General features: G+C 47.5%; 90 protein-coding genes and 1 pseudogene (2 of these 91 cut by a window edge). 39 read left to right on the top strand and 52 right to left on the bottom strand.

The genetic code is table 11. The annotated features are described in order from the left end of the window. Positions 1-3,227: the 5' portion of a GAF domain-containing protein gene (locus S7335_RS15005; RefSeq protein ID WP_006457015.1), read on the bottom strand. The gene continues 2,803 nt to the left of window position 1, outside the view; only the first 3,227 of its 6,030 coding nucleotides appear in the window; the start codon lies at positions 3,225-3,227; its stop codon lies off the left edge, out of view. Positions 3,228-4,088: 861 nt separating this feature from the next. Here S7335_RS15005 and S7335_RS26055 point away from each other — a divergent pair. The 7 genes from S7335_RS26055 to S7335_RS14970 all read left to right on the top strand — a co-directional run bounded on the left by S7335_RS26055 (position 4,089) and on the right by S7335_RS14970 (position 11,892). Beyond that, positions 4,089-6,179 carry a response regulator gene (locus S7335_RS26055; RefSeq protein WP_006455449.1) on the top strand — a complete coding sequence of 697 codons (2,091 nt, stop codon included), beginning with the start codon at positions 4,089-4,091 and terminating at the stop codon, positions 6,177-6,179. A gap of 169 nt (positions 6,180-6,348) precedes the next feature. After that, the gene (locus tag S7335_RS14995; RefSeq protein ID WP_006454250.1) at positions 6,349-7,515 is read left to right on the top strand and encodes a pyridoxal phosphate-dependent aminotransferase; all 1,167 of its coding nucleotides are present in this window, start codon (positions 6,349-6,351) and stop codon (positions 7,513-7,515) included. A gap of 59 nt (positions 7,516-7,574) precedes the next feature. Continuing rightward, entirely contained in the window at positions 7,575-8,045 is a 471-nt protein-coding gene (locus S7335_RS14990; RefSeq protein ID WP_006456000.1) for a GNAT family N-acetyltransferase, read from the top strand. A 149-nt stretch (positions 8,046-8,194) separates the two neighbouring features. Continuing rightward, a complete protein-coding gene (locus S7335_RS14985) occupies positions 8,195-8,503 on the top strand; it encodes a transposase (RefSeq protein ID WP_006455379.1) in 309 nt (102 codons plus the stop codon). After that, the gene (locus S7335_RS14980; protein ID WP_006454369.1) at positions 8,503-9,048 is read left to right on the top strand and encodes a transposase; all 546 of its coding nucleotides are present in this window, start codon (positions 8,503-8,505) and stop codon (positions 9,046-9,048) included. The genes S7335_RS14985 and S7335_RS14980 overlap by 1 nt, the downstream gene beginning before the upstream one ends. 156 nt (positions 9,049-9,204) lie before the next feature. Next, positions 9,205-9,870, top strand: a complete 666-nt coding sequence (locus S7335_RS14975; RefSeq protein ID WP_006456037.1) for a Fe2+-dependent dioxygenase — start codon at positions 9,205-9,207, stop codon at positions 9,868-9,870. A gap of 420 nt (positions 9,871-10,290) precedes the next feature. Then, positions 10,291-11,892: a sodium:alanine symporter family protein gene (locus S7335_RS14970; RefSeq protein WP_006454209.1), complete on the top strand. Its 1,602-nt coding sequence runs from the start codon at positions 10,291-10,293 to the stop codon at positions 11,890-11,892. A 51-nt stretch (positions 11,893-11,943) separates the two neighbouring features. On the opposite strand, the gene S7335_RS14965 is transcribed toward S7335_RS14970, so the two are convergent. The 3 genes from S7335_RS14965 to S7335_RS14955 all read right to left on the bottom strand — a co-directional run bounded on the left by S7335_RS14965 (position 11,944) and on the right by S7335_RS14955 (position 14,401). Continuing rightward, a complete protein-coding gene (locus S7335_RS14965; protein ID WP_006456854.1) occupies positions 11,944-12,135 on the bottom strand; it encodes a hypothetical protein in 192 nt (63 codons plus the stop codon). 97 nt (positions 12,136-12,232) lie between these two features. Next, the gene (locus S7335_RS14960) at positions 12,233-12,688 is read right to left on the bottom strand and encodes a universal stress protein (protein WP_006454742.1); all 456 of its coding nucleotides are present in this window, start codon (positions 12,686-12,688) and stop codon (positions 12,233-12,235) included. Between the two features lie 270 nt (positions 12,689-12,958). Next, a complete protein-coding gene (locus tag S7335_RS14955; protein ID WP_006457321.1) occupies positions 12,959-14,401 on the bottom strand; it encodes a mechanosensitive ion channel domain-containing protein in 1,443 nt (480 codons plus the stop codon). A 174-nt stretch (positions 14,402-14,575) separates the two neighbouring features. On the opposite strand from S7335_RS14955, the gene S7335_RS14950 reads away from it, so the two are divergent. Together S7335_RS14950 and S7335_RS14945 are read left to right on the top strand one after the other, a co-directional pair. After that, complete coding sequence (locus S7335_RS14950) at positions 14,576-16,306, top strand: ABC transporter ATP-binding protein (protein ID WP_038016310.1); 1,731 nt, start codon at positions 14,576-14,578, stop codon at positions 16,304-16,306. Positions 16,307-16,313: 7 nt separating this feature from the next. After that, complete coding sequence (locus S7335_RS14945; protein WP_006453755.1) at positions 16,314-18,146, top strand: ABC transporter ATP-binding protein; 1,833 nt, start codon at positions 16,314-16,316, stop codon at positions 18,144-18,146. A gap of 140 nt (positions 18,147-18,286) precedes the next feature. On the opposite strand, the gene S7335_RS14940 is transcribed toward S7335_RS14945, so the two are convergent. From S7335_RS14940 to S7335_RS14930, 3 genes are all read right to left on the bottom strand, one after another. Continuing rightward, entirely contained in the window at positions 18,287-19,999 is a 1,713-nt protein-coding gene (locus S7335_RS14940) for a SulP family inorganic anion transporter (protein ID WP_006455661.1), read from the bottom strand. A gap of 202 nt (positions 20,000-20,201) precedes the next feature. Then, complete coding sequence (locus S7335_RS14935) at positions 20,202-21,569, bottom strand: acetamidase/formamidase family protein (RefSeq protein WP_006457337.1); 1,368 nt, start codon at positions 21,567-21,569, stop codon at positions 20,202-20,204. Positions 21,570-21,819: 250 nt separating this feature from the next. Beyond that, positions 21,820-22,167 carry a hypothetical protein gene (locus S7335_RS14930; RefSeq protein ID WP_038016308.1) on the bottom strand — a complete coding sequence of 116 codons (348 nt, stop codon included), beginning with the start codon at positions 22,165-22,167 and terminating at the stop codon, positions 21,820-21,822. A gap of 273 nt (positions 22,168-22,440) precedes the next feature. Between S7335_RS14930 and S7335_RS14925 the strand changes: the two genes are divergently transcribed. After that, on the top strand, positions 22,441-24,498 hold the full coding sequence (locus S7335_RS14925) for a response regulator (RefSeq protein WP_006455504.1): 2,058 nt from the start codon (positions 22,441-22,443) through the stop codon (positions 24,496-24,498). 78 nt (positions 24,499-24,576) lie between these two features. Here the strand turns inward: S7335_RS14925 and S7335_RS14920 are convergent, their stop codons facing one another. The 8 genes from S7335_RS14920 to glyS form a co-directional block, all read right to left on the bottom strand. Further along, the gene (locus S7335_RS14920; RefSeq protein WP_006454683.1) at positions 24,577-26,115 is read right to left on the bottom strand and encodes a GMC oxidoreductase; all 1,539 of its coding nucleotides are present in this window, start codon (positions 26,113-26,115) and stop codon (positions 24,577-24,579) included. 3 nt (positions 26,116-26,118) lie between these two features. Then, entirely contained in the window at positions 26,119-26,730 is a 612-nt protein-coding gene (locus tag S7335_RS14915) for a heme-copper oxidase subunit III (RefSeq protein ID WP_038016307.1), read from the bottom strand. After that, positions 26,727-28,457 carry a cytochrome c oxidase subunit I gene (gene ctaD / locus S7335_RS14910; protein WP_006454366.1) on the bottom strand — a complete coding sequence of 577 codons (1,731 nt, stop codon included), beginning with the start codon at positions 28,455-28,457 and terminating at the stop codon, positions 26,727-26,729. Before ctaD ends, S7335_RS14915 begins: the two co-directional genes overlap by 4 nt. After that, the gene (locus S7335_RS14905; protein ID WP_006455647.1) at positions 28,450-29,448 is read right to left on the bottom strand and encodes a cytochrome c oxidase subunit II; all 999 of its coding nucleotides are present in this window, start codon (positions 29,446-29,448) and stop codon (positions 28,450-28,452) included. Before S7335_RS14905 ends, ctaD begins: the two co-directional genes overlap by 8 nt. Positions 29,449-29,647: 199 nt before the next feature. Next, positions 29,648-30,295 (bottom strand): DUF2231 domain-containing protein, encoded by a 648-nt coding sequence (locus tag S7335_RS14900; protein ID WP_006456043.1) that lies wholly within the window; start codon positions 30,293-30,295, stop codon positions 29,648-29,650. A 26-nt stretch (positions 30,296-30,321) separates the two neighbouring features. After that, complete coding sequence (locus S7335_RS14895; RefSeq protein ID WP_006455118.1) at positions 30,322-30,825, bottom strand: DUF2231 domain-containing protein; 504 nt, start codon at positions 30,823-30,825, stop codon at positions 30,322-30,324. A gap of 512 nt (positions 30,826-31,337) precedes the next feature. Beyond that, a complete protein-coding gene (gene murD, locus S7335_RS14890) occupies positions 31,338-32,711 on the bottom strand; it encodes a UDP-N-acetylmuramoyl-L-alanine--D-glutamate ligase (protein WP_006456530.1) in 1,374 nt (457 codons plus the stop codon). A 102-nt stretch (positions 32,712-32,813) separates the two neighbouring features. Further along, entirely contained in the window at positions 32,814-34,961 is a 2,148-nt protein-coding gene (gene glyS, locus S7335_RS14885; RefSeq protein WP_006455742.1) for a glycine--tRNA ligase subunit beta, read from the bottom strand. On the opposite strand from glyS, the gene S7335_RS14880 reads away from it, so the two are divergent. Together S7335_RS14880 and murQ are read left to right on the top strand one after the other, a co-directional pair. Next, positions 34,960-35,544 carry a DUF3110 domain-containing protein gene (locus tag S7335_RS14880; protein ID WP_227500006.1) on the top strand — a complete coding sequence of 195 codons (585 nt, stop codon included), beginning with the start codon at positions 34,960-34,962 and terminating at the stop codon, positions 35,542-35,544. The two genes, glyS and S7335_RS14880, sit on opposite strands and share 2 nt — an antisense overlap. 10 nt (positions 35,545-35,554) lie before the next feature. Further along, on the top strand, positions 35,555-36,469 hold the full coding sequence (gene murQ, locus S7335_RS14875; RefSeq protein WP_006455092.1) for an N-acetylmuramic acid 6-phosphate etherase: 915 nt from the start codon (positions 35,555-35,557) through the stop codon (positions 36,467-36,469). Between the two features lie 142 nt (positions 36,470-36,611). Here murQ and S7335_RS14870 read toward each other — a convergent pair whose 3' ends face one another. After that, the gene (locus S7335_RS14870) at positions 36,612-39,317 is read right to left on the bottom strand and encodes a glucosidase (RefSeq protein ID WP_006455963.1); all 2,706 of its coding nucleotides are present in this window, start codon (positions 39,315-39,317) and stop codon (positions 36,612-36,614) included. A 314-nt stretch (positions 39,318-39,631) separates the two neighbouring features. On the opposite strand from S7335_RS14870, the gene S7335_RS14865 reads away from it, so the two are divergent. From S7335_RS14865 to pyrC, 3 genes are all read left to right on the top strand, one after another. Then, the gene (locus S7335_RS14865; RefSeq protein ID WP_006454647.1) at positions 39,632-40,753 is read left to right on the top strand and encodes a sucrase ferredoxin; all 1,122 of its coding nucleotides are present in this window, start codon (positions 39,632-39,634) and stop codon (positions 40,751-40,753) included. 76 nt (positions 40,754-40,829) lie between these two features. Next, positions 40,830-42,167 (top strand): TAXI family TRAP transporter solute-binding subunit, encoded by a 1,338-nt coding sequence (locus tag S7335_RS14860; RefSeq protein WP_006455887.1) that lies wholly within the window; start codon positions 40,830-40,832, stop codon positions 42,165-42,167. A 64-nt stretch (positions 42,168-42,231) separates the two neighbouring features. Then, entirely contained in the window at positions 42,232-43,260 is a 1,029-nt protein-coding gene (gene pyrC / locus S7335_RS14855) for a dihydroorotase (RefSeq protein WP_038018537.1), read from the top strand. 19 nt (positions 43,261-43,279) lie between these two features. Here pyrC and S7335_RS14850 read toward each other — a convergent pair whose 3' ends face one another. Further along, positions 43,280-43,885, bottom strand: coding sequence for a DUF6714 family protein (locus S7335_RS14850; RefSeq protein WP_006454592.1), 606 nt, complete (start codon positions 43,883-43,885; stop codon positions 43,280-43,282). 9 nt (positions 43,886-43,894) lie between these two features. After that, positions 43,895-45,043, bottom strand: a complete 1,149-nt coding sequence (locus tag S7335_RS14845; RefSeq protein WP_006453553.1) for a glutamate-cysteine ligase family protein — start codon at positions 45,041-45,043, stop codon at positions 43,895-43,897. Between the two features lie 273 nt (positions 45,044-45,316). On the opposite strand from S7335_RS14845, the gene S7335_RS14840 reads away from it, so the two are divergent. After that, positions 45,317-46,759, top strand: a complete 1,443-nt coding sequence (locus S7335_RS14840; protein ID WP_006453722.1) for an IctB family putative bicarbonate transporter — start codon at positions 45,317-45,319, stop codon at positions 46,757-46,759. Positions 46,760-46,784: 25 nt separating this feature from the next. After that, positions 46,785-47,666 (top strand): alpha/beta fold hydrolase, encoded by an 882-nt coding sequence (locus tag S7335_RS14835; protein ID WP_006455244.1) that lies wholly within the window; start codon positions 46,785-46,787, stop codon positions 47,664-47,666. Between the two features lie 150 nt (positions 47,667-47,816). Here S7335_RS14835 and S7335_RS14830 read toward each other — a convergent pair whose 3' ends face one another. The 6 genes from S7335_RS14830 to S7335_RS14810 form a co-directional block, all read right to left on the bottom strand. After that, the gene (locus tag S7335_RS14830) at positions 47,817-49,604 is read right to left on the bottom strand and encodes a mechanosensitive ion channel family protein (protein WP_038016305.1); all 1,788 of its coding nucleotides are present in this window, start codon (positions 49,602-49,604) and stop codon (positions 47,817-47,819) included. Positions 49,605-49,624: 20 nt separating this feature from the next. Then, on the bottom strand, positions 49,625-49,795 hold the full coding sequence (locus S7335_RS27855) for a hypothetical protein (protein WP_157620264.1): 171 nt from the start codon (positions 49,793-49,795) through the stop codon (positions 49,625-49,627). Between the two features lie 156 nt (positions 49,796-49,951). Next, on the bottom strand, positions 49,952-51,652 hold the full coding sequence (locus S7335_RS14825; protein WP_050765901.1) for an alpha/beta hydrolase: 1,701 nt from the start codon (positions 51,650-51,652) through the stop codon (positions 49,952-49,954). Positions 51,653-51,829: 177 nt separating this feature from the next. Then, positions 51,830-53,155: an amidohydrolase family protein gene (locus tag S7335_RS14820; protein ID WP_227500005.1), complete on the bottom strand. Its 1,326-nt coding sequence runs from the start codon at positions 53,153-53,155 to the stop codon at positions 51,830-51,832. A gap of 358 nt (positions 53,156-53,513) precedes the next feature. Continuing rightward, positions 53,514-54,818 (bottom strand): hypothetical protein, encoded by a 1,305-nt coding sequence (locus S7335_RS14815; protein ID WP_038016303.1) that lies wholly within the window; start codon positions 54,816-54,818, stop codon positions 53,514-53,516. A 289-nt stretch (positions 54,819-55,107) separates the two neighbouring features. Further along, entirely contained in the window at positions 55,108-56,370 is a 1,263-nt protein-coding gene (locus S7335_RS14810) for an alpha/beta hydrolase (protein ID WP_006453997.1), read from the bottom strand. A gap of 114 nt (positions 56,371-56,484) precedes the next feature. On the opposite strand from S7335_RS14810, the gene S7335_RS14805 reads away from it, so the two are divergent. Both S7335_RS14805 and S7335_RS14800 read left to right on the top strand, forming a co-directional pair. Next, positions 56,485-57,426 (top strand): pirin family protein, encoded by a 942-nt coding sequence (locus S7335_RS14805; protein WP_006454015.1) that lies wholly within the window; start codon positions 56,485-56,487, stop codon positions 57,424-57,426. Positions 57,427-57,660: 234 nt separating this feature from the next. Next, positions 57,661-59,373: a SulP family inorganic anion transporter gene (locus S7335_RS14800; protein WP_006457590.1), complete on the top strand. Its 1,713-nt coding sequence runs from the start codon at positions 57,661-57,663 to the stop codon at positions 59,371-59,373. 179 nt (positions 59,374-59,552) lie between these two features. Here the strand turns inward: S7335_RS14800 and ggt are convergent, their stop codons facing one another. From ggt to S7335_RS27845, 6 genes are all read right to left on the bottom strand, one after another. Next, the gene (ggt, locus tag S7335_RS14795; RefSeq protein ID WP_198011376.1) at positions 59,553-61,238 is read right to left on the bottom strand and encodes a gamma-glutamyltransferase; all 1,686 of its coding nucleotides are present in this window, start codon (positions 61,236-61,238) and stop codon (positions 59,553-59,555) included. A 266-nt stretch (positions 61,239-61,504) separates the two neighbouring features. Beyond that, on the bottom strand, positions 61,505-63,532 hold the full coding sequence (locus tag S7335_RS26050) for a CRTAC homolog protein (RefSeq protein ID WP_006455242.1): 2,028 nt from the start codon (positions 63,530-63,532) through the stop codon (positions 61,505-61,507). A gap of 342 nt (positions 63,533-63,874) precedes the next feature. Continuing rightward, positions 63,875-64,384: an inorganic diphosphatase gene (locus S7335_RS14785; RefSeq protein ID WP_006453401.1), complete on the bottom strand. Its 510-nt coding sequence runs from the start codon at positions 64,382-64,384 to the stop codon at positions 63,875-63,877. A gap of 260 nt (positions 64,385-64,644) precedes the next feature. After that, on the bottom strand, positions 64,645-64,827 hold the full coding sequence (locus S7335_RS27850; protein WP_157620262.1) for a hypothetical protein: 183 nt from the start codon (positions 64,825-64,827) through the stop codon (positions 64,645-64,647). A gap of 383 nt (positions 64,828-65,210) precedes the next feature. Beyond that, positions 65,211-65,612, bottom strand: coding sequence for a hypothetical protein (locus tag S7335_RS14780; protein WP_006455056.1), 402 nt, complete (start codon positions 65,610-65,612; stop codon positions 65,211-65,213). A gap of 196 nt (positions 65,613-65,808) precedes the next feature. Next, positions 65,809-65,970 (bottom strand): hypothetical protein, encoded by a 162-nt coding sequence (locus tag S7335_RS27845; RefSeq protein ID WP_006457396.1) that lies wholly within the window; start codon positions 65,968-65,970, stop codon positions 65,809-65,811. A gap of 886 nt (positions 65,971-66,856) precedes the next feature. Here S7335_RS27845 and S7335_RS14775 point away from each other — a divergent pair. The 13 genes from S7335_RS14775 (at position 66,857) to S7335_RS14710 (ending at position 86,015) form a co-directional block, all read left to right on the top strand. Further along, on the top strand, positions 66,857-68,317 hold the full coding sequence (locus tag S7335_RS14775) for a sugar transferase (RefSeq protein ID WP_006454667.1): 1,461 nt from the start codon (positions 66,857-66,859) through the stop codon (positions 68,315-68,317). A gap of 69 nt (positions 68,318-68,386) precedes the next feature. Further along, positions 68,387-70,684 carry a polysaccharide biosynthesis tyrosine autokinase gene (locus S7335_RS14770; protein WP_157620260.1) on the top strand — a complete coding sequence of 766 codons (2,298 nt, stop codon included), beginning with the start codon at positions 68,387-68,389 and terminating at the stop codon, positions 70,682-70,684. A 107-nt stretch (positions 70,685-70,791) separates the two neighbouring features. Continuing rightward, entirely contained in the window at positions 70,792-71,805 is a 1,014-nt protein-coding gene (locus S7335_RS14765; RefSeq protein ID WP_071776997.1) for a polysaccharide biosynthesis/export family protein, read from the top strand. 201 nt (positions 71,806-72,006) lie between these two features. Beyond that, the gene (locus tag S7335_RS14760; protein WP_006456002.1) at positions 72,007-73,440 is read left to right on the top strand and encodes an oligosaccharide flippase family protein; all 1,434 of its coding nucleotides are present in this window, start codon (positions 72,007-72,009) and stop codon (positions 73,438-73,440) included. Between the two features lie 64 nt (positions 73,441-73,504). Further along, the gene (locus tag S7335_RS14755) at positions 73,505-74,494 is read left to right on the top strand and encodes a glycosyltransferase family 2 protein (RefSeq protein ID WP_006456431.1); all 990 of its coding nucleotides are present in this window, start codon (positions 73,505-73,507) and stop codon (positions 74,492-74,494) included. A gap of 128 nt (positions 74,495-74,622) precedes the next feature. Next, positions 74,623-75,762: a glycosyltransferase family 4 protein gene (locus S7335_RS14750; protein WP_006457443.1), complete on the top strand. Its 1,140-nt coding sequence runs from the start codon at positions 74,623-74,625 to the stop codon at positions 75,760-75,762. A gap of 23 nt (positions 75,763-75,785) precedes the next feature. Continuing rightward, positions 75,786-77,057: an O-antigen ligase gene (locus S7335_RS14745; protein WP_038016299.1), complete on the top strand. Its 1,272-nt coding sequence runs from the start codon at positions 75,786-75,788 to the stop codon at positions 77,055-77,057. A gap of 130 nt (positions 77,058-77,187) precedes the next feature. Continuing rightward, complete coding sequence (locus S7335_RS14740) at positions 77,188-78,258, top strand: glycosyltransferase family 4 protein (RefSeq protein WP_006454185.1); 1,071 nt, start codon at positions 77,188-77,190, stop codon at positions 78,256-78,258. A gap of 34 nt (positions 78,259-78,292) precedes the next feature. After that, positions 78,293-79,054 carry a WecB/TagA/CpsF family glycosyltransferase gene (locus S7335_RS14735; RefSeq protein WP_006455047.1) on the top strand — a complete coding sequence of 254 codons (762 nt, stop codon included), beginning with the start codon at positions 78,293-78,295 and terminating at the stop codon, positions 79,052-79,054. 89 nt (positions 79,055-79,143) lie between these two features. Continuing rightward, the gene (locus S7335_RS14730; protein ID WP_038016295.1) at positions 79,144-79,455 is read left to right on the top strand and encodes a glycosyltransferase; all 312 of its coding nucleotides are present in this window, start codon (positions 79,144-79,146) and stop codon (positions 79,453-79,455) included. Positions 79,456-79,772: 317 nt separating this feature from the next. Continuing rightward, on the top strand, positions 79,773-80,972 hold the full coding sequence (locus S7335_RS14720) for an endo-1,4-beta-xylanase (protein ID WP_038016293.1): 1,200 nt from the start codon (positions 79,773-79,775) through the stop codon (positions 80,970-80,972). A 282-nt stretch (positions 80,973-81,254) separates the two neighbouring features. Further along, entirely contained in the window at positions 81,255-84,875 is a 3,621-nt protein-coding gene (locus tag S7335_RS14715; RefSeq protein WP_006457612.1) for a G8 domain-containing protein, read from the top strand. A 285-nt stretch (positions 84,876-85,160) separates the two neighbouring features. Further along, complete coding sequence (locus S7335_RS14710; RefSeq protein WP_006453544.1) at positions 85,161-86,015, top strand: IS982 family transposase; 855 nt, start codon at positions 85,161-85,163, stop codon at positions 86,013-86,015. Positions 86,016-86,327: 312 nt separating this feature from the next. Here the strand turns inward: S7335_RS14710 and S7335_RS14705 are convergent, their stop codons facing one another. Together S7335_RS14705 and S7335_RS14700 are read right to left on the bottom strand one after the other, a co-directional pair. Further along, positions 86,328-88,544, bottom strand: coding sequence for a LamG-like jellyroll fold domain-containing protein (locus S7335_RS14705; protein ID WP_050765900.1), 2,217 nt, complete (start codon positions 88,542-88,544; stop codon positions 86,328-86,330). Between the two features lie 900 nt (positions 88,545-89,444). Next, positions 89,445-90,374 carry an acyl-CoA desaturase gene (locus S7335_RS14700; RefSeq protein WP_006455660.1) on the bottom strand — a complete coding sequence of 310 codons (930 nt, stop codon included), beginning with the start codon at positions 90,372-90,374 and terminating at the stop codon, positions 89,445-89,447. Between the two features lie 96 nt (positions 90,375-90,470). Here S7335_RS14700 and S7335_RS27840 point away from each other — a divergent pair, with 96 nt between their 5' ends. After that, positions 90,471-90,620 carry a hypothetical protein gene (locus S7335_RS27840; RefSeq protein ID WP_157620257.1) on the top strand — a complete coding sequence of 50 codons (150 nt, stop codon included), beginning with the start codon at positions 90,471-90,473 and terminating at the stop codon, positions 90,618-90,620. A gap of 160 nt (positions 90,621-90,780) precedes the next feature. Here the strand turns inward: S7335_RS27840 and S7335_RS14695 are convergent, their stop codons facing one another. Next, positions 90,781-91,434, bottom strand: coding sequence for a Uma2 family endonuclease (locus tag S7335_RS14695; RefSeq protein WP_006454189.1), 654 nt, complete (start codon positions 91,432-91,434; stop codon positions 90,781-90,783). A gap of 395 nt (positions 91,435-91,829) precedes the next feature. On the opposite strand from S7335_RS14695, the gene S7335_RS14690 reads away from it, so the two are divergent. Beyond that, the gene (locus tag S7335_RS14690; RefSeq protein WP_006454944.1) at positions 91,830-92,693 is read left to right on the top strand and encodes a hypothetical protein; all 864 of its coding nucleotides are present in this window, start codon (positions 91,830-91,832) and stop codon (positions 92,691-92,693) included. Positions 92,694-92,833: 140 nt separating this feature from the next. Here the strand turns inward: S7335_RS14690 and cynS are convergent, their stop codons facing one another. The 5 genes from cynS to S7335_RS14665 all read right to left on the bottom strand — a co-directional run bounded on the left by cynS (position 92,834) and on the right by S7335_RS14665 (position 97,845). Then, positions 92,834-93,277, bottom strand: a complete 444-nt coding sequence (gene cynS / locus S7335_RS14685; protein WP_006456430.1) for a cyanase — start codon at positions 93,275-93,277, stop codon at positions 92,834-92,836. A 113-nt stretch (positions 93,278-93,390) separates the two neighbouring features. Further along, a complete protein-coding gene (locus S7335_RS14680) occupies positions 93,391-94,242 on the bottom strand; it encodes an ABC transporter ATP-binding protein (RefSeq protein ID WP_006453751.1) in 852 nt (283 codons plus the stop codon). A gap of 50 nt (positions 94,243-94,292) precedes the next feature. After that, entirely contained in the window at positions 94,293-95,132 is an 840-nt protein-coding gene (gene ntrB / locus S7335_RS14675; RefSeq protein WP_006455019.1) for a nitrate ABC transporter permease, read from the bottom strand. A 57-nt stretch (positions 95,133-95,189) separates the two neighbouring features. Continuing rightward, on the bottom strand, positions 95,190-96,833 hold the full coding sequence (locus S7335_RS14670) for an ABC transporter substrate-binding protein (protein WP_038016289.1): 1,644 nt from the start codon (positions 96,831-96,833) through the stop codon (positions 95,190-95,192). A gap of 235 nt (positions 96,834-97,068) precedes the next feature. Beyond that, positions 97,069-97,845, bottom strand: a complete 777-nt coding sequence (locus S7335_RS14665) for a helix-turn-helix domain-containing protein (protein ID WP_006453972.1) — start codon at positions 97,843-97,845, stop codon at positions 97,069-97,071. Between the two features lie 185 nt (positions 97,846-98,030). Between S7335_RS14665 and S7335_RS14660 the strand changes: the two genes are divergently transcribed. Together S7335_RS14660 and S7335_RS14655 are read left to right on the top strand one after the other, a co-directional pair. After that, positions 98,031-99,221, top strand: a complete 1,191-nt coding sequence (locus S7335_RS14660) for an ATP-binding protein (RefSeq protein WP_006453610.1) — start codon at positions 98,031-98,033, stop codon at positions 99,219-99,221. 156 nt (positions 99,222-99,377) lie between these two features. Beyond that, positions 99,378-99,848 carry a nuclear transport factor 2 family protein gene (locus tag S7335_RS14655; protein WP_038016286.1) on the top strand — a complete coding sequence of 157 codons (471 nt, stop codon included), beginning with the start codon at positions 99,378-99,380 and terminating at the stop codon, positions 99,846-99,848. Between the two features lie 449 nt (positions 99,849-100,297). On the opposite strand, the gene S7335_RS14650 is transcribed toward S7335_RS14655, so the two are convergent. From S7335_RS14650 to S7335_RS26045, 3 genes are all read right to left on the bottom strand, one after another. Further along, a complete protein-coding gene (locus S7335_RS14650) occupies positions 100,298-101,722 on the bottom strand; it encodes a di-heme oxidoredictase family protein (RefSeq protein WP_227500004.1) in 1,425 nt (474 codons plus the stop codon). 70 nt (positions 101,723-101,792) lie between these two features. After that, complete coding sequence (locus S7335_RS14645) at positions 101,793-103,040, bottom strand: imelysin family protein (protein WP_006456657.1); 1,248 nt, start codon at positions 103,038-103,040, stop codon at positions 101,793-101,795. A 169-nt stretch (positions 103,041-103,209) separates the two neighbouring features. Further along, positions 103,210-104,034 carry a nucleoside monophosphate kinase gene (locus S7335_RS26045; protein ID WP_006456434.1) on the bottom strand — a complete coding sequence of 275 codons (825 nt, stop codon included), beginning with the start codon at positions 104,032-104,034 and terminating at the stop codon, positions 103,210-103,212. A gap of 89 nt (positions 104,035-104,123) precedes the next feature. On the opposite strand from S7335_RS26045, the gene S7335_RS14635 reads away from it, so the two are divergent. The 3 genes from S7335_RS14635 to S7335_RS14625 all read left to right on the top strand — a co-directional run bounded on the left by S7335_RS14635 (position 104,124) and on the right by S7335_RS14625 (position 106,604). After that, on the top strand, positions 104,124-104,753 hold the full coding sequence (locus tag S7335_RS14635; protein WP_006456597.1) for a TenA family transcriptional regulator: 630 nt from the start codon (positions 104,124-104,126) through the stop codon (positions 104,751-104,753). Positions 104,754-105,056: 303 nt separating this feature from the next. Continuing rightward, entirely contained in the window at positions 105,057-105,611 is a 555-nt protein-coding gene (locus tag S7335_RS14630) for an Hsp20/alpha crystallin family protein (RefSeq protein WP_006453726.1), read from the top strand. A gap of 195 nt (positions 105,612-105,806) precedes the next feature. After that, positions 105,807-106,604, top strand: coding sequence for a TrkA C-terminal domain-containing protein (locus S7335_RS14625; protein WP_006457538.1), 798 nt, complete (start codon positions 105,807-105,809; stop codon positions 106,602-106,604). 41 nt (positions 106,605-106,645) lie between these two features. Here S7335_RS14625 and S7335_RS14620 read toward each other — a convergent pair whose 3' ends face one another. From S7335_RS14620 to lpxC, 11 genes and pseudogenes are all read right to left on the bottom strand, one after another. Then, entirely contained in the window at positions 106,646-107,878 is a 1,233-nt protein-coding gene (locus tag S7335_RS14620; protein ID WP_006453375.1) for an NAD(P)/FAD-dependent oxidoreductase, read from the bottom strand. A 98-nt stretch (positions 107,879-107,976) separates the two neighbouring features. Beyond that, positions 107,977-108,357: pseudogene (locus tag S7335_RS14615) on the bottom strand (DoxX family protein); the annotation flags it as partial. A 154-nt stretch (positions 108,358-108,511) separates the two neighbouring features. Continuing rightward, positions 108,512-109,381, bottom strand: coding sequence for an ABC transporter permease (locus tag S7335_RS14610; RefSeq protein WP_006456900.1), 870 nt, complete (start codon positions 109,379-109,381; stop codon positions 108,512-108,514). Beyond that, complete coding sequence (locus S7335_RS14605) at positions 109,378-110,067, bottom strand: hypothetical protein (protein ID WP_006456401.1); 690 nt, start codon at positions 110,065-110,067, stop codon at positions 109,378-109,380. Before S7335_RS14605 ends, S7335_RS14610 begins: the two co-directional genes overlap by 4 nt. 52 nt (positions 110,068-110,119) lie before the next feature. Then, a complete protein-coding gene (gene ilvN, locus S7335_RS14600; protein WP_006453777.1) occupies positions 110,120-110,638 on the bottom strand; it encodes an acetolactate synthase small subunit in 519 nt (172 codons plus the stop codon). A gap of 87 nt (positions 110,639-110,725) precedes the next feature. Then, a complete protein-coding gene (locus S7335_RS14595) occupies positions 110,726-111,349 on the bottom strand; it encodes a biopolymer transporter ExbD (RefSeq protein ID WP_006454680.1) in 624 nt (207 codons plus the stop codon). Positions 111,350-111,427: 78 nt separating this feature from the next. Then, positions 111,428-112,123, bottom strand: coding sequence for a MotA/TolQ/ExbB proton channel family protein (locus S7335_RS14590; protein ID WP_050765899.1), 696 nt, complete (start codon positions 112,121-112,123; stop codon positions 111,428-111,430). Positions 112,124-112,286: 163 nt separating this feature from the next. Next, a complete protein-coding gene (lpxB, locus tag S7335_RS14585; protein ID WP_006456022.1) occupies positions 112,287-113,468 on the bottom strand; it encodes a lipid-A-disaccharide synthase in 1,182 nt (393 codons plus the stop codon). Positions 113,469-113,499: 31 nt separating this feature from the next. Next, a complete protein-coding gene (gene lpxA, locus S7335_RS14580; protein ID WP_006453414.1) occupies positions 113,500-114,312 on the bottom strand; it encodes an acyl-ACP--UDP-N-acetylglucosamine O-acyltransferase in 813 nt (270 codons plus the stop codon). 66 nt (positions 114,313-114,378) lie between these two features. Continuing rightward, positions 114,379-114,927, bottom strand: a complete 549-nt coding sequence (gene fabZ, locus S7335_RS14575) for a 3-hydroxyacyl-ACP dehydratase FabZ (RefSeq protein WP_006456684.1) — start codon at positions 114,925-114,927, stop codon at positions 114,379-114,381. 87 nt (positions 114,928-115,014) lie between these two features. Next, a protein-coding gene (lpxC, locus tag S7335_RS14570; protein ID WP_083785140.1) for a UDP-3-O-acyl-N-acetylglucosamine deacetylase crosses the window boundary here: on the bottom strand, positions 115,015-115,343 show its 3' end. Its footprint extends 622 nt past the window's final position; 329 of the gene's 951 nt are visible here — the last part of the coding sequence; its start codon lies beyond the right edge, outside the window — the gene reads right to left on this strand; the stop codon is at positions 115,015-115,017.

Here is a 115,343-nt window from a genome sequence, read left to right as displayed (position 1 = left end):
ATAGGGTGACGAAATAGATCAGGATGATTCGGAGCCGAGCCTTTGAAGGCTTGTCCGTCTTCAACAGCAATATGCTGATTCAACGTATCTGTTTCTTTGTCATATAGAAACAAATGTGCTTTGCAGGCTTCGATAGGTTCGCTAATCTTGATCAGGATCTGGCCGAGAAATTCGTCTAACTCTGGGGTTTCAGTCAGGGTTGTAAGCGTTTGCGCGATCGCCTCGTTTGTTTTCGCTAGTTCTGCAGCCCGCGCCTCTGTCGCTTTCTCTTGTTCTTGTAAAATAGCGGCCTGCTTGGCTTCTTCCGCGAGGTGTGTCAGGTGAATTGCCAAAGTCGCCTGATTAGCTAGCGCCTGAACAAGTTCGAGTTTTTCATCAGAAAATACTATCTGCTCTCTAAAACAGAAACCGATGAAGCCAAGCGGAATATTACCCACTTTCAGCCGAGCACAGGCAAGCTGACGATGCCCTTCGCTAATGTGCCAAGCGACAGTATCTTCCCACCACAAGTCTACTGGGTTTTCTTCAGGTGCTCCCGTCTCAGCAAACGTTATTGGCTGAGGGGATTCAACAATAAGCCGCCAGATATCTGTTATATCCGCTGGAAATGGATGTCTTAGCATTTCAGCATCGCGAGGAACTGGGCCGATATAGGCTTTTCCATCTTGAACATGCACATGACGACGCAGCATGTTCGATTCGGCCTCATATAAAAACAATCCTGTGTTATGAGCACCCACAATTTCAGAGAGTTCTTGCACTAGTAAACAGAGAAAGTTGTCTAATTCTGGGTTCGCTGCAAGTGTCTCCAGCGTTCTACTAACAGCTTCATTAGTTTTTGCCAGTTCTGCTGCTCTTTCGCGGGCGGCTTTCTCTCTCTCTGCTAAAACTGCTTTTTCAGCTTTATTTTGCCGGATCTGCGCCTGATGAATCGCACTCCCCACACAGGTTGCCGCTGTTTGAAACACCGCTAGCTCCGGGGCTGCTAGCTGCTTCTCCTCATGGCAGTAGTCCATAGCTACAATGCCCCACAGCAGTCCATCGATGAAAATAGGCACCGAGTAGGTTGATAACACACCGAGCGCCGTTTGTCCGCTTCGCGCTGGCTCTGCCATATTAGAGACATTGCCACCGATGCATTCACCTTTCAAGAACTGATCAAACCAATCCTCTAAGCCCGCTGCCGAAATAACCTGTAGCTCAGAGTCTTCTTTTTGAGACCGGATGCCTGCTGCGCCCCACTCGTAGAGAGATTTCATGGCACCTAACGGATGGCTGTCATGATCGGCAAGATAGCGCATCACAGAGAGGCGATCGCACTCCAAATTCTCTCCAATCGTCGCCAGTGCCGCATCCACACTCGCCGCCACATCGGTAGCCGAAAGCAGTTTGTTCGCCGCAGCAGCAGTCGTTTGTAGCCAGCGATCGCGTACCTTCAATACTTTATTCGCCGCTTCTAACTCGTCCGCTCTCGCTGCCCGCTCTTTCCCAATCAGCGCCGTGCGCTCTGCTTGCTCTCGGGCTTGTTGAATGCAATCGCGCTCAATGGTGCTACCAATACAGTTCGCTAACGTCTTGAGCGCTTCAAGTTCCGATTCACTGCGGCGCGTTTTCCGATGGCAATCGTCGAGGCCCAGAATTCCCCAACATTGACCTGAGACATGCACTGGAATTGAGTAGGTAGATTGTACGCCTAGTTCTATTTGGATGCTACGAAAGGGTTCTGCTAGGTCATCTACTACGCCACCGAAGATTCTGCCACTTTCAATCATCTCAAAGACAAGCTCTATACCCTCGTTAGTAATCCTTGAGAATTCTGGATGTGCTGCCTGGATAATAGTGTCAGATACATTCCATTCATACAGAAACTGGATATTATCTACCTCTTCAAAAGATGTTGCTTTAAAGTACTTGCCCAAATTAACGCGATCAACATCTAACCCTTCACCCACGATTTTCAGCGCCTCATTCACCGCGCTCTCAAAATCGTTATTCACCAGCATCACGTTCGCTGCTGCCGCCGTCGCTTCGAGAATGCGATCGCGCTCTGCCAAAGCTTGGTTATGCGCTGCTATCTGAGCCATACGGGCTTTTTGATTGCGATCGCGCTCAATCGCACTGCCCACACAACCCGCCGCCGTCTCTAATACTGCTATCTCCGCCTCGCTCCACACCCGCTCAATCGTGCAATCATCGAATCCTAAAACTCCCCACCACAGACCCTGTACGTATATGGGGACAGCCAACATAGAAAGAGCTGAAATTTTTTCATTCAACTCTCTTGCGTCATCTCTAAGCTCGCGCGTTAAAAACTGGATAGTCTGTCCGTCAAAGAACGGTTTCACTATTTCAGATGGGAAAGATGCCATTGCAATAGGAATATCTTCTCCTGCGACTTCTGAGCCAAGTGGAATGCTACAAGTTGTCCATTCATAAGGAATATCCCAAAACACTTCGTCAGGCCCATTCGGGTACACATTCTCAAACACATATACCCGATCTTGCCGTGTCCCTTCCCCTAAAATTCGCAGTGCCTGCGCGATCGCCTCATTCAAATTCTCATTCGCCACTAATACCTGCGCCGCACCGTTCACACTATCGAGCAGCGCATCCCGGCTCCGCAGCGTCTCTACACTGCCCCGTCGCTGCAACGCTGCCGCAAAGGTCGCCGCCGCCGTCTCTAGCACCGCAATCTCCGTCTCGCCCCATACCCGCTCTGTGGTGCAGTCATCAAAGCCAAAACTGCCCCAATACTCGCCTTCTATAAAGATCGGCACCGTCAGCACCGACAGCGCCTGATCGACATCCTGCAAAGCTTGTCCCTTCGCTGACATCTCCCTTTTTAGCTTTTGAACTGGCTCACCCGCCTTCAGCGCTTGTATCCACTCGCTAAATCCCTCAATCTCGCCATACACCATCGGAAAACGCCCTGGTACGTCCCGGTGGAGAGGTACACCCGGAAGCGTCCATTCATAAGGACAAGTAGCAAATTCTGGTGCAGTGTCTGTCGCTGAATGATGCTGCAGAACGAAAATACGATCAATATTTGCAGAGCGGGCGAGTGTCTCTAAGGTACCATTAACTGCCGCGTCAAAATCTTCAATGGCCAATAGCTTTCGAGCCGCCTCTGCCACACCTGCTAGTAAATGGGGCGATCGCGTCACGTCTGCTGGATAGTCTGTACTAGTCATGTGCTGACGAGCATTCTGCGGGTTGGAAGGAGCCATGAGTGAATCAGGCGATCGCGGCGCTACATATAGATGATGCTACCGTACAGCTCGATAATGGAACCTAGACGATCGATAGGGAGCGAACCTTGTCTACAGAATAAGTCCAGAGCTTTTGGACTAACAAACGACACCGTTAGATCTTACGAACAGTATGTCCACTATGTTTCGCAGTTGATGATATTACTTTTTACGCCGACAGCGTTTGAGAACCCAACAACATTAGAAAACAACAGACGCAACAAGAGGCCAGTTGGTTGACGTCTTCGTAGGAAAGCTTTTATGGCTTTTGCATCAACATAATCACTAACTTGGTCTAAAAGTTGCAAGGCTAAGTTGTGATAAGACACAAACCTACCGCTGATTGAAGCAGCTCAATAAAGCACCCACGAACATAGTTAAGAGATATACATGCGGACTGTAACAAGGATGCATTAGCAGATAGCTTTTGGGCACTTTGCTGACCACACCTAGAAAGGTTACATCCCCTGTTCTATAGCGCTGTCATAGCCTAGTCCGTAGGCTTTACCTTCTCGAAGCGTATGCACCCACGCTCCACGCTTTGCTATATCTTTCACTTGAATATCTAGCATTTTTATCTACTCTAATTGACCAATCGGATTGAGAGGACGGTTTTGGTTTACGGCAATCCGCCAAAAACTTTAGTGCGTGCCTGTGGTTGAATAGCCTTACAGTATAAACAAGCAGGAGTGTTAGCTTGGTTGAGTCTATTGAGGCCATAACAAGAACCTATTGACAAGGATTCAAGGGGATGGAGCTGCCTATGGTCTGGTCATTTGTCATACAGCTCATACAACATAGAAGTATCTCTAATTGCAGACAGCATCGCTTAAGAAGACAATGGAACGGGTTAAGGAGATGGACAGTTCGGCTTTTCTAGAGACTATCAATATCCTTTTACTCGAAGATAACGCTGCCGATGTAGAGCTGCTATCAGCTCTGATGCTTGAAAGCGATCTTGATTGTACTATTGCTGTTGTTGATACGTACGAGGCTTTTTTTTCTACCCTCAACACCCAGCCAATTGATATTGTTTTGGCAGACTATTCCCTACCTACGTTTGATGGGTTGAGCGCAATTGGATTTGTCGAAGATGGTTTTCCAGATATTCCTTGTATTGTGGTATCAGGGGTTCTAGGTGAAGATCTTGCTGTAGAGGCGCTAAAAGGCGGCGCAGCTGATTATGTTTTAAAAGATAACTTAGCTCGTCTGGTGCCTGCTGTTAAAAGAGCGCTGCGAGAGCAACGGGAAAGGAAAGCCCTGCTTCAGGCTACCGCCGATTTACAAGAGAGTGAGATTCGGTTTCGAACCTCTGTCGAAACAATGGCGGACTGTTTTATAATACTTTCCTCGGTACGAGATTCTGAAGGCTTTATCCAAGACTTTACCGTGAGTTATTTAAACGCAGCGGCGTGCAAAGCTCTCTCAGTTTCGCAAGAAAAGCAACTAGGTAAGTCGGTCTATACAGTCATTCCAGCGTTTAAAGCTACGGCTAGAGAAGATTCTGAAGGGTTAGAAGATCTGGATCTTTTTCTGGTGTTTTGCGGGGTGATAGAAACGGGCTATCCTTTTACGGGTGAGCTTTTTGTAAATTCGTGTCAGTCTTCTGAACAGCCTGTTGTTGTGGCGATTCAAATCGTAAAGCTTGATAATCAGCTAGTGGTGACCTGGCGCGATATCACGCAGAAGAAACAAGACGAACGGCGATATCTACAGCTATTAGCAGCGGCTGAATCTGCTTGCAACCAGCTAGAGCGAGCTAACCAGTTCAAAGATAACTTACTAGGAAGCCTATCGAATGAACTCCGTTCTCCTTTGTCGACCATTATGGGTTGGCTAGAAATCTCAAGCGATTGCTTAGATGATAAAGCGCTAGTAGCAAGAGCGATTCAGACCAGCTACCGCAATGCCGAGGTGCTAGATCAACTAATTGAGGATCTTTTAGATGTTTCTAGGATGCCACACAGTGGCTTTCAATGTCGTCTCGAACCGCTATCGATTGATAGCTTGGTTTGCTTAGTCTTGGAGGTAGTCGATGCGATCGCTCCTGCCGCTCGCAACAAAGATATTGAGATTGTTCTACCCGAGGTTGTCGCAGATGATGTAGAAGACTCATTACTGGGCGATGCGTCTAGGCTCAAGCAAGTCTTTCGCAATCTGCTTTCAAATGCGCTTAAGTTCACCCCTGCTGGTGGTCGAATCACTATCAGTTTTGAGCGATTATCAGATTCGATAGTTGTGTTAGTGCAAGATACGGGTATCGGTATTGCTTCAGAAGAGATACCACATCTATTCGAGCGATTCTGGCAAGGAGAGCATACTTTATCTACTGCCTCTGTTCATAGCGCCTATGCTGGTTTAGGGCTCGGACTTTCAATTGTCAGACATATTGTTTTGGCGCATGGTGGCCAGGTGAGCGCTGATAGTGCCGGACCTGGGCAGGGTAGCAGCTTTAGAGTAGAGCTACCGCTTGCTTCACAAAAGCTCCTATCAAATACTGCTCCTTCAAAAGCATCGTCTACTCCAATTTTAGCTACAGATGCTTTGAAGGGCTGCCGGGTGCTGATTGTTGAGGATTATCCGGATGGGCTAGAGGTCTATACCTCTATGTTAGAAGCCTACGGTGCTACAGTCGTGGGCACGCGATCTGCTGATGCTGCCCTTGAAAATTTTCAAGCATTTCAGCCTCATGTACTTGTCAGTGATTTGGTCTTGCCTGGTAAGAGTGGCTACGAACTGATTCGGGAGATCCGGGCTTTACCAGCCAATGCTGGGGGGAGTGTGCCGGCGATCGCGCTAACTGCGCTATCAGAACCCCCTTATCGCACTCGGGCACTATTAGCTGGGTTTCAGCAACACATTGCTAAACCGATAGAGCTAGAAGAAATGGTCGCAGTTGTTTCAAACCTGTATCGGTCTACGTCCGAGTAGACCTCTGCGTTATGTATATTCAATGTGTACATTCAAACATATCCAAACTATATCTGAAGAATTTAACTTAACTGTCTATTTGGGCGCTGAGAACGCTCGGAATCGATCTACGGTAGTGTACTGACCTTTCGCTACCCATCTTGATGCAGGTTGGGTACCTGCCGTACTCATGAAGATCGCCTCTCGAATCAGCCGAGTCAATCCTTCTATGACCCTCGCTATCTCTGCGAAGGCGAAGGCTATGAAGGCCGATGGATTAGATATTTGTAGCTTCAGCGCTGGAGAACCTGATTTCGATACCCCTTTGCACATCCGAGCGGCGGCTAAAGCGGCTCTAGATCAAGGGAAGACCCGCTACGGCCCGGCTTCAGGAGAGCCAGCCTTAAGAAGCGCGATCGCCCAAAAGTTGCGACAAGACAACCAACTTGCCTACGAAGCTAAAAACATTGTGGTCACCAATGGTGGGAAGCACTCGCTCTACAATTTGATTATGGCGCTAATTGAGCCGGGCGATGAGGTAATTATTCCTGCGCCATTTTGGGTCAGCTATCCAGAAATGGTGAAGCTAGCAGGCGGTGTTCCTATAATCGTCGAAACCACTGCTAAGACCGACTACAAGCTGAGCGCTGAACAGCTAAAAGCATCAATCACCCCGAAAACGCGGCTGTTTATCTTAAATTCCCCCTCTAACCCGACAGGGATGGTGTACAGCCCGGCTGAGCTACAGGCACTGGCTGATGTAATCGTCGAAGCAGATATTCTGGTTGTCTCTGATGAGATCTATGAAAAAATTCTCTATGAGGGCGCCGAACATGTCAGCATTGGCAGTTTGAATTCGGAGATTTTTCAGCGCACGATTATTAGCAATGGGTTTGCTAAAGCCTACGCGATGACTGGCTGGCGACTGGGCTATTTAGCGGCGCCTGAGGAAGTTGTCCAGGCGGTGAATACCCTTCAAAGTCATAGTACGTCGAATGTGTGTACGTTTGCTCAGTATGGTGCGATCGCGGCACTAACGGGTCCCCAGGACGATTTAATGACGATGCGTCAAGCTTTCAGCCAAAGGCGGCTCGCTATCATGAATTTGGTTGCCAATATCGATGGGCTAAGCTACATAGAACCCAAAGGTGCCTTTTATCTATTCGTAGACATTAGCCAAACGGGGTTAGGATCTATCGAGTTTTGCGAAAAGCTTTTGGCACAGAAGCAAGTGGCTGCTATCCCCGGCATCGCGTTTGGGGCGGAAGGCACTATTCGAATCTCCTACGCTACTGACCTAGACACGATTGAGCGCGGGATAGATAGACTAAACGGGTTTGTCAAGGCGTATGCTTAGGACTATTCATCTTGCTTTAGAGTCTGACTCGGGGCTGTTGTAGTTTCTAGGTATTTGCAGTGATTCGACCGATTGAGCCTAATGATAGGGACGGTTTAATTGCTTTGGTCAAAGCGATTGAGTTATTCGAACCAGATGAAGTCGCTGATATCGCCCACATGCTATCTGAGCATTTCAGCAGCAATTCCAAGCATAGGGACCTGTGGCTTACAGATGAAAAGAACGGCGATTTCGTTAGTATTGCCTATGTTGCACCGGAGCGAATGACTGAAGGCACATGGAATCTATATCTAATTGCCGTTCATCCTGAACATCGCAGACAGGGATGCGGTGCTGCTTTGTTGAATTACATTGAACAGACTCTAGCCAGGCTGAAGGCACGCATATTGTTGGTAGAGACAATGGCTTTAGACGAGTTCGGTTATGTCCGTAGATTCTATCAGGATAATGGCTTTGAAGAAGAAGCTAGAATCCGAGAGTTTTATGCAGCCGGAGCCGATAAGATTATCTTTTGGAAGGCGTTAGCTTGAATTGAAAGAAAACTCGAGCCAAAAGTAAAATGAGAAGTGACAACTCTCAATACATTATTCATAACTACAACATAGAGAGATTTATAGAACCCATTTGAGATCTTCTATGAGATGCGCGACTATGGGATAAGTTGTCTAAGCTATGCACTATGGGCTACTCCAGCAATCTGACTGATGCCGAATGGGAGATCCTCGAACCGCTGTTGCCGGAAGTCTTGCCATTAAAGAAGAAAACGAAGCCGCTCAAGTGGAGCTATCGAGCGCTGATTGATGGCATGCTGTACCAGCTTAAGAACGGCTGCAACTGGGAAGACCTACCCAAAGATCTCCCTCCATACTCCACGGTGTTCTGGCACTACAACCAGTGGCGCAAAGCGGATTGCTTTGAACAACTGATGACAGTACTTCATGAACAGGTGCGCGAACAAGTCAAAAAAAAGCGCAGTGGACCACCCTAATGCTAGGTGACTCACAGGTGGTGAAGAATACCTGCAACGCAAGCGTCGCCTCGAAAGGGTTTTGCTTTTATAAAGCCACAAATGGGATTAAACGACATCTTGTGGTTGATACGCTAGGCTTTCCCTTCTTCACGCTATGTACGCCAGCGAACGTCTCAGACGATATGGGCTTATTGATGTTGTTGACCATCAACCTCGACTACTTCAGAGCGAAGCCAGTCAACATCCCAAAGATTACGTTCTTGCTAGATCACGGCTATCACGTAGATAAGCTGGCGACAACGCTGGAAGCAGTGTATCCAGGCATCATGCGCAAGATTCGGTTTGAGCTAGCACCCAAGCCATCGAAGGCAGAGAAAGCAGCGCAGGGAAAGGCTGGGTTTGTGCCGATTGCAGTGCGGTGGGTGATTGAACGGTCCAACAGTTGGATGGAGAGGTGCAAGAGTTTGACCAAGAACTTTGCCAGAACGCTGGATAACGCCAAAGCGCAGATGGACTTTTGCTTTGCCAGGCTGATGCTCAAGCGGCTTGCAGCCGAGGCGTAAGATCTCAAATGGCTTCTATAGAAAGTAGTCAGCTAACAAGAAAGGAGCTTAAACAGTATCAAGAGCTGAGAAACTAAAGATTTTACTTGAGTACTCTGTCTAACCGGTTTGTTAGAATGCTGACCTGTTGAGAAAAGCTTATCGCAAGAAAATTTCATGATTGTTTGCATTCCTGACTTACTCGCAAGTGAAGAGCTGGATCATCTAGAAAAAGCATTATCTGTTGCTGAATTTGCAGACGGAAGGCTAACGGCAGGATGGCACGCCAAACTTGTCAAACAAAATCAACAGCTCACCAAAACACCAGATACAGATGCACTAAAAGACTTGGTGCGTAAAGCACTGCAGCGAAACCAACTTTTTCAGGCGGTTGCTAGACCCAGGGCTATTCATTCACTGCTGATCAGTCGCTACCAAGAAGGAATGTCGTATGGGCGGCATGTAGATAATGCGTTAATGAAAGCAGGTGGCTTTTTACGTTCGGATCTCTCCTTTACAATCTTCCTTAATAGCCCCGATACCTACGAGGGGGGAGAACTGGTGATCGAAGGCGCAGATAGCGAAACTCCCTACAAGCTAGCAGCAGGGAGTGCAATTGTCTATCCTTCGACTAGCCTACACCGAGTAGATCCGGTGACAAGCGGTGAGCGATTAGTCGTCGTAGGCTGGGTTCAAAGCTTGATTCGCCAGGCTGAAAAGCGGGAGATTTTGTTTGATCTAGTGACAGCACAGCGATCTTTATTTGCTAAAGAGGGAAAGACCGATGAATTTGACCTGCTTTCTAAAAGCATTGCCAACTTGCTGCGAATGTGGGCTGAGTAGGAAGTTGGCTGATGCTGATAGTCTCAAACTTTACGTTTAATTCGAAACTTCCCTAAAAGCAACAGTTTCCAAGAATTACATCTAGGAATTGCAGTTTGATAAAAAGCTATAACAAGCATAGAGTCATAACGAGTATGACTTTATGCGAGTCCGATTGAAAGCTGGATTGATGTACCAGGAGGTACTAAGAGCGAGCATCCTCACACTTTGTAATATTGTCGGATAAGTACAAATGCAGAGGATGGTAATTAAGTTAACAACATAGTGGTCGGCTGCGTGGTATTTTCCGGTATCGGCAAAAACATATGTAGTGATTTTGATCAACGTGCGTTCAAGGGTATTCGGGACTGTCTGCGCTCTATAGGAGTGTTTAACAGGCCTGGTTCGATCACATGAGAAAAACTAGAGTGGGAATTTAATATGAATCGAAAGGGATGGTATGTGCCTGCGATCAATCGCAGGTTTCAAAGTTCATTTCAGCGGTTGACTCGACTCTCGGCTAGGTGGTTTGACAAAGGCACAGATGGCTGGGCGATGCTGCCGATGCTGTTGCTTTTGATGGCGATCGCCGCACCGGCTGCGATCGCACAAGAAGCTAGCGAATCGACATCTATGGCAGACAGCATCCTACAACCCATTGTTGATTTTCTAGCGACCTTGTTGTTCTTTCCGATCGGCGGCGAGAACGGCTTTCCATTTATTGTGCTGTGGTTGTTTGTCGGGGCAACTTTCTTCACGCTGCGGATGGGATTTATCAATATTCGCGGACTAAAACACGCAATTGACGTAGTCCAAGGCAAATTTGACGATGATGAAGATGATGGAGAAGTCTCTCATTTTCAGGCTCTGGCAACGGCGGTGTCCGGAACGGTAGGCTTAGGAAATATTGCCGGGGTGGCGATCGCCATACAGCTCGGAGGTCCGGGCGCGATGTTCTGGCTGACGATTGCTGGATTTTGCGGCATGGTCAGTAAGTTTGTGGAATGTACTTTGGCGGTCAAGTATCGTCGTCGTTTACCAGATGGGACGATCTTAGGCGGCCCAATGTACTACCTCACCAAAGGACTAGAGGGTCGGGGTCTGCGGCCATTTGGGAAAGGACTCGCTGTTCTCTTTAGCATTCTCTGCGTAGGCGGCAGCTTGGGCGGAGCGAATATGTTTCAGTCTAACCAAGCATATGCCGCAATTTCTGGCCTGTTTCCGGCGCTACCGGCTTGGCTATTCGGCTTAATTCTAGCGGCACTATCTGCGTTTGTAATTATTGGAGGCATTAAGCGCATCGGCTCTGTTGCAGAGAAGCTAGTGCCCGCCATGGCCGCAATATACATAGTGGCCTGTTTGATTGTGATTATCGCCAACATTGCTCAGGTTCCTAGTGCGATCGGCACTATTGTCTCCGAAGCCTTTGTACCTAGAGCAGCTGTAGGGGGTTTCATCGGTGTGATGGTGCAGGGTATTCGACGAAGCTCTTTCTCAAACGAGGCAGGGGTGGGTACAGCAGCGATCGCGCACTCTGCTGTCAGAACAGATGAGCCGGTTAGAGAAGGGCTTGTTTCTTTGTTGGAGCCTTTGATCGACACTGTAATTGTATGTAACCTTACGGCACTTGCAATTGTTATAACCGGTGTTTATTTGGATACGGGCGAAGAGCTCAGCGGTGTGGCGATGACAGCCAACGCTTTTGGTTCTGTGGTCGGCTGGTTCCCAACGGTGTTGAGTGTTGCGGTTTGTCTGTTTGCCTTTTCCACGATTATCTCCTGGAGCTACTATGGAATTCAGGCTTGGACTTACCTATTTGGCGAGCGAAGCACCTTGCTGTTCAAGATTATCTACGTATTTTGTACGTTCTTAGGCTGTCTCACTAGCTTGGGTCTAATTATAGACTTTAGCGATTTGATGCTGCTAGGTATGGCATTTCCTAATTTGTTAGGATGCTACATTCTCTCAAATGAGGTAGCAGGCGATCTAAAAGACTATTGGTCTCGGTTGACATCTGGCCAGATGCTGACGGTTGAGTCATAGTTTGCTTAAGGCGAGACAGGTTAGCTAGTTACTAAGTGCCTAGCTAAGTGCCTAGTTGCTTAGTTGGTTTCTTTGGTGCTGATTGCGCTGCTGGCTAATCCACTGCTGACGCTCTTGCGGCGATCGAACAGTATACTCACCATAGAACTGACTGAATCTCCAGAACCACTGTAGGCTCCGGATTGCCCAGGGCTTGCGGTGGTTTTGTTGCGCAAAGGGCTGACGAGACGTGTTTAAAATCATTGGGAGTACCTTGAATGAAGATACTCCCAATGTAGCTAGACCGGTTAGAAACCACAAAAGGCTCAACAGATAGCGCCTATGCAAAAAGTCGATAAGCTTAGGTGGTAGCGGTAGTAGCTTTCTTCTGCTGCTTTAGAACCAAAACAGGGCAGTGGGCAAAGCGAACTACTCTTTCTGCAATTGAACCCATAAAGAATCGAGAGATGCCCGTTCTGCCGCGTGAGGGCATGACAATTAAGTCTATATTTCGATACTCTGCGTAATCAATAATCTCGGCGGTTGGATCGCCGTTTCTCACCTCGAAGACAAGCCCTTCATACTCGCTCTTGGGAAATTTTTCCTCAAACAGCGCCAGTATAGTTTGTGTCCGTTTCTCAGTGTCGACTGATTCCCAAACAACACCTGGCTCTGTAGCCTCTAGAGGCTTTAGCACATGCACAATGTAGAGTTGGGTATTGGCATCGGCGAAGGCGTTAGTTTCTTTGATCGCCTGTATGGACTTTTCAGAAAAATCGGTAGGGACTAAGATACGGTCTTTAGAAAATAAAACCATCAGAACAAACCGTTAGCGATTACAAGTATCGGCAAATACATAGGAGTAATCTCAATATAGCAGGCGCTATTCTACAGGGATTTACTAAAGAGTACTAGATTATAGACAGGCTAAGCCTAGAAAAGCATACAATCGTTACGATACTGGCATGACAAACAAAAAGAGTCAAAAAGAGTTAGAAGTGACTCAACCAACATAGACTAACTTCCTAACCCCAGAGATAAAAAGCTTTTTCCACTAGCTGTTACCTACGAATTTTGTAGAGAGAGCCTACGAACTAAACAAGCGTTCTAAATGTTCTCTCACCCAGTTGACCGGATTAATATTGTACTCCTCAGGGTTGATCAAACCCATCGCGCTGAGCTGTCGGCCTTGCTGGAGCAGCTCGTGCTCATGACGTCCCATTTCTTCAACAATCACGTTGTACAGATAGGGCTGATCGTGCAATAGCTTCTTGAATCCTTGCGGGCTTAGTCTTAGCATAGTGGTCTCTTCGTTCGCTTTGACCGTTACCGTACGCGGAATCCCTAGCATTAGTGAGAATTCACCCACAAACTGTCCAGCTTTAATCGTGGTCGTTTGCTGGGTTTTTGCAAAGGTGTAGCTGACTGCGCCTGATAAGATGATGTAGAAAGCATCGCCAGGATCGCCCTCTCGGTAGATGGTCTCCATCGGCTCTAGCCGTATCCGGCGGCCAATCTCTACTAGCTTACGTAGCTCTAAGTCAGTCGAGTTTTGAAAGTAAGGCAGTTGTCTAAGCAAGTCTTTCACCGCTACTGGCTTAGCGAATGCATCTAAATTACTTTCGCGGGGTTGTTGCAATTCAGCGTGTTGGGGATAGTCACTGGGATCGGAGTTAATCACCACATTAGGATTACGATTCCAGACATCAATTCGTGGCGATGCAAAGCGAATCCCGTGCTGCCTGAAGTTTTGACGGATAATAAAGTTCAATGAGCTTTCCACCTTGAATTTTTGATCAATTTGATCTGTCCAGGCCCACAGTTTGAAATCTAGTGAATTGGGACCAATGCTGGTGAAATATACCTCTGGTGTTTGCTCTGTCGAGACAGTTTCTTCTAAATATGCCGAATCCATTAAGACCTCAATGACTAATAGCGGATCGCTCTCATGAGCTACGCTGATCGGAATAGAAACCCAGCCTTTGGTGTTTGAGTATGTCCAGTTGATGATTCGATTGCTGACAAGATCGCTGTTGGGTACGACGATATGCCTGTCATTGATGGTGCGAACAATTGTGGAGCGAAGTGAAATCTCTGTAATGTGACCAAGCAGATCATCGATTTCGATAAAGTCTCCTACCTTTAGCTTTTGTTCAACGAGTAAGGTCAGCCCGCTAATAAAGTTTTTGGTAATTTCTTGTAAGCCAAATCCGATACCAATACCCAGGCTACCAGCGACAACAGCGAGTGAAGCGATGTTGATGCCAGTGGTTTGTAGCATGGCTAGACAGAAGATCGCGCCAGCAGTGTAAGCGGTGATCGCCGCGACCGATTCGCGAGTGCCTTGTCTCAATCCTAGGTGCTTTAGCAACCGCAGCGAGAGAAACCGCCTTAGCCCCCAAGAGACGATGAATGTAATGAAAACAATCAACAGGAACTGAGCAATAGCACTCAAAGAAAGCGCTGAATTCCCTAGCTGGAAGAAAGGCGAGTCTAGCACCGACTGGATCTGCTCGAAAAAATTGAACATCAGCCAGTATAGGTCCTCTACAGGGCCATAGCGTGATGTAAGCTGGCAAAATAGCTATCTATCATAGGTATAATCATTGAATCTAACCTTACTTGGATATCCTTTTTGGGTATCTAAGCTTTTTGACGCGCCTTTTGGCGAAGTTCAAGGCAAAGGGCTACCAAAAGACTATTCATGACGTCACTAAGACGTGTGCTCGAAAACCTAAGATACTACGCTTGGCTAACTCTAGGAGCAACCCTTAGTGTGCTGCTGCTTACAGTCGCTAATGCACTGACGCCGCAGCTATTTCGTCGAGGAATTGACCAGGGAATTGCCGCGCAAGATCTGTCGGTTGTGCTGGTGACGGGCGCTCTGATGGTGGGTGTGGCGATCGCCCGCGGTCTATTCAATTTTGGCCAAAGCTACTGGAGTGAGGCCGTATCCCAGGGCGTTGCCTATCGACTCCGATCTCAGGTTTTTCGCAAAATTGAAACGCTGAGCTTTAGCTACCACGATCAGGCGCAAACCTCCCAGCTACTCACTCGCATCACCAGCGATATCGAACAGATTCGCACGTTTGTCGGAACGAGCTTGATTCAGGTCATTAGCTCAGTGGTGACGCTAGTTACCATCGCCACAATTCTACTGGTGATGAACTGGCGTTTAGCGCTGATCACACTAGCGGTGATTCCCTTGGCTGGAGCGCTGCTGTTTCGCTTCTTTGGGCAAAATCAGCCTTTGTTTGATCAGGTGCAAGAACGGCTAGGCGATCTAAACGACGTACTGCGTGAGAATTTGCTAGGCGTGCGGGTGGTTAAAGCGTTTGCGCGCGAATCGGTAGAACAGACACGCTATACCCAGATGAACGCCCAGCTAGTGGCAGTCTATATCAAAACGCTAGGGGCGATTCGCAATACGTTTCCGTTCATCTTTCTGCTGAGTAATTTGATTACGCTAGCGGTGGTGGGCTATGGCGGTTCGCAGGTGATTGATGGCGCGTTCACAATCGGAGAGCTGGTTGCGTTTAATGCCTATCTGTTGTTTATTTTACAGCCGGTTTTGCTAATTGGCTTCGCCGCGCCGGTGATTGCTCAGGCGGCGGCCTCGGCTGAGCGGGTGTATGAGATTGTCGATACATCAATTGAAATCACCAATCGCCCAAACGCGGTGCCCTTCACTAAGTGCGGCGGTCGAATTACCTTCGAAAACGTTTGGTTTCGCTATCCAGGAGCAACTAAACCTGCACTACAAAGTGTTTCTTTTGAGACTCGGCCCAATGAGCTGATTGCCATTCTAGGAATGACAGGATCGGGCAAGAGTACGGTGGTGAATCTGCTGCAGCGGTTTTACGACGTAACTAAGGGAGCCGTGCGAATTGACGGGCGCGATGTGCGAGATTTTGATTTAGAGAGTTTGCGATCACGTATCGGCATTGTCTTTCAAGAAACCACCTTGTTTTCTGGAACACTGAAAGAAAATATTGCCTATGCCAAACCAGATGCATCGCTTGATGAGGTGATTGAAGTGGCCAAGCTAGCTCACATTCACGAATTTATTCAAGGGTTGTCTGAAGGCTACGACACCATTGTGGGTGAGCGCGGCGTGGGGCTATCTGGGGGACAAAAGCAGAGAATTGCGATCGCTCGCACGCTGCTAACTGACTACAGCATTCTGATCCTAGACGACAGCACTTCGGCAGTCGATGCTCAAACCGCTGCCCAGATTCAAGCAGATTTAGACGCAATCATCAAAGCCCGCACCTGTAATGCTTTCGTTATTGCTCAGCGGATCAGCACGATTCAAACTGCCGACCGGATCCTTTTAATTGATAATGGCAAACTTGCTGCCTGCGGTACCCATGAACAGCTAATGCGAACCAGTCCTTTGTACGGTGCGATCCTAGAATCGCAAGTCAGTGAGTGATTTGTCCATGAATACAGTTCCTGATGCTCCTGGTCAAACCAACAACCAGTCAGTTCAACAGCTATCTACATTTCGTCGCCTGCTGAGCTATCTAAAGCCCTATCGGCAAGAGCTGCCGATTGCGATTGGTGCTGTCTGCATTGGCGCCTTTACCCAGGCTATCGGTCCGTTTCTAATCGGCTGGTCGATCGACAATCTGATTCGCCCTGGCAATTTGTCTGGGCTACTGAGGATGGTGATGGGTCTGGCTTTTATTTATGGGATCGGTACGATGGCGATCCGCGTCCAAATCTTTCGGGTGGGCACCATTGTTCAAAATGTGCTGGCTCAGATCCGCCAAGACATTTTCACTAAGATTCAAAGTCTTTCGATCGGCTATTTCGACAAGAGCGAAGCGGGCGATCTGATGAGCCGATTGCTCAATGATGTGAGCGTGATCGATCAGGCGTTCGGTCGCAGCATCCCGCAGATTCTGGGCAATACCTTTAGTTTGATTGGCATCATCATTGCGATGTTTTTAATCAACTTTCAGCTAGGTTTGCTCAGCAATCTAGTGGTACCCATCATGATCTTTACAACTCGCCTATTCTCACGCTGGGCTAGGGCTAGATTCAGGGTCACCCGCGAGACGATCGGCGATCTCTCAGCCCGGATTGAAGAAGATGTCAGCAGCGTTAAAGAAGCTCAGGCCTTTAACCGAGTAGATTACAACATCGACGCTTTTGAAGCGCTTAATGCAGCGAACCGAGATGCCAACATTCAAGCGGTGGCGGTGACCGCAGCGTTTCTACCCTCGATCGATTTTCTCAATACATTAGCTACAGCCGCGGTGCTGGCCTATGGTGGCTATTTAGCGGTCACGGGCGCGGCAACCGTGGGCACGGTGACTGCATTTTTGCTCTATGTTCAACAGTTTTTCAGGCCAATTCAGATTTTGAGTCAATTCTACACTCAGGCTCAAAGTGCGATCGCCGGTTTAGAGCGGGTGTTCTTCTTACTCGACGAGCCCGAACTGTTGCATGATGCTCCTGATGCGACTGAACTGCCGCCTATTACTGGCGAAGTCGAGTTCGATCGAGTCACCTTTGGCTATGTACCAGGCCAGACCATTCTGGACAGAGTGTCTTTATTCGCTCAACCAGGCCAGATGATTGCGCTAGTCGGTCCTACAGGAGCGGGTAAAAGTACGATTATCAATCTGATTTTGCGCTTTTATGACGTAACGGGTGGGGCGGTAAAAATTGATGGAATAGATGTACGCCAGGTATCTCAGGCCAGCTTGCGCCGTCAGATTGGCTATGTCCTACAAGACAACATTCTGTTTAGCGGCACGGTCGCCGAGAATATTGCCTTTGGCCACCCTACTGCCGAACAATCCGATATCGAAGCGGCTGCGCGAGTCGCTAATATTCACGATTTCATCACGCAGCTACCGCAAGGCTATGCCACCGTACTGGGATCTCAGGGAGCGACGTTGAGCCAAGGCCAGCGGCAGCTCATTAGTATTGCTAGAGCGGTGTTGATTGACCCACGTATTTTGATCTTAGATGAAGCGACTAGCAGTATCGATACGCAAACAGAAGGACTGGTACAAGAGGCGATCGCCTCACTACTCCAAAATCGTACTAGCTTTGTGATCGCCCATCGCCTTAGTACGGTTACCCAAGCTGATCAGGTGCTCGTCATTCAGCAAGGTCATATCGTTGAACAGGGCACGCATCAACAGCTCATTGATCAAGGCGGCGAGTATGCCAAACTCTACGCTCTACAACTTGGTGGGCAAGAACTTGGTGGTCAAATGAGTACCGCCGATTCGATACTCTACCCCACGTCGCCATAAGTAAGCTCTCTGTTTGGACGAGATGGAGCAGCAATGAAGTATCCTCTTTCCCCATCGAACTTGAAATTAGGATTGCTCACAAAGCAGGACTGTTCACAAAGGTATAGAGACGTGTTCCTAGCGTAAGTTCATCCCTGCCACTAATACCTGTCTAGAGAAAGCGATGACGGGACTAGCTTGATCGGCTCTGGCCTCTCCATATTAAGCAGTCTCAAGGCGCTTTGAAGGGCCTGATGACAGGTTGGCGTAAAGTTCTGCTCCGGTAGAACAGCTTGTAGTCTAAATCGCCGCAGTCGCTCAATGACTTGACCTTTTGCACCTACGATAAAGATTTTCCCTCGATGTCGACTCTGAGCTGCTCTGATTTCAGAGTCGATATTGAAAGAAGCTGTCACGCCTAGCAATGGCACCTGGCTAAAATCTAGAATCAAAACATCGTAGTTTTTACTCATGTAGTGAGCGATGGTTCTGGCGGCGCCAAAGCTCATAGGGCCACTCATCTGGATCAAAAGAATGCGATCGCTCGCTCGTTCAAGCATCTGTCGTTCGTCCGGGGTCAGCATTACCTGGGGATCTTCATCAGGATGGGTAATTGCTCGGACCTGTTTAGATTGAATATGACTAAGCCGATGAATCGTTAGCATATTGGCGACAAAGGCACCGGCTACCACCGCTGTAATCAAGTCTACAAAGACTGTCAGGAACAGTACGCCGTAGGTGACCAAGGCAGCTCGCATAGAAACTTGAGCTACTCGCCACAAAAATCCCCAGTCGATAATCTTGATCCCTACTTTGATTAAGATTCCAGCTAAAACTGCATGCGGAATTTGAGAAGTTATGCCACCGGCCCACAGCACAATGCACAGCAGGACTAAGGCATGGAACATTCCAGATAGCGGCGATCGCCCCCCAGCTTGCACGTTGATTACCGTCCGCATTGTTGCCCCTGCGCCTGGTAATCCTCCAAAGAGTCCAGACATCAAATTGCCAATACCCTGACCGATGAGCTCTTGTTCAGAGTCGTGGCGAGTGTGGGTAATATTGTCGGCGACTAGAGAAGTCAATAGGGAGTCAATTGCGCCTAGAATTGCCAGCATTAGTCCATAGCCAACGATATCCTCAAGCTGGTTGAAGCTTAGCCGTGGCCACTGCAAAGTGGGAAATCCCTGTGGAATATCTCCAATACGAGGAATATCGCTGGTAGGAAACATGAGCACCGCTAAGCTAGTGCAGACAATCAGTGCGACCAGTGGTGAGGGCACGATGCGCCCTAGTTTGCCGCGCCAGCCGAATACGATGACAAGGGTTAATAGCCCTAGACCAGTAGCGACGGGATTGGGATTAGCTAAGGCCTGAGGGAGTTGCTGCAGCGCAGTAACCACGCCACTCTGCGCTGGATATCCAATCAGGGGTGCGATCTGTAGCGCGATGATGATCGCTCCAATCCCAGACATGAAGCCAGAGATGACAGTGTAGGGCATTAGGGTAATGAACTGTCCTAGCCGTAATACCCCGAACAAGATTTGGAAGAGACCACTTAGTATCACCGCAGTGAAGGCCATAGCGAAACCATTCTCAGGGTTTGCCGCAATTAGCTTAGTGAAGACAGTTGCCATCACTACAGTCATCGGCCCTGTTGGGCCAGTTACCTGAGAAGGGGTGCCGCCGAATAGCGCCGCAAAAAAACCGGTGAACACAGCCCCATAAAGCCCTGCGGTAGCGCCTGCTCCCGAGGCTACGCCAAAAGCCAACGCCAGCGGGAGCGCTACAATTGCAGCGGTTAGCCCTCCGAACAGGTCTCCTCGTACATTGTTAAAGAGGTTGTCGATCTGTAAACGACGAGCTAGTTGCACAAAAGATACCTCAACTAATCGTCCGCTATCAGCCTACAGAAACGGTAATTCAAAACTCAGTTTCGTGTGAGGCTATAGAAGCGATGCTTTCACTTTCTATCAGACAAAACTGAGTTCAATTGGTTCTGTGCTACAAACTACACTTTAACTGAGCTTAACACCGATCTTTCTATTGTTTTTTAACACCTGCTAATGTCTGTATCTATGAGGTAGGCAGCACCCGCTTATTAATCACGCCGTGTACTCCCCAGTTACCATCCACTACTTGCGTAACGCCAAAGTCTACTGCTACTGACATGAGCGAAATTGCCTCGTCCTCAGACAAACCCTGTGTTGTCATCAAAAAGTGACGCATCTTGCGAAAGGCATCGCGCATTGCACCGTCTACAGAAGAGTTCTCAAAGATAGCAGACTGAGCATTTTCTCCTAGTTCGGTGAGATAGTCAGCATAGCTAAAGCCATGTACTACATACTCACTGTCGGTTTCTAGGAGAGGATAGTCGAGTTCATCAAGAATTGTTCCGCCTAAATCCGCTTGCTTATGAACAACAACTCTAATCGTGCCAGTCAAAGAAGTCTCTATCGCTGTTCCTGCTAGCTCTGAGTCACCTTGCGCTGCGTGGGGATCGCCTAATGACAGCAATCCACCTTCGACCGCCACCGGGTAATACATGGTGGCACCCTTGCCAATTCGCCAGTTGTCGATGTTGCCACCAAAATAGCTAGGAGGAATAGAATTAACCAGGTCAGCAGTTCTAGGTGCTAGGCCGATCGTGCCAAAGTGGGTGCGAACCGGAATCCTCACACCTTCTAGCACATCGAAGTTAGGGTCAATGGTGCTGTGATCTACCGGCACCCCTGGGTAGTCGATTGTTTCATGAACAACGCCGTCAGGATCGATCTGTGGGGTCCAGCGATAGCTATATAGTGCGTTTGCCCAGTCTTCCTCGCTGGTCGTGTCCATTTCGTAGATAGTAATGACCTCACGCGGTTTAGGATCTTCGATTAGATCTTGATAGTGATATCCCCACCAAGCTGCTGCATTACTACCAAAAGTTTTTCCTTCGTGCTCGGGATTAGCGCTAGGCCGAAGGGCTACGTCTAGAATTTGTACCTCTAAGACATCTCCTGGTTCAGCTTCATTGACGTAGATGGGGCCAGTCAGGATGTGCACACCATAGCCCGCACCTGCTCCTACCTCAGCGTCCATCGGGCCTGCTCCCCGTCGATCGACGCCCTTAGCCTCTGAACTCCAAGCGAACACACTTTGCGCGCCTGCATCACCTTCTACCATACGAGCAGCGTCATCATTGGCATGATGTGTCAAAGTTTCTACGCTGATAATGTCGCCGGAATCTACAGTGAGCTTGGGTGATAACGATTGACTAAAGTAGCCCCAGTGAACTGTGTCTGCGTTAGCGGGCAGAAGATGTTTTTGAGGCGTTGCTGCAAATACTTTCCCCTCACCCAAGAGGCTGTAGTCAGAGAACAAACTACTAAGACTAAAGGCAAACGCTATTCCTAGACCTAGCAGTCCATATACCCAACGCCGCGATAAATTCCAGTTCATTGCCTACTCCTCACTCATCACAAAATAGCTGGGGCCATCGTAGGAGGAGCGTTGACGGGTATTTGTATTATTTTATACACTAACTTTATATGACAAGAAACGTAATCTAGTCGTTTCGCTAAAATCGATCTATCGAAAACTATTGGAAATAAGCTCTACCAAAAAGGCCCAACAAAAACTTGTTGGGCTTAGATTTAGGAATCGATGTAGTAGAAGTAGTGAGATTTGAGGAAGAGAGGCGTAAGGTCACTTACTTGCTGCTGGAGCGGTCCAGCACAAGTTGACGCTGGTCAATCAAGGATACTGATGACAAGCTGGCCTTGTTGCGACGATCCATTCCTTCAAGGCGTTGGGCCTGAACGCTATAGCCTTCTTTAAGGTCGTAACCTTTGTTGCGACGATCCATTCCTTCAAGGCGTCGAGTTTGAACGCTAGTGTCTTTACCCGACTGATAGCCTTTGTTGCGATTAGCTAGAGCCCCGATACGTAGCTGATGCAGATTGGGCTCCTTGCTGACGCCTTCGGCGGCCTCAGCCATTGAAGAAACTGCGAAAGTAGACAATAGAACAGCGAATCCGGAAAGTACAAGACGTTGCATGGAATTTACCTCGAATATGTGATTTTTAGATTTGAGCGAAGGTTCTCTCGCTTTCTTGTTTTGAATATAGAAATCAATCGGGAGGAAACCGAGAGTAGAAAAGAGAAGTAATCGAGAACAAAAGCGGTTTGAGACTATTCAAAATGTTTGTCGTGAAAAGCTTAAATGCTATAAGCTGAAAGACTATGGATAAGTTAGCTGAGTGAATGGTTCAAGTAGACGAGCTAGCTAAGTAAAAGAGTTAGATAGGTAGGGAGCCAACTGGGAAAAACCATGCGTATTCTCTTGATTGAAGACGACGAAGTTTTGACCAGTGCTTTAGTAGAATCGCTTCAACAGCAGCGCTACACTGTAGATACAGCGGACGATGGTCGCTTTGGGCTGGAGTACGCTGAAAGTGCTAGCTACGATTTGCTGTTAGTGGATGTAGGGCTACCTCGGCTAGACGGGATTAGTCTGTGCCGGGAACTGCGCGATCGCAACTACACTACGCCGATCTTACTCATGACCGCTAAAGACGCTGCCGACGAAAAGATTCGCGGTCTGGACGCTGGTGCTGATGACTATTTGACCAAACCCTTAGACATCAATGAGCTGCATGCTCGTTTACGTGCTTTACTGCGCCGAGGTGAGGTCTCTCCTACTTCGATACTGGAGATGGGCCAACTACACCTTGATCCCGTGAGTTGCGAAGTTACCTATGCCGATGCGCCGCTAAAGCTGACGCCAAAGGAGTACAGCTTATTGGAGCTATTTTTGCGTAATCCAAGTCGCGTCTTTAGCCGGAGCCACATTATTGAACATCTTTGGACGTTTGATGATCCGCCGTTAGAAGACAGTGTGAAAGCCCACGTCAAAGGCCTACGACGACGGCTAAAGCAAGCAGGTGCTGATGGCTGGATCGAGAATGTGTATGGTATGGGCTATAAGCTGAGCCCTAAGATTGACTATGAGGCGATCGCCGCTCAGAAAAATCTCGATTCTCCTGCTATATCTGAAGACAAGGCTGATAAAGTCAAGGCTGAAGTAGCTAAGACCCAAACAACTGAACGTGCATCTGAGCCAACTGAATCAGCTGTAGAACAACAATTTCAGCAGGCAATGGCAGCACTATGGCAGCAGCATCATGATACTCTACGCGATCGCCTGAGCCTGCTACAGCAAGCAGAAGCTGCGCTTAGGCAAAACACCCTTACTGATATCCTCCAACAGTCTGCGGCTCAAGCAGCCCATAAACTTGCTGGCGTACTTGGGATGTTTGGTTCTGAGCGAGGTACGCAAATTGCTAGATCTTTGGAAGATCTCCTTTCACATCCAGAAGGTCTATCAAGCGGTCTCGCAACTATCACTACAGATTCTCGGCTCACACCTCAAACGCTCTCTTCTTTAGTTACTCAACTAACTGATATCCTGGCTAGTACAGAACAATCTCTACAGAGCACGCACTCACCTTTCCCATCATCTTCCTCTAGGCCCACTCTGCTTGCAGTAGACGACGATCCTATTCTCCTGGGCACCTTATCTCCTCTACTTGAACCCTGGGGTTTTTCTATTACTACCTTGGCCGACTCTACCAAGTTCTGGCAAACTTTGACTAAGGTAGATCCGGACCTATTAATTCTCGATATTGAAATGCCTGGTCCTGATGGCATTGAGCTTTGCCATGCGGTGCGAAATGATCCTCGTGATGGTGGCCATTGGCAAAGCCTACCTATTCTTTTTCTCACAGCTAGAGAGAATGCGGCGGCTGAAGTTTTCGCTGCTGGAGCGGATGATTATGTTGTCAAGCCGATTGTCGGCCCAGAGCTGATTACTCGTATCAACAATCGATTAGAGCGTGCCCGATTGCTAAAGAGGCTATCTAGTCGCGATGCGCAAACTGGATTAGTCAATCAGGTTCAGTCTCAGCAGGACTTTCAAAGCTTGATCAGACAAGGGCGAGTGTTTACCTTTGTGTTGCTGCGGGTGGTGAATCTAGCGCAAATCAATCTAGCCTATGGGCATAGCGCCGGACATCATGTGCTAAAAGCTTGGGGCAATGCAATCGCTGCTCACTTGTCGGGGGCGATCGCCAGCTATTGGGGGAACGGAGAGTTTGTTGTCGGCCTACCTGAGATTACGGGTCCTGAAGTAGAAAATAAGCTAGCACCACTGCTAAAGACCTTTCGCCAACAGGTGTTTACGGCCTCTGAAGTCGCCGATACAAAGACTACGCTACCAGATTCAAACAATCGGTTTCAGCCCCTGTATGCGGTTGGTACTGCGACTTTTCCAGAGCAGAACACAAGCTTACATGATATGTACCAAACAGCTTATGCCAACTTGAAATAGAGTAGACCTTGCTCTACCACCTTCATCCTGAACTTGGCTCTATTACTTTTACTTTGGACCTGTACAGGTCGGTTCTAGCTACTTCATGCGTTCCGTGAGATGTTCTCCGACTCGCAGGGCATTTGCCATCACTGTTAAGGCTGGGCTGACGCTGGCGCATGAGGGGAAGAAGCTACTGTCGACAACATAAAGATTATCAATTTCGTGAGTGCGACAGTTGAGATCTAGTACAGAAGTAGCTGGATCTGTGCCCATACGAGCGGTACCACACTGATAACCTGTGACTTGGACTGGTGTTTCACCGCGTGGATAGACGGTGCTTTGTCGTAGACCCTGACCAGTGTTTTCAAGGTCTTTGAGTACGCCCATCCAGCGATAGACGAGACGGTCGTGTGCTTCTAGGTTGTTTGGTGTGAATTCGTAGCGGAGCTTTTTCTTAGGTCGACCATAGCGAGAAAGAGTTTGCCAGTAAACACGATTGTTAGGGTCTGGTAGTACGCTCGTTTGGGCCCACCAGCCGATTGAACGCTTGGCTAGGCGATTGAGGCCGGCATCGGGTAGGAATCTGGCTAGGACTGAAAGCAATGGAGGAGATTCTGCAAAGATAAGATCTTGAAGCAGGCCGCCGCTATTCTCAATATGGCCCAATGGATAGTCAAAGTCGCGCAGGTCACTCCAATAAAAATCGTTGACGCTGACGCTGGGCATGAATGTGCCATCGTTTTTAACTGAGTCTCGTTCTACGATGACGGTCATCAAGTGCTTCATTAGGTTTCGACCTAACTGATCGGAACTATTGGCTAGTCCATGAGGATGCTTGTCGTTCGCAGAGTCAAGCATAATCGCGGCAGAGTTAACTGCGCCACAGGCAAGAACAACAATATCCGCCCTAAACAAGATTGAGTGGTCACCAATTTCTACTTCTACGGCTTTGACTTCAGTTCCAGTAGGGTTGGTATGTAAACTGACGACTCTAGCAGACGTTTTTAGAGTGACGTTGTCATGTTTGATGGCTAAATCAATACCAAAGACTTCTGAGTCTCCGGTGGGGTCATCTTTTTGACCGGTGAGGCTGATAGGTAGTGAGGTAGGTGAAAGCCCTTCTCCTTTGAGTAGCTCAACGCTAGGTGAAATGATCGATGGATGTTCTACGGCTGGATAAGGATAGGCCTTGCTATGTTTAGGTTCGGTGGGGTCGGCTTGCTGGTCGCCATGGACATGGTATAGATGTTCGGCCTCTGTGTAGTAAGGCTCCCAGTCTACGTATTTGATCGGCCATTCGGGGGCAATACCGTCCTGGTAGGGGACAGCTTCAAAGTCTTGTTCGCGCATCCGCATCAGGGTGGCATTGTAGATTTTGGTATTGCCACCGACTGCGTAGTTCATTTGGGGTGAAAAGGGTTCGCCTTCGTGGTCGTACCATTGTTCTGGTGAGCGATATCGGCCTTTTTGAAAGACGTCTACGTCAGCTCGGTTTTGTTCTTCTAGGGCCATGCGATCGCCCCGCTCTAGAATCAAAATCTGCTTACCGGTCGGTGCTAGCTTTTGAGCTAGCGTCCCACCTCCTGCGCCAGTCCCTACGATAATGATGTCGTAATGTTGATCGTCGATAATCATTCGCTACTGCCAGACGTAAATCAAAATAAACAACAAAATCCAAATCACATCGACAAAGTGCCAGAACCACGATGTCGCTTCTACGCCAAACTCTCCTTCTTCGTAATTGTTAGGGATAAAAGAGCGGCCCAGCATGATGCCTTGAAGCAATACGCCTGTAAAAACATGTAGTCCGTGAAAGCCAGTGAGTAGGTAGAACATGCCACCGAATACACCCGAGGTAAAGCCAAACGGCAGACCCATCCACTCTACAGCTTGGCCATAGAGGAAAAAGCTACCCATCGCCATCGTCAGCAGCCAGAAGATGCGAAAGCCCCAGAGGTTGTCTTTGTGTAGAAAGCGCTCAGCAAAGTAGATGACAAAGCTACTAGAAACTAGCACAGCTGTATTGATTAGCGGCTCACGAACCTCTAGTCCTTCAAACCCCGTAGGTAGCCAGTCACCGGCATTGGTTTTAAAGACGATGTAGCCAACGAAAAAGCTGAAGAAGATAACGCTTTCTGACAGTAAGAAAACAACAAAACCAAATAAACGATGGTCTTCGTGTTCTTCTTCATGGCTCTCTAGAGCGGCTGACTTTGTATTCAAGGTTGAATCCATGCTAGTTGTACTCATGAGTTGGTTTCCCCTGCTAGATTCGCAATGGGCGTTCTTTTAGATTCTTCGCCAGAGGTGCCTCCAGGATTATTCGACACTAGCGGTTCATCGCTGCCATAACCGTATGGTGGAGAGACAATTATGGGAATCTCTTCAAAGTTCTCATGTGGTGGCGGCGAAGAGACTAGCCACTCTAGCCCAATTGCCCGCCAGGGATTGTCTCCGGCCTTATCGCCTTGGGTCCAGGAACTGAGCATATTGAGAATAAAGGGCAACGTCGAAACCCCCAGCAGAAATCCACCTAGGCTCGCAATTACATTCAAAGAGGCAAACTCAGGATCGTAAGAAGCTACGCGTCTTGGCATTCCCATCAGGCCGAGCGGATGCATGGGAAGAAAGATCAAGTTGATGCCAATGAAGGTGAGCGCAAAATGTAGCTTGCCTAAACCCTCGTAATACATCCGTCCGGTCATCTTAGGGAACCAGTGATAGATTGCTGCATAGAAGCCCATCACCACCGCGCCGTTGATGACGTAGTGAAAGTGCCCGACGACAAAGTAGGTGTTGTTGACATGAATATCAAACGGCGCTGAAGAGAGCATGATGCCAGTGATGCCCGCAAATAAGAACGTCGTCAGACCACCTAGGGCGAAAAGCATGGCGCTAGTGAGTCGCAGCTTGCCGCCCCACACCGTTGCTACCCAGGCAAATACCTTGATCCCCGTAGGCACAGAGATTGCCATGGTTGTAAACATGAATAACATCCGCATCCAACCAGGCGTACCGCTAGCAAACATGTGGTGAACCCAGACGATCAGACTCAGTATGGTAATCAGCACAGAAGAGATAGCGACGACTCGATACCCAAAGAGTGGCTTACGGGCATAGACTGGAAAGACTTCTGAAAATACGCCAAAGATGGGCAAAATGATTACATAGACGGCCGGGTGAGAGTAGAACCAGAAAAAGTGCTGGTATAGAACCGGGTCGCCGCCCTTGGTTGGATCGAAGAAGCTAGTGCCTACGGTCAGATCGAGCAGCAGCATGACTGCACCTGCGGTGAGCGCGGGCAGTCCAATTAACTGAATCATCTGAGCGGAGAAGACCGTCCAGCAAAAAGCTGGCATCTGAAACCATCCCATACCCGGTGCGCGCATTCTAATGATGGTGGTGACGATATTGACTGCCCCCATAATCGAAGAGACGCCTGAGAGAGCGACGGCCAATAGCCATAGCGCCTGACCGTTGATCAAATTGCCAGTAGGATTCTGCAGGCTGACAGGCGGATAGGCCCACCAGCCAGACTGAGAAGGGCCACCAGGAATGAAGAAGCTGGCGGTCAAGATCACGCCAAAAACGGGCACTAGCCAAAAAGCAGCGGCATTCAACCGGGGAAAGGCCATATCTCTAGCACCAATCATCAGCGGCACAAGATAGTTGGCCAGCCCGTTCAGCATCGGGAAGGTCCACATGAACAGCATGATCGTGCCGTGCATGGTGAAGAGTCCGTTGTAGACGGTGCGATCGACCAAGTCAGCTGGGGGAGTGATTAGCTCGCCGCGCATGATCATTGCTAGCAGACCGCCAAACAGAAAGAAAATGAAGGCGGTAACAATGTACTGAATACCGATGACTTTGTGATCGGTGCTGAAGCTAAAGAATCTACGCCAGTTGTTCGGGGCGCCTGGTTCGGGGGTGGGGGTTTGTTGCTCTGATGGCCTAGCCTCCAGTGATACGTTACTCATAGGGATCCTTCTCTGAACTGGTGTGGTTGACGATGGGCGCGGGCGCGGGTTTGACGGTGGCCCAACCGAGGCTGATGGTGCCTTGTTCGGCCTGTGAAAATTCTTCGTAGGCAATATTCTCAGCGGCTTGCGGCGGATTCTGAGCGATCGCACCTAGCCACTGCTGATACTCTTCTTCTGATTCCACCACCACATTAGTTTGGTTCGAGGCAAAATAAGTACCGCTATATTCGGAGTCGCGCAGTCGATAGCGACCTGCTCGAATCGGCGTCAGGGCAAAGTCAATTTCTTTACCAGGAACGATATCTTGCTTTACTCGAAAGGCAGGAACGTAGAAGCCATGTAGTACATCATCTGAGGTGAGCTTAAACCTAGCCCTTTGGTTAAGCGGTAAGTGTAGCTCGGTGCTACTGACATTTTGATCGGGATAGTAAAACTCCCAAGACCATTGGCGAGAATGAACTTCAATCGGCGCAGGATTATCAGTGGGCGAGATATCTCCGGGCACGGGCTTTCTTGGTTCTCCGGGCACGGTATCTACGGTTGCCATTACCTTTGGGGCAATAGTGCCCAGGATGCTCATTTGGTCATAAGTCTTGTAGCTGACCGTGCCAATCCAAATAATCAGCATGATCGGAACCGCAGTCCAAATCACCTCTAGCTTGACGTTGCCCTCGATTGGCGGACCGTCACTGTTGTCGTATTTGGCCGCTCGCTGAAAAATCATTGAATAGAGCAGCGTACCGACAACGCCAATAAAAATGAAAGTGCCAACTGCCGTCATAAAGCTAAATAGCTTATCAACTAGCACCGCTTCTGAGGAAGCCTGTGGCGGCAGCCATTTGTAAGCCTCTTGACCCATCCAGACGCTAATGGCAAAGTTACCTGCCGCTAAGCTAGCGAGCCCTAGGATCCGACGGCGATTTAGGACTCTCCCTAAGTTTCTCGTTCTAGGTTCAGGGGTTTGGCTAGTTCCGTCGTTAGTATTCACGTAACCTCTAGACTTGTTTGCTTCTGCTTGTCAGCTAATTTTTATTAGGCTAATCGGTTTAAAGGGTTTCTGGCTCTAATCTTTTGATTATTCATTTTTGAAGTTTTAATCTTCGGTTCAAGTTGTTTTGGCTTGTTTTGACCGGATTGTTTAGGCTGTACCTATCTAGCTCCAATTCGCGAGCTCCCCTTAGGGCGCATCAGTCTTTGGGGCCAAGCTCTCTGGTTCCAATCTTGGGTGGCTTGGTCAACGCCTCATCGGCGAGGTTTTTATCTATGCTGTTGGGATCTAGTCCGGCGCGAATCAGCCGATCGGCAGTGATATGAACACCAAAGTCGCTCCCTAAATGCGCACCCAAAGTGCCCTGTGCAAACATGAGTCCAAAGATCAGCAGCCCAGAGACTAAATAGCTCCATTCCACCTGCCTGGCTCTATCTTCTCGCCATAGATAGCGCTGGAACCCACGCCAAACGGTCATACCGACAATTAGTGCCAATAGCAACACACCGCCTAAGCCGTGCCATACCATCGTGTCGGTGGCGTTTAGTCCCCAGGGACTGAGCACATCCTCTGGTGGTTCAGCTAGGAGAATTTCGTAAAAGCCAGCGGCAACTGTAAAGAAAGTGATGATTGCCGCTGCAACCATATTGAACCAGCCTACGTCGTAGAGTCCGGCGCTAGTAACAGGAATCGCTAGAAACTTGAAGATGGGTTTTTCTAGGGGGTAGAGCGCTGCGACAATATCGAAGGCGATCGCCACAATAAATAGACCCAACGTCAAATGCACCAGATTAGGATGAATCGGAATCCCATAGGGCAGACCATTCCCTTCTAATAGAAGTGGCATCGGGAAGCGTAATCCAAGATCAAACATTACTTTACTAGCCCTGCTCGCGCTGCTTCTACGACTGCCTCGGTATGCAGACCATAGACCCATACCAGCTTGTCACCCAAGTAAACCTGGTAGAGCACAATCACTGTTAGCACTGCGTTCATGCCGATGTAGGCTGCCGGCAGTTTTCCAGGTGAGTTTAACCGAATGATGTAACGCCAACCCGTGATGGCCGCCAAAATGCCGGAGAGTGACCAGCCGAGTAGCGTATGCAAATTCAGATCCCCAGCGGCTGCGGCATAAGGCATAGATAACCCTGCTTCTACTTGCCCAAACACGATGGCAATGAATATAGAGATAGTGGCAAAGACCATATTCCACCAACCTGCTTCATGCAGCCGAGGATTCTTGGTGAAATAGCCGATTCCATCGCAGACGACGGCAAATAGCACCATTGCGATCACAAAATGCACCACAATCGGATGAATCGTATCGGGGTAGGGCAAGTTATGGTTATTTAGCGGAGGAAGTAAATTTTCGAACACAACCTTTCTTCTAAAAAACAGCGGAGCATAGGTACTAGTTTGCGTAAACTAACTCGTTTATGCAACTAGGTGAAGACAGGCGATAGGCGATCTGGACGGAAGCCCTATTTCACTTACGAACCTTAGTCCAAATAAATATAAACAGCCTGATGATTGACTATTTCTCGACCTAACCAAGCAACCTCTATGTAGCGACCTCTATGTATCTCTATGTATAGAGTAGATCTATCAAAGGTAGACCTATCTAGGAGTATCGCGTTAAACAATTAGTGCAATAGAATTCTAACGCTCAAATCAAGATAAGTTGTGGAATTTTATACCTTTTTCGATTAGCTCGATAGCTTACTATTTTCCCTAGCTGTTCTATTGAAATTTCTCTAGTCAACTGCGGAGCGAACAAAGTCAAACGCTATGCTTTTCGAGCTTGGCTTAAAGCTCTATGGTTTATACCCTATGGCTTTGTATCGCTTTAATCTATATTTGAACTCTATATTTTATCTATATCGCTTTGATCAAAGTTCTCCGAGGTACTTGGTACAGATCTGGCGAAAGTCATCACCGCGAACTTCAAAGTTGAGATATTGATCAAAGCTGGCACAGGCAGGAGAGAGGAGAACGGTTTTAATAGGCTGTTTGTTTAATTCGGTACTCAGTTCAGTACTGCGAGCGACGGCGCGATCAATCGTTTGAACAATCTCGTAGTTGTGATAGTCAGCCTCTTCAAGTCTTTTGGCAAAGGGCCCAGCCGCGTCACCTACTAGCAGAACGGCCACTGCTTTTTCTTTGATGCGATCAATCCATATGGTATCGTCACCGTCTTTTTGAGCGCCGCCGGCGATTAATATGATCGGCTCTGCAACAGATCTGAGACCAACTTCGGCCGCGTCGTAGTTGGTGGCTTTGCTGTCGTTGATGAAATCTATCCCTCGCCAGGTGCAGATGTGCTCTAGACGATGGGAGACACCCGGAAAGCTGGCAACGCCTAAGGCGATCGCCCTTCGATCGATCCCCGCTAGTCTGGCTGCGGCTACGGCTAATAGTAAATTCTGCTGGTTGTGGGTACCAACCATCCGTAGCGCTTTGGTCTCTACGATCTGCTCGCCTTTATGGATCACCCAGCCATCTTCTATATAGGTGTCAACTACAATCGGCGCTAGCGCATCTTTACCCTCGATGCAGGTCCAGTGATGCCGAGAGGAGGAATGTTCTTGAGCTTTGCGCTGTAGCGTTAGATCGTCACCGTTGATAATCACCGATTGCGATCGCGCTAGGAGTGACGCCTTGATGCTGTAGTAATTCTCAACGGTCTTATGACGACTGAGGTGATCGGGTGTGAAAGTTGTCCAAATGCCAATCGTCGGTGCCAGGGAAGCTGATGCCTCAATCTGATAGCTGCTAAGTTCAGCAATCACCCAGTCGGGGGACTCTGTTAACGCTAGCTCGCAGGCCGCATAGCCAATATTGCCGCAGGCGGGCGCATTTAACCCGGCGGCCTTGAAAATAGCGGCTACTAGGGCCGTCGTTGTGGTTTTGCCATTTGTGCCAGTAATGCCGACCCAAGGCCGGTCGCGCAAGGCTCTCCAGGCAAGCTCCATTTCACCAAGGGTTTCAATCCCTAGCTTGCGAGCCGTCACTAAAGCGGGTGCATCCCAGGGTACGCCAGGGCTGACGACTAAGAGATCGAGCCCGCTGTCTTTAGCAACTTGAGGATCAAAAGCGTAGTTGAGTTTGACGGTGATGCCCTCATCTTTTAGCCGCCGAGCATCGGATTGATGCCGTTGAGCTGCGCCGCGATCACTTAGCGTTACCACATAGCCTTGACGAGCAAGAACCCGAGCGGCGGCAATTCCAGAACGGCCAAGACCAATAACGTGAGCGGTTTTCATGAAGGGACGTAGAATGAACGATGAATAGATCGCTTGGTTCGATCAGTGCAGAAAACTCATAGCTGGAGTTAATTGGTCTTTAAGCAACCACTAAAAATTTGGTTAGCTTTTGACAATTTCTCCAAAGTCCGCTAGCACCCTGGCATGGTTACGCAAAAGACCTAGCAGGTTAAGTCGATTCTGACGAACCGCCGTCTCTTCAGCCATCACCATGACGCTGGTGTCGCCATCGAAGAAATTTGCTACCGTAGGCGCTGCCTGCTCTAGTCCAGTGATGAGTTTGCTGTAATCACGCTCGGCTTGAGCTGCCTGAGTCTGTGGTAAAAGGGTTTGTAAACTGTCATAGAAGGCCTGCTCAGAAGGCTGCTCGAAAAGGGTGGGATCTACTATTCCTTCTGGGTCGAGGATGTCGGTATCCAACTCGCCTTTGACGGCTAGTTTGGCAGCGCGGTTGACAGTTTCGTAGAGGACGGCTAAACGCGCGTCGTTGCGAATGGATTGAAGGAAGGTAGCGCGATCGCGTACATCTAGCAAATCGGTCAGCGATCGCAGCTGATAGTGTTTATCTTGACCAAAGATCGCATTCACCAGATCGTAATCAATCTCTAGATTGTCTTGTAGCAGCGTTCGTATTCGCTGGTCAAAGAAATCTATCAACAGGGCCATGAGCGCGTCTGGATCTACGCCTTCTCGAGACGCGGCAAAGTCTTCTACAACCTGAGTCAAAACGGGATATAGCTTCAGTGGCAGGTCTGCATCCCAAACAATGGTAATTACAGCATTCGCTGCTCGCCGCAGCGCAAAGGGATCGCTAGAGCCTTTTGGCAATTTTCCAATACTAAAAATGCTCACGAGCGTATCGAGACGATCGGCAATACCGACGACTTGACCAATCAACGTTTGGGGCAGACTATCTCCTGCGCCCCTAGGTAGATAGTGTTCGTAGATGGCATCAGCGACGGCTGCGGGCTCACCGCTATTAGCCGCGTACTTTTGACCGATGTAGCCCTGTAATTCGGGAAATTCGCCCACCATCTGAGTCACTAAATCAGCCTTGCAAAGCTGGGCGGCGCGAATAGCCTGCTGCTTTTGCTTTGGGCTGAGGCCAAGCTGGTCGCTCAGCAAGCTAGTGACTTTTTCAATACGGCTGACTTTTTCACGAACGGACCCTAGCTGAGCTTCAAACGTGACGGTTTCAAGCTGGGGTAGGTAGTCAGCAAAGGGCTGCTTTTGGTCAGCGTCGAAGAAAAATTTACCATCAGCCAGACGGGCGCGAATCACCCGCTCGTTACCTTGAGTAATCAGAGCAGATTTGGCCGGATCGCCATTAGACACCGTAATGAAATAAGGCAACAGTTGATCAGTATCGGTGGAAGGCCGGACAGGAAAATAGCGCTGATGACTCTCCATCTCAGTGATCGTGACTTTGGAGGGCAGCGCTAGGAATTCCTCGTCAAATTTACCAATGATGGCAGTTGGCCATTCGACTAAATCGACCACTTCGGCTAATAGGTCTTCGTTAATCACTGCATGACCATCGACACTGCTAGCAACTTCGGCTACTTGATCGAGAATAATGGTCTTTCGTTCGAGGGGATCAACCGTGACATAAGCACTTTTGAGCGCACTGACATAGTCTTGGGCGTTGTCTAGGCTGACTTTTTCTGGGTGGAGGACACGGTGGCCAGTGGTGGTGCGATCGCTCTGACATACCTCAGATCCATTTTCTAAGCTCACGGGTATCAGCTGGGTATCTAATAGCGTTACGAGCGAACGAATCGGACGCGGGAAGCGTAGGTCGCCGTCTCCCCATCGCATAAACCGACTGCCCTCTAGCCCTAGCACCCACTCTGGCACCATGGCTTGGAGGAGTTCAGCTGTCTGGCGACCAGGGATCGTTTGCCGCACAAATACAAACTCGCCTTTATCCGTATTGCGCACTTCTAGCTGGTCAACACTTACCCCTTTAGAAGCGGCAAATCCCGTTGCGGCTTTGGTTGGCTTACCGCCTTTATAGGCAGCTTTAGCGGGTGGACCTTTGGCTTCTTCTTCGCGGGTAGGCTGGCGCTCGGGCAATTCGTGGATTAATACGGCCAGACGGCGGGGGGTAGCGTAGAATTCAATCTGCCCGCTCTCGATAAACTGCTGGCTTAAATCAGTTGGAATTTTACTTTTCCATTGGGCGATCGCCTCGCTGACAAAACTGGCCGGGAGTTCTTCGGTACCGACTTCTAATAGAAAAGTTGCCATGAGCGTGCGGGCAAGGTGGAAAGCGTTTTTATTATTGCAGAAGGTTGGCAGGTTATGGCTAACGTTTGCGGGTGCTCTACGCTATGCTCATTCCACTGCAACTAAGACGATGAGGCTAGTTAATCGTTACACTGACCAATGTGAAAACGTCTCAATCTTTTTAACTATCAGCGCTATGTCTGTCTATGTCGTTCTGTTTAATGCGCGTACCGAAAATGAAGGAATCCATTCCTTAGAAATGGAAGGACGCCAGCTAGTACTGATGTTTGAAGTAGAAGATGACGCCACTCGCTTCGCGGTCATGCTAGAAGCACAAGACTTTCCGTCGGCCTCGGTTGAGGCCTTTGAGTCAGAGGAGATTGAAGAGTTCTGTGAAAGCGCAGGCTATGAGGCGGTGCTTGTAGAAGATGGCACGCTGCTAATGCCCCCCGAAAAAATGGTCGAAGAAACAACCTGGAATCCAGACGCGGATCCCGATAAGATTGCCCGTGCCAAGCTAGAAGAAACCGCAAAGGGGAGCTTTCAAGATACTTCATCGAATGAAATGGACCGAATTCGAGCTCAGCTAGAAAAACTGCTATAGGTGAACTGCGATGAGTGATACGAAAGACCGTGGGCATTTGCTGACAGAGCAAAACAATCCCGATAGCAGCAATTTGGATCAGCTCTCCACGCTCGAAATGGTGGACGTATTCAACAGAGAAGACCAAAAGACTGTAGATGCGATCGCTCATGCTAGGACTCATCTTGCCCAGGCGATTAACCTTGCAGCCGCATCTATGAGAGAAGGGGGCAGACTTTTCTATGTGGGTGCAGGCACTAGTGGCAGACTAGGGGTCCTCGATGCGGCAGAATGTCCCCCTACCTTTTGCACGCCGCCTGAGCTGGTACAAGGTATCATTGCAGGCGGCGCAGCGGCACTACTGCGTAGCTCTGAAGCGCTAGAGGACGAGGAGGAGTCGGGCGCGAAAGCTTTGATTGATCACCGGGTAACTAAGCGCGATGTGGTGGTTGGAATTACAGCAGGCGGAACCACCCCCTACGTACAAGGAGCGCTGAAAGCGGCTAGGCAGTGCGGAGCAAGTACAATTTTTATGGCTTGCGTTCCAGCAGAGCAAGTGTCGATAGAGGCAGATGTAGATATTCGCCTGATTGTAGGGCCGGAGGTGCTCGCTGGTTCAACCAGGCTGAAAGCGGGAACAGTCACTAAGCTAGCGCTCAATATCCTATCGACTGGGGTAATGGTAAAACTGGGGAAAGTCTACGGTAATCGCATGGTAGATGTGGCGGTGACCAATAGTAAGTTGCGCGATCGCGCTATTCGCATACTCTGTGATTTGACTGAGCTGGATCGCGATCAGGCAAGCAATCTGTTAGACCGAAGCGATCTTCAGGTGAAAGTGGCACTGGTGATGCACTTAGCAAGTGTGGAGAAGGAGAAGGCAACGGCAGTGCTAGCAGCAGCAGATGGTGATTTGCGAACAGCCTTGGAGCAGGCTGGCAACTAAAGATTGGCCAATCTAACTGGCTTAAAGCAGATTGGAAAGCAGATCAGATGGACTGACTGGCGCTGGCTGGACGTAGAGCCAGATTTCCTAATGCATCATAATGTTCTCTTACACTGTGGCATTCTCTTTACTTCAACGCATGCTAGGAATAGTCGTTCATACCCATTTCTGCGGCAAGCTGAATCATGTACGCTACTAGACCCGTCCATCCTGTTTGGTGAGAAGCGCCTAAACCTGCACCATCATCTCCATTGAAATACTCGTAGAACAAGATATAGTCGCGCCAGTGTGGATCGCTTTGAAATTTTTCTATTCCTCCATAGACAGGACGCTGGTTTGCTTCGTTCTTCAAGAAGGTTTTAACCATGCGCTTGCCTAATAAGATCGAAACTTCCTTTAGATTTTTTTCTTCTTTAGAGCCTGTTGGAAACTCGATTCTAAAGTCATCTCCTAGGTAGTCATAGAAGTTATTTAGCGCTTCTAGTAGAAGATAGTTGATAGGAAACCAAATCGGTCCTCGCCAGTTGGAATTTCCACCAAATAATCCAGAGTTAGACTCGGCTGGTTGATAGCGTACGCAGTGCTCTTCGTCGTTTGCATGAAGAGTGAATGGTTGCTCTTGATGAAACTTGGACACAGAGCGAATGCCATAAGGTCCTAGAAATTCATCTTCATCGAGCATGTACTCTAAGAGGCGTCGTAGTTTGTTTTTTCCACCATCTGTATGAGAAGTTGCATAGCAAAGTGCCAATAACCTTTTCGCACCCACACCTGCAGTCTCCATACAGGCAACGTTCTTTTTTAGGTCTGAGCGATTATCAATAAACCACTGCAATCTTCTTTCAAAGCCAGGTAGCTTCTCCAATGTCTCAGGTGTGATAGGGACAACCCCAAGCAGTGGGATTAGGCCGACAAGCGATCGCACTTTCATCAATTGACGAGTGCCGTCTGCAAAGCTGATTGCGTCATAGAAGAAACCGTCTTCTTCATCCCATAAAGAAACTCCACCAACTTGATTCATCGCATCGGCAATATACAAAAAATGTTCAAAGAATTTGCTAGCAGTATCTTCGTAGGGCGATCTATCGACTGCTAGTTCGAGTGCGATAGTCAGCATTCCTAGGCAGTACATGCCCATCCATGAGGTTGCATCTGCCTGTTCTAAAGACCCTTCAACTGGTAGTCCTTTTGAGCGATCAAAGACACCGATATTGTCCATTCCCAAGAAACCCCCTTGGAAAACGTTCTTTCCTTCAGCATCTTCTCGATTTACCCACCAGGTAAAGTTCAACAGTAGCTTTTGAAAGATCCTTTCTAGAAAGTCTTTATCTTGACGATTCCAGTATTTTTGCTCTATTTGATAAATCTGCCATGCACCCCACGCCTGCACTGGCGGCGTGACATCGTTGAAGTCCCATTCGTAGGCCGGGATCTGTCCATTGGGATGCATATACCACTCTCTAGTCAGCCGAGAAAGCTGAAACTTGGCATATTCTGGGTCGATGACTGCGAGTGGAACCAGATGAAAAGCTAGATCCCAAGAAGCATACCAGGGATATTCCCACTTATCTGGCATAGAGATAATATCGTCGTTGAACAGGTGCGTCCATTCACTGTTTCTGATCTTTTTTCGCCCGGCAGGTGGCTTTAGCTGCGTAGGATCGCCTTTCAACCAGTCTTCAATCACGTAGTAATAAAACTGTTTTGTCCACAGCAAACCAGCAAACGCTTGTCGCTGTATGTTGCGTTCATCGTCAGATATATTGGGTGGTGCAAAGCTTTGATAGAATTCGTCTGCTTCTTGCTTTCGCTGCGCGATGATCTGGGCTGCTGCTCCAAAAGGATCTGCCAAAGTATTCGAGTTAGAAAGTCTAAGCATGATACTACGACTCTCATTTGACGGAATCGTCAGCCGGTAGTGAGCAGAGAATTTTGTACCGATTTCATCTGGATTTACCGCTGCTTTGTTGCCTTCAACAATATAGTTATTAATGCCATCTTTCACATAGGGAGATGTATTTGGCTGCTGGTATAGGTGCTGAAGGTTCGTTTCGTTGTCTGTGAACAGTCGCTCAGGCTGAGCTTCGCAATAAAGCCACCTTTGGCCTAGTGTGGCATGGCTCGCTTCAACGATACTGTAATCCCCTTCGAGTGAGCTTTTGTTGGAGTAGACTTTGAGCTGAGGCTTGGGCTCATCTTCTGCCCACGACCAAGTATTGCGAAACCAAAGGGTAGGTAATAGGTGTAACGGTTTTTCTGCTTCGCCCCGGTTGTAGGCGGTGACTTTTATCAGAATGTCTTCCGCGTCACATTTTGCATATTCAACAAAGATATCGAAATAGCGATCGCCTTCAAAGATTCCGGTATCCAACAGTTCGTATTCAGGATCGTCGTATCCCCGCCGTTGATTTTCTTCTACTAGCTCTTGGTAGGGATACGCCGCCTGAGGATACTTATACAGATACTTCATGTACGAGTGAGTCGGCGTATTATCTAGATAAAAGTAATACTCTTTGACGTCTTCTCCATGGTTGCCCTGCGTACTGGTTAGGCCAAACATTTTCTCTTTGAGAATGGGGTCTTGCTCATTCCAAAAAGCCATTGCAAAGCAGAGCCGCTGGTGATTGTCACAAATGCCAGCAATTCCATCTTCTCCCCAGCGATAGGCACGGCTTAGCGATTGTTCGTGAGTGAAATAGTCCCAGGCGGAGCCGTCGGCGCTGTAGTCTTCGCGTACGGTGCCCCACTGACGCTCACTCACATATGGCCCCCAACGTGTCCAGTAGGCAGTACGATTACGGCTCTCTTGCAATCTCTCTTTCTCAGGAGTCATAATCTTAGGAGTCATAAGAACATACCAACAGAATTTCTCTGTTGTCTAGGTGGGATCGACCATCTCGTTTTCTAAACCGAAGATAATTAATATTGTACCAAAGCTCTCAAAAGATATCTAAATGTAGAGTGAGAGAAAGCAACAATTTCTTATCTGTTACTCATCTTATTTGTTACTCATCTAGTTTTATCAGGTCTGCTATTCGGTTATATCCAGCAGCGAAGGAGCTAATATGTAGTATCCTATTGATACCGTTTTAGAAAGCCGTGTTTGAAGCTGTGGATTTTGAAGTGGTGGATATAGGATGAAGGTAAGGGGCTAACTTCGATATGAAACCTTTTTCCTGTGCAATCGCTAATAGAGACGCTGGAGAAGATCTGATTGGTACAGCCGGACACTACCAAACCTATGTTTTAATTGAATGTCCTTTACCTTGGGCGGCAAACGCGTTTGAGTCAAAGAGCATCCCAGCTACGCTTTGCAAATATGTCAACGCAATGACAGCCGAACGGTCTGTTCGATTTCTAGCGATCAACCGTGGCACTCTTGATGCAAAGGCTTCAATAACTCTGTTGGTATACGAGAGGGCTGTTTTCTCTGGCTTGGTGGCTGACGACTCTGTTAACACCGAGGTAATCGCCGGCTATCAAGGATACGAGTTTCAAGTTGATAATCTAACGCAGGCGATCGACTGTCTGGAATCGCATTGGCAAGGTCGTCTTGTTGGTCAATCCATCATTCAAAAAGATATTCTCATCTGTACCCATGGGATGAGAGATAGTTGCTGTGCTCGCTTTGGCCAACCCCTATTTAGAGAGGCTATGCGCAGCGCCAGCGAAGATAAATTACCAAACGCCCGTGTGTGGAGAGTCAGCCACATTGGAGGACATCGACTAGCTCCTACGGCGATTTCTTTACCCGATGGTCGATACTATGGGCGGCTAACGCTTGCGGCACTGAAGGCAATTGTCACTCGCCGTGGTTCGATTGAGCAGCTTCGCTCGGTATATCGAGGTTGGGGATTACTGCCTGAACCACTTCAGGTGCTAGAACGCCAGCTCATGCTTCAACAGGGCTGGTCGTGGTTTGATAGCAAGGTGACGTATCGGATACTTGCAGATCGGATGTGTAAGCAGCGAAGCCAGTCTTCTGAGCAAAATTTACACACGCTCTCTGTTGATTTCTCTGTTGTTTCTAGTATCAGTCAGCCAGTAGAGACTCAGGTAGAGACGATAGCGGATTGTCAGAGCCAAGCTTCGATCTCTCAGAGCCAAACTTATCGAGCCGAGCTGGTTCAGGACCCTCAAAAAACAGTCTGTACGAAGGCTTCGTGTAGTAGTGATGTTGCGAAGCCTTTTGTGAAATACGCCGTGACCCAGTGCGCGCTGATAAGCCAGCCGCAATCAGCGGCAGATTCCATAGCCGCAGTAGAAAAACCCTGCGTTCTATAGCTAGCCGGTACAGAACATCCCGAAGCATCTGGTATCCATAATAGAGACAGATCGAATCATGGGTTGAGGCGAGAATATGTCACTTTTAGCGCGTAAGGTGCTAGGCACCCCTGATGGACGGCAAGTATTGCGAGGCGTCTTAGTTGGCGTAAGTATAGCGGCGACGGTAGTGTGCGCTGGGCTGTGGCTGAGAACGCGCAATCAAGTTCATCATATTACCTTTGCCACTGGCGGCGAAACGGGTGAGTACTATGCTTTTGGCCGCGCGATCGCCCAGGTCACCCAAAAACACGCGCCTAACATTCAAATAGAAGTCGTTGCTTCGGTGGGCTCGGCCCAAAACATGGACAGCGTGCAAAGGCGCACCGCCGATTTGGCCCTAGTACAAAGCGATACCCCTGTGCAGCCAGCTGTCACAGCTGTCGCACAGCTCTATCCTGAGATGTTTCATCTGATTGCGCGTAAAACAGCTAATGTCCAGACCCTACGAGACCTTCAGGGAAAGCGGATTGCCCTGATGCCAGTGGGCAGCGGTTCCTACCAGCTATTTTGGCCATTGGCCGCTCACTACGGCCTATCCGATCAAGATCTTGAGGCTCGGCCTATGCCAGCGAAGGCCGCACACGCCGCCTTACGCGCAGGTGAGGTCGATGTCCTATTCCGTATCATTGGCTTGGGCAATCCATCAGTGGCTGAACTCTTTCAAGGCGACCAGCTTGAACTAGTTGAGATATCGCAGCTAGGGGCTCTACAGCTCGCTCAGCCCTTCTTAGAATCGACTGTGATCCCTCAGGGCAGCTATAGCGGCAGCCAACCGATTCCTCCTATTGACTTGCCCGTCATTGCCGTAAGTGCGCTGTTGGTCGCTAATGAAAAGGTCAATCCTGATATTATTAAAACAATTACGAGTGTACTGTACGAGCATCGTAATGAACTGATTGCTCTCACTCCTAGAGCTGCGAGTATTCAATCACCTGAGCGCAGTCAAAATCTAGGCTTTCCGCTGCATCCTGGGGCGAGTGCCTACTACAGACAAGACACGCCTTCTTTTGTGGTGAGATATGCCGAGGCTATGGGCTTCTTGCTGTCTCTATCTTTTTTGACGGTTTCTAGCATTTGGCAATTTCGTCAGTGGCTAATCGGACGCCAAAAGAATCGAGCAGATGATTACAACTTAGAGATTTTGGCATTAATAGAACAGTTGGAGCAGGCCGAGACGCTATCCCAGCTCCAGGCGCTCCGGCAGCAGCTCTTTTCAATTTTGCGACAGGTGGTCATTGATTTAGATGTTGATAAAATCTCGCCAGAATCTTTCCAGTCTTTTACGTTCCCCTGGGAAGTCGCCATGACGACGCTACACCATCAAGAGCTAGTTTTGCATCAAGTTGAACTCACAGGGCAGTCTAGAGATTGAATCGCTGCTCGGCAATGGCGCTCGGCAATGGAGTGAAGTGGCTGAGGAGGTTTATGATAAGAGAATGCAAAAGCTTATCCTGACTAGGCCCGATGATTGGCATCTGCATCTGCGTGATGGCGCGGCTTTGCAAGCTGTTTTGCCATATACCGCGCGTCAGTTTGCGCGTGCTATCGTGATGCCAAATTTGAAGCCACCCGTACGCTCATTAGCAGATGCGACGGCCTATCGTGATCGCATTCTTGCCGCTATCCCAGCAGGCGAGCAGTTTGAGCCACTGATGACGCTATACCTGACTGACAACACCTCTCCAGAGGATATTGTTACGGCGAAATCATCTGCATTTGTCAAAGCGGTGAAATACTACCCAGCTGGTGCCACCACCAATTCAGAATTCGGCGTCACCGATATCCGCAATTGCGATGCCGTTTTTGAAGCAATGCAGCAGGTCGGTATGCCCTTGCTGTTACATGGAGAAGTAACAGATACAGCCGTCGACATCTTTGATCGTGAGCAAGTTTTTATTGAGCAGCAGCTAATCCCGCTGAGGCGAAGGTTCCCCGACCTGAAGATTGTGATGGAACACATCACCACCGCAGGTGCTGTAGAGTTTGTACTAGAAAGCAACAACATTGCGGCAACAATTACACCGCAGCATTTGTTGTTTAACCGCAATCAACTGCTTAAGGGTGGGATTCGTCCTCATTTTTATTGCCTGCCGATTCTAAAACGAGAGCGGCATCGTCAGGCGCTGGTGCAGGCGGCGACCTCGGGCAATCCTAAGTTTTTCTTGGGGACGGATAGTGCGCCTCATAGCCGTGATCGCAAAGAAACTGACTGTGGCTGTGCGGGTTGCTTTTCAGCGCTACATGCTATGGAGCTTTATGCAGAAGTTTTTGAGCGAGCTGATGCTTTAGATAAGCTCGAATCCTTCGCCAGCTTCTACGGACCAGATTTTTATCAGCTGGCGCATAATACTGAACAGATTACTCTGACCAAAACGAGCTGGCGAATTCCTGAGCAGGTGACTTTTGCTGACTCTGAGCTAGTGCCTTTAGGCGCAGGCACCCATTTGACCTGGCAGATGGCATAATCCGTGATCGTTAACTAGTCTAAGCAGATGGCAGGAACTGTTGCCAGTATCGATCTAGCGCAGAGCTGATCTGATTATCTTGAAAATCTTGTGCCTGTAAGACGAGTTCAATATCTTCTGAAGAGAGTCCTCTTTTAATCAAAGATGCTTGCATCAACTGCTTTTCAAGCGCTTCATAGCGAGCAGACTCGAACAACAGAAAGTGGGCGATCGCTCTGCCTTGGGCCTCTGTCAATAGTTTAAATCTTTCAGGAATTCCACCCTTTCCAAAGTAAGTAAGATGAAAAACAACCGAGTCGAACGTAGTGGAACGATATATTGGCGCTTGATCATCGATGTGTCGTAAATACCAAATCATGTAGGCCGGAATGTAATATCGAAATCCTTTGTCATCTAGAAAGCTAAGAACAGCATCAGTGAAGCGAATGTCTCTTTCCGGAACAGCTTGCCAAGACTGTTCTGTATCTTTGGCTCTGGCTTTAGCTCTCTCTTCAGGTCCGCCATAGTCATCTAATACCGTAGCCTCATGCAGCGTTACGCCTTCCTCACGGGAAACGCCCTCAAACGCGAGCGTAATTTCCTGAATTAGGGCCTGTTTTCGCTGCTCATAGAATGCTTCTGCCATGATTGACCATCACGTCGCGATCGCCAGCTTTTGCTGGTCTAGTTGGGGGTAGCCTCGCTGCAGGATATTGACAATCGATTCACCCTGACGATATGCCTCAATCATCCCATTGGCAGGGCTACGTCGCTGGGTGAGCCTTTCTTGTAGTTTGGTAAGGCGATCGTGCTCCTCGGCCTCTAATTCTACCTGGCTAACTGCCGCTAGTATTGCCTGCGCCTGGTTATAGATAGTCTCGTCAGCGAATCCAAATCGAGCCGAATGCTGGTGCTGCTTGGCCTCTGGTATAGTGGCTCTTCCCTGCAAGCTCTGGTCTAGCACTAATCCTTTTAGCAAAGCGAGCAAGCTGCCGTATAGCTCAAAATCACCACAGCTATCGAAGGCTTTGAACTCGATCCGGCCTACCTCTGCTGGAATTCTAGCAATCTGAGTCAGCGATGGCGTCGAGTCGATTAAATCTGTTGCCTGTTCGACAAATACCATGGCCGCCGGTCGCGCCCCGGTCCGATAAAACGTGCGAGCTGAGAGCCCTGACCACTCCCTACCCTGATAAAAGGGAGAGCTGTAGCTAAAAGGGATGATAAACGGGCTGTAATATGTCAGCTTGCGACCGATATCAATTAGCTGCGTCGGCGATAGTCCCTCTGCAGATAGGTTCAAATCAGGCCCCTGAGTCAGCATAGGAATATGTGCAGTTTGCATCTCTGGCGATTTCTGACGACGCTGCTGCTCGTAATTATTTAGCGGGGGAATCGGGATGAATTGGGATCGATGGGGATGAAAACTGATTAGCGCAGGCGAAAACCCGGATTTCTTGGCTTCGATTCGCAGTCGCTCAAAGCTTTCTATCAGCTCCGCAAGCGTTTCGTCGATGCTGTCATGTACTGTCGTACGAATCTCAATTCCTTTTGGCGGACAGTCTATCACTTCACCCCTTTCATCAAAACGTTCAAACCCTTCTATGTACCAGCGCTTGAGCTTGATGCCTGCATCGCCTACCCGGAGCTGAGGATAATCTTGATCGTACTGAGGCAGTCTAGAAACAATCTGATCAAACTCGGTAAATGTTGTATTTGAGAAGTCGGCGAACTCTCCGTCAGAGCGAACAAACGCAACCTCGTGTTCTATACCGAACTTGAATTGTTTGATATTGAAACCCATGGCGCCTGATGGTGATAGGGTCTAATTTTACCGTGTTAACACTAAACAGAAACGGGCTTTTAAATCTGTCATAGCCGCTAGACTTGGTGATTAGGCTGCCTTACGAGGTGTCAGGCTTTGCTGCTGGGATTTGATGGGTTTAGGTGGGTATGGTCCGCTTTTGTCAGCCATAGCCGTGATGCGCGCTTGGAGCTTGATAGCCACCTGATAGGACGAAGCACTCAAGACTTTGATACGATACACGGGCCTTGAATCATCTGCTTTGGTGTTCGTATGTTTGGCATTGATCTTTTACGTGCTGCTCGCCCGATTGCTGAAGGGGTAAAGTTGGAGCGATTTTCACTCCATCAGTGGCGGGAGGTGAGCCTCTTGCATCGCTTGCTTTCTCCTTTGCGGAACTGGCGGCAGGGTAGCTGGCTACTCGCTTGGGGAGATGGTATTGCCTGGGTGTTCGTCGCAGCCCTAATCGCACTGGCTCCCTACGTATCAACTACGCTAATTGGCTGGCTTTTGCTAGCATCGGCTGGGTTATGGTTCCTGTTGACAGTGAGTGACCAGGCGGAGGGGTGGCTGACACCTTTACATATTGGGGTGGTGGCTTACTGGGGGGCGATGGTGCTAGCAACTGCACTCTCGCCAGTGAAGATGGCGGCGCTATCAGGATTGATCAAGCTGACGCTGAATGTGCTGCTATTTATGCTGACGGCTCGAATATTGCGGATCAAGGAACTGCGATCTGGAATAATTCTGGTCTATCTTGCAACGGCAACGATTGTTTCTGTCTATGGCCTAAGGCAGTGGTTCTTTGGGGCAGAGGCACTAGCGACTTGGGTCGATCCTGAGTCAAACCTGTCAGGGGCAACCCGGGTCTATAGCTATCTGAGGAATCCAAATTTACTGGCGGGGTATTTGATGCCCGCGGTCGGCTTTGGAGCGATGGCGGTGTTCGCATGGAAGCGTTGGCTGCCAAAGCTACTAGCCGCGGTGGTGACGGTGGTCAGTAGCGGTTGTCTGGTGTTGACGCTGAGTCGGGGTGGCTGGTTAGGCTTTTTGGCGATGGCGTTTGTGATGATACTGTTACTTATTTTTTGGGGAAAGTCCTTATTTTCTCCCTTCTGGCGGCGATGGGCACTACCCTTGTTGTTGGTCGGTTCAATGGTGATGGTAGCGGCAGCAGTGGTGATGGTGCCCCCAGTGCGCGAACGGGTGATGAGTATTTTTGCGATGCGCAGTGATAGCAGCAACAATTTCCGGCTGAATGTGTACGCAGCTGTGTTTGAGATGATTCAAGCTAGGCCAGTTGTTGGTATAGGGCCAGGAAATGAGGCGTTTAATCAGGTTTATCCTTTGTATCAGCGGACGGGCTATACGGCGCTGAGCGCGTATTCAATTTATTTTGAGACGCTGGTGGAAGGCGGTGTTGTGGCTGGACTAGCCCTGTTGTGGATGCTGGTATTGGCTTTTCAGCAGGGATGGTCGCATTTGAGACAATTGCGTCAAAATCTGGAGAAAGAGGGCTATTGGCTAATTGGCGCGATCGCCTCGATGGTCGGTTTGCTCGTCCAAGGGGCGTTTGATACGGTATGGTATCGACCGCAGATTAGTACATTGTGGTGGTTGCTACTAGGAATAGTGGCAAGTTTTTATGTGGAAGCTAGAAAGAGAAAGATGCTTCCTAGTATCGAGATGTCTCAGCGAACGGATGAAAGAGAATGAAAGGGAAAAAGGAGAAATCACGTAGATGAGATTGCCTGAAGCGGTAGCAGGGCTGACGGAAGAGACTTCGGTAGTGATCGCGCCGCAGATTCAGTGGGTGCAAGTGGCGATGCCAGAGGCGTCGGTGGCCGCTGGTTCGCTGGCTACCAGCTATGTTTGTCAGGGAGCGGGGCTACCCGTAGTGCTGTTGCCTGGGTTTGATAGTTCGCTGTTGGAGTTTCGCCGACTAATGCCTTTGCTAGCGAAGTCTTATCGGGTGTATGCGATGGATTTGGCAGGGTTTGGGTTTTGCGATCGCACTGCTCTAGAAAGCGTGAATCCAGCTTTGGTCAAACAGCACTTGAAGGCGTTTTGCGAGCAGGTGGTTAAAGAGCCAATTGTTCTAGTTGGCGCTTCTATGGGGGGTGGGGTGGCAATTGATTTTGCCACTAGCTATCCAGAAAAGGTCACGAAGTTGGTACTGATTGATGCTGTTGGGTTTGCAACATCTTCGGGGCCAGGGAGGCTGATGGTGCCGCCTTTAGACAAGTGGGCAACAGATTTTTTACGTAGCGTGTGGGTGCGACGAAAGATCAGTGAAAGGGCTTACTACGACAAATCTTTTGTGACGCCAGATGCTGAGATTTGTGCGTCTTTGCATGTGCAGATGCCGAACTGGGCAAAGGGACTGATCTCTTTCACAAAAAGTGGTGGCTACAACTTTTTGAAAGATAAGATCACGCTGGTTAGTCAGGAGACTTTGGTGCTGTGGGGTAGACAAGATCAGATTTTAGGGACTAAGGATGCCACCCGGTTTGAGCAGTCCTTGAGCAAGGGTAAGCTAATCTGGATAGAGAACTGTGGCCATGTACCCCATTTGGAACAGGCTAAAGTGACAGCGAGGCATATCGTTAATTTCCTGTCGTAGGTAATTGTAAGCATGTGTCGAAGCCGCCTTACTCGTTACCTTTAGCGACATGTTTACGATGCTAAAGGCGATCACTCAATGCTTCGATCAAGCCTAAAATCTAGCTGGAAGGGCTACAAAGCGATTTTAGAATCTCACCGCCTAAGTTTGTCACGTCTGTACCTTGATAGTTTGTTGGGGAACACCAAATTCAATGCCAGCTTCATCAAGAGATTGCTTTAATCGCCGCAGGTATTCTCGCGTGACGCTCCACTGCTGCATTGGGGCAGTTTTAGCTCGAATGATGAGCGTCACTCCACTATAGGCTAGGCGATCGACGGCCAGAATATCGGGCTCTTCTAAAATGGACGTTCGCCATTCCGACTCTGCGGCCATCGCTGCAAATATCTCCCCCATTAGGTGCAGGGCCTTATCGGTGTCGGTGTTCAAGGCCACATCAACGGCTACATTTAGGCGGGACCATTCCTTAGTTAGATTCTTAACGTTATCAATGGTGCCGTTACGCAAGCTGATGAGTTCGCCAGCAGCGCTCCGTAGTTGAGTCATAAGCAGGGTGATAGCTTCTACTTTGCCAGAGCTGTCCCCGACGGTAATGACGTCACCAATGGCATAAGCATCATGCCACAGTAGCATCGCGCCACTGATGATGTCCTGTAGAGCCGATTGAAAAACAATGGAAGCGGCCACCCCGACCACCCCAGCGCTGGCAAACAACTGAAACCCGGAGAATCCGAAGATAAACAGGGCGGATAGGATCATGCCGATGATGATTAGAATGGCTTGCACGAAGCCTTTTAGCGTATCGGCCAGGGTTGGCAGACGTTTTTGCAAACGCTCTTGTTTCCTAGATGAAATGGTCTCATCATGTTGCAGAAAGAAAAACACCAGACGTTCGGTAACGTACAGATTAGCCTGCCAAATCAGTATGATGCTCCCCCAGGTGAACGCGACAGCAATTGGGCGATTCAGAAACAGCAGACCCACTGTGCGGGTTTGAGGAAACAGTCGTAGGCAAAAGCTAACGGTGAGCAGCCAGAGCAAGCCTTGAGCTAGCATCAATCCTTGCAAATGAATTCTCTGGCGATTTAACCGACGCTTGAGGGAATACGCAGTGGTTCTGAGATGGTCTGCCCGCTCAGCTTCTTCGAGAGGGGTATCGACATGGCCGGCAGGAGTTAAGTCAGACGATAGCGATCTTAGTTCCTCTCGCAGTTGCCACTGCCGCCGTTGGGTCCGCTGACTCAACCGCCACAGTAAAAAACTTAGTAGACCAGCGAGGAGCCAAAACACCCCTGCCCAAGCTACAACTTTTTGGATATAGCTGATCTCTCTTTCGCGATAGGCCCGCGATAGACCCTGCTGAATCTGCTTGGCAAAGTAGCCTCCTACCTCTGGCGTGGTAGTGCCATAAATTTCGGTATCGTCGTCCGTGACTGTCGCTAGAGTCACTGGATCTGCCATAGCTGCTGTGCTGGCCTGAACAACGTAAAGGGTATTCGACTGGGTGACGGCAACACTTAAGCTTTCGAGATCCCTTCGAGTATGCAAATGCTCCCGCAGAAAGGTCTTAAGTCGGTTTTCAACGCGCTTAATCCGTACATTCACCGGATTTGCCCCTCGTGGTTCTAGCCCGTCAGCGATCGGGCTGGGAGCCGCAATATCAAAAAGATTACGGCCATCCAATTGCACTGAACCATAGGCGAGGTCGCCTACCTGACCACTACGCCGAGTTTCAGGAAAAAGTACAGACCGCGCCGCATAGCGCAACTGGATGTCGACAGTCATCTCCTGGAAAATGTCTGAGGGAGAGGAAACATCGCCTACCTGACCAACGGCAGAGCCAGACGATGACATCAGCAATATCATGGTCAACAAACTCAGGAAAACGAACCGCAATCGTTTCATCAGTGAAATATGACCTGAAAAGAGTTTAGGCATGGTCGGAATTTCAGCTCAAATCATGGAGAGGCGGGTGGGTTGATTGAGCGTTGTAGAATTGCCAACGCTTGGTTGTAGTCTAAAATGCTGAAAAGTAAGTTGGTTTTTAACTGGGTCAGATTGGTTTGGGCGGTTGTGACTTCTAACTGGGTCGCGACGTCCGCTACGAAGCCCAAACGCGATTGTCGCAAAACCTCTTAGGCTGCGGAAAGATTATCCGCAGCGGTTTGAATGTTGGCGGCACCAAAGACTCCAAGCGGCCATCAAACGATGTAGGGTACGCATACTGCACTAGTGTTTTATAACGATAGTTAATAATGAGACAATTAAGCTAGGGCTTTTGTATGCTACAGGAGTTCCTGTAAGCTGTCGGGTATCTCTCGCACCAGGTGCCGATTAAAGGGTGGTTGGCTGACGGCTTCAACATAAGCCGGGTGTAAAAACGGCTCGTAGGTACCATCAGATACGAGATGCACGTTAACAAAGGCAACGCATAGCCCCTTGATCAAGTTGCGATTGAGCGCTAAGGCGCCTTCAATTCCCTGTTCGATATCGCGACCAAGATCGAAAACTTGGTCGGTGAGTCGGGTCAGTTCTGGGGTATGGGATGACCCTTCCCCCAGATAAAGGTATTTGTCGGGAGTGGTCAGCCAACTAAACGCCGACAGTTGCTCTGGTACTGCTGGTGCAATGATGTCGAAGACTCCTCCCATGAACATGGTGGGGATTTGGATCTGGCTAATGCCCGACTGACCGAACAGCTGAGAAACAGGAGCAAAGGTGAGCACTAGCTGGACGCGAGGATCTCTTACCCCGGTCTGGGAAAGTGTTTCTATTACAGCATCATCAGGGATCAGCTCTAGGGCACGGCATTGCAATAACTCCGCCGCATCCAACACTGGGTTGTTCTCAGGAACACACTCTCGTTGCAGCCAGTCAAAATCAATAGTCGCTCCCGCTAGTGCCAGGGCAGTGTAGCCACCAAAGGAATGACCCATGACCGCTACTTGATCGAGATCCAGTTTGCCCCAATAGTGCGTTTCGTTAGTACGCTCTAGTTCATCTAGCAAAAAGGTGATATCCAGGGGCCGATCGATAAATTCGCGAGCCTTGAAGGTTTCATTCGACAACCCCTTCAGCATCGCTTCCTTTTGCGCCAAGTTACTGCCAATATGCTCCGGTATAACCGCCACAATTCCATGAGAGGCGAGGTGTTCACCGATGTCGAAGAAATTAGTGCGGGTATCACCAAGCCCATGAGAAAGCACAGCAACGGGGCGCTGAAACCGGCTTGCCTGTAACGTTTCGGGAATAAACATCTCGGCTGGGTAGGTGCGGTTACGCTCAGGGTCTTCAATCGTTAAAGGAATCTGCCGGGTAGCGTAAGGCCCGGATTGAGTGACGTCTGGCAAGGTGGTCAGATCAAAGGAAGAAAGTTTGGTGGCGGTGGCAGATTGTTGAGCCACAGCATCTAAAACGGCCAGTGTGTTGTCGGCTTCAGCGATGATATCTCGGTAGGCAGCGATCGCCCGCTGCAGATCGATCCGCACCATTTTGGTGGGAAAAGCCCGAATCACGGTCAGTAGTGAAATTTCACCGTCAGACGCCGCCGTAATCAATGCCCCCCGTAGTGCCTGCTGGCCATTTTGCAACGCTCTTGTCTTCACCAAGCTGCCGGCAAAGAAGAGCATCTGTTCTCCCATCGGTGTGTAGAGCCACTGAGATAGTTGCACAACATCAACGCTACGACGGGCCTGAAGCGCATCTTGCAACCCTCGCTGCTGCTCAGGACTTAGCCGATTGACCAGACCCTTCAAAGTGTCTTCAGCTTCACCAGTTGCAGCATAGTGCTCAAGCGAGGTTGTTGAAATTGACCGGCTGAAGCGGCCATATTCAATCGAGACGGTTTCTGCTGCCAACCCTGGTCTGGTCGTCCCAATCACAGCGGCGATCAAAGAAGTTACCAGGAGGCTAGGATTGAACCGCGCATCTAGGGATAAACGAGCCCGAAACTGGGAAAAAACAATGGCAAGGGATAGCGACACCACAATATTTACTAGATTTCTGGATTTGCTTACGGCATTTTATGATGCCAACAGGCTTCAGTGTGATGGGTTCTTCTCAAGTCATCGTGACGGGTTCTTCTCAAGTCATCTCTGGCAAGGATATTGCGGTATGTATGGCTGGGCCGGGTTCGGCTAGAAACCTGGAGGTCATGGCTGTAATCAGCTCAGTCGATTCTGGTAAATTTCACCGTCTTTCATAATGACGAGGAAGTTATTGTTTGGATCGGCAATTAAGTCTATGTTCTCTAGGGGATTGCCGTTTACTAGTAGTAGATCTGCTAGGGCGCCTTCTGCCACTATCCCAAGGGTGCCGGGATAGGGATTGCGGGGACCAGATAGCGCCAGCAGTTCGGCGTTGGTGCTGGTGCCCATCCGGAGGACTTCAGTCGGGGTATACCAGCGCACTAGTTTGGCTAGCTTTGCTCCCTGCCGGACAGATCCCTCCGGGTTGAACAATGTATCGGTGCCCCAAGCGGTTTTGAGCTGATATTTTTTGGCTAGATTGTAGGCATTATCAGTTCCTTGGGCCACCCGTAATTGACTAACCCGATTGGCAGACCCTTCTGGGTAAGGATTCGCATCCTCGTCGTCAAGAAACGGTTGAATGCTGAGCCAGGTGCCGTTTTCCGCCATCATTTGAGCCGTTTCCTCGTCTATCAGCTGACCATGTTCGATGGACTGAACCCCTGCTCGAATGGCCTTCTGAATTGCTCTGGGAGTATAGGCGTGAACGGCAACGTAGGTGTTCCAGTCTTTAGCTGCCTCTACTGCTGCGCTGAGTTCTTCCTCAGTGTATTGGGTAACGTCGATGGGGTCATAATCCGAAGCAACCCCGCCCCCGGCGGCTAGCTTGACCTGGCTGGCTCCTTTCATCAACTGCTCGCGGACACTTCGAAGAACTTCAGGAACGCCGTCTGCGATCGCTCCGACACCAGCCTGCTCGGCTAGACTGAGTTCGGTAGTGGGGGTTCGGGGTATCTCATTCAATTGCCGAAAATCGCCATGGCCCGCCGTTTGCGAAATCATCGCCCCTGAGGGCCAAATGCGAGGGCCAACTACGTCGCCCCGGTCAATAGCATCTTTAAGGGCAAACACCGGCCCTGCCATATCGCGAGCACTGGTAAACCCACGTAACAGCATGTTGGTGGCATTCTCCCGAGCTTGCTGAAAGAGGACTTCCGGTGTCGATGTTGCAGCCTCCTCTAGCTTCTGGGGGGACAAGGTTTCCATAAACAGATGAGTATGAGCATCGATCAGTCCTGGCATCAGCACTCGCCCAGTACCCTCGATGCGAACCGTATTCTCCTGTGCGGTAACCGGAATTGCTGCGGTTGAAATCGTCTGAATTTGGTTATTGATCACTAAAACGTTGGACGGATCAGATAACTGATCAGACACGCCGTCAAAGATGCGAACGTTTTCGAAGAGGACACCACTTGATGGCTGACTAGCTGAGGACTCTTGAGTAGAGCCTGCCTGAACCATAAGACCGAACGATATCAGCGATACTAGCAGGCAAGTTCCGAAGAAAATTGAAAGGCGCGATCGCATATGTTTGGACTCTCTAGGAAAGAAAAAGTGAAAAGAACAATTTAAGTGAGGGTTCGAAGTTGCAGCTCAAATACTTGTCTAACCTGGACAAGCAGCAACTGTCCTTGCAACTGTAGGCTTAGAATATCAATTCTTTTCAAAAAGTCTTTCGGGGCGTCACATTCTGAAACTTCTCTGAGTCAAGAGTAATGAGAAGGGTATCTACAGATGATATATAGAGTTGACGTTGCTAGATCCTCACGAAGATATTGCTGTGGTGAACGTAGGTTGGCGCAGTTGAGGGAGGTGCTACCTAAAACCGAAATTTCACCCCAAAGGCGGGTCCATGCTGAAGGAAGTTGAGGCCAGAATCGCCTTCTGTGTAGTCGATGTAAGTGAGGCGGTAGTTAGCTGTTAGCGAAGTATTGCCAGAAAAGAGCCAGTCTATTCCAGCGTAGCTCTCGACAGAGATATCAGTACCGATGCCAAAGCCGGAAAGGTTGGCCGCAGCGATCGCCGCTAGATCATCGGCAAAGTTCCAGCGGGCACGGCCCCCAATCATTGGTTCTACAAAGGTGACTGAACGGCCGAAGTCGCGTTCGAAGCCAAAGGGAGTGCTAAGTTCGATATTATTGCTGAAGGAGTAGAGGCGTAATCCTGCGATCGCATCGAAGACGAATGGCCCTAAGTCAAAATCCGTTTTAGCAGTAGAGAGGGCGTCTGGTAGATTGGCATCACCAAAGCGATAGGCTCCGGCCAAATCAAGCTTCAAAAAAGCGGTTTCGGCAGTGGCATCGATAGGGACCTGAGTGATTTGAGGTGGTAGCAGGCCGGGCGGCAGTGCCGCTGCTGGAATATTGCGGCTTTCAGACTCCACCGTATCGAAGTAGTAACCGTCTAAAACGACAGCCCACGGCCCTTTCCATGCTTCAAAGCGTCCGTAAAAGGCAAAGGTCAGCGACTCTAGAATATCGCCAAGGCTAAAATCAAAAGGCACTTCCGTGTTTCGAATAGTGACGTCCCCATTCGTTTCTAGAGGCAAGTAAATATAGGGCTCTAGCACGAAGCGCCAGGGAACTTCCTCGGTAGTCTCAGCTTGGCTCAACTCACTGGGCATAGCGCTAGGCGTTGGACTGATGGAGGAAGCATCAGCCATAGTGATTGCGGCTGCATCGGTGAGCCTCTCGGCGGTCTGAGCAGCCGTCAAATCTTCGCCTGTGCTCCAGGGCGAACCAAGGGCAGTGGGTTGGGGAGGCTGGTTAGTGAGGTTCGTGGTGGTAGTGGTCGACGCATAGCTTGGGATGCGCAGCGTTTGCAGGGCTGATAGGCGATCACGCTCTAAGACCTTGACCACTTTTGAGGGTTTGACAGCGGTAAGCGCAGGTTTAACTTCAAAGAAGGGTATAAATTCTGCCCGTTCAGTATCAGAAGTGCTGGAGGCTTCTGGATAAGTGGTCGTAGGGTGAGTGTTTGAAGACGTAGATAAGTCTTGAGGAGCAGGTTCTAGGGCGATGGCTCCTTCTGAGTAAAAACTTCCTAAACCGAGAAGTGCGGTGGCTATTAGCAACCGGCGACCACAAGACTTCAGCCGATATTCATGCACTGAATTCGAAAACATATCGCTTTCTGATACACCCCCTCGAAATTTTTCCTAAGTTATCATATGGACGTTTGTTGGATAGACGTTTCTCGGAGATATTAGGGGTTTTGCACCAACCCTTAGAAAGGTATGGTTCATTATGGTACGGCTGAGACTCATTGTTGTTAGAACCATGTAATGCCTCAAAGGTAGCCTTAAAGGTATTTGTTAGATCGTGTATAGGAAAAACTGCTGCAGCCAAGATTTCTTTGGCGAAGACGATGCTGGAAATACTAGTCGAGTAAACGGTCTTTGTATAACGATGCTCTTACAGGAGTGTCTGTGCTAAAAAGCGTTCTAGAAAATGGAGTGCCATCTGATTGCCTACGCCGTTGAAAACTTTATCGAAGGCGTGTTCGGCCCAAGGAATTTTGACCCAAACAGCTGTATTGCGCGATCGCAATATTTGGTTGTACAAGTAGTTACCATACTTGACCTCCACAATATGATCGCGCCCACCATGAATGAGTAGGATAGGTGGTAGAGTGCTTGGCGCGGCGGATTTGACGTAGGTAATTGGTGATGCTTCAGCATATGTAGTGGGCTGTTCATCTGGCGATCCGCCTAAATAGGCCGCTAGAACTTGTCGAACATTTAAGGGATCGGGCCGAGGTGGATTGCGATAGCCATTGGCTAGATCGACCGGGCCATAATACGAGACAATGGCCTGAACAGATACTAGTTCTGCTGTCGACTCTGATAAAGTCTTGGGCAATAGTGTCGCAGGGGCTTGACATCCAGTCAGCATCGCTAGTTGTGCGCCTGCTGACCAGCCTAACAAAGCAATCCGATCGGGAATGATTTCATATTTGTCAGTGTGGTCGCGCACAAAAGCCAGCGCTGCTGCGACATCCTCTAGCTGGTCTGGAAACTTATGCTGCGGTGTATGTCGATAGTCAGCCGCGATCACCACGTAGCCTCGCCCCGCCAAAAACCGACCTAGTGCCTCATTTTCACTAGAGTTACCTGTTCGCCACCCACCGCCATATACCATCATTACTGCTGGATAGCGCCCTGGCAATTGCGGCTGATACACATCCAAAAATAAAGTTTCACCCGCAGGACTGGCGAATGGAATTTTTGCCTGGTGTCGGACTTCCGATTGAGGAATTCCCCTAAAGAAGTTGAAGATACTGAACGCTGGGATTGGCGTAGATTGACTCTCGAACAACTTGATTTTGGATAGATTGTCTTTGTGCGAATCAGGAAATGCCTGCACCATCGAGCGTTCCGCAGCGGCTACTGCTTGAGGCTGCTGCAAAAGCGGCAGACTATTAAGCGCAACTATTATTAGGAGAATCGCAACCACAGTGTGCGGTGGGGATTCTATCAGCCACAGCGTTAGAAGCAGTGCGATCACTCCTAGTCCACCTAGCAACGGACTCACTGCGGGTGCGCCTACCGCTAGCGGCAACAAGAAAAAATTAGGTGCTGGCAGAACAATCCACAGACTCAAGAATAGTAGACTGCCAATGGCCAGCCAGCTTAATCCACTAGCCATAAATCCAACAGCTTTAAGGAGCATTTGCATGTAGCTATTTCCCATAGGCATATTGTTGTTACTTTGTTTTAGTGATGATTATTCGTCTGAACTATGTGCGCCAAGCTATAGTTTTGCTATATCGAAGTTGACAGGACACCTGATATGGCGCTTGAGCAAATACTCATTCCTGAAAAGCATGATCTAGGCGGATTTAGTGTACAGCGTAGCTTGCCTCATCGCGATCGCCAGATGGTTGGCCCCTTCATCTTTTTTGATCACCTTGGCCCTGCCGTCTTTCCCCCTGGCAAAGGTGTCGATGTTAGACCGCACCCCCATATCAACCTAGCGACCGTTACCTATCTATTTGAAGGTAGCTTGCTACATCGCGACAGCTTGGGTGTGGTTCAAGAAATTGTTCCTGGTGAAGTCAACTGGATGACAGCGGGTAAAGGTGTTGTTCACTCAGAGCGATCGCCCGATAGCTTCAGAGATACCGAATCTACCCTTCATGCTATTCAGACTTGGGTTGCGCTTCCCGAAGACTATGAAGAAGTCGACCCAAGTTTTTCCCATCATGCCGCTGGTGATCTACCCAAGTGGCAAGAGGATGGCACCACCGCTACGCTAATTGCTGGGAAATTTAAGTCATTTTCATCGCCTGTTCAAACCTTCTCACCGACACTCTATCTTTCGCTAAGCCTTTCACCAGGTAGCCAATTTCAGCTACCCGCAGACGATCAGCAAAAAGCGATCTATAGCGTTACTTCTGGGCTATCAATTGACGGCCAACCCTTGGAACCAAATCGTCTGGCTATCGTAAAAACAGGTACATCTATCACGATTAGCGCGGACGCGATCGCCCAGACGATGGTTGTTGGTGGCGAGCCCTTGGGCTTTCGTCAAAAGTATTGGAACTTTATTTCTAGCCGCCCAGAAAGAATCGAACAAGCAAAGAAAGATTGGCGAGAGAAGCGGTTTCCAGCAGTGCCTCAAGAGAACGAATTTATTCCTTTACCAGAACCCCAATCAACGGAGAAAACCTTCAAAAGCAACAGCTCTGATCAAGACAGTTCTGCTTCGACTTCTGCTCCTCCCCTTTCATAAGAGTGACCTGTGTTGCAAATTAACAAAGTCGTTCCTTTCCTATGTTCAAATTAACTTAGGCATTTTCTCCAAGACTTGCTCGTAATCGGGTATACGATGCATTGTCTGGCTGATGACACGTCCTTAGTGTAGTAGGTAGTCTACTGAAATAGTCTTTCTAGAAGGTAAAACCAAAGTTTTTACTCAGCATGAGAGACTAGAGATAGAGATCGCGACGAAGGGCATACCCTACCTATGCAAAGAGCTTACAAGTTTACCAATCAAATTAATTTTAAGAATATTCGTGGCGACCTTTTTGGCGGACTAACGGCCGCAGTTATTGCCCTACCAATGGCGTTAGCTTTTGGTGTAGCCTCAGGAGCTGGGCCTACGGCTGGGCTATATGGCGCGATTATAGTCGGTTTTTTTGCGGCGTTATTCGGCGGTACACCGACCTTAATCTCTGAGCCGACTGGTCCGATGACGGTGGTCATTACTGGTGTAATTGCCTCGTTGGTGGCGGCCAATCCGGAAAATGGTATGGCCATGGCCTTTACGGTCGTGATTATGGCTGGAATTTTCCAGATACTGCTTGGCGTATTGAAACTAGGTAAATACGTCACGCTGATGCCCTACAACGTAGTGTCAGGCTTCATGTCAGGCATCGGCTTGATCTTAATCGTGTTACAAATTGGCCCCGCCCTAGGGCAATCGCCTCCAGGAGGAGGCGTGCTCGGAACGCTTGGAAACCTACCAGGACTAATTGAGGGCATTCAGCCTAGCGATGCCATCTTGACGCTGCTCACCGTTTTAATTATTGTCTATTTTCCCAAGAGCCTACGAAAGTTTGCCCCGCCTCAGCTAGTGGCTATGGTGGTTGGCACAGTCCTATCACTGACGGTATTTGCCGGAGTCGAGGGGATAGCTCGCATCGGAGAGATACCTTTGGCGCTACCTTCTTTGACGGTGCCGACATTTAGTGGTCCTCAGTTGCGCGAGATGCTAGTAGATGCGGGCGTGCTAGGCACTTTGGGCTGTATCGATGCTCTGCTTACATCAGTGGTTGCGGATAGTCTTACTCGAACTGAGCACGATTCTAATAGAGAGCTAGTAGGGCAAGGCATTGGGAATATCATGTCAGGTCTGCTCGGTGGATTGCCTGGAGCGGGCGCAACCATGGGCACGGTCGTGAATATTAAAGCGGGAGGGCGTTCGGCGCTTTCTGGTCTTGCCAGGGCGGTTATTTTGCTGGTTGTGGTATTAGGGGCTAGCAGCTTGACAGAGAATATTCCGCTGTCTGTGCTAGCAGGCATCATTATCAAAGTCGGTATCGACATTATTGACTGGGGTTTTCTGAAGCGGGCTCATTACATTTCGCGCAAGTCAGCAGCGATTATGTATGGGGTGATTATTCTGACGGTGTTTGTAGATTTGGTGGTCGCCGTCGGGGTGGGTGTGTTTGTCGCAAACATGCTGACGATCGAGAACTTGAGCATGCTGCGCTCGGACAAAGGAGTGACTACGGTAACCGACGATGATGATACGATTGCGCTAAGTGCTGAAGAAAAGGCATTACTAGATAAGGGGCAGGGTCGAATCTTGCTATTTAGCCTTAGCGGACCCATGATCTTTGGAGTGGCTAAGGCGATCTCTAGAGAGCGAGAGGCGGTCCAAAACTGTCAGGCGCTAGTGCTAGATATTAGCGAGGTACCACATCTAGGGGTAACCACATCGCTCGCGCTAGAAAATTCGATCCAAGAAGCGGTAGAGGGCGATCGCGTTGTGTATATTGTTGGTGCTTCAGGACAGACCTACAAGCGTTTGACTCGGCTGGGTCTGCTAAACATTGTGCCAGCAGATCGATTTCTGCCTAATCGAACAGAAGCGCTAAAACAAGCGCTGAAGGCCATTAGCCAGCGAAGCCCACATCAAGGCAATGACCTTCTTAGCCCACAGACGAGTGGTTAGACGAATGGTTGATGAACGTAAAGGAAGTGCGCCTTGCTACTTTACTAATGCTTCGCCAGCTAGATAAGCTGCTCTGCGCGAGCTTGAAGAAATCGCTCAAACTAGTGTCATTACCTTGCCATCGTACCTAGCTTAGCCATGTGGCTGAGCAGATTTTCGCTTCTGTGATCGCGCAAGCTTTAGTCATCAACTGCTCTAGCTTCTGCTTGTTGCCTACGAAAGTCTTTGATTGCCTGTAGTTTCTTATCTTTTCTGGCAATTGACATAGCAGCACCCCAATGAATAGATGGGGAAACGCGATATCCATAGTTCCACAAATCAACGAAAGTATCACCTGGCAGTGCGAAAGGTTCTGTAAGTACAGTGTTTGGAGACCCTTGATAGTGAATACGGGGCTGGTTGACTGCGCGATCTGGGGATAGATTAAAGTCAACTAGGTTTGTGATGATCTGAAATATTGTTGTTGGAATTGTCGATCCGCCTGGGCTACCGGTAACCAAAGCGATTTCATTACTAGCGTCTAGGACAATAGTTGGCGCCATTGAGCTGAGCGGCTGTTTGCCTGGTTCAATGCTGTTGACACTTCCCTGCACTAAGCCGTAGGTATTAGCTGTGCCGACTTTGGCCGTGAAGTCATCCATTTCATTATTGAGAAAAAATCCTGTACCTGGTGCAATCACACCCGCGCCAAATAGCGTATTGATGGTGTATGTAACAGAGACTGCGTTCCCTTCTTTGTCAACCACGGAGAAATGGGTTGTATTTTTTCCCTTTTGCTCTAGAGACAGTTCTTCTGCTAGCTCTAAGGCTCTATCTTTGGGTATTTTGGATCTGAGTTCTTTGGCATACGCTTTGGATAATATTCTTGCTGTTGGGACTTCTACAAAGGTAGGATCGCCGAAGTATAGATTGCGATCGCGATAGGCAAACAGCATTGCTGAAAGCATCTGGTGTAAATGCTGCGCTGAGTAATACTCTACCTGGCTAATCGGAAACCCTTCTACAATATTGAGCATTTGGCATAGAACAGGCCCACCGCCGGGTGGAGGACTAGTCAGAATAGTAAATCCCCGATAGTTGCAGGTGAGCGGGTCTATATCTTGAACTTGATAGGTTTTGAAGTCTTCAAGTGTGAGAATGCCGTTGTGCTGTTGGCTAGCTTCGACAATCTTTTGAGCAATTTCTCCTTCGTAAAAGGTCGATGCACCGTTTTTGGCGAGTAGTGAGAGCGTTTCACCTAATTCCGGTTGGACAAGGCGATCGCCTACTTCTATCGCCTTACCTTCTTGGATGAAGATATCAACTACTTCAGAATTCTGATTGTTCTTTAGTTCTCTTGTTAAGAGCTTTTGTTCTGGGCCAGTTAAAACGAAGCCGTCATTTGCTAGCTTTTGTGCAGGCGCTATAAGCTGCTGCCTAGTCAATTGGCCACTGCCATAAGCTTTTCTAGCGTATTCTAATCCTGCTACTGTCCCTGGAACTGCGACTGCCAAATAGCTATCTGTACTTAATCCTTTGATAACCTCGCCTTCTGAATCTTGATAAAGCGTTGGTGTCGCTGCTAGAGGGGCCGTTTCTCGAAAGTTGATGAACCGATTTGTGTCGTCTGATAGGCGTAGTGTCATGAAGCCACCGCCTCCTAAATTCCCGCAGCAAGGATGAACCACCGCAAGCGCGTAGCCAACTGCGATCGCTGCATCGACTGCGTTTCCACCTGCTTTGATAACCTCTATTCCTACACGGGTCGCTTCATAGTGACTGGTCGCAACTGCTGATTGTCCTACTGCTTTTGGAGTTTGCTTATGGTCACAAGCTGCTACCCCCCTCTGACAAACACCCCAGCTAACTAATCTGTAGAAATGCACGAGAGGATGATATAGACTGCGCCCTATCAGCATGTCGAAAGCTATAAGACCAACAAGTAAAAAGGTTACTTGAGCCAAATGCTTTGAGCGTTTTGACATTCTAGTCGGCTTCGTACTTTAACGCTTTGTACTTTATTTAATGCTTCTTACTTTAATGCTTCTTACTTTGGCTATGCCCTCATCCTAACTGCGGCTCTGTTGTCGGATTGATTCCACGGCGAGCTATTGCGGTGGGCTGTTCTTGTTCGAGAGGGCGCGAACGTGCTCTAGAGTAGCACGAACTGTCTGGTTTGTAAGCTAGCAGTCTCTACACCAATGAGAGTGGCCAAGATTTTGTTGGTATCGGTAACGATGATGTTATTGCCAACAAAGGAAAGTTCACCAATGCCTAGCCCATTAGCTAACCCAATCAGGTCTTCACTGCTAAAGTCTGTAATGGTATCGGTGCCCTCACCTAAAGCTAAGACAAATGTATCTTCGCCAGCCCCGCCTGTGAGCATATCTTTACCCCTATCGCCGATGAGCGTATCTTTGCCAGCCTCACCGATAAGCGTATCGTTGTCAGCACCGCCAGAGAGAATATCTTTACCGTTGCCTCCATTGAGCAAATCGTTACCACTTCCACCGCTTAGGGTGTCAAATCCTTGCTCACCGAAAAGCGTATCGTTGCTCCTACCGCCAATCAGGATGTCCCTATCGTCTCCACCAAAGAGAACGTCTTTGCCGTTACCACCTTCGAGGAAGTCATTACCAGCCTGGCCAAAGAAGATATTTTTGCGCCTAGTACCGATGAGCATATCGTCCCAATCAGTTCCATAGCGCGTTCCTGGAAGTGCCTCTTCAACGGGAGTTCCTTCTTCTCTAACCTTAAGGATTTGGTTTGCAGAGATGTTATCTAGCTGCTGAATAGTCCCACTTGGCCAATGAATCTCTATTCGATCTACTTGATTGTTTTTGGCCAAACCAAAGTGAAGACGTTGATGGTCTTGTGACCACCTATGAAATCCGCCCATCTGATCTCGACGTTGAGTAATCTCTCCTGTTGTTACATAAACCTGAGCGCCTATACCGTCTCTACTGGAGATGACGCCTTCAAGATCGATCTGCAGCCAATTGTTTTTGTTGCCCTGGTTACGAAAGAGCTGCTGAGGACCAAACCCGGCCCGCGCACCGTTGGTTACAAACAGATCTATAAACCCATCTAAATTGTAATCAGCTGTAGTTGCTGCATCACCGTCACCAAATGTTGTGCCAGCCGCACCTCCGGAATTCGCTACCGGAATGAATGTGCCATCCCCTTGATTGTCGTAGAGGACATTGGGTGCATTTTTCTTATCTCTAGCTCTGACAACGTAGATATCTATGTCCATATCGTTGTCAAAATCACCTGAGACAACACTGACAGCGCCTGTGTTGAGCGCACTGCTGATGCCAGAATCTAGAGTGATATCTTCTAGGCCTTGTTTTGTATTGATAGACAATCGGTCTTCCTTGGCTCTACTCACATAGATATCCATCAGGAGATCGCCGTTAAAGTCGGCGATGGCTACGTCCGTTGAACCGCGAAGTAGAGAGGGCGATCGCTTAGCAAAAGATGCTGTAGTGCTCGCATTGAGTATGGTTTTGATACCGCCTGTAAGGATTAGATCTAGACCACTATTTTTCGATGGAGTAGCTAGGGCACCCAACTTGACGGTTGCTTGAGTAATTTGTTCAGGAAGAAGATCAGTTCCTACATCGTTAAAGCCGCTATGCGTTTGCTGGAAGATAGTAGTAGGGTTAAGCCCATCAGGCCGTCGCGTAGAGCCATGAAAAAGGTCGAGCCAGCCGTCGTTGTTAAAATCTAGCCAAATCGGCACCTGGGCCTTGGCGCTGTCATAGGCGATGCCAAGTTCGCTAGCTTGATCTCTAAGCACTCCTTTATGGTTGACAAAAAGTCGATTAGGAGAACTGTCGGGTGGATGATTGGTGCCAGCATTTTCTCCTCCAGATAGCACAATGAGATCTTGATCGCCGTCATTGTCAAAGTCAGCCCAAGCTGATCCATGAAAGTCGCCTTTCAGTTCTTCAACAAGAAAAACATCTTCAACGATATCTATAAACGTTCCGTCTCTTTTATTGAGAAACAGATTGCGATTGTATATTTTTTCAGCAGGCCCAAAATGACCGCCAACCCAAAGATCAGGATATCCGTCTTTATTGATATCTCCCCAGGCACCCGCGCCGTAACTTCTACCCCTAGAGAAGTCTCCGGCTATTTTGGTGACTTCTTCAAAGCTTTGACTGTTTAACATTAGATTGTCTCTAATAGGTAGGATAGAGTGCAAATTTCTTTGTTGGAAGTGCGCCTGTTGCCAATAAGGGCTGTTTAACCGTTAGTCGCAAGGGGGCAAAGCATTGCTAGGTGCGCGTGTCATGCGTAGTAGCAGATCGAGCTAGCTTATTGAGCCCAGCAGTAAGGAATGGGATCTCAGTGTTTGCATCGATTCTGTAGGTGGGTATGAAGACACTTCGAACTCTGTAAATTTGCTTGCTAGAGGTAGAGGATGACAATCTAATAGGTAGTTGTAGGCTTCAATAAAAAAGCCCCGAAGTTCAAACTTCGGGGCTTCTTGAGAGTTTTTAGTGGGACTAGCTTAGCTGGCGGCTTTGATGCATTCGTCAATCAGCGGCTGCACCTGGTCTAGATTCTTCCAGCCAAGCACTTCACATTCTTTCTTCTCTAAGTTTTTGTACGTTCTAAAAAATTCGGAGATTTCTTCTAAACGGTGAGGTTCAATATCGTCGATTGTTTTTACGTTGGCATAACGAGGATCGTCTGCAGGGACACACAGAATTTTTTCGTCGCGATCGCCACCGTCAATCATCTCCATCATGCCAATGGGCCTAGCGGGAATAACGCATCCTGGAAAGGTAGGCTGATCCATAATCACCATACCGTCTAGTGGATCGCCGTCATCGGCTAGGGTATTAGGAATAAATCCATAGTCGTAGGGGTATTGCACTGAAGAAAACAGCACACGGTCTAGTGCAAATGCGTTGAGGTCTTTGTCAAACTCGTACTTATTTTTGCTCTTAGCGGGAATCTCGATGAGCACGTTGACGATGCCAGACTTTGGCTGTGCGGGAATACGGGATAAATCCATAACGGCTTAATGACTTTCGTGATAACTGCGTTTTAGAGGTGAAGACCTCAGCAGTATTCTACGGGAGAGCGGGAGCAGGCGAAATGCTTTTACACCGTTTTAACCCTTCAAGCGAACTCGCTTCAGACTACCTTCGTACATAGTTAGCCTAAAGGTTGAGACCTAAATGCACTAGCAAGTGTCTGACAGCTTCTATCTGGCCGTTACCTTACTATTAATAGTGAAGGCACCGTCAAACCAGTCGCCGACGGTGCCTTCTATTACTCTTCTGCTTTCATGGATAAGGTTTGTGGCTGCCGGGGAATTTCTACCTCAATGGCTCTGAAATTCGATATCGCGTATAGAGGCAGCGTAAGGGTAAGGGTGGTTATGAGTAGGCCGATCAAGTGTGCGATATGACCGGGAGGTTGCTCGGGTGAGTGCTCAGGACTGGCAGATTCCATACAGGGAAAGGGTAGGGGATAGAAAAAACAAGCCTTGACAAGGCCAAAGTGCTATGTCTTTTGTTTAGCTTACGATGCTAGCATCTACTGGTTTTTTGAGTATATGTACCAAGAAAGCAAGGCTATGATCTAAAACCAAACGGAAGCAAAGGGCCGAAGCCGACGGTTTGACGTCAACAGCTTTACTTTAGCTTCATAACTCAATATTAGCTAAGGAGACCGACGTCAACACAGGCAGTGTCATTTTATTCATATTTTCGTTACGTGCAGGGGTATTCATAGGCTACTTTTTAGCTACTACAGTGGCCTTACGGCTGGAAAACGCTATTTTTCTTTGCCAAGTTTGGTTCACGCGTAGCTAGTTATAGCCCGTTTTACAAACCTCAAGCTTCGTCTGATGATTCTTGAGACTCTAGCAAGCTTTTGACGCTCTGTAGCTCTTGCAAAATAGCCTGTAGCAGACGATTCGTTTCGGTTTCGGCCGGCTGCATAACTTCTATAGTTACTTGCTTGATTCCAAGTACTTCTTGAGCAAAGCGAGCGACTTCGTTGGGGTGAAACATTAAGGGGGCTTCTTTGTCATCACGAAGCTCAGGATTGAGACGACTTGGGTCGAAGGGTGGATTAAGAATTCTAGGGTCTGTATTGGCGTAGCGGTAAACAGAAGCTCGTGAGCGATTTAGGATTTTTTGAACTGATTCAATTGGAATTTGCTGTTTGGCGGTGGCGTTGACGGTGCTATCAGAAGGTGGATAAAGCTTTGAACTGTTCTCGGATTGAATCATGAGTCATATCAAGGTAAGCCATAAAAGCTTATCTCTAGTCCCAAACTCATACGCATGAGTCTAACTAAAGTTAACCGTATAGTTATGATACTTAGATTCTCTTATTGAGACCTATTGGTAGACAGTTTGGTCTTTTAGTAAGACAGAATATGGTTTCCACGTTGGATAGCAAAAGAAAGCCAAATCAGGAAAGTCATCAAGACAATCTAGAGTTGATGCAGTCATCTTGCTTACCTAGCAGATAGTTGCGCTTAAGTGCATGGTCTCGCTTGACATTAAGTGCATGCTCTCGCTTGCCATGAGCGATGACCGACTCAATCGCGCTACGACTCATAGGCAGGTGTGATGTCTTGAACATGGCCAAATTTTCTTGCTAACACGTAAGTTTCGAGAAAAGGTGTTGAGGAAAGGTGTTATAGAGCCGAGCATAGAAGCTGATAGTTGTGATGACCAGTGCGAAGTGTATATATAGATACCACACTTGAAAGCTGACTATTTGAAGTTGAATTTCCATTAGGCTGTGTGCTTATTCGGATCGCACAAAGGAGCCTTCCTGGAGTAACCCGCTTCGGCTCTTGCTTTAACCCCCAGCCATCTACGAACAACTGTCAGCAACGAAATCAGCAGTAAAGAAGGTATCAAGCCAGCATAAAGTTACTGTTAAGTAAGTAAAAATACTGAACATTGAGTGTTCTTAACGTTATACATTCAAAGCACTTTCACTGAAATTCTCGTTTCACTGAAGTATCTGTGAAGTATTTGCTTCCTTGAATGAATATGCCAATTTTCTCAAAGCTTACTCGTCAGGAGTTAAGCCTGTTCGAGAGCCAACGTACACAACTAAATAAACACCTGAATGACTTGCATAACAGAATTGCCGGAATGAGTGGCCAGCACGAATGTCGACATTTACGTATCGACTAAAATATTGTTTTCTAGATGCGTAGCGGTTGTTCTTTTCCTTTAGACACAAGTTGCTCACAAACTAGGAAGATCAAAGCCAAGTAGCTAGAAAACATGTAGTCTGTTTAGCATTTTTTTTAGCTCATAGGATATAAGCTAGTTGAGCAAGAAATGAGTTTACTATACATTGGCTGACTCAGTCTCTAGTGGATTTGACACAACAAGAGACTGGTAACTTCAGCCGCTAATTTTTGGCTCTAGATTTTTGTTTAGATAGGGTTTTGATATCTCATATCTATCCTTTTTTGGCGAGCAAAATTTTTGAAACAGAGTGAAAATAGATGAGTTCTAGAAAATATGCTGTGGTAGCTCCTCCTACAGCTCGAAACAATGTCAGAACGGACTTACGATTCTCTCCTATTACACATTTTCGTAAAGGGCTGGCTGTTAGATCTTTTGGCTTACTTATCCTTATTCTATTAGACTCAATTGCTTTGATGCTTGCTTGGTCAATAGGAATTCACTATGGAACGCCTATCGATTCTCCTTGGGTAGAAGAGCTGTCGACATTTAGGCTTTTGTCTCTTGCTTTTGAAATTAGTATTATTGCAGCACTAGGACTGTACAGCTCTAGTATCTATCGTCTGGATTTCATTAAAATAATTAAAGCCGTTTCTTTAGCTAGTGTTCTTCTGATGCTAGTTGCATTTCTTTATGATCCAGAACAGTATGTTTCTCGTTCAATCTTTTTAGTATCTTGGGCGCTGAGCATATTCTTTATCTGCTTATTTAGGTTCGGATATGATCGATTTTCTAGGTATGTTTGTCAAAAAACCTCGATTCGTTATTCTACTTTTCTTATCTGCGCTGAGGATGAGCGAGACAATATTATTAGGTTAATTGAACAAGAAAGCAGCTACAACTTAGTTGGTATCGCTGACGCAACTTCTTTAGACAGAAGTAATCGTAATGAGACTTTTTTAAGGCTGAAAAGTTTAGGTATTCAAGAGGTATTTGTCTCTTGGTCAGCGATTAGAACTCGTTTGCACATTTGCTGGCACTTTCAGACATTCGGAATTACGCTTCGGCTTTTACCTACTGAGCTAGCTCCTGTCCTTTCCATTCTTTCTAGGGCCGAAGTTTCGTGCGTGGGTGGTGTCCTTTCTCCAATGATTCAAGTGCCAGTGATTGTCGGCGGAGATTATTGGATAAAGAGGCACCTCGATAAGTTCTTCGCGCTACTGCTATTATTCATTTTATCTCCTTTTTTGATTCTTATTGCCATTCTAATCAAACTAGATTCTCCTGGTCCAATCTTTTTTAAACAAACCCGCATCGGTTTACATGGTCTAAGGTTTAAGGTGTGGAAATTTCGGACTATGGTTGTTAATGCGACCCAATTGCAAGCAATATTAGAAGCAAGAAATGAGATGAAAGATGGTGTTCTTTTTAAAGTGAAAGACGATCCTAGAGTAACAAGAGTTGGTAAGGTTCTGCGGCGCTACAGCCTAGATGAGCTGCCTCAATTGTTCAATGTGATTACGGGTGAGATGAGCTTAATTGGACCTCGCCCTTTGCCTGTTAGGGACGTAGAAAGATTTCGAGAGAAACACTTTATTCGACAAGAAGTTTTACCAGGCATTACAGGATTATGGCAGGTTTCAGGTCGCTCTGATATTGATGACTTTGAGATTGCATTCAACCTTGATTTGACTTACATCATTAACTGGTCCTTAAAGCTGGACATGATGATTTTACTTAAGACAGTTAAAGTTGTTTTTCAAAGATCAGGCGCTTACTAAGTACGTGGATGATGTGGATTGAATTGTTCGAAGTAATCTGAAGTTTATAAACTGGGTTTGGGGGTAGGAGTGTCACTTAATACTAACGGCGCCGTCAATGATAGCCACACTGCAAAGTCGATGAGAGATAAAGAGTACACTGAAGAGATTGACCTTCAGAAATACTGGTGCGTTCTAAGAAGACGCTGGCGCTTAGCAACCTTTGTGTTTTCGTCTAGTATATGTCTTACGGTTCTAGCTCTTGCATCACAAGAGGCAGAATATGAGGCAACTGGCAAACTTCTAATTAAAGGAGGCCGTACCTCCTCTTTAACAGGGCTTAATGTTGACATTGGAGAGTTAGAGGCTTTAGATAGCCTTCAAAAAGATCCGCTAAGAACCCAAGCGGAAATTATTCAGTCGCTTCCTACTCTAGAGAAGGCGATCGCGACAGCAGAAGCCGCAGTCATAGAAGAGGCACTCACCCCAACTTCGCTGAAAGAGGGGTTGGAGGTCAAGGCAATTCCTGGAACAGATATTCTAGAGATTTCATATCAAAGTCCCGACGATCAAACTGCGCCCGTTATCGTTAATGCATTGATGGAAGCTTATATTGAGAATAACGTTGAGACAAACCGTGAGGAAGCAATAGCTGCTCGACGATTCATTGCCGGACAGCTACCTCAAACAGAATCAGCGGTAAGCGCTGCCGAGGCAAATCTTCGTCAGTTTAAAGAGGAAAATGGTGTGGTCGATCTAGAGCAAGAGGCCGCTCAAGCTGTTGACAGCATTGGTAATCTTGACACTCAAATTGATCAAGCGAAAACAGAACTAGCCAATGTAAACGCTCGTCTACTAGAACTAAGACGTCAGCTAGGAATGGAGCTAGAAACTGCGATTGAACTGAACACTCTTAGTCAATCGCCTGGTGTGCAGGAAGTACTTACTGAGTTGCAGGCAGTTCAATCACAGCTGGCGATTGAACAGGCTCGATACCAGAGCACCCATCCTGCTGTGCTAAATCTACAGCGTCAGGTAAATTCGCTTGAGAGTCTCTTGCGGCAGAGAATTAGAACGGTAACAACCAACGGTAGGCAACAGTTTGAAAATAGCAATATGCAGCTTGGAGAGCTACAGCAGAGCTTGATTGAACTGTACTTACAATTAGAAGTTGATCGAGTTGGATTATCTCAACGAGTTTCGGAGCTGTCAGATCTTCAAGGCGTTTATAGGCGTCGAGCGTCTACTCTACCGGCTTTAGAGAAGACCCAGCGTGAATTGGAACGGCGATTGCAGGCCTCTCAAACTACTTATGAAGCCTTGTTAACTAAGTTGCAAGAGGTACAGGTGGCTGAAAACCAGAATGTGGGTAATGCTCGCGTGGTTGAAGCTGCGATCGCACCAGAGAGTCCGGTTGATTCGAGGCGCGAGCTAATCCTAATCGCTGGTATTCTAGCTGGGTCGTTAGTTGGTATTAGCGCTGCCTTTGCACAAGATTTGTTAGATCGGTCGATAAAGACCCTAAATGACTGCCGAGAACAGTTCGGCTATGCGCTCCTAGGTGCTATTCCACTCTTCAATGAAACTAGCAACCTACACAGATCAAAAAGTCATTCAAAACAGCTGGCTTCTAGCGTATTTTCTAATGTCCGAACTCGGAGTAGAAATGTGCATGCTTCAGTAGTGACCGAAGCATACCAGATGCTTTGGTCGAATCTTAAGTCTGTTACTTCCCGCCAAGAGCTAAAGACGATTGTTATAACAAGTGCTGCAGCCGGGGAGGGTAAGTCGGAAGTTTCTGTCAATTTGGCTACTACGATCGCTCAGTCCGGACAGCGGGTCTTGCTTATAGATGCTGATATGCGTCACCCCTCTCTTCACAAAACCTGGAATATTTCTAACCGAGTTGGGTTAAGTTCCTTCCTCGTAGGACAGAGCAGTGCGCAAGATACTATTCAAAGCGTGATGCCTCGTCTACATGTCCTGCCCTCAGGATGGATCTCCTCTAATCCGGTCGACTTATTAGATGCTTCTAGTATGGAAAGGCTGATCGCCGAACTTTCAGAGTATTACGATTTCATTATTTTGGATTCGTCTCCTTTCGTTGGCTGTGCCGATCCATCCATTTTAGGAAAAGTAGCTGATGGCGTTGTCTTAGTTGTACGACCTGGAGTACTAAACGCTAAAGCTGCAAACGCTGCTAGAGAACACTTGATGAGTACCGAGCAAAGAGTTGTTGGTATGGTCGTCAATGCCTTGGATGTCAAGAATGATCCCGATAGTTACTTCTACTCTACGTACTACACCCGAGTCGATGAAATAAATTCTAGGGACCGTTCTGTAGTTCCCGACACAGTTGTGTCCAACCAAGGAATATTTCGACTGTGATATTTCAATCTTAATGTTCCGACTTTCATCTTTAGCTAGATCTTATTAGAGCTATCCACCTGTTCCTTATGATCGCAAATCGTTACTACTCAACCCTATCCTGGCTCATGCTTCCAGCCTTTTGCCTCACGGCATTGTCGCCTGCGCTTGCTCAACTACCAACGCTGTCTCCCCAATCGGCATTGCCTGGGGATTCATTTGTTCAATCCACTGAATCTACCTACGTTCTAGGTCCTGGGGATCAAGTTGAAATTACGGTGTTCGGCTTTGAAGAATATACAGGCGCAAAAACCATTCTGTCAGATGGGACTATTACGTTGCCTGTAATCGGAGTTGTTCCTGCGGCTGGTCGTACTCCGGAACAGCTAACTGAGCAACTGACAACGCAGCTGCAAGCGTATTTAATTGATCCTGCCGTCACAGTTACGCTAAATACGCTACGTCCAGTTGTAGTCAATGTAGCTGGAGAGGTTCAGCGACCCGGTCCCGTCAGCCTTCAGGGATTAACAGATACTTCTAGATATGAAGAATCTTCGTCGGGTAGTAAGCCAACTGTGAGTTTTGCGTTGATTCAAGCTGGAGGGATTACCCAATCTGCAGATATTCGCCAAGTTGTCGTCCGCCGTGGATTACCTAACGGAAATTCTATAACCTCAACGGTCAATCTTTGGGATACTTTAGCGTTTGGAGATACTTCGCCAGGTCTTGTCATATTACAGGATGGTGATTCAGTTTATGTTCCCCGCTTGAGCGATAATGAGTCATTTGATCGTCGTTTAGTTGATCGATCGAGCCTATCTCCAGGGACGGTAAGGGTACGGGTCGTCGGGGAAGTGAAACAGCCCGGCGAAGTACAAGTACCACCCGGTAGCTCATTGTCTAGTGCAGTTGCGATCGCCGGAGGACCAACCGAAGAAGCAAAACTAGCAGAAGTAGACTTTGTGCGGATGAATGAAGATGGCGAAATTAAGCGGCAGACCATTGATCTACGCAATCTAACCGATACCTATCAGGTTCGAGATGGTGATGTTGTGATTGTGCCCGAGCTGGCGGCTGCTTCGGCGCTAGATTGGGCAGACCGACTACTCAATCCGCTTAGATTTCTATTTGGCATATTTTAATTTATTAGGATCAAGATTGCAGGGCTAGACAACGTTCTGCGGGAGAAATATCTTATCAGGAACAAAATCAGACAGAGAAAATCCTAACGTTGGCTGGGAGAAAAGGTTACTTCAAATGCATTTTGAACTGAGATTGTGTGCAGGCAGCATCGACAGATTTTCTACAGATACGGTTGTTTTAACAAGCAGGCTTAGTCATTCATGCTAGGAAAGCGAAAATTTATCGGTAACTCGCTGGCGATGCTGATCAACCGGGTAACGCAGAGCATTGCTACGTTTATGCTGTCTGCTGCGATCGCCCGCTCACTAGGCGCCGATGCGTTAGGACAATATCTATTAGCGTTTAGTCTTTATTACATATTCGTCACGCTAGCATCGCAAGGACTAAGAGTCTTTTTTACTCGCGAGCTTGCTCGCAATCCAGAAGAGATTTCTATCTATCTTACAAACGGGACTTTTCTTCAAACGCTTTTGAGTTTGGTTGCCTACATTAGTCTTGTCGCTGTTGTATTTATTATGCCCTACGGTGAGGATGCATCAGCCGTGTGCTACCTCATGGGCTTAGCTATTTTTCCTTTTGCCTTATCAAATGTCACTGAAGCCATTTTCCAAGCACTTGAGAAAATGCATTTAATTGCAGTGACAACGGTACCAATTTACATCATACGTCTGTTCATAATTCTAGCTGCAATGCAATTGGAATATGGCATTCGAAGTGTGGTCTTAATTCTAGTTGCTTCGGAGGCACTAATTCTTGTAATTCAATGGTTGTGCATTCTTCGATTTATTAAACCTACGTGGAAAATTAAGAGTGATTTCCTTCGTGAGATTCTGCTTGAAGCGCGTACCTTTTTTGTCATAGAAGGCGCGGCAGTGATTAGTACTCGTATGGAAATCGTCATTCTTTCTATTTTGGGTAGTGAGCTACTTCTAGGGCTCTATGGAGCCGTCGTTCAGTTACTTCAACCATTCCTTATTGTCGCTAATAGTGTGATAATGGCCATTTTTCCGGCTATGTCGAGAAGCGTAGGTCGAGAAAAAAATGAGCAGCGGCGAATAGCAGAAAATTTAATCGAGTTTCTTATGATCATGGCCTTACCGTTTATGGTAGGTATCCTGCTATTAGGGCGAGGTTTACTGATTTTTGTATATGGTCCTAGCTTTGCTGAGGCAGCTTTAGCATTTAAGATTGCATCGTTAACGCTGGTCATACTACCCTTTATCCGGGTATTGAGCTATTTACTAGTCGCAAATGGATTTGAAAAAGTGAATTTAAGGGAGCTGACTGTGACAACTCCCTTAGCAGGAACAATCGGCGTCTTTCTAGTAGCGCAGTTTCAGCTGTTGGGTGCACCTGCTATGCAGGTTAGTAAGTCGGTGATCTCAGGCAGCCAGTACATCTATGCAACCTACAGTCGGTTGTTTGCTCTAGACCTGAGACGAATTTTTGTACGTCCTCTTCTCGTGAGTCTGCTGATGGTTCCACCACTTTGGCTTCTAAAGCAGTCGAATCTTGAGTTTTGGATTGTTCTGATAGTCTCCATTGGTGCATATGTGGCAATAGTAAGCACAATCGGAATTTTGTTACTAGGAGGTCCTCGCGTCGTGTACGCCAAGCTTTCAAACAAAGGGTAGCAACAATCAGTAAAGAGCAGTCTGGCTCTTAGTAAAGGCAACAATCTAGGTGAAGAAAAAATAAATGCGTCTACCAGAAATATCTGTCATCCTTCCTGCTTACAACACTGAAAAGTACATAGGGCGCGCGATCGCATCAGCGCTAAATCAGTCTATTTCAAATATTGAGATAATCGTAGTTGATGATGGTTCTACAGATAATACTGTGAGCGTTATTCAACAGATTCAAGCTCAAGATGAGCGACTGAAATTGCTGATCAATGAACAAAATATGGGTGTCAGTAAGACCCGAAACCGAGCGTTGGCAGCAGCGCAGGGGGACTGGATTGCTGTACTAGATTCAGATGATTGGTATGACCAAAAAAGACTAGAGAAGATACTTTGGGTGGCAAAAGCAGAAAATGCAGATATTGTCGCAGATGACTTGCATTTGATTCGAGATGGCGAAAATTCTCCTTGGTCAACGCTACTTTGTCAGGGGAAAGCGCAGTTTAGTTCACTTAAGCAAATTTCTCCTGTCTATTTCCTTGAAACAGACACATATGGTCAGCCAGGTTTGCATCTTGGATATTCTAAACCGTTGTTCAAGAAAAGTTTCTTGACTGAGCACAACATTTGGTATGATCCTACTCTTCGAAACGCTGGAGATTTCTGGTTTCTACTCGACTGCCTGGTACATAAGGCACGATTTTGCTTAATTCCAGAACCCTATTACTATTACCGATCACGGCCTAACTCTTTAATCCGCCAAAGCTCGTTAGAACGGTTGGAAAACGAACTCGCTACAACACATAATTTTCTTGAGAAGGAAGTTGTCAAAGATAGCCCCCCTTTAGTCAGAGCGCTACTCAACAATGCTAAGGTCTTGACGAGATATCGAAACTATTACAGCGTGGTAGAACCGCTCAAGCAGAAAGACTTTCGCTCAGCAGTTACAGAAGCGATTAAGTATCCTTCCTTCATTACCCATCTTGTCTCTAGAACGCCTGGAATCCTCTACCGTAGATGGCGACGTGCTATCTTTAAAACAGACTTATGGGAAGGGATTAGCTAGATCAAGAAACTAGCTAGAAGATTTATTTGCTGCTGTAACTAAAGCTGCGGACGAAGTTAGTAAATTTTATGACGACTACCCTTATCGCTTCTAGATGAGCTCCAGGAATCCAGAAAATATTGAAAGAAATGAAAGTTGCTCTTTTACATTTTTGCTTTGAAGATTACTCGGTTGAGCTAGCTAACGGCTTGGCAGAGTATGTAGATCTTACTTTGATACATCCGCAAAACTGTACTAAAGCTTGTCAGAGCGTTCTAGATCCACGGATTCACCTGCTCAGTTTTGATAAACCTAAAATGCGTGATCCTAGAAACCTTTTATCTATGCAGGTGCTGATGAGGATGCTTAGAGAAGTAAAGCCTGATGTGCTGCACGTACAAGAAATCAACGATGTGTGGTATCTGATGGCACTTTTACTCAAAAAAATGCCACCGCTAATAACGACAATTCATGATGTACTGCCTCACCCTGGCGATCGCGATACAGTATTCGCCTCTCAACTCACTAGAAGAATCGCTTTTTACCGTTCTCAACGGCTCATTGTTCACACGCAGTCTCTCAAGCAGGTATTAATTGAAAAGTTTCGTATCGAAGACAACCGCATTGATGTTTTACCCCACGGGGAACTAGGTAGCTTATATCGAAAAAGAGCAGGAGCCGTTTCTCCTAGAGAACAACACCCTAATACCCCCCCCGCTAAAGAACCCTATACCCTGATATTTTTTGGTCGCATCTGGCCCTATAAAGGCCTACGATATTTATTAGAGACATTACCTGCTGTCATTGAGAAAATCCCCAAGGTAAAACTCATCATTGCTGGACGCGGTGAGAGTCTCTCCAACTATTTTCCGGACGGGTATGACGATGAACACCTTGAAGTATTCAACGATTTTATTGAGGACGAAGATGTTGTTAGGCTGTTTCAGCGAGCAACTGTCACTGTCCTACCTTATATTGAATCTTCACAAAGTGGAGTAGCCGCTATTTCATACGGAATGGGGACTCCTGTAATTGCTTCTAATGTAGGCGGACTCAGTGAAATTGTTCATCACCAAAAGGATGGCTTTTTAGTACCTCCTCGCGATTCTCAAGCACTTGCCGATACAATCATACAATTATTAAGCGATCTTGACTTACAACAGCGGATGCAAGCTGCCGCTTTAGCACGCTGTCAAAATGATTTGAACTGGTCAAAAATTGCCTTTCAAACGGTGCATCTGTATCAAAAGATAGCTGCTAAGAGTTCAATGTATTCTTCCGCTTACTAAGTTTATTCACAGAATCTTTCAGTATGAATAGGATCTTACGCACCATTGAATATGGATTCTCAGGGATGGCGCTCTTCATTTTTTCTGGTGCGGCGCTACTACTCATTCTTTCTAATGGAGCAAATGAAGGTGATGTAGAAGTCAACTACGATACATCGCTTTATCAGCTTGCTTTTCTACTTATTTATCTAACTACCGTCCTACTTTTAGCACTGCGGTGGAAGAAGTCTCTCTACAAACTTACAAAGGCAAATTTTGTTCTTGGTTTTATTCTCTTTGCCATTACTTCTATACTTTGGTCATTCGCTCCTGAGTCGACTTTTAGAGCCTCTATCAAGCTAATTGGTTCCGGTTTATTCGGCCTCTATCTAAGCACCCGCTACAGCATAAAGCAATTAGTGCTAATACTCGCTTGGGTTTCTGGTATTACGATTGTATTGAGTTTCTTGTTTGCAATTCTGCTTCCTCAGTATGGTGTTATGGGGGGTGTCCATGCAGGTACGTGGCGCGGGGTGTTTATGCATAAAAATATTCTTGGAAGTCGAATGGTGATTAGCATTACAGTCTTCTTAATCCTTATTTTTGCCAATCGACGGTATAGGTGGATTCCCTGGCTAGGTATTACCCTAGCGGTGATATTACTGCTGCTAAGCAAATCAACGGCTTCTTTGCTTAACGGCGTTTTTTGCATAGCTTTCTTTTGGATATTGCAGACGCTGCGATGGAATTATCGACTCATGGTTTCATCTCTAGCTATGATAACTTCCATATCTATGCTGCTGATGATATATCTAGGCAACAACCTTGAACCTATTGCTAAGTTATTGGGTAAAGATCTAACTTTCTCAGGCCGCTCCACACTATGGGCAGCAGCCTGGGAGATGATTCAAAGAAGACCGCTGTTGGGATACGGTTATGATGGCTTCTGGCACGGAATGGACGGCGAATCTGCCTATATTTGGGTAGTGACTGGGTGGAAGATGACCCACGCTCATAACGGTTTTATAGAAGTTTGTTTGGAATTAGGGCTCTTAGGATTTCTTATCTTTCTCTTTTCCTTTGTTCAGAACTTATCTCGTGCTTTGGCTCTCGTACGCTTGAGCAGCTCTTCTGTAGCTTTCTATCCAGTCATCAGCTTACTGCTTTTCTTAACTTCCAATCTAGCTGAATCGTCTTTGCTTTCCTCCGATTTAGCTTGCTCAATCTATGTTTTTCTAACTATAGCAATTCCTAAAGAATTGGCCTTTGTTAAATCTTCTAAAACAGAGACATCTTTGTTAGCTGTACATGCATAACATATCTTCCATTTTGGAAGAGGCATTCAGCGAGAGAGAGACTCTAATGCTTTATTCCTCATACCGTTTGTTCTCTATATTAGTTTTCTAATTTCTGACTTCGGCTCCTAGCTTTCTATATCATCTAATTATGACAAACTTGAAGGGTCTAAATATTGTGATGGTCGGTGCTAGCCTTGAGCAAAATGGGGGAATAGCCACTGTTGAAAAACTCATCCTAGAAAATATTTCAGAGATCGAAATTCAGCATATTACGAGTCATGATGAAGGAACGATCACCCATCGAATTCTTGTCTTTAGTAGGGCAGCTAGTCAACTGGCGCTTCTCCTATTTCGCGGAAAAGTTGATCTTGTCCATATCCACCTTTCTGATGGCGGCAGCCTTTTGCGTAAAGCGCTGATTGCTTCTATAGTCAGATGGTTTCGTAAACCTGTTATTGTTCACGCTCACGGCGCGGAGTTTCATACTACCTACTTTCAGCTTCCCCATAGGTTGCAAAGGCTGTTGGGTATAGTTTTTCGACAGTGTTCTAGCTTTATTGTGCTATCAAACACCTGGAAAGAATTCTATATGAGCCAGCTAGGGTTGAAAGAAAAGCAGATGGTTGTATTGCCTAATCCTACCAAGCTTCCTTTAGAAATACCGGATCGTTCCCAATCGCCGCTTGTTCGGTTTGTCTTTTTAGGGCGGGTAGGTGCTCGAAAAGGGACGTTTGATCTGATCAAAGCCTTTTCGAAACTGTCAGCCGATGCTCAAGCCCAAGCACAGCTTTTGATTGCTGGTGATGGCGATTTGGTTCAAGCAAAGGAGCTTGTTGCCCAGCTTGAAATTAGCGATCGGGTCACGCTACTTGGATGGATAGGCGCACAGCAGCGTGAAACCCTATTATCTGATGCTGACGTTTTTGTTCTCCCGTCCTACAACGAAGGCCTACCTATGGCTCTATTAGAGGCTATGGGCTGGGGACTACCAACGATTGTTACGCCTGTAGGCGGTATTCCAGAGGTAATTCAATCTGAGCAGAATGGTCTTTTGATCAATGCAGGGGATGTAACGAGACTGACAGCAGCCATGCAAACCCTAGTTGACCACCCTCAGCAGCGATTGGAATTAGGAAAGGCAGCACGTTCTACTGCTTCGCTCTATGACATTCATGTCTATTGCGATCGCCTTAGCGCCCTCTATGCTGCGCTCGTTTAGATTTAGTGACTCCGTTGTTTATTAGAGGTATATCATGAGAGCTACGATTGCTGATGTCGAAATTGATCCCTATTCCTTTGATGAGGTAGTTGAGCGTATTGTTGATCATGCTCAAAGAAATAGTGAACCTGCCTATGTAGTCACGCCTAATGCACAACATATTGTGCTTTTGCAACAAGATCTCAAGTTTCGTCAAATTTATCGGCAAGCCTTTCTCAAGGTGCCGGATGGTGTCCCTCTACTATGGGCTGCAAGATTTTTGGAGACGCCTCTAGAAAGCCGCGTTAACGGTACTGATTTGTTTGAGCGTCTCTGCGAGGTGGCCGCCGAACGTCATCTACGGATTTTTTTACTAGGTGGACGTCCGGGAGCTGCCGAGCGTGCAAGCGCAGTACTACAGGCTCGGCACCCCAGCCTGCAAGTTGTTGGAACCCATTGTCCACCCTATGGATTTGAGTCGAATGCTGGTGAGTTAGCTTTAATCAACTCCAAAATCATCGCGGCAGATCCTCATCTGCTATTTGTTGGCCTAGGTGCCCCTAAGCAAGAAAAATGGATTTATGCAAACTATCAGATACTAAGAGTCCCGGTTTCCCTGGGTATTGGAGTTAGCTTTGAGTTAGTTAGTGGTTTGGTTAAACGTGCTCCAGTTTGGATGCAGAAAGCTGGTTTAGAATGGTTGTTTCGCCTGATTATGGAACCACAGCGATTATGGCGGCGCTACGTAGTTTGCAATACTCGGTTTATCTGGCTAATATTACGGCAGCGGTGGGGCTTCGTTCGCAAACTGATGTGATTAATTGTTTATTCGTTACAGTGTTTATCTTCATAATCTATCTTTAGAAGCTCTCTAGAAGTTCTCATAAATAAGGGAATGAGACTGTTATGAAAATTAGCGTTGGTATCCTAGCCTACAACGAAGCTGATTGCATTGAAGCGACTATTCGATCCCTGTTAGCACAAAGTGTTTTTCAGCCTCCCTATCTTGATTGTACGTTTGAAATTATCGTAGTTCCTAATGGATGCACTGACGATACTTCTACTGTTTCATATCAAGCTTTAACCAAACTAACAAGCTCTATTCCTGATAACTATCTTAGCTGGCAGATCTGTGAGGTAGCTCAAGCTGGCAAACCTAATGCATGGGACTACTTTGTACATGAGTTTGCAATCATGGGCAGGACGCCGACGTGTTGATTAGGCTTCGAAATCAAGCGGATCCAATCTGGATAGATCGTTTAATTCAAGCGAGAGTAGCCCAAAAAGGCTGGTGGATAATTCCTAAAGAGCTATTGCTGCGGCGATTCCAAAGCTTTCGCTATGTCGGGCTATTGAAAAAACTACTGTTGTTGCCTGTTTCGATCCTAGCATTTGGGGCTGATTTAATAGTCTGTATTCAGGTTAATTCTAATTTGCACCAGCGTAGTCAGCACTTGGTTTCAAAAGCATAGTTTTCTATCTCCTATTTGAGACTTTCTTTCCCACTTGATAGTTTCCTACGCTCAATCTTCACTATGGCTCCTGGTTCTTCTTCCCATAATCGATTGCTCTCACGCCGACGAGCGCTTCACCTTTGTTTAGGCACAGCTGCCTGTTTGTCGGGGGCAGTCATTCAAAGGAAGATGCCTTTGGTTGTTCAACGACGAAGCAGTGTCTATAACAATCGAGAGTTTGTCGTAGACGGCCAGAGGGCGCTTAAGGACCGCGCTGCTGCTAAGGGTATTCTCTATGGCGCAGAAATCAATCACCAGCAGCTTTCCGCAGATTCCGATCTTGCTGCTCAGTTTATTCAAGAGTGTGCTCTTTTAGTAGAAGGCGGTGGCTTAAAATGGTTTTTGACACCGTCCCCCCTACGTCCTGCTCCAAACACTTTTGACTTTACCGCAGCAGACTGGATGCTGAGGTTCTCTCAAACTAATCAAGTCAAGATGCGAGGACATACCTTAGTTTGGCACCAGTCACTGCCGCCCTGGTTTGAAGAGACTGTTAACAACAGAAATGCTGAACAAGTGATGCATAGCCATATTCGAACGGTAGCGGGGCGTTATCGGGGCCAAATGCATTCCTGGGATGTTGTGAACGAAGCGATTCGGGTACAAGATGGTCGGTCGGATGGTCTTCGAAAGTCTCCTTGGTTAGAGTTTATGGGACCTGACTACGTTGAATTAGCCTTCCGGATAACGGCGGAGATGGATCCTAACGCGAAGTTAGTTTACAACGATTTTGGACTGGAATTCGGCTCAAGGAAGAGTGATGCTAAGCGCGAGTCCGTTCTACAGCTCTTGTCGAAGTTAATGAGTAAAGGTACACCAGTTCATGCGCTTGGGGTTCAAGGACACTTAGATACTACCCGTCCGATTAATAGCAGCAAACTTCGGAATTTTTTGGCAGATGTCGCTGCTTTAGGATTAGAGATATTCATTACGGAGTTGGACGTGACGGATCGGTCTTTGCCAGCCGATGCTGCAACGCGTGATCGCGTAATTGCTGGCGTTTACGAGGACTTTTTATCCATTGTTCTTGACGAACCTAGAGTTACAACGGTTACTACCTGGGGCCTGAGCGATCGCTATACTTGGCTATCGGAATTTTTCCCTAGATCCGATGGCTTGCCGGTACGTCCATTACCTTTAGATTCAGATTTAAATCGAAAACTGGCATGGAATGCGATCGCTCGTGCTTTTGATAATGCACCTAGTAGAACAATCATTTAGGTTTCGCTGACTTCTATTGAGTGGCGGCTGATTTAAGGGAAGTGCTGTCGCTACAAAGACAGCACTTCCCCTTATCCATTGCAGCTATGGTTCGACTGCCTACATCACCAGGTCTGCAGTAGGTACGTTCATTGCATTCTGGGAAAGTTATGATAGCTGATTTGTTCACCTAATACTGTCCTAACTACCAAAAGCAATTGACAGATTTTGCCTGCTTTAGAGCTACTTTTAGGTTGAACTTCCTGCAGTTTTTGCTGAAACCGAAATTAAGAACTATAAACTATGGACAATGCATCCTCGTCAAATATGACATTCCAGGCTGGGATGAATGATACTGGCATGATGGCAATTGAAACGTTAATCGATAGCACGAAGCCAACGCACACTGCAATCAAAAGCGGTGCTTGGTCAAACCAGAGCACCTGGCGAAATGGTAGAGTACCTACTGAGGGCGCAACGGTACTGATTGAAGAAGGCACTACCGTTACTTACGATCAAGTAAGCGATGAAGAGATTAAAACACTTGCCATTAAAGGTAATCTGAAGTTTGCGACGGGTAAAGACACCCAGCTGAAAGTCGAAACGATCATCAATGCCCCAACGGGTCAAATTAACATCGGTTCGGCCCAGCAGTCAGTCAAGGCTGATAAACGAGCGAGAATTATCTTTACGAGCGATCGCGCTGTAGACACCAAGTGGGACCCTAAACAGCTAACTAAAGGTCTCGTCAGCCATGGTGCTGTTAATATATACGGCGCAGATAAACGAGATCATGTACGTCTGGCTAAAGATGTGTCGGCAGGCGATAGCGTATTGACCTTTAAAGACGATCTGGCTGGCTGGCGAGTCGGCGATGAGATTGTAGTCGCAGGTACTGGCTATGGCTATAACGGCAACGACAAAGACAACAGCCGTACGCAAGACGAAGTTCTAACAATCACTGAAATCAACGGCCGGCAGGTTAAATTCACTAACAACGACGTTTTGGGTGGCAGTAGCAACGTTCTCAGATTTGATCACCAACGCCATTCAAGGTTAGACGCTAGCAAAATTGACTTGTACGCGGCTAATCTATCTCGCAATGTCAGCTTTGAGACTGAGAACGGTAAAAACGTGCCCATCAGCCACCGAGCTCACGTTATGCTGATGCACAACCCAAATGTAAAAATATTTAACGCAGGGTTTTATGATCTAGGCCGTTCTGACAAGTCGAAGATTGTAGACGATGTTGGCAAGAATGCTGATGGAACTAAGGGTTACGGTACTAACATTCGTGGACGCTATAGTCTTCACTTGCATCAAACCGGTCTCGATCCTGATAAAACGATTTTACTCAAAGGGAATGTCATTTCAGGCTCGCCGGGTTGGGGCATCGTTCAGCACGAGAGTCGTGCTGGGTTAGAAGACAATGTGGTCTTTGACACGGTCGGTTCTGGTTTTGCTGCAGAATCAGGGAATGAAACTGGTTGGTGGACAGATAATATGTCAATTAAGTCCACTGGGATCAGTTGGCGCATGGCCGGGGCTCAGATGGATAATCGTGAGAAAAAATTTGACTTTGGTTTTGAAGGCGACGGCTTTTGGATTCAGGGTGCGGCGCAGATCGCAAATCGAGGCAATAAAGCGTTCAGCTCGAACAGTACTGGCATGTCTCTCTTTAGTGGCTCACTCGACACAACTGATTTTCGTCCAATTAAAACGATTGCAGTAGATACACTACCTCCAAAAGTACAAAAGCTTTTTGTAAAAGATCAAAAAGAGATTGATATTCGTCTGGTTCCAATGGCGGATGTGGTTGGATTTGAAGGTTATAACAACACTCACGGTCTAGATATTTGGGGACATAAAACAAACTTTGATGGTGAGCTAGCGTTTAGTGGCGATGCGACGAGAGAAGAAGCGTTTGAAACGGCCCACGAAGGGCGATCGCTCGTTAAAGACTTTAAGATATGGGGCAATCGCTGGGATGGACTGCGGGTGCGCTATAGCAGCAATATTGATATCAAAGATGGCATTATCGTAGGGCAGGACCGTAGCGATGACAAAGTCAACGGTGGTAGAGGCGTTTTCGTAAATCACGCCACCTTCGATTCAGTTGTTGATGGTGTGCTGGTAGATGGCTTTAAGCAAGGTGCCCACTTTGAAAAACTCAACAGCGATAAAAACTACAACAACAATACTCTACAGAACAGTAGTTTTCGCAACAATACTTACAGTCTAAGCAAGATTGCTGACGAAGTGCTAGAAAATAACCGACCAGACGATTTTAGTGCCTTTGTCAAATTTAGAAACAATCGGTTCGAAGACAGGGCTAACATCAATAACCGAGCGCCTGTCGCCAAGTTTTCTAGTAAAGGTATCGGCGGACTCAGCGTGAAGCTAGACGCTAGTGCGTCGTATGATATTGACCCCTACGTACCTAGCGATGGAAAAGCACCTGCGGTAGCTAGCAAAGGCATTGCTGGATATATCTGGGACGTGGATAACAACGGCACCCCAGACTACTTTGGTCAAACTCTAAAACACACCTTCCAACAAGCTGGCGACCAAAAGGTAAGGCTGACAGTATTAGATGCGCAAGGTAAAGCAACTACCACCGCACGGACGATTAACGTCCAGCCCACTAACTACGCTAATGCTTTTCTCGGCGGTAACTTTGAGGCGGGTACACCTGTTCAAGAGAAATTTTGGATGAGTAGTACGCAGTGGGCCGGTGGCGGCTGGTACGGAATCGCACAGATTGCAGATGGGGTGGCTAAACTTTCTAAACCTGGCAAGTGGGAGAGCCACCTTGGCCAGATAGTACGAAATGAAGGTGTTCATAAGGGCGCACAAAAGCTGAACTTTAGATTGAAGAATATTGAAGGTTCAACCGAGAGAGAGTATTGGAACAACAACGAAATTACTGTGAAGCTGTGGGGGGTAAACGGTCAGTTCAACAACAAGGGCTGGGAGCAATATGGCCCTGAACAGGTAGGAACACTACCTATGCAGCGCACTCAACTCATCAGCCAAGAATACGGTGGTAGAGACGGCGAATTTTTTAACTGGAAGAATATTAGCCTCGAAGTCGATCTAGGTAAGGGCTATGAGTATCTACTTTTTCAGGTAAATACGACAGCCTCTAGAGACGCGGGTGACGATATCGCGATTGATGATGTTTCTTTATCAGAGAAGGTAAAGTCGACATTCCCAATAACGAACCCCAATCCAAATCCTTCTACCCCGCTTTCTATCTCCAAGCTCAGTTTTGAAGAGAAGGGCGGTAATCGGGCTCTCGATGTCTCGACGAAAGGACTGAACAATTTCGGGACGCTCACAGGTGGTACTAATCGTATCGAGGGCAAAGTTGGCGCGGCTGCAGGTTTCAACGGAAAAGACGCGATGGTCAGGCTGAAAAATTCTAAAGATATTAACCTTGGAACTCATGGCGATCGCACGATTTCCCTCTGGTTCAAGTCAGATAAACCGATGGCTTCAGGTAAGCAGGTGATTTATGAAGAGGGTCATGGCACCCGGGGGATGAACCTGTATCTGGAAGACGGGCTGCTGAATTTCGGTGGATGGAATCGGCCCGAGTCAAAGTGGTCCGGAGACTGGGAATCGATGGGTAGAATCCGAGCAGGCCAGTGGAACCATGTTGCCTTAGTGCTAGATGGAGATGAAATGGTGAAAGAAGATGCACTAACGGCTTACTTAAATGGTACTCAGGTGGGGCAAACCAAAGGTTCCCAGCTGTGGAATCATGGGCGGATTAGTCTTGGTAACATCGACGGTGGGACTCGATTTAAGGATGGGTCAGGCGCTAACGGAAGTGCTGGTTTTTCTGGCGGTATTGATGAGTTTGAGTTGTTTAACACTGTATTAGATGCTAGTCAGGTGCAGAAATTAGCAAGTATATAGCTGTTGTCAAAACTATAATTTACCCAAACAGAGTATGGACTTCTGTCTGAGTGAATTTGATCCTGCGTAGAGTGGTTGCAAAACGGCAGATAAATCCTGTCAGTTCTTCAGACTAGAGCCTGGAAAAACTGGCAGGATTTGTGGCTCTTTGTGGTCTGCCTATGTATAGGACACTGATGTCGAACTGAAAAATTACAGTAACGTCAGTTCGGGATAAGATTCGCAGAAAAAAAGAAGGATAGGTACGCTGAGATTATCAAAACCAATCCAGCCCTATCCTTCGCTATGTCTAGTCTAGAAGAACTCTTTTGCCACGTCGATGACTGCTGCAAGTGGTTCGAACCTCGCTGGCACCAGCAACTGCTAACCAGCGGCGCGACCAGTCGGCTACGAGCGCGTTCTTTGACGCTAAGCGAAATCCTAACTATTCTGATTCGCTTTCATCAAAGCCACTATCGCAACTTCAAGCACTACTACCTCAACGAAGTGCAAGAACATCTACGCAGTGCTTTCCCTAAGCTTGTTAGCTACAACCGCTTTGTCGAATGGACGCCCGCTTCTCTACTGCCTCTATGTTGCTACTTAAAGCACTGCTTCGGCCGTTGTAGCGGCATCAGCTTCATCGATGCGACCAGTCTCAAAGTTTGCCACAACCGTCGCATCTATCAGCACCGTGTCTGTCGCGACACGGCAGCTCGCGGCAAGACTTCAGTCGGCTGGTTCTACGGCTTCAAGCTACATCTAGTCGTCAGTGACTGCGGTGAGCTGCTCGGTGCTACGCTAACACCCGGCAATACCGACGACCGTCAGCCTGTCGTTGACTTACTCAGTGAGCTGCATGGCAAGGTCTTTGCCGATAAGGGCTACGTCTCGAAAGACCTTGCTAAACAACTACGCGAAGACTTCGATATTGCCTTCTTTGCTAAACCGAGGCGCAACATGAAAAACCATCTGATGAGCTTAAACGACAAACTACTCGCGCGTCAGCGCTCTATCGTCGAGACGATTATCGACCAGTTGAAGAACATCTCGCAGATTGAGCATTCTAGGCATCGCAGTCCCGTCAACTGTTGGGTGAACATTTTGTGTGGACTGATTGCCTACTGTCATCAACCGAAGAAGCCTTCGTTTGAGCTGTAGTTCTTAGTTTGTCGGCTTTGGCTTATCCCGAACTCACGTTACAGTAACTAAGCCGCAGTCTCTAGCGCCTCAAATCGGGGCACTCTCGCTTTAGCCAGTGGCACTTCTTGAAGCCAGTTGAAGAGCCGGTCAATTCAAAAGAGGGAAGATATTTCATGATTTTAAGCTTGGAAGCTATCGATTAGAGGGCTGTTGGGCGAGTCAGAAACGCTTTATGGCTATCGTCTTGCTCGTCGCAATTGCGTAATTATCTGAAGCGGTAGAAAGCTATAGAGGCCGTCTTACAATCCTTATAACTAGTATGTTACTCCTTCAGAGAAATCTCGTAACTTCGGCGCCGCTTAGAGCGTCGTTGAAGATCATCACTTCGTCTATCTTTCCATCAAATCCGCTATTGCTTTTGGGTGTAACCCCATCGTGGAAGCGTGTACCTTGATTGATACTGCCAAGACCAATACCACCAGAATGATCCCATACTTGAGAGCCCACACCGCTGCCAAACTGCTGACCGTCCAGATAACCACGTAAGGCATTCTGAGTAACTTTGCGGCCTCCATCTAGGACCAGATCAACATGGTGCCACTTGTTGGCTGATATGTTGTCGGTGCTAAGCCAGGTACCTGACCATCCGCTCTCTTGGCGGGGTGTATTCCATCCGCCAACGTAAAGCCTATCTTGGTTGATATAGATGTTTAGACCGCGTGTACTTCCCCCTTCTTCATACAGTACCTGCCGCTGATTGCCGCTAACTCTATCGGCTTTGAACCAAAGGGAAACTGTTCTTTCGCCATGTGTTCCTAGATTGATATCGCTGGAGTTTTCGAGTTTGACTGAATCGCCTTTACCATCGAATGCGATCGCGCTACCTTTTACTCCCTTTGTCCAGCGAGCATTTCCAACTAGAGCGCCTGCATTATCACGACCACTCAGTGAGGTGTCCTTGGCTGTTTTTCCTTTCCCTTCATTCAAATTTAGATAGACTACTGGTTGCTTGTTACTTGGAGTGAATGAAGGGTCGTTTACTGTAGGTGGAGTGACTACTGGCTTTGGACCATCCTTTCCAGATTCGATGGACCCGATGTCAATTCTGCTGTCACGCTGGATACCGCGCTGGTCTGTTCTGGGCGCACCTTTTGAAACACCTGCATTAATGGCCGGACTTCCTGACTTTAGCAAATGGACTAAATCTCCGTTTACTAAGGTTAAGGGCTTTAGAAGTGGATCGGCGATCCGACTGTTCTTGGTTACTTTAATCGCTCGCGTAGAAGTACTAAACTCGAGATTACCACCACCATCTTTAGCTTGAAAACCTACGTGGTCTCGGGCACGGTCTTTAGCAGTGTTAAAAGCAACAATCGAGTTTTTTAGGGTTACGTTGTGGCTCTTGTTGTACCAAAGTGCTCCATTCGCTCGGCCTGCCCGGTTGTATGCGATTGTTGAATTAGTGATGTTGACGGGCACAGAGCCGTTGTTGAGAAACATCGCGCCGCCTGCGTCGTCCAAAACCTGATTGTTTGAAAACGTGCTGTTGGTGATATTGGCAGGAAATTTTGATTCTAACCATAGTCCTCCGCCTTGCTGAGCTGCCGTATTGTCGGCAAATGTAACATTACGAATATCGAGACCTAGTTTGGCCCAGAGCCCACCTCCTTTTGCCTTTCCATTCGAATCTTTCTCGACGACGTTGCCTGCAATTACGGTATCTTCTATGATGGCGCGATCATCTTTGTAGCCTCGAGTTTGGTTGTAGCCCCATAGGTAAAGGCCACCGCCTGCTCCTTTTGCTTTATTTTCTTCGATTCGGCTGCCGCGAATAATGATTTTGCCGTCGTCAGGCAACCCAGAGTTGTATCTGCGAGCACTGACACCATCGGTGAATATCGCACCCCCTTTGTCATTCTTGGCTACATTTTTACGGAACACAGAGTCTTCAACAGTGAAAGTGACACTGCTAAGGCTATAGATTGCACCACCTAAAGAGCCAATATTGTTTTCAAAGCGGCTGCCTTCGATAATGATCTGTCCGCGCGACTCGTTATGAGCGATCGCACCCCCACTAAATCCCCTAAATTTATCTGTTAAAGTTCCATTGTTGCCCTCAAAACTGCTGTTGATGATAGTTGCCTTCGCGAGATGGCCTACTCTCAATCCACCTCCTAATTCTGAGGTATTGTTGTTAATCTTGACGTTATCTAGGACCAGAGTACTTTCGTGGCGCGTATCAATTCCACCGCCAGCACCTAGCGTTTTACCATTGGCAATTGTGAGATTTTTTAGCGTTACCTTACGCTTTTTATCGAGGAAGAAAACTCGACTCTTCTTGCTACCACTTACTGTCAGTCCAGGCGCAGCGCTGCCATCAATCACCAGATCTTTATCTAGCGTAAGCTGTCCGCTGGTTAACGCAATTGTTTTACCTCCTAGACGCTCAGCAAAACGGATGGTATCTCCGGATTTGGCCGATGCGATCGCCGCACGTAATGAGCCGTTACCTTTGTCAGCTGTAGTTGTCACCGTAATGAAGCTCATCCGAAAACCCAGTAGTTGTTATAGAGAGGACAGTCCATAGCAGTTGCTTAGACAATTCAAGTTCTTAGTCTTTGAGGTCCGTTACTCACCGCTTTAAACGACTTTAATTAGTCTTGATAGATCTTGCTGCCTTTAATCAGATAAGTGGATACGCAAAACTAGCAAGCGGTTATCGATTAACAGTCGCAACAGATACATCGCAAACCAATATCTAGAAAAACTAGCGCGTGAAGGAGAAATGGACAAGCCGATACTAGCCTGGGTCATCTCCAAATGGTTCTATCAACTTATTGCAATCTTCGAAGCTGATAGAGATAAATATCAGAAAAAGTTATCAACGCGTGAAATTGTTCAAACAATTCCTGGAATAGTCGTCTCCGTTGAGATCTTTCAAGTACCTCTTATAGCCTAAAGAGACCACCGGAAATTCAAATGGTTGAGTATTGACTTACGAGACTACTCACTTTACCTTCCTATCGTATCTCTCTGGGTCTATAGGATCTCATCATGGGACTTATAGATTCATCAATGAGTCCCATGATGAGACAAAAATAAGTGTTCTGCTTATTAGCATCTCTAATTCCCCAAGTAGGAGAGCATCGCTATTTAAGTCAAAATTTGCTTTTGAAAGGGGGACGGAGATATTCAATTGCGTATGAGCGGGCAATATAAGCTGTGGCCGCTTCGGCAGTTTCGACGGTAGGGCAGGTTTCTGGCCTACACAGGTTGCACCGATGGCCCACTCTTCCGGCGGAGCTGCGATTCTCCGAGGGTAGATAGGATATTCAGGAATGCCCTTGTCTAAAAGGATTGATAGTAGATTCTGTCTACTCCCTAGTAGTAAATGAGTTGAGAATAAGATTTAAGTAGGGAATAGGTGATTGCAAAAGTTGCTTAGACCTATGTCGCAATATCTTTTACTTGTAAAGTTAATTCTGTTGTACCTTCCGTGAAAGGGAGTTTTATCTTTGACGCTAAACCGATTTGTTGTAGCCCTTGAATGAAAAGAAAGGTAGGATCTAGGAGATACTTGATCTGCCCATCGACTTTAGTTATTCCCTGACGGGCTGACCAAGGAAAGGCATGATGACAGTTATGCCAGCCTTCGCCTAGTGTCAGGAAGGCAACAAAGCTATTGTTACGGCTATGATCGTCTGAGTGGAACGGTTGAGAGCCAAATTGGTGACAGAGCGAGTTGACTGTTGCCACTCCGTGAAAGAGAAGTGTGGTGCTAATAAAGAAGGCAGCTAAATATTCGCTTCCGCCTATAGCAAAAGACAGTAACCCAAGTGCTATGGCTGGGAATATATGAAAGCGATCGAGCAGTCGAAGCACGGTATCATTTTCTATATCAGTGGGAAGTTTGGAGGGTAGAAAGTTGCCACGAAGTAACCACTGATAGTGAGACCACCAAAAGCCTTTAGTGGAATTATGAGGATCTCTAGGTTGATCGGAAAATAGATGATGCTCATCGTGATGACCTTTCCACCAGCTAGGGCCCATCTGACCAGCAGAGCATGCAATCGCACTTCCAATCCATCTGACTAAATTATGAGCACTATACGATTTGTGAGTAAGAAGACGATGATAGATGCCTGTAATAGCCAACATCCTAATCCAGTAGAGAAAGGCAATCCATAGCCATGCACCTAAACTGAGTCCGGTGAATAGTGCCATCACCACCCCAATATGACAAGTGATGATAAAAACAGGTCCTGTCCAGTATGTGGCTAGAAGAGCCCTAGAGTAGTGCTGTTTTTGATGTTGTGACTGCTCAGAATCGGCTTGATTAGACGATGAAGACGGACGATGTAGGCTCTTTGACAGCATTAAAGTGTTCCCTTCTTAATCAGAACTACAGGGCGCATTTCTTCTGACACGCTTTGTGGTTACATTGGCGAATGACTAGTCTATCTTAAAACTACTATGGTTAAGAAATGTATAGCAGGTGTCTACACGGTGTTTGAACAATGGCTAAACATGACTGCCAAAGGCGAATGCTCGATGCTCATTTTGCCGGTATTATTCTCATATGCCGGTGGTAACAGCCGTTTGGATAAGGTCATGCAGGACTAAGAAAGCACGAAATATTTAGTCCAATTTTAGTCCTTGAAAATATATAACGGTCGAAAACTACCTGACTGCGTCAGTCGTAGCCATCTGACCGTTTGCGGTATACGCAACTAGTCAAAAGTGCTATAGCTCAATTATTGGACGTCAGGAGCAAGGTCAGATTTCAACTGGAAAGCGATTGCATCCACTGCCGCAAAGCCCGTTCCGCAGTCGCCTCACTTTCCCGCGCCGTCGCCAGAAAATCATATAGCTTAGATTTTTCTACCAAAGGAAAAGTAGGACTCACCTCCGCTTCTTGGTACTGGTCGCCTTGTAAGCAATAGATTTGCCAGACCGCGCCGTTGTATCGCCAAAACTCTGGGATAGCCATCGCCTCATAAAGCCGTAGCTTATCAATATCAGTGTGCGTAATATCAACTTCTACCACCAGATCAGGCGGTGGGTCTTTTTCGAGATCAACATTCCGCCCAGCAACCAAGGCTTGATTTCGAATGTAATAGGCATTGTCAGGCTCAGCCGAGCGCTCCAGCGCTTCACGATCTAGCGTAGTCGACCCCATTGTTTTGAGATCCATTCCAGATTCCACGGTCAACACACGAATAAACAGCTCAAGCATCCTGACTGAGAACTCGTGAATCTCAAGCGACATCGTGACTTCTAGAGTTCCTTGAGAATAGGTAAATCGAATATTTCGATCGCTCTCCAGCACTTCCCGTAGTGTTTGATATCGTTGCCAGTTGAGCGAGCGAAAGACAAGACGCTTTTCACCCACCGGTTGAGGAACGGGCTGCGAAACAATAGGTGACGCGCTTACCATATCGCTACCAGTAGATAGAAAGAACTTGTTCGTAATCGCTACCAGTAGATAGAAAGAACTTGTTCGTATTTTATTCTAAAGCGATGTAAGAGGCTCGTAAGCCATAGATTGAGTTCTTGCGTTGAGACTCATGTGTTCACCAACGAGTCCATTTAAAAAACATTTAAGACTCATCGAGAGAATGACCTGCGCTTAGCATTACGCTGTGTAGGATCGTCATAGTTTCTTCTGCCCTTGCATTCTCTACTGAATTATTGGTTTGCTGGCAATGAAACAGGAATTCTCAGTCGGAGTTGAAAAGTCCCCGACCTAAGCGAACCAGGTCGTTAGGCCACATAAATTTGATAAACGCTATATTGTATATTGACGAATTAGTCCATTAATCAAGTTGACAAATGGAAGAGCTCTTTCAAGCTGTAGTTTTTCGCTTTGCTCGCAAAGAACTTGTCAAATATATCAATAAACATATCGACCAAAAGCACATCATGCCCTTGTATGAAGAGGCTCATGCTGAATATAGAAGGAGAACTTCACTTGGAAGCTCCTGGATGAAAATACATGAAGACTTAGAGGTTTCTTTGGAAATTCCAACCCGCTTTTGTGAGTCCACGCCGAAGATTGCAATAAGAACTCATTCAGAGAAAGTTTTTGAGACAGTCGAACTATTAGTCGACGCTGAGGGCGTCTTCGATGGAATTCAGAAATACAATACAGTTGAAGAAAGACTGATTTTTCGCGACGTAGGTTTTAATTCAAGGTGTAGCCCCTTGTCTGTAGTTCCTCCTATTGATTGTTGGGCTCTTGAAAACGGCAACTTGATCTTTTCTTACCAAGCTCTTTCTATTACCATAGTTTCTTTATGCCGAGATGGAAATACTGAAGCTATTCAACAGAGAATAACGCCAATTCTTCTTTGCCGAAGTAATTACCTTGATGATTTACTTAAAGGAAACTGGCAGAAAAAGTTTGGAAAAACCTACAACATTGGCGACATCAATGAAGCAAAGGAGAAGCTACGAAGAAAAATTCATAGTGATTTAAATCCTCCTCCTAACTGGGTAACAAATGAGGAATACTTACAGAATAGTTTAATTCTAAGGAAGTATTGGAAAATCTCATCTTTTTTCAATGAAGTACGCTGTAATCTTCTACTCCAAAATAGAATTCTCTCTGCTCGCTTTTGGGTATTAGTAGCATTAGGTAGGCTCAGCGAGGATCAATACGGACGTCTTAAGTTTGATAAATACTCCTTATTTTAATTGTCGTACCTTTGTCATTGTTTGCCAGCCTTTGCCTGGATAATCTCATGCAAAGTATAAAAAGACCGACGTTCTGAGATTTAGATAACACTCAACATCTCAGAACGTCGTTTTTCTATGTACTTTGATGTTTCGCGCATCTACCACTTCTTATAAGGTAAAAACTTACCGCACATAATCACCTTCACTCGATCGCCCTTCGGATCTTCTTCTCTCTCTACATCAATCGAAAAATCAATTGCGCTCATAATTCCATCGCCAAACTTCTCATGCACCACCGCTTTCACCGGCATACCATACACCTGCATAATCTCGTAGAAGCGATAGATTAGCGGATCAGTCGGCACCAGGGGATCTAGCCCACCCTTTACCGGACACTCAGTTAGCGCTTCCGCCACATCTGGCCCTAACTCCAGCATCTCCACCATCTGACTAGCCTCCTCTTCAGAAGCACTCGCCTGCCGATAAAACACCGACGCGATCCAAACCTCGTCGAAGCCTAGCTTAGCTTCTAAATCCGCGAAGCTTAAACCTTTCTCTTTCTTCGCAGCCAGAAGCTTCTTTGTTATTTCTGGAGTCGTCATGCCAAACACCTCTTAAAGTTAGTAAATTAGTCAATTGATAGCTAGCCCGAGCGCAGCACTTAGTCTTTTAGGCCTAAAATAAATCTTCCTAGTAAGTAGTCTCAGAGTCTCTTTTAGATCCGCGATGCCTCTACCGCCTGCGTCTCTCGAAACAAATGCCGTTCCATCTCCGTTTTGAGCGCGTGATAAGCCGGATGCTGATCGATGGTTTCGCGATCGCGCGGACGCGGAAAAGGCACTTCTAAAACTTCATCAACCCTTGCCGCTGGGCCTCTAGTCATCATCACAATTCGATCAGAAAGCAACAGAGCTTCCTCAATACTGTGTGTAATCATAATCACCGTCTTGCGCTGCTGTTCCCATATTCGCTCTACCTCACTCTGCAAAAAGCCCCTAGTCAACGCATCTAGCGCCCCAAACGGCTCGTCCATCAGCAAAATTTGCGGATCGATCGCTAATGCCCGGGCAATTCCCACTCGCTGTCGCATTCCACCCGAAAGCTGGTGAGGATGCTTCTTTTCAGCACCTTCTAATCCAACCAGCTGAATATTTTCCTTGATCCGACGAGTCATCTGCTTCGATGGCAGCTTTGGATACACCGTCTCCACTGCAAAGCGAATATTCTCCTCCACGCTCATCCAAGGCATCAGCGCATAGTTCTGAAACACCATTCCTCGATCCGGGCCTGGTCCATGAATCGGCCGATTATTGAGTAGAATCTCTCCGCCAGTAATATCGGAAAGCCCTGCAATCATGTTCAACAGAGTCGACTTACCGCAGCCCGAAGGTCCAATAATCGAAACAAACGTATTCGGCTCGATGTCAATACTGATATCTTCGATAGCCGTAAAGTCTCGCGTAGTCTTGCGCGACAGCTTGCTAAAGATGTCCTGCTTTCCTTCAAACACCTTAGTCACATTGCGAATAGAAAGCTGTGCCGATGGGACTTCGGGTTCAAGAGACACGGTAGTATGAGTTGATAGATTAGCTGAACGAAGAGAATCAACAGTCCTACTCATGATTTTCGACCAAATTCAACAAATTTTTCAAGCGCAGCAAAAACGCTATCAAGAATCAAACCAACTAGACCAATAATAAAGATAGCTACCAGAATATTTGGGATGTAGAGATTGTTCCACTCGTTCCAAATAAAGTAGCCTAAACCCGTTCCCAAAAGCATCTCAGCCGCTACAATTACCAGCCATGAGATGCCCATACTAATACGTAAGCCAGAAACGATATTGGGCAGAGCCGCCGGAATGATAATCTTAAAAATTGTCCGTAGTCTAGAAGCTCCCAGCGTTTTAGAAACATCAAGATACTCAGGACTGACATTCGCCACTCCAAACGCAGTGTTAGTTAGCGTTGGCCAAATGCTAGAGATCAAGATAATGAAAATTCCAGTTATCTCCGAATCTCGAAAGATATACAGTCCTAGTGGTAACCAGGCCAGTGGAGAAACTGGCTTCAACAGCTGAACATAGGGATTAAACGCTTTGTAGGCAATCGGTGAAATGCCAATCAAAATTCCTAGTGGAACTGCAATCAAAGAAGCTAGCGTGTAACCAATGGCAACTCGTCGTAGGCTAATCAACAAATTCCAACCAATTCCTAAATCATTAGGACCATTATCAAAAAATGGGTGTGTAGACCACCACCATAGTTCTTGCAAGGTCTTTGAAGCAGTTGGCATGCCTCTAGCAAACCACTTCATATTCGCGCCAAACTCCCAGAATCCTAGAAACAAGATCAAAGAGAGAAGGAACAGTCCAATCGCTTGAACATTTTGGTTTTGCCAAAAAGTCTCTTTCTTGGCTGTGCTAAGGCTACCTATCGTTGCTTTACTTGTAGTCACGAGCTTAGACCCCCCATTACTATCGTCAGTAGATACAGCTTTGATAAAGGCGTATAGCTAGACGCCATTTTTCTCAATCTGTTCCTTGACGTACTCTCCAGGCTTCGCCGGATCGAAGGTATCAAACTCCAGCTCTTCTGTCCGATAGATATCAGAAGGTGGATTGAGCCCTACTTCCTCAGCCAGTTCTCTAGCTAGATCCGTTAGAAAAACCTCTTCACCTACTGTGTTATAGCTTTCATCGGTAATCTCTTGTGCAGCTTTGCCATCACCTTGCAAGTCCCAACGAACTAGCTGCGAAGAAATCCAGTTGGCAAAACTCTGCCAGGGATAGGGATCGAAATCGATCCGATCAGGAATATCTAGCGTATTACCTAAACCATCATCAAACTGACCCGTCAATACAGCTTCAACTACTTCAACAGGTTGATTAAGGAAAGCCCGCTCAGAGATTGCTTCTGCAATCTCTACCCGATTTGCAGGATCGCTAGCGTACCCTGCAGCTTCAATAATAGACTTGTTCAAAGCTCTAAACGTGTTGGGATTATCGTTAATCCACTGATCACTAGCTGCAAAGGCACAGCAGGGATGTCCTGGCCAAATGTCCTTTGTTAGCTTAAAGATGAATCCAGCCTCTTCATAGACAGCTCTTTGATTAAAAGGATCGGGCATGAGATAGGCGTCAATATCTCCTGCAACTAGCTGCGCAATACTATCTGGAGGCGGAACCGGACGAATCTTGACATCTACATCTGGATCGATGCCGCCAGTCGCCAGATAATAGCGAAGCAGCAGGTTGTGCATAGAATACGGGAAGGGAACCCCAATGGTAAAGCCTTTAAAGTCAGCTGGGCCGTTGACCTGGCCTTGGTACTTATTAGCGACGGTAATCGCTTGGCCGTTAATATTTTCAATGCTGGCAAGCTTGACCCCAAAAGCACCTGAACCTAGTCCTAGCGTCATCGCAATCGGCATCGGCGCTAGCATGTGATAGGCATCAAGTTCACCGGCGATCGCACTATCTCTAACTGCCCCCCAGCTAGGCATTTTTACCACTTCCGCATTGAAACCATATTTTTGATAAAAACCCAACGGCTCCGACATAATGATCGGCGTTGCACAGGTAATCGGAATAAAGCCAATCTTTAGATCAGTTTTCTCCAAGCCAGAAGTATCCACGGGTTCAGCATCATCATTAGCTACCGGATCAGGGTCCTCAGGGCTAGCGCAGTTAGTCAAAGTCACCATTGCCGCACCAATAGCCACATTGCGCAAAAACTCTCTACGAGTTGCACTACTCGTGCGAACAGTGTCCGCAAAGAACAATCCAGCCTGTGGTCCAAAAGCAGCCGCAAAGGCATTTTCGATGCCACCTGCCTGCTGCGCGAGCGCCAGCACTAGCTTTTCCCGCTTCAGACTTCCTTTGCCTGCCGACTTTAATAGCAGTGCTTTGCGCAGCTCATAGGTATTCAGTTTGTCCGCTACATTGAGCTGCTGATCTTTATAGAGACCCATCCTTACTAGATCATCCACCATATCCAAAGGATCGGTGGGCATCGTTTGCATGAACTCCCAGTGGCTCGTAGATAAGTGAGTCTCGCCACAGACGCTACAGCTAGAAGACCCGTCAGAGAGACCATTTGTCAAAAGACTACCGCGATTTAGACTATGTAATGTTTGTTGTGTATGAGACAAAGCCATAAGTTGATTTACCTGAGACAAGCGAAAGCTAGCCTTTCAGGTCTGTTATTCTTCAATTGATGAGAGTAATATATAGGTCAAAAGCAGAAACAAAATAGGACGATATCGGTATAAAAATAGGACTTTTTCATGGGCTCTCAAACGCATTTGAACCTTTATGTCGCCGTTGTTACTAAATCAGTCTCTAAGTTGTAACAACTGTCACAACTTCAGCTGTGACATCTCAGGCTAGATGCTATAGATGACTTCGCCAGGCTTTAGGTGTCATCCCATGCAGTTTTCTAAATTGCCGAGTAAAGTATCCAGGATCGCCGTACCCACTCTCTTCCGCAATCTGTTTAATCGAGTGCGCAGTATTTTTCAGCATCTGACGAGCTTGTGTCATTCGTCGTTCAGTTATCCAATTTTTCACCGTTTTGCCCGTGTGACTTTGGGCCAGACTCGTCAAGTAGGCAGGTGTGTATCCTGCGGCCCGGGCAACATCGCTCAGATTGATGGGTTGCTGATAGTGGCTGTCGATGAATTCAAAAACAGGTAGAAGTTTAGGACAATCAGGGAATATGCTAGAGAACCGAGAAGGTCTCATAGCAGTTGACTCACTACCAAAAGGGCTTTGTTTAATCTCGCTATTGCGAATCTCTTCACTGCGCTGAAGTCTTGTAGCGATCGCGCTCAAAAACTGTTCGACTGTGCAGGGCTTCGTTAAATAATCATCCGCTCCTAGCGCCATCCCCTGACGCAAGTCGGTCATTGTCACCTTCGCAGTTAAAAAGATGAACGGAATCGACAGCAAGAACTCATGCTTTCTTAGCGCAGTAAGTACGCCATAGCCGTCCATAGCTGGCATCATAATATCGCACACGATCAGATCGGGCACCTGCTGGATCGCTAGCTCAATTCCAGTTTCTCCATCTTTGGCCCCGATCGCATTAAAATTTTCAAAGGCCAAACAGCGCAAAAAGATCTCTCTAGTTTCATCTTCATCTTCGATCACAAGAATGCTAGCGCTCATGCCTTCCACCTACGTCAACCTCGCTGTTAGAAGCCGCCCAATCTAACCAGAGATATCGCGTAACTCCTGTATCTATACTTCTATCTCTATATAGATCTCCGTCTGCGTAGTCTGTGGTGTAACTCATCACAGTATCGTTCGCACTTGTGATACCAATTCAGTAATCAAATCCCAAAAACTAATCTATGCCCAATAACTCAGAACAGACTGAGCTAGTCACACTCAGACGCCAGTATCAGCTTATTCTCAATTCAGTCGGCGAAGGGGTCTACGGCCTTGACCTAGAGGGCAATGTCACCTTCGTAAACCCTGCCGCCGCAGCCATGATCGATTGGGATATAGAAGATCTCATCGGGCAGTCAATGCACCGCGTTTTACACCACTCGTATCTTGACGGTACTCATTATCACCGAGAAAGCTGCCCTATCTATGCTGCCTTACACGATGGCAGTACCCACCGCGTCACCAACGAAGTCTTCTGGCGCAAAGACGGTACCAACTTTCCAGTGGAATATATCAGCACCCCCATGCGCGATGAGCAAAAGCAGGTGATCGGAGCAGTCGTTACCTTTCGTGATATTACCCAGCGAAAATGGGCTGAAACTGTCTTGCAGCAAACCAACGAGGATCTAGAAGAGAAAGTGCGATCGCGCGCGGCTGAGCTATACACCGCCAATGCCCACCTACGAGAACTCAGCGCCTTAAAATCTCGCTTTGTTTCAATGGTCTGCCACGAATTTCGCAACCCATTGAACAACATTGCTCTATCCGTCTCTTCCTTGGGTCGCTACGATGAGAAACTGACTCAGACCCAAAAGCAAAAATACCTGCTAGGCATTGCTACCAACGTCGAGCGCATGACCCACATGATTGACGATATTTTGGTTCTCGGTAAGCTTGAAGCCAAGCGGCTCTCACTGAGCCCGCGACCAATTGACCTAGCAGACTTCTGCCACCAGCTACTACTAGAGATTCAGCCTAATAACAGACGACTAGAATTCACCGGCAGGTTTAGATCTTTGGTAGCCGAAATAGATCAAACGCTATTGCGCTCTATCTTGACGAACATTCTATCCAATGCAATTCGCTACAGCAGCGCTGGCAGCCTAGTTCAGCTATCGCTCTATCAGCGAAAGCATCAGGCTATCTTTCAAATCAAAGATCAGGGGCTTGGCATCTTGCCAGAAGACTATCCCTATCTCTTTGAGCCTTTCCATCGCGGCAGAAACGTCAGTAATATTCCAGGTACAGGGCTAGGGCTTAGTATTGTCAAACAGTTCGTTGCCCTACAGCAAGGAGATATCAAAGTAGAAAGCCAGCCCGGTATCGGCACCACCTTTAAGATCAGATTGCCACTATCCCCTCAAAAATCTTAAAACCTGCTACTAACTTAACCATGAGCTAATTATTCAGCCTCCCATCAAAAGTCCTATTTCTTCAAAAGATAGTCCTACGGTCACAGCTAGGTGACCTGCATAATATAGATCTGCACAAGTAAGAAATTAGGCCAGCCTGAACAAAAATCTTCCGCCATGTCATCTCCAAAACTCGTACCACCCTTCACTCTAGATATCGCCACAAAGAAAGTGAGAATGGCTGAAAACGCCTGGAACAGCCGAGATCCAAAGCGAGTATCAATGGCTTACTCTGAAGATAGCCATTGGCGTAACCGTGCCGAAATCATCCAAGGTAGAGAAGCCATCCGCGCTTTCCTAGAGCGCAAATGGAACAAAGAATTAGACTATCGCCTCGTCAAAGAGCTTTGGGCCTATGGAGAAAACCGAATTGCCGTTCGCTTTCAATACGAATGGCATGATGACTCTGGTCAATGGTATCGAGCCTATGGTAACGAAAACTGGGAATTTGACGCAGAAGGCTTAATGGCCCGTAGAGAAGCTAGCATTAATGACTTGCCTATTCAGGAAACCGATCGCCGTTTTCACTGGCCCGCTTCTGAACCTAGACCCAACGACCATCCTGGCCTGATTAACTCTCCTGTTTGAGTAAAGATATCAGAGCTGAGTAGCCAAATCCTATGCAGTTGCCGTCGAGCAACCTTCACTTACCCAACATAGCGTCGAGACGTAATCAAGCTCTTTCCGTTATGAGACTTCCAATTCACTCACGAAACTGTGAGGAATCAAGCAGTGCACAGACGTATACGCACAGAGCAGACTGCGCCTATGTATAGCAATGGCCGGATGCATACTCTGCGAGAAGGCAAAGCCTACGGCCATTATTGACCACTTAGCTCTATATGCATCAGGAGTTTCAGCCCTAGAAAATGTATAGAGCAATGTATAGAGCTAAGTGGCAAAAGCTATACAGTTGCTATACCTTTGCTTGGTATGACGAAGACTGTAGCTTTTCATAGTGTAGTTTTCATAGTGTAGTAAGTATGCAAAAAGCTATAGCCTTGCTCTGTACAGCGAATCTACTTTCGCCTATCTGCTTACAAAGACTGTAAGAACCTTACCAGCGCAGTTCGATCCTCTCTCGGCATTTTCTCGAATGCCACCTTTGAAGCCTCGGCCTCGCCACCGTGCCAAAGGATCGCCTCTTCAAAACTACGTGCGCGGCCATCGTGTAAATAGCCAGAATAGGGCAGAACTGTCTGGGCCAGTCCAATACCCCATAGCGAAGGCGTTCGCCATTCCTGACCATCTGCTTCAAAATCGGGGCGGTTGTCAGCTAGCTGCTCACCCATATTATGCAAAAGCAAGTCGGTATAAGGGTGAATTAACTGGTTCTCTAACGACGGATACTTATGCCTGCCTGTTTTAAAACTTGAAACATGACAAGCCTGACAGCTCGCATCGTTGAACAATTGCTCACCGCGCTGAACCTGAAGATCGGCTATAGCTGCCCTAGTAGGAACCGCCAGCGTTTGCGCATAGGCCGCTGACGCAATTAGCGTCGCATCATCAACTTCTACCGAGCCATCTGCTGCTGGAAAAAAGGAGCTGTGGATACCCATATCATTCAAGTAGGCATCGGCGCTCTGCTGCAACAGCGTCGGACTGTTTGCTTTCCAGCCAAAGCGACCCAAAGCAATCTCTCCTTTCTGCACATCCCAGACATAGTTAAGTCGTCCCGAAATCCCATCGCCATTGGCATCGTTTACATCGCTCAAAGCCAGTAAATCCTCCTGAGGAATCGCCTCTAATAAACCTAGACCGTAGACATGAGGTGGCAGACGCGGCGAAATTAGAACGCCTTCTGGCAAAGGTTCACCATCAGCTAGCGTGACATTGAACTTAGGCGATCGCAGCTCGTACTTCTCCCCGTCTGCGTAGGTACCAACTGATGTTTCCCAGTTAATTTCCACAGTGGCTTCAGGCTGCGAACCAACAACGCTAAAATCCTGAATTTGTTTTCCTATTCCCCATACCGGCGGCGCATTATCGTAAAATTCTGCATCGGTTAAATCTTCTACATCTACCGAATTAGGATCGCTCACCCTTAACAGTAGCTGCCCTGGTTCAGGCATGCCGCGTCCGTTACGAATATGACAGCTTACGCAAGAGGTATTGTTAAAGACGGGTCCTAGTCCAGAATTTCGCAGTCCCGGTGTCAGCACAAACGCTTCTTCAAACGCCTCGTCTCCTAGCTCATGATCGATCACGCCCTGCGCAGTCAGGATTGGGACCACTTCTTCATAGGCGCTAGATGTACGATTGTAAACAGTTGCCTCACCTGCAGAAGCGATCGCGCTTGCCGCAGGCAACTGCTGCGCAGTAACCGCGGTTGAAAGTAGCACTCCGGTAAAAGATGCTGTGATCGCGCTCCCCAAAAACGGCAAAGTCAGTTGCCAACGCTGCAGAAATGTATCAAAAGACCGAAAAAGAGCACCCCAGAACTGAGAGAGTTTCATCATCAACAAAGTTAAGAAAACAGCAAGATGAACCAATAAAGCGCTTCGGCAGCAGAAGTTCTACTGAATGCTTTTATCGAAAAGCAATCGTCTGAATTTGAACCAAAGGCAGCATATTTTGTTCTAAACGTGATTTGACGGCAGTCAAAGCTAGTTGAGCGTGGCTCAAAGCCTCTATATCAACAGGATTAATGGCTGCCTCTTCTAGTTGCTCTAACGTAACTTCAAGACTTTGCCTAATTTGGCGATCGATTTCCTGATCTTCAGCTTCGACCCACTGACCGATGCCGCCTGCGCGCTTAAACTCTTTCTGTTCTTTCTCTGTTCTCACCAGTTGAACAGACTTGACAGCCAATCTTTCAGTCGCACCTTCATAGGCGATCTGAATACCTTGGACAGTGCTGATCAATAGCTGTAAAGCAATTCTTCCAGACGAACCGTTAAGCTGTTCAGAGGTTTCTAGGAGGGAAGGAATGATTTCACTCACAGTTTTATCTAGAGCGTTGATTGCGCTGCGAACAATCTCTTCTGTTCCAGATTCCACTGTCATGTAGGCACCGTTGTCAGGCTGACCTGCTGTGGCTAGCAACGTATCGTATGCGGCGTACCCATTCCACCCGACTTGCCAAGCGCTCAGCAACTCCGACGAAACATTGGCAGCCGTCACTGCCAACCGGCGCAGATACTGTCGCTCTCGCACCGAAAAATCACTTGCAATCTTATTTCTCTCATCTCCATATAGGAGATAGGCCATTGCCTCAAAGCCCTGTAGAGAGGGCTGCAAAGTCACCGATTCCAAATCGATTGTCCCCTTTGCCTTTGGGATATCTGCTAGCAGCCCATCAATCCCCGCCTGATCCAAAGGGAAATCAAGTGCAACGCTATGCCCTAAAGAATGCACTGGACCAAATGCAACTGCCTGACTACGCGCCCAAGCAGAGGCAGCTTCTAGCCAGGCAGCCCGGAAGATTTCTAGCGACGCTTCACTCGGCGCTTGCTCAAAGGTTTGGCCGGCAACGGCTAGTTGCCTAGTTCGCTCCGCTAGCGATCGGTAAACCGGCAAAATCACCGCCGCAGAAAACTGCTGGTTTAGACGCTTCACTTCACCAGAAGCCAATTGACTTGAATCAGCCCCTAACGCCTTATGTACCAGCTCACCCAACCCACCAGTAGACTTCTGGACATTCTCGAAAGCAGTGACTTCTTGCGAAGCTCCTCCTATCCCGGCTGAGATTAAACAAATACTAGCTGAGATTAAAAAAAGAAAGAACTTTGTAAAAGCAGATCTGACAAGACCTGCGAAAAATCGTTCAATAGGCATTCGACGCTATAGATAGATACACGCTGTATTCAAAACAGTCTATGTAAAGAAAAGCACTATAGCTATTATTTAAAAGTAAAGCTTACTTAGATAATTCTAAGCTGAGAAATCTCACCCACGCTCCCAAATCCTTCTCCGCTCTCATTTCACGCTATCGAAAAATTACAACTTACAAAAACTGACACATCGTATCGCTGTATACCTTGTAAGGCTTTACCCCTCTTAAAGTCTCTACTAACTGGCCCTTTTGAAAAAACATCACTGACGGCATTCCCTTCAGTCCAAATCGTTTAGCCACCTGCCGATTACTATCAAAATCCAGCTTTACCACCGTAGCCTGATCGCCATACTCTTCCGCTAACTGATCGATTAATGGTGACACCAGCTTACAAGGTCCACACCAGGATGCTATACAGTCGACCACCAGCAAAGACTCCTTCTCAATTAGCCTATCTAAAGCCACCTCGTCTTTAATAAAACTAGCTGACCCGGTTTCTTCCCGCCCTAGCTGAACGAGATCGTTTGTCACTTCAGCCGCAGAGCGATTGCCGTTGATCATGTGGAGACGCGATCGCTCTTGATAATAGTCCAACAAAGCTGAGCTATGTTCTTTGTAATCCATAATTCGCTCACGGATACTCGATACCGACTCTCCAGCCTCTTTCCTAGGCAGCAGCCGATTGATTAAAATTCCAGTCGACGCCATGATGTAGGCCACTTCTGTCTCAGCCAAGCCAAACTTGGATATCATCTCGTCAAAAGCTTTCGCCTCCGAAAGCGTTCGAGGAAATCCCTCTAGCACAAATCCATTAAGCATCACATCTGGCTGCTCAAACCTCCGACGCAGTCTCCCTAAATTCTCCTCAAGATCACTCCCATCTAGAAGACTATCCGCTGAGATACAGGGAACTTGCCAGCGCTCAGAGAGGGTGACCGCTTGCGCTCCTACATCCGTACCCGGTGGCCCTAAAAGAATCAGCTGCAAAGAGTCCATGATACCTACAGTAGTTGCTATCAACGTTTGCTATACAATATTCAAGCCTTGCGTAAAAGCTAGGCGATTACGCACTCGCTCTTACCTACATGACTCCCCTTACCTGCGCAACGCTTCTCTCGAATCATCCACAAGCGTGGCAATCAGCAACAGTCCATCCCTTCTTGCAAAACTGCCAGCAGGGGACCATCACACCCAATCAGTTTAATACCTGGCTCGTTCAGGACTATCTGTTTGTTACAGAATTTACCCGCATGGCCGCCCAGCTCCTCGCCGCTGCGCCCGTTCCCCATTTTGACACTCTCCTTAGTGGCCTAACAGCCATCAAAGACGAACTACTATGGTTTCAGGCCAAGGCTACCGAGCGATCGCTCTCATTATCTGTTGCCCGTCAGCCTACTTGTCAGACTTATTGTCAGTTCATGCGATCGCAAGCTACCCAGCCCTACGCTATCCAAGCTGTCACCTTTTGGGCGATCGAGCTTGCCTACAACCAGGGCTGGCAGACTCATCGCCCCATGCCCGAACCTTATACCGAGTTCGCCGATCGCTGGGGCAGTCCCGACTTTACTAAATACGTCAGACTGCTCGAACAGCAAGCCGATAGTGCGTTAGCCGCTGCTAGCCCAACAGAACAAGAGCAAGCAGAACAGAACTTCTTGAAGGTTGCTAAGCTCGAAGAAGACTTTTGGCAGATGGCCTTCTCCACCGATGGTTAGAAAACTCAAACCCTTCACATCCTTGGGCGTATCTCTCAGTTACCTAAAGGGGAATATCCCATCACAAACCATAATATTTTCGATTAGCCGATCTACTCTTCCTATCAGCGAGCACAAATACACCGTCTATCTGCTGAAAAAGAAACTTAATACTCTTTATAGCCTTAGATAGATTCTACTTCTTCTACGAAAAGACAATATTTTTCTAGAAGGGCTTAAGAAATACAAGACTTCTAGGCGCTTCACCAAAGTAGATTTCTTTAGTAGTTAGTACTCATCAAACTGAGAAGGAGAAGACACATTATGGCGATTGTACGATGGGATCCTTTTAGGGAAGTAATGTCTTTGCAGCGCGAGATGAATCGTCTGTTTGACGATATCTCTGCCCATGAAAATAATCAATCTTCTATGTCCGGCCGCTCTATGGGCTCTATGGGTATGTTGCCCCTAGCAGAAATGGAAGAAAGCGAAGATAAGATCCATCTGAAGCTAGAAGTACCCGGTATGAATGCAGACGACATTGATATTCGAGTAACCAAAGAAGCGGTCATGATTAGTGGCGAACGCAAGACCGAATCAACCTCCGAAAAGGACGGCCAGCGTCGCTCTGAATTTCGCTACGGTAGCTTTAGCCGCAGTATTCCTCTACCAGAGCCTGTAGATAACAGCAATGTACAGGCAGAATACAAAGATGGCATTCTCATGCTAGACCTACCTAAGATAGAAGACACTTCTAACAAAGCGGTCAAAGTCAGCCTCAATGGACGCTCTAGTAATACTCAGCAAATATCATCGGCTTCTAACCAGGGCAACTCTGATGCTGTAGGCCAGGCCCAGACAGAAGAACAGACAGCATAGTGAGTGTTAGGACGCCGCCAGGAGGTTATCAAGACCGCCTATCGGCTAAAATCCAGTTTCAGCGGCCTACTTCATATCCGCTTCCTCACCCAGCTCTCTAGTCTGTGCGGACTAGACGGCTCCGCACAGACGCCAATCTTCAATAGACAAACCTGTATAAAAAGTGATGAAACTTAGTTTCTTGGAGGCATACTCTTGGCAGCTTTGATCTCTGTGCTGGCAACCGTTACGCTTTCTCTGCTGATCACGCGAATTGCAAGCGAAGCGCTGGTGCTTACCGGTCTCTCAGCACAGGCTGCACAGTTTCAAGCACGTTCTGCTTTTACCGGAGCAGGATTCACTACTAAAGAGTCAGAACAAGCAACGAACCACCCGGTTCGTCGGCGCATTATCATGTGGCTGATGCTACTAGGGAATGCAGGTATCGTAACCGTTGTTTCTTCCTTAGTACTGACGTTTGTATCATCCACGGGTTCTGGGCAGACATTTTCTCGATTGGGTTTGTTGGCACTAGGCTTCTTTGTTCTATGGGCGATCGCCACTGATAAAGCCTTCGATAAGTTCCTTACTCGCTTTGTACAGCTAGTAGCTCTAAAGCGCTGGACCCGGCTAGATATACGCGACTATGCTAGCTTACTGCGCCTAAGTAAAGACTACACGGTGTCTGAGCTGCAGGTAGAAGAAGGGACTTGGTTAGCAAACAAGCAGTTAAAAGAACTTCAGCTTAAAGCTGAAGGGGTCGTGATTCTAGGTATCCAGCGACAAGATGGAATCTATGTCGGTGCGCCACAGGGTAAAACACTAGTGGTCCCAGGAGATCTACTAACGCTGTACGGACGCAATCGTACGTTAAAAAATCTAGATGCTCGTGCCAGAGGAGTATCAGGCGAGAGATCTCATCAAGAAGCGATCGCCGAACAAAAAGCACTTATTGATCAAGAGACACTAACAGATACCACATCAGGAAGCTGTTCTCAGCCAAATCATTCGTGAGTAGTTCGTAGCCAGACTATGCCACTGATCGATGCCAAGACCTACGAACGTATGATTACCCGTATTGGGCGATCGCGCAATACATAGTTGTGTATCCAGCTCATCAATACCATCAACCTATTGCGAAAGCCCGGTAGATACACACCATGCACCCCAAGCCACATCAGCCAAGGAATAAAACCAGTCAGCAGCACCGGTCCAATCTTCCCTACACCGCTATATCCACCAATAATTGCCAACCTCCCCTTATTGAAATAGCTAAACCCTTTAGGAGATCGGCCCTGTAACTGCCTATGTAAATTCTTTGCTACGGTCACGCCCTGTTGCAATGCCTCTGGTGCAACGCCACTCAATGGCTTCCCATTCTGTTCTACATACGATAGATCGCCAATAGCATACACGTTATCATAGTCACATAGCTGTAGCGTAGAGCGTACCTTCAGCTTCTGTTTGGGCGCTGTTTCACTCCTATCTGCACCTTCAACTACCGCAGCCTCTAGCCCCGCTGCCCAGATTACCGTCTCTGTCATTCTCTCCCATTTAGCATGGGTACTGCCATTTTCAAAGACAACAGAATGATCGCTCACACTGCTAACTTTAGTATCAAACAGAACTTCTACACCCAGCTTAGATAGCTTTCGGCTAGCATATCGGCCCAGTCGAGTAGGCAGGTTTGCTAACAAAGTATCTCCAGACTGTACAAGCACAATCTTCACTTCTCGCCGATTCAATCTGGAATAGTCTCTTCTAAGAGATTGTATTAGCTCCACTAGCGCTCCAGCTACCTCTACACCTGTAGGCCCACCTCCAACAATCACAAATGTCAGCAGCGCTTTCCGGCGCTGGCTATCGGACAGTCGGCTTGCTAGCTCAAAGCACTGAAAAAGATGATTCCGAATTGTAATCGCATCATTGAGACTCATCAGCGGTAGCGTATGAGCGATCGCCCCTTCAACCCCCAAAGACCGTGGACGACTACCTGTTGATAAAACTAGATAGTCATAGTCAATCACCGCATCCTCAGTTTTAACTACCTGATTTTCGAAATCAACCTGTTGAACTTCAGCTTTCAAAAAATTCATCCTGCCGCGCCCTCGCAGGATAGTCCGAATTGGGTAAGCAATCATCTCTGGGGCTATTTGAGCCGTCGCCACCTGGTAAAGTAACGGCACAAAAGTATTGTAGTTATTTCGATCAACTATCAGCACATCAGCGCCGCTTCTCGCTAAAGACTGCGCTGCCTGCATCCCACCAAAACCTGATCCTACAATCATTACCTTAGGGCGCTTTCTTGATGATCGATCTGGTTTAATCAAACTGTTCTTCACGTTGTTCTTTTACTATTCTCTGTTTGTCAGTGCTACATCGGTAGTCATTTATCGATACTGACTTTTCCCGGTCCCGTATATATCAGCAGCAGCAGCCCACCGATAAGACCCACGTTCTTAAGAAAGCTATTGAGCTGGCTAGGGTCTGCTAGAAAGTTATGGAAGACCAGAGAAGCCGGAATTAAAAACAGAATCAATAGCGTTGCACCAATCTGAACCTTGTAGCCAAGAACTAAAAAGATAGCACCAATTAACTGGAAGGCAACTGTACCTACTGCTAAAAGCCCTGCTAAAGGTAGTATTTGGCCGATTGTATTGACGAGCCCAGGAAAATCTAAGAGCTTATTGATACTCGAATTTAGAAAAATTAATGCTAAGCATATTCGGGCAGCTAAAGGTAAGTACTGCATGACAACGTTCCGTTGATGTGAGTTACAAGGACGCGAATAGTGTAGTTTTTTCGCTCAAATCAAAAATTAGCGCAAAATAAGTTTATTGGACGAGCTTTTTACATAGGAAAAGCTCGTCTACATCAGGTGGCTATGCCAAATTAGACAGTGGCTATGCATAATTGGTAGATCAACGTGAACGCACATCCAAGGCGTCCCTTAATCCATCGCCTAGATAATTCACACTCAATACGGTCAGAAAAATTGCTAAGCCCGGCGCAACGACTAAATAGGGAGCGCTAGCCACATAGTTTTGAGCATCGAAAAGCATTCGGCCCCAAGTAGGAACATCAGGAGGGAAGCCAATTCCCAAGAAGCTCAAAGTTGACTCAGTAATGATGGCATTGCCTACGCCCAAGGTTGCTGCAACAATCACAGGACCGACTACGTTCGGTAAGATATGTCGCCACACAATCTCTACAGGATGAGCACCTAGCGATCGCGCTGCCTGTACAAATGCCTGTTCTTTCATCGCTAGAAATCCAGCACGCACTAATCGGGCCGTAGACATCCATGTTAAGCCGCCAATCACTAAGATGATTAAGACGAAGATCCCTGCTTCTGGTCCCACTAGCTGACGCATGGGCTCGCGAAACAAATAGATAATTAGCAGCAGCAGCGGTAGCTGTGGCAAAGATAAAAACAGATCGGTTACTCGCATTAAAACAGTATCAACCAAACCACCACAGAAACCTGCGAGCGTACCGATTAAGGTTCCTAATGAAACGGATACCAGCATCGCTGTGATGCCTACGGCTACGCTTACTCGCCCACCCCAAAGTAATCGGGCTAGCTGGTCTTGTCCCAAATCGTTCGTGCCTAAAGGATACTGCCAGCTAGGTGCGCTAGTCGCTCTAGCAAAATCAATCTCGCTATAAGAAGCTGGATATATCAGCGGACCAATGCTCACCGCTAGGATAAAAGCGAATAGCACCCCACTACCAATAATTGCAGCGCGATCACGCTTGAAGCTTTGCCATGCGCTGACAGCTTTAGTCACGCTTCATCGGACTCCTCAATTCCTAAGACAGGCTGGTAGATCTGCTGATACCAAATAGCCTGACTATTAGCGCTGATGCTGCCTCTAGGGGGAAAGGACGCATATTTCAACCGACTATCGAAGCGAACGTGTAGCCAAGGTACGCCATGACCGTGCGTGTTACACCACACTGATTTTTGCTCAGCGATCGCCTCCGTGCAAAGTTCGCCAACCCGCTGCCAAAGTGCGTGCTGCAATGACGCTTCTGCAGTTCTACAAAAAGCCGCAATATGACCATAATCACCGGTTGGTTTAGGGGTCAATAGCTGAGCGTCGCCTGAGAAGTTTGAAAATAGAGCAGTTTCCTCGTTAGGAGCTAGTGCCTGTAGATAGGGCTGGAAATCTGTTGGATCGGCGGGGCGAAAGGTTGCAGGGAAGGCGATCGCAAAGAAAGGGTGGCTCTGCGCAGTATAAGGATGGATAGGGACAGGCTTCCATTCGAAATCGAAATCGAGTGAACCCCAGCACTGGTTCCACAGCTCCCTAAAGGCAGCTTCTTCAATTAAAGCCTTGGCGATTTGAACCCAGCTAAACGGCAGTCCCTGCCGATCGACAAACGTAATCAAAGCCGCTCTACGCTCTGCAATCTCGGTAATGGTCTGTTTTGTCTCTGCCGCATCAGTCGTCTGCGTAGATATTTGAAGCATAGATGCGCTTTGCCAGTCGTTTACTCTCTAAAAGCTACCTTCTTTTCGCGACTTAGAGTTTGCTCTCTAATGACTTCAGATATTCTGTATTAACGCCAGATTCGCGAATCAGTGCAATTTTCCCAGTTCGAGCAATCTCTTGAACGCCAAAGGGCTTTAGCATTTGTTCGATGGCAACGAGCTTACCCGGATCGCCCACGACCTCTAGTGTTACCGACTCTTTAGAAACGTCGACAACGCGCGCTCTAAATATCTGAGCCAAGCCGACTACTTCTGCTCGGTTTTCGCTATTTGCGTTCACCTTGATCAGCATCAGCTCTCGCTCAACGCTTGGCGTCTCAGTGATATCTTGAACCTTTAGCACATTGATTAGCTTATATAACTGCTTAGCAAGCTGCTCAATCACAAGATCGTCACCAGGGACAACCATCGTGATCCGAGAAATGCCTGCCTCCTCAGCCGGGCCTACCGCTAGGCTCTCGATATTGAAACCGCGCCGGGCAAATAAACCAGCAATACGAGTCAGAACACCTGATTCGTCTTCGACTAGAACAGAAAGCGTGTGCTTCATAGCAAAGGGATAGATGATGAGCGATAAAAAAGTGGACGGTGGATAATAGCGAGTGCAGAACTCGTCTATAACCTGAAGATGGACAGCCTAAGGATTGGCTGACTCAGGAGTAATAGGCGGAAGATCGCTACCAGGAACAGGGGCGGTAGGATCGGGAATGATCTGGATATCGTCGCCAATACCAGGTGTGTTCGGGACAGTCTCAGGTAGCTGATTCGGGTTATTGGTGGGTGTCTGCGGAGTAGGGACGCCTAAAGGATTGTTAGGATCTCTACCCTGGGTTGGATCGAGAGAGGCATCGTTAGGCAGGGTAGCTAGGGCCACGCGATCGCCGCCGACGGAACGTAGCAGATCAAGGACTTTGATCACAGATTCGTAGCGAGCGCTGCTAGAAGCGAATAGAACAATAGTACCCGTAGGAGCGCTTCGCTGATGCTCCAATAGACTGCTGTAGAGATCTTGAAGCTGCACAGGAGTCGCATCAATATAAATCTGTCCAATGCTGTCGATGCTAACGTACAGGCGATCGCTACTGGTGCCCGCAATCGGGACGCTATTATCAACTGAAGGAAGCGTCAAATCGATCACTTGTTGGCGAGTAAGACCCACAGCCGCCAAGACGAAGAAGGTGAGGATGCAGAAAATCACATCAATCATCGGCAGAATATTGATCTGCACATCTGACTCGCGATTGTTAAAGTCGACTTTCATAGGATAGGAAACTTCTAGAAGTTAGAAGTTTTAAACAAGATGGCTGAACTGAGTTCTAATAGACAGTTTTGAACAGTTTTAAAAAGTAGGAGGTGCTGTCTGCGAAGGAGGAGGCTCGGGCAGATCGACGGTAGGAGAGGGCGGTAGACCAGATAGATTCTCGCTCAGCGAACTAGGTCGGCCATCAGTATAGGCCCAAGCTTGTCGATAGAGCAGCTCTAGTTCATTGCCAGATAGCTGAAATACTTTTGCCTGCCCGAAGACAAAGCCTTGAAACAGACGATAGAAAGCCAGGCTAATGATGGCAATGATTAATCCAGCCGCAGTGCTGATTAAGGCTTCACCAATGCCGAGGGCAGTCCCGGCAGTAGCATCTCCGACACCTAGCGCGTTGAGATCGATAGATCCCAAAGAGTTAATCAGACCAACAACGGTGCCCAATAAACCAAGCAACGGGGCGATCGCAATCACAGCCTCAAGGACTTTTTCACCTCGGCGCATACTAGCAAGTTCTTCATTCGCAGAGGTTTCAAGCGCTAGCTTAAACACTTCTGGAGCGGGATCTTTCAGCTTAAGCGCAGCAAACAGAAAGCGGCCCATAGGCAGACGACTAGCCGCCTGGGCAATCTGTGTGGCGTTGGTCCATTCTCGACGGGCCGATTCTAAGACACGGCCCGCCACTTCCCTTTCACGAGTTAGGATTCTAGACCAAAACCAGATGCGCTCCATAATGGTGCCAAGGGCCAAAATAGATAAAAAGAGCAGGGGCCACATGGCAATCCCACCCTGTCTAAATAATTCCGAGAATTCCACGCTCGCCTCCTAACCACTCCACTTGCTTTAGCGCAGTGCTCTTATCACTACCCTACAGTTTTCTTGCTGCTCAGCCATATTTTCTGACCTAGTGTAGTCCATCGCGGTGCTTGGTTCACTGCGGCTAAGGCAGCATATCCAAAATTTCGTTAGCAGCTCGATCACACACACCAGGTTTGCCCATCGCTTGCTTCATCTGTGCGTAGCCCTCGATCATTTGCATTCGCTTGTGGTTGTCTACCAGAAGCGCTAAGGCTGCTTCACCAACAGCCTTTGGCGTAGCTGACCACTGCAAAAACTCGGGTACAATCGACTGATTTTCCATCAGATTGACAGGTGAAACGTAGTCTCCAGTGAAGCGAACAATATACTTAGCAACTATCGCCGTCAGATTGCTAAGGCGATACATAACCACTTGAGGGACATTTAGCAGCGCAACTTCTAAGTTGGCAGTGCCTGATTTGTTAATAACCACGTCCGCTGCAGCGATCGCCCGCTGACCATCAGCTTTATCAACCAAACGCGCGTTTAAATCGAAGCCCTTAGCCGCAAGTGCTATCTCATCTCTAAAATCCGGCAGCGATATCGGGATTAAAAAACTCACACTCGGCTGCTGGCTCTGTATAAGCGCCGCCGCTTCAAACATAACCGGCATAATATAGCGTAGCTCCTGCTGACGAGAAGCTGGTAGCAGCGTCACTATCTGAGCATCTTCGCCAATCCCTAAGGCTATGCGAGCTTCGGCCTTTGTAATGGGATCTGCCAAAATATCAACTAGCGGGTGACCAACCCACTCTACATTTGCGCCGGCTTGCTGATAGTAAGTAGCTTCTTCGGGAAAAATTGCAAGCAGCTTATCACAGACATTGACAATTGCTTGAGTGCTAGGGGTAGAAAAAACCCACTCTTGCGGTGCGATATAGTAAACCATCGACACATCGGGCAGCTGCTTTCGAACAAACTTGCCCACCGCTAAGTTTGGACCCTTGTAGTCTAACAGCACCATCAAATCAGGTGGATGCTGTAAGAGGTATTGTTCTACCTGCTTTTGCAAGCCGCGTCCCTGTAGGTAGTAAGGCAGTGCTTCTAAAAGACCAATGGCGCTAAGTTTTAATGTATTAATTAAGATAGTGGTCCCAGCAGCCTCCATCTGGTGTCCGCCTACCCCAGTAATCTCAATATGGATTCCCCGCTTTTTGGCCTGCCGATGCAGCGCTTTGACTAACAAGCCACCTTGCAAGTCACCTGAGACTTCTCCGGTATGAATAAATATCTTCTTAGGCGCTTGCAAACTGCTGACTATCAATGCTCACAATTCCAATAGTTAATTCTAATAGTTAATGTTTTCGTCCGGGGACAGGGCCACGCCTACCTTCACCGTGGGCCGAGGCTTGCAAAAACTCGTATAGGTGCCGAACGCGCTCGTTATCACAAAGGGTTTCTAACTTGCTGATAGCTTCTTCAAGAGTCAGCCCCGAACGATACAAAATACGGAAAGCCTGCGTCAGTCCTTTATATATTTGTCCATCGTTCTCATCAGCAATACCGGAGCGTCGAAGTAAAACTTGATTGAGCCCACGTACTCGCGAAGGGTTGCCTTCGACCATCGTATAAGGCGGTACATCCCTTTCTATCCGGCTCATGCCCCCAATCATGGCATAGCGACCGATATGGACAAACTGATGAACGCCCACAAGCCCACTAATGCGAGCATGAGATTCTATTTTGACATGACCCGCTAAGGCCACCGAGTTTGCAATGATGACATGATCGCCTAGCTCGCAGTTATGGGCGACATGGGCATAGGCCATAACTAGATTGTGATTACCCAGCCGCGTCACTTCCCCAAGACGTGTAGGGCGATTGATAGTGACACATTCGCGAATGGCGTTGTCATCACCAATATCTACTAGGCTGACGGAACCATCATATTTTAGATCTTGGGGCTCTAGGCCGATGGCCGCATGTGGGAAAATGCGATTGCGATCGCCTATTTTGGTATAGCCTTCAATCACGGCATGAGCGCCGATCACCGTCTGAGCGCCGACTGAGACTTTTTCTCCGATGACAGCGTAGGGACCAACGCTGACACTGGCATGAATTTGAGCATCAGGATGGATAACCGCCGTCGGATGAATCAAAGTAGCCATCTAAAGCCATGCCTCCAGCAAAGCCGCCAAACGAGTAGAGCACATAGGAAAATCCAAAATCTAAACTCAGTCAAGGATCGAGAACATCAGTGTGCCTTCACAAGCAAGCTGCCCATCCACTTTGGCTACTGACTTCATTTTGCCAAATCGCTTCGCCTTTAGCGCCAGCAAAGTAGTGGTGATGATCAGCTGGTCACCTGGCACCACCGGACGACGGAACTTGACTTTGTCAATACCCGCAAAAACACAAAGGCGGTCGTCTACACCAGGCATCTGGCTAAGGACAATACCGCCTACTTGAGCCATAGCTTCAACAATGAGCACACCCGGCATTAGCGGTCTGTTAGGAAAGTGTCCTTGAAAGTGAGGTTCATTGAAGGTGACGTTCTTCAGGCCAACTGCACTTTCGCCTGGCGTGTAATCGATGATGCGATCAATCAGGGCAAATGGGTAGCGGTGAGGTAATAGCTGCTGAATTTCTTCAAGCGTGAAGGTCTTTTTTTCGCTGCTGGCGGTACTATTCTCCTTGCTGGGATTGTTTTGCGAGTCGTTATGGCGACTACTAGCAGCAGCCGGCGGGGTTGCTGAGGTGGAAGCAGGGGCACTAGTTGGCATAAGGCATCAAATCGTAAGACAAAAGCTAAAAGCATAGCGAAGCTTGTTAAAGCCCTCAACGATTCTGCCACTAGACGGAGCCAAGCGCTACAACAAGTAGCTAGTCTCTAGTTGCCTAGCGAGTTCTACATGCAGACTATGACTTGCTTTATAGGCCACATAGTGAGCCGTCGGAATATCTCCTAGCAGGGCTAAATCTCCTATCAGATCTAATAACTTATGACGAGCCGGTTCGTTTTCAAACCGTAGCGGCGGATTTAACCAACCCTTCTCACCACAGACTAAGGCGTTATCTAGAGTTCCGCCTTTTATCAGACCTTGCTGTCGTAAGTATTCGATCTGGTGGGCTAGGCCAAAGGTGCGAGCAGGGGCAATATCACTGGCAAAACCTCCAGCAGCCTTGCTCCAGCTATGCC

The sequence above is a fragment of the Synechococcus sp. PCC 7335 genome (genome assembly GCF_000155595.1).
Lineage (GTDB): Bacteria > Cyanobacteriota > Cyanobacteriia > Phormidesmidales > Phormidesmidaceae > Phormidesmis.
The sequence above is the reverse complement of the archived record's forward strand: the minus strand, read 5'-3'. Positions and strand labels throughout refer to the sequence as shown.

What these genes read in the sequence shown, in the direction of transcription:
- S7335_RS27850 (WP_157620262.1), bottom strand. Translation starts at nt 64,827, where the DNA reads ATGGAATCTGCCAGTCCTGAGCACTCACCCGAGCAACCTCCCGGTCAT.
- S7335_RS14835 (WP_006455244.1), top strand. Translation starts at nt 46,785, where the DNA reads ATGAGATTGCCTGAAGCGGTAGCAGGGCTGACGGAAGAGACTTCGGTA.
- S7335_RS14605 (WP_006456401.1), bottom strand. Translation starts at nt 110,067, where the DNA reads ATGCTTCAAATATCTACGCAGACGACTGATGCGGCAGAGACAAAACAG.
- S7335_RS14590 (WP_050765899.1), bottom strand. Translation starts at nt 112,123, where the DNA reads ATGTGGCCCCTGCTCTTTTTATCTATTTTGGCCCTTGGCACCATTATG.
- S7335_RS14750 (WP_006457443.1), top strand. Translation starts at nt 74,623, where the DNA reads ATGAAAGTTGCTCTTTTACATTTTTGCTTTGAAGATTACTCGGTTGAG.
- murD (WP_006456530.1), bottom strand. Translation starts at nt 32,711, where the DNA reads ATGAAAACCGCTCACGTTATTGGTCTTGGCCGTTCTGGAATTGCCGCC.
- S7335_RS14995 (WP_006454250.1), top strand. Translation starts at nt 6,349, where the DNA reads ATGAAGATCGCCTCTCGAATCAGCCGAGTCAATCCTTCTATGACCCTC.
- cynS (WP_006456430.1), bottom strand. Translation starts at nt 93,277, where the DNA reads ATGACGACTCCAGAAATAACAAAGAAGCTTCTGGCTGCGAAGAAAGAG.
- S7335_RS14860 (WP_006455887.1), top strand. Translation starts at nt 40,830, where the DNA reads ATGTCACTTTTAGCGCGTAAGGTGCTAGGCACCCCTGATGGACGGCAA.
- S7335_RS14710 (WP_006453544.1), top strand. Translation starts at nt 85,161, where the DNA reads ATGTCTAGTCTAGAAGAACTCTTTTGCCACGTCGATGACTGCTGCAAG.
- S7335_RS14930 (WP_038016308.1), bottom strand. Translation starts at nt 22,167, where the DNA reads ATGCAACGTCTTGTACTTTCCGGATTCGCTGTTCTATTGTCTACTTTC.
- S7335_RS14815 (WP_038016303.1), bottom strand. Translation starts at nt 54,818, where the DNA reads ATGTTTTCGAATTCAGTGCATGAATATCGGCTGAAGTCTTGTGGTCGC.
- S7335_RS14845 (WP_006453553.1), bottom strand. Translation starts at nt 45,043, where the DNA reads ATGGGTTTCAATATCAAACAATTCAAGTTCGGTATAGAACACGAGGTT.
- S7335_RS14935 (WP_006457337.1), bottom strand. Translation starts at nt 21,569, where the DNA reads ATGAACTGGAATTTATCGCGGCGTTGGGTATATGGACTGCTAGGTCTA.
- ctaD (WP_006454366.1), bottom strand. Translation starts at nt 28,457, where the DNA reads ATGAGTAACGTATCACTGGAGGCTAGGCCATCAGAGCAACAAACCCCC.
- S7335_RS14700 (WP_006455660.1), bottom strand. Translation starts at nt 90,374, where the DNA reads ATGCTGTCAAAGAGCCTACATCGTCCGTCTTCATCGTCTAATCAAGCC.
- murQ (WP_006455092.1), top strand. Translation starts at nt 35,555, where the DNA reads ATGAGTGATACGAAAGACCGTGGGCATTTGCTGACAGAGCAAAACAAT.
- S7335_RS14980 (WP_006454369.1), top strand. Translation starts at nt 8,503, where the DNA reads ATGCTAGGTGACTCACAGGTGGTGAAGAATACCTGCAACGCAAGCGTC.
- S7335_RS14715 (WP_006457612.1), top strand. Translation starts at nt 81,255, where the DNA reads ATGGACAATGCATCCTCGTCAAATATGACATTCCAGGCTGGGATGAAT.
- S7335_RS14660 (WP_006453610.1), top strand. Translation starts at nt 98,031, where the DNA reads ATGCCCAATAACTCAGAACAGACTGAGCTAGTCACACTCAGACGCCAG.
- S7335_RS14755 (WP_006456431.1), top strand. Translation starts at nt 73,505, where the DNA reads ATGCGTCTACCAGAAATATCTGTCATCCTTCCTGCTTACAACACTGAA.
- S7335_RS14810 (WP_006453997.1), bottom strand. Translation starts at nt 56,370, where the DNA reads ATGCAAATGCTCCTTAAAGCTGTTGGATTTATGGCTAGTGGATTAAGC.
- S7335_RS14665 (WP_006453972.1), bottom strand. Translation starts at nt 97,845, where the DNA reads ATGAGCGCTAGCATTCTTGTGATCGAAGATGAAGATGAAACTAGAGAG.
- fabZ (WP_006456684.1), bottom strand. Translation starts at nt 114,927, where the DNA reads ATGCCAACTAGTGCCCCTGCTTCCACCTCAGCAACCCCGCCGGCTGCT.
- S7335_RS14740 (WP_006454185.1), top strand. Translation starts at nt 77,188, where the DNA reads ATGACAAACTTGAAGGGTCTAAATATTGTGATGGTCGGTGCTAGCCTT.
- S7335_RS26050 (WP_006455242.1), bottom strand. Translation starts at nt 63,532, where the DNA reads ATGTTAAACAGTCAAAGCTTTGAAGAAGTCACCAAAATAGCCGGAGAC.
- S7335_RS26055 (WP_006455449.1), top strand. Translation starts at nt 4,089, where the DNA reads ATGGAACGGGTTAAGGAGATGGACAGTTCGGCTTTTCTAGAGACTATC.
- S7335_RS14645 (WP_006456657.1), bottom strand. Translation starts at nt 103,040, where the DNA reads ATGCCTATTGAACGATTTTTCGCAGGTCTTGTCAGATCTGCTTTTACA.
- S7335_RS14970 (WP_006454209.1), top strand. Translation starts at nt 10,291, where the DNA reads ATGAATCGAAAGGGATGGTATGTGCCTGCGATCAATCGCAGGTTTCAA.
- S7335_RS14800 (WP_006457590.1), top strand. Translation starts at nt 57,661, where the DNA reads ATGCAAAGAGCTTACAAGTTTACCAATCAAATTAATTTTAAGAATATT.
- S7335_RS14975 (WP_006456037.1), top strand. Translation starts at nt 9,205, where the DNA reads ATGATTGTTTGCATTCCTGACTTACTCGCAAGTGAAGAGCTGGATCAT.
- S7335_RS26045 (WP_006456434.1), bottom strand. Translation starts at nt 104,034, where the DNA reads ATGGACTCTTTGCAGCTGATTCTTTTAGGGCCACCGGGTACGGATGTA.
- S7335_RS14820 (WP_227500005.1), bottom strand. Translation starts at nt 53,155, where the DNA reads ATGGTTCAGGCAGGCTCTACTCAAGAGTCCTCAGCTAGTCAGCCATCA.
- S7335_RS14745 (WP_038016299.1), top strand. Translation starts at nt 75,786, where the DNA reads ATGAATAGGATCTTACGCACCATTGAATATGGATTCTCAGGGATGGCG.
- S7335_RS14720 (WP_038016293.1), top strand. Translation starts at nt 79,773, where the DNA reads ATGGCTCCTGGTTCTTCTTCCCATAATCGATTGCTCTCACGCCGACGA.
- S7335_RS14865 (WP_006454647.1), top strand. Translation starts at nt 39,632, where the DNA reads ATGAAACCTTTTTCCTGTGCAATCGCTAATAGAGACGCTGGAGAAGAT.
- S7335_RS14780 (WP_006455056.1), bottom strand. Translation starts at nt 65,612, where the DNA reads ATGATTCAATCCGAGAACAGTTCAAAGCTTTATCCACCTTCTGATAGC.
- S7335_RS14730 (WP_038016295.1), top strand. Translation starts at nt 79,144, where the DNA reads ATGAAAATTAGCGTTGGTATCCTAGCCTACAACGAAGCTGATTGCATT.
- S7335_RS14965 (WP_006456854.1), bottom strand. Translation starts at nt 12,135, where the DNA reads ATGATTTTAAACACGTCTCGTCAGCCCTTTGCGCAACAAAACCACCGC.
- S7335_RS14775 (WP_006454667.1), top strand. Translation starts at nt 66,857, where the DNA reads ATGAGTTCTAGAAAATATGCTGTGGTAGCTCCTCCTACAGCTCGAAAC.
- pyrC (WP_038018537.1), top strand. Translation starts at nt 42,232, where the DNA reads ATGCAAAAGCTTATCCTGACTAGGCCCGATGATTGGCATCTGCATCTG.
- S7335_RS14900 (WP_006456043.1), bottom strand. Translation starts at nt 30,295, where the DNA reads ATGCCACTTCTATTAGAAGGGAATGGTCTGCCCTATGGGATTCCGATT.
- S7335_RS14880 (WP_227500006.1), top strand. Translation starts at nt 34,960, where the DNA reads ATGAGCGTGCGGGCAAGGTGGAAAGCGTTTTTATTATTGCAGAAGGTT.
- S7335_RS27840 (WP_157620257.1), top strand. Translation starts at nt 90,471, where the DNA reads ATGGTTAAGAAATGTATAGCAGGTGTCTACACGGTGTTTGAACAATGG.
- S7335_RS14805 (WP_006454015.1), top strand. Translation starts at nt 56,485, where the DNA reads ATGGCGCTTGAGCAAATACTCATTCCTGAAAAGCATGATCTAGGCGGA.
- S7335_RS14830 (WP_038016305.1), bottom strand. Translation starts at nt 49,604, where the DNA reads ATGCCTAAACTCTTTTCAGGTCATATTTCACTGATGAAACGATTGCGG.
- S7335_RS27845 (WP_006457396.1), bottom strand. Translation starts at nt 65,970, where the DNA reads ATGTTCAAGACATCACACCTGCCTATGAGTCGTAGCGCGATTGAGTCG.
- ilvN (WP_006453777.1), bottom strand. Translation starts at nt 110,638, where the DNA reads ATGAAGCACACGCTTTCTGTTCTAGTCGAAGACGAATCAGGTGTTCTG.
- glyS (WP_006455742.1), bottom strand. Translation starts at nt 34,961, where the DNA reads ATGGCAACTTTTCTATTAGAAGTCGGTACCGAAGAACTCCCGGCCAGT.
- S7335_RS14840 (WP_006453722.1), top strand. Translation starts at nt 45,317, where the DNA reads ATGTTTGGCATTGATCTTTTACGTGCTGCTCGCCCGATTGCTGAAGGG.
- S7335_RS14690 (WP_006454944.1), top strand. Translation starts at nt 91,830, where the DNA reads ATGGAAGAGCTCTTTCAAGCTGTAGTTTTTCGCTTTGCTCGCAAAGAA.
- S7335_RS14925 (WP_006455504.1), top strand. Translation starts at nt 22,441, where the DNA reads ATGCGTATTCTCTTGATTGAAGACGACGAAGTTTTGACCAGTGCTTTA.
- S7335_RS14950 (WP_038016310.1), top strand. Translation starts at nt 14,576, where the DNA reads ATGACGTCACTAAGACGTGTGCTCGAAAACCTAAGATACTACGCTTGG.
- S7335_RS14785 (WP_006453401.1), bottom strand. Translation starts at nt 64,384, where the DNA reads ATGGATTTATCCCGTATTCCCGCACAGCCAAAGTCTGGCATCGTCAAC.
- S7335_RS14870 (WP_006455963.1), bottom strand. Translation starts at nt 39,317, where the DNA reads ATGACTCCTAAGATTATGACTCCTGAGAAAGAGAGATTGCAAGAGAGC.
- lpxA (WP_006453414.1), bottom strand. Translation starts at nt 114,312, where the DNA reads ATGGCTACTTTGATTCATCCGACGGCGGTTATCCATCCTGATGCTCAA.
- S7335_RS14985 (WP_006455379.1), top strand. Translation starts at nt 8,195, where the DNA reads ATGGGCTACTCCAGCAATCTGACTGATGCCGAATGGGAGATCCTCGAA.
- S7335_RS14850 (WP_006454592.1), bottom strand. Translation starts at nt 43,885, where the DNA reads ATGGCAGAAGCATTCTATGAGCAGCGAAAACAGGCCCTAATTCAGGAA.
- S7335_RS14630 (WP_006453726.1), top strand. Translation starts at nt 105,057, where the DNA reads ATGGCGATTGTACGATGGGATCCTTTTAGGGAAGTAATGTCTTTGCAG.
- S7335_RS14765 (WP_071776997.1), top strand. Translation starts at nt 70,792, where the DNA reads ATGCTTCCAGCCTTTTGCCTCACGGCATTGTCGCCTGCGCTTGCTCAA.
- S7335_RS14705 (WP_050765900.1), bottom strand. Translation starts at nt 88,544, where the DNA reads ATGAGCTTCATTACGGTGACAACTACAGCTGACAAAGGTAACGGCTCA.
- S7335_RS14655 (WP_038016286.1), top strand. Translation starts at nt 99,378, where the DNA reads ATGTCATCTCCAAAACTCGTACCACCCTTCACTCTAGATATCGCCACA.
- S7335_RS14945 (WP_006453755.1), top strand. Translation starts at nt 16,314, where the DNA reads ATGAATACAGTTCCTGATGCTCCTGGTCAAACCAACAACCAGTCAGTT.
- S7335_RS14955 (WP_006457321.1), bottom strand. Translation starts at nt 14,401, where the DNA reads ATGTTCAATTTTTTCGAGCAGATCCAGTCGGTGCTAGACTCGCCTTTC.
- S7335_RS14670 (WP_038016289.1), bottom strand. Translation starts at nt 96,833, where the DNA reads ATGGCTTTGTCTCATACACAACAAACATTACATAGTCTAAATCGCGGT.
- S7335_RS14920 (WP_006454683.1), bottom strand. Translation starts at nt 26,115, where the DNA reads ATGATTATCGACGATCAACATTACGACATCATTATCGTAGGGACTGGC.
- S7335_RS14915 (WP_038016307.1), bottom strand. Translation starts at nt 26,730, where the DNA reads ATGAGTACAACTAGCATGGATTCAACCTTGAATACAAAGTCAGCCGCT.
- S7335_RS14960 (WP_006454742.1), bottom strand. Translation starts at nt 12,688, where the DNA reads ATGGTTTTATTTTCTAAAGACCGTATCTTAGTCCCTACCGATTTTTCT.
- S7335_RS14760 (WP_006456002.1), top strand. Translation starts at nt 72,007, where the DNA reads ATGCTAGGAAAGCGAAAATTTATCGGTAACTCGCTGGCGATGCTGATC.
- S7335_RS14620 (WP_006453375.1), bottom strand. Translation starts at nt 107,878, where the DNA reads ATGATTGTAGGATCAGGTTTTGGTGGGATGCAGGCAGCGCAGTCTTTA.
- S7335_RS14635 (WP_006456597.1), top strand. Translation starts at nt 104,124, where the DNA reads ATGACTCCCCTTACCTGCGCAACGCTTCTCTCGAATCATCCACAAGCG.
- S7335_RS14735 (WP_006455047.1), top strand. Translation starts at nt 78,293, where the DNA reads ATGAGAGCTACGATTGCTGATGTCGAAATTGATCCCTATTCCTTTGAT.
- S7335_RS14595 (WP_006454680.1), bottom strand. Translation starts at nt 111,349, where the DNA reads ATGAAAGTCGACTTTAACAATCGCGAGTCAGATGTGCAGATCAATATT.
- S7335_RS14695 (WP_006454189.1), bottom strand. Translation starts at nt 91,434, where the DNA reads ATGGTAAGCGCGTCACCTATTGTTTCGCAGCCCGTTCCTCAACCGGTG.
- S7335_RS14650 (WP_227500004.1), bottom strand. Translation starts at nt 101,722, where the DNA reads ATGATGAAACTCTCTCAGTTCTGGGGTGCTCTTTTTCGGTCTTTTGAT.